104 protein-coding genes and 1 tRNA gene (2 of these 105 running past the window's edge) are annotated in these 114,024 nt (G+C 65.1%); 32 read left to right on the top strand and 73 right to left on the bottom strand.

Features of this window, described 5'->3' with window-relative positions; translation table 11 throughout:
• On the top strand, positions 1–194 hold the end of the coding sequence (locus RPS27_RS13770) for a LysR family transcriptional regulator (protein WP_212064888.1). Its footprint begins 718 nt before the window's first position; only the last 194 of its 912 coding nucleotides appear in the window; its start codon lies beyond the left edge, outside the window; it ends in the stop codon at positions 192–194.
• 4 nt (positions 195–198) lie between these two features.
• On the opposite strand, the gene RPS27_RS13765 is transcribed toward RPS27_RS13770, so the two are convergent.
• Positions 199–1,200: a 2-hydroxyacid dehydrogenase gene (locus RPS27_RS13765; RefSeq protein ID WP_194405153.1), complete on the bottom strand. Its 1,002-nt coding sequence runs from the start codon at positions 1,198–1,200 to the stop codon at positions 199–201.
• 322 nt (positions 1,201–1,522) lie between these two features.
• On the opposite strand from RPS27_RS13765, the gene RPS27_RS13760 reads away from it, so the two are divergent.
• A complete protein-coding gene (locus RPS27_RS13760) occupies positions 1,523–2,053 on the top strand; it encodes an SH3 domain-containing protein (protein ID WP_211415309.1) in 531 nt (176 codons plus the stop codon).
• A 143-nt stretch (positions 2,054–2,196) separates the two neighbouring features.
• Here the strand turns inward: RPS27_RS13760 and irrA are convergent, their stop codons facing one another.
• Positions 2,197–2,688 carry an iron response transcriptional regulator IrrA gene (gene irrA, locus RPS27_RS13755; protein WP_008131763.1) on the bottom strand — a complete coding sequence of 164 codons (492 nt, stop codon included), beginning with the start codon at positions 2,686–2,688 and terminating at the stop codon, positions 2,197–2,199.
• A gap of 373 nt (positions 2,689–3,061) precedes the next feature.
• On the opposite strand from irrA, the gene fabA reads away from it, so the two are divergent.
• From fabA to RPS27_RS13735, 4 genes are all read left to right on the top strand, one after another.
• On the top strand, positions 3,062–3,583 hold the full coding sequence (gene fabA, locus RPS27_RS13750) for a bifunctional 3-hydroxydecanoyl-ACP dehydratase/trans-2-decenoyl-ACP isomerase (protein ID WP_092289360.1): 522 nt from the start codon (positions 3,062–3,064) through the stop codon (positions 3,581–3,583).
• Between the two features lie 52 nt (positions 3,584–3,635).
• Entirely contained in the window at positions 3,636–4,859 is a 1,224-nt protein-coding gene (gene fabB / locus RPS27_RS13745) for a beta-ketoacyl-ACP synthase I (protein WP_211415310.1), read from the top strand.
• Between the two features lie 137 nt (positions 4,860–4,996).
• The gene (fabI, locus tag RPS27_RS13740; protein WP_194408112.1) at positions 4,997–5,797 is read left to right on the top strand and encodes an enoyl-ACP reductase FabI; all 801 of its coding nucleotides are present in this window, start codon (positions 4,997–4,999) and stop codon (positions 5,795–5,797) included.
• A 176-nt stretch (positions 5,798–5,973) separates the two neighbouring features.
• A complete protein-coding gene (locus RPS27_RS13735) occupies positions 5,974–7,911 on the top strand; it encodes an autotransporter outer membrane beta-barrel domain-containing protein (protein WP_212065222.1) in 1,938 nt (645 codons plus the stop codon).
• Positions 7,912–7,921: 10 nt separating this feature from the next.
• Here the strand turns inward: RPS27_RS13735 and RPS27_RS13730 are convergent, their stop codons facing one another.
• From RPS27_RS13730 to RPS27_RS13710, 5 genes are all read right to left on the bottom strand, one after another.
• A complete protein-coding gene (locus RPS27_RS13730) occupies positions 7,922–8,518 on the bottom strand; it encodes a glutathione S-transferase family protein (protein ID WP_212064889.1) in 597 nt (198 codons plus the stop codon).
• A 116-nt stretch (positions 8,519–8,634) separates the two neighbouring features.
• Positions 8,635–9,543, bottom strand: coding sequence for a hypothetical protein (locus RPS27_RS13725; RefSeq protein WP_249131359.1), 909 nt, complete (start codon positions 9,541–9,543; stop codon positions 8,635–8,637).
• A gap of 2 nt (positions 9,544–9,545) precedes the next feature.
• Positions 9,546–10,382: a hypothetical protein gene (locus tag RPS27_RS13720; RefSeq protein WP_212064890.1), complete on the bottom strand. Its 837-nt coding sequence runs from the start codon at positions 10,380–10,382 to the stop codon at positions 9,546–9,548.
• 93 nt (positions 10,383–10,475) lie between these two features.
• Complete coding sequence (locus RPS27_RS13715; protein WP_212064891.1) at positions 10,476–10,934, bottom strand: GNAT family N-acetyltransferase; 459 nt, start codon at positions 10,932–10,934, stop codon at positions 10,476–10,478.
• 7 nt (positions 10,935–10,941) lie between these two features.
• Entirely contained in the window at positions 10,942–11,868 is a 927-nt protein-coding gene (locus tag RPS27_RS13710) for a hydrogen peroxide-inducible genes activator (protein WP_211415315.1), read from the bottom strand.
• A 114-nt stretch (positions 11,869–11,982) separates the two neighbouring features.
• On the opposite strand from RPS27_RS13710, the gene katG reads away from it, so the two are divergent.
• Positions 11,983–14,148, top strand: a complete 2,166-nt coding sequence (gene katG, locus RPS27_RS13705; RefSeq protein WP_212064892.1) for a catalase/peroxidase HPI — start codon at positions 11,983–11,985, stop codon at positions 14,146–14,148.
• A gap of 129 nt (positions 14,149–14,277) precedes the next feature.
• Here katG and pnp read toward each other — a convergent pair whose 3' ends face one another.
• From pnp to rimP, 8 genes are all read right to left on the bottom strand, one after another.
• A complete protein-coding gene (gene pnp / locus RPS27_RS13700) occupies positions 14,278–16,434 on the bottom strand; it encodes a polyribonucleotide nucleotidyltransferase (RefSeq protein WP_194405143.1) in 2,157 nt (718 codons plus the stop codon).
• Between the two features lie 380 nt (positions 16,435–16,814).
• Positions 16,815–17,084, bottom strand: a complete 270-nt coding sequence (gene rpsO, locus RPS27_RS13695) for a 30S ribosomal protein S15 (RefSeq protein ID WP_018644188.1) — start codon at positions 17,082–17,084, stop codon at positions 16,815–16,817.
• 2 nt (positions 17,085–17,086) lie between these two features.
• Positions 17,087–18,220, bottom strand: coding sequence for a tRNA pseudouridine(55) synthase TruB (gene truB / locus RPS27_RS13690; protein WP_211415317.1), 1,134 nt, complete (start codon positions 18,218–18,220; stop codon positions 17,087–17,089).
• Positions 18,217–18,663, bottom strand: a complete 447-nt coding sequence (gene rbfA / locus RPS27_RS13685) for a 30S ribosome-binding factor RbfA (RefSeq protein WP_194405141.1) — start codon at positions 18,661–18,663, stop codon at positions 18,217–18,219. The genes truB and rbfA overlap by 4 nt, the downstream gene beginning before the upstream one ends.
• A gap of 155 nt (positions 18,664–18,818) precedes the next feature.
• On the bottom strand, positions 18,819–21,518 hold the full coding sequence (gene infB, locus RPS27_RS13680) for a translation initiation factor IF-2 (RefSeq protein WP_194405140.1): 2,700 nt from the start codon (positions 21,516–21,518) through the stop codon (positions 18,819–18,821).
• Between the two features lie 70 nt (positions 21,519–21,588).
• Positions 21,589–22,272, bottom strand: coding sequence for an RNA-binding protein (locus RPS27_RS13675; RefSeq protein WP_212064893.1), 684 nt, complete (start codon positions 22,270–22,272; stop codon positions 21,589–21,591).
• 73 nt (positions 22,273–22,345) lie between these two features.
• Entirely contained in the window at positions 22,346–23,956 is a 1,611-nt protein-coding gene (nusA, locus tag RPS27_RS13670) for a transcription termination factor NusA (RefSeq protein WP_211415319.1), read from the bottom strand.
• A 2-nt stretch (positions 23,957–23,958) separates the two neighbouring features.
• Positions 23,959–24,714 carry a ribosome maturation factor RimP gene (rimP, locus tag RPS27_RS13665; RefSeq protein WP_212064894.1) on the bottom strand — a complete coding sequence of 252 codons (756 nt, stop codon included), beginning with the start codon at positions 24,712–24,714 and terminating at the stop codon, positions 23,959–23,961.
• Between the two features lie 369 nt (positions 24,715–25,083).
• Here rimP and RPS27_RS13660 point away from each other — a divergent pair, with 369 nt between their 5' ends.
• A complete protein-coding gene (locus RPS27_RS13660; RefSeq protein ID WP_212064895.1) occupies positions 25,084–26,166 on the top strand; it encodes a DUF2336 domain-containing protein in 1,083 nt (360 codons plus the stop codon).
• A gap of 72 nt (positions 26,167–26,238) precedes the next feature.
• On the opposite strand, the gene trmB is transcribed toward RPS27_RS13660, so the two are convergent.
• The 16 genes from trmB to murJ form a co-directional block, all read right to left on the bottom strand.
• Positions 26,239–26,949 (bottom strand): tRNA (guanosine(46)-N7)-methyltransferase TrmB, encoded by a 711-nt coding sequence (gene trmB, locus RPS27_RS13655; protein WP_212064896.1) that lies wholly within the window; start codon positions 26,947–26,949, stop codon positions 26,239–26,241.
• A complete protein-coding gene (locus RPS27_RS13650; RefSeq protein ID WP_313754068.1) occupies positions 26,946–28,103 on the bottom strand; it encodes a M20 family metallopeptidase in 1,158 nt (385 codons plus the stop codon). The genes trmB and RPS27_RS13650 overlap by 4 nt, the downstream gene beginning before the upstream one ends.
• Before the next feature lie 86 nt (positions 28,104–28,189).
• Entirely contained in the window at positions 28,190–28,603 is a 414-nt protein-coding gene (locus RPS27_RS13645; RefSeq protein WP_028139513.1) for a helix-turn-helix domain-containing protein, read from the bottom strand.
• A gap of 222 nt (positions 28,604–28,825) precedes the next feature.
• Entirely contained in the window at positions 28,826–30,439 is a 1,614-nt protein-coding gene (lnt, locus tag RPS27_RS13640) for an apolipoprotein N-acyltransferase (protein WP_212064898.1), read from the bottom strand.
• The gene (locus RPS27_RS13635) at positions 30,436–31,554 is read right to left on the bottom strand and encodes a hemolysin family protein (protein WP_249131360.1); all 1,119 of its coding nucleotides are present in this window, start codon (positions 31,552–31,554) and stop codon (positions 30,436–30,438) included. The genes lnt and RPS27_RS13635 overlap by 4 nt, the downstream gene beginning before the upstream one ends.
• 1 nt (position 31,555) lies before the next feature.
• On the bottom strand, positions 31,556–32,065 hold the full coding sequence (gene ybeY, locus RPS27_RS13630; RefSeq protein ID WP_212064900.1) for an rRNA maturation RNase YbeY: 510 nt from the start codon (positions 32,063–32,065) through the stop codon (positions 31,556–31,558).
• A 61-nt stretch (positions 32,066–32,126) separates the two neighbouring features.
• Positions 32,127–33,122, bottom strand: a complete 996-nt coding sequence (locus RPS27_RS13625) for a PhoH family protein (RefSeq protein ID WP_194405130.1) — start codon at positions 33,120–33,122, stop codon at positions 32,127–32,129.
• A gap of 61 nt (positions 33,123–33,183) precedes the next feature.
• The gene (gene miaB, locus RPS27_RS13620; protein ID WP_313754067.1) at positions 33,184–34,578 is read right to left on the bottom strand and encodes a tRNA (N6-isopentenyl adenosine(37)-C2)-methylthiotransferase MiaB; all 1,395 of its coding nucleotides are present in this window, start codon (positions 34,576–34,578) and stop codon (positions 33,184–33,186) included.
• A gap of 189 nt (positions 34,579–34,767) precedes the next feature.
• Entirely contained in the window at positions 34,768–35,448 is a 681-nt protein-coding gene (locus RPS27_RS13615; protein WP_211415328.1) for an HAD family hydrolase, read from the bottom strand.
• The gene (locus RPS27_RS13610; protein ID WP_028133658.1) at positions 35,449–35,904 is read right to left on the bottom strand and encodes a Fur family transcriptional regulator; all 456 of its coding nucleotides are present in this window, start codon (positions 35,902–35,904) and stop codon (positions 35,449–35,451) included.
• A 39-nt stretch (positions 35,905–35,943) separates the two neighbouring features.
• On the bottom strand, positions 35,944–36,429 hold the full coding sequence (rimI, locus tag RPS27_RS13605; RefSeq protein ID WP_212064902.1) for a ribosomal protein S18-alanine N-acetyltransferase: 486 nt from the start codon (positions 36,427–36,429) through the stop codon (positions 35,944–35,946).
• Complete coding sequence (tsaB, locus tag RPS27_RS13600; RefSeq protein WP_194405126.1) at positions 36,426–37,121, bottom strand: tRNA (adenosine(37)-N6)-threonylcarbamoyltransferase complex dimerization subunit type 1 TsaB; 696 nt, start codon at positions 37,119–37,121, stop codon at positions 36,426–36,428. Before tsaB ends, rimI begins: the two co-directional genes overlap by 4 nt.
• Before the next feature lie 88 nt (positions 37,122–37,209).
• Positions 37,210–37,779 carry a NifU family protein gene (locus RPS27_RS13595; RefSeq protein ID WP_211415331.1) on the bottom strand — a complete coding sequence of 190 codons (570 nt, stop codon included), beginning with the start codon at positions 37,777–37,779 and terminating at the stop codon, positions 37,210–37,212.
• A gap of 193 nt (positions 37,780–37,972) precedes the next feature.
• Entirely contained in the window at positions 37,973–38,467 is a 495-nt protein-coding gene (locus RPS27_RS13590; protein WP_194405124.1) for a universal stress protein, read from the bottom strand.
• Positions 38,468–38,561: 94 nt separating this feature from the next.
• A complete protein-coding gene (gene trpS / locus RPS27_RS13585; protein WP_212064904.1) occupies positions 38,562–39,614 on the bottom strand; it encodes a tryptophan--tRNA ligase in 1,053 nt (350 codons plus the stop codon).
• Positions 39,615–39,693: 79 nt separating this feature from the next.
• A complete protein-coding gene (gene murJ, locus RPS27_RS13580) occupies positions 39,694–41,226 on the bottom strand; it encodes a murein biosynthesis integral membrane protein MurJ (protein WP_211415332.1) in 1,533 nt (510 codons plus the stop codon).
• Positions 41,227–41,351: 125 nt separating this feature from the next.
• Here murJ and RPS27_RS13575 point away from each other — a divergent pair, with 125 nt between their 5' ends.
• A complete protein-coding gene (locus tag RPS27_RS13575; protein ID WP_212064905.1) occupies positions 41,352–42,353 on the top strand; it encodes an adenosine kinase in 1,002 nt (333 codons plus the stop codon).
• Between the two features lie 63 nt (positions 42,354–42,416).
• Here RPS27_RS13575 and RPS27_RS13570 read toward each other — a convergent pair whose 3' ends face one another.
• Positions 42,417–44,111, bottom strand: a complete 1,695-nt coding sequence (locus tag RPS27_RS13570; RefSeq protein ID WP_212065223.1) for an AMP-binding protein — start codon at positions 44,109–44,111, stop codon at positions 42,417–42,419.
• Positions 44,112–44,230: 119 nt separating this feature from the next.
• The gene (locus tag RPS27_RS13565; RefSeq protein ID WP_211415334.1) at positions 44,231–45,424 is read right to left on the bottom strand and encodes a serine hydrolase; all 1,194 of its coding nucleotides are present in this window, start codon (positions 45,422–45,424) and stop codon (positions 44,231–44,233) included.
• Positions 45,425–45,770: 346 nt separating this feature from the next.
• Here RPS27_RS13565 and RPS27_RS13560 point away from each other — a divergent pair, with 346 nt between their 5' ends.
• Both RPS27_RS13560 and RPS27_RS13555 read left to right on the top strand, forming a co-directional pair.
• Positions 45,771–46,091 (top strand): hypothetical protein, encoded by a 321-nt coding sequence (locus tag RPS27_RS13560; RefSeq protein WP_128922711.1) that lies wholly within the window; start codon positions 45,771–45,773, stop codon positions 46,089–46,091.
• Positions 46,092–46,212: 121 nt separating this feature from the next.
• Positions 46,213–47,706, top strand: a complete 1,494-nt coding sequence (locus RPS27_RS13555; RefSeq protein ID WP_212064906.1) for an NAD-dependent succinate-semialdehyde dehydrogenase — start codon at positions 46,213–46,215, stop codon at positions 47,704–47,706.
• Positions 47,707–47,759: 53 nt separating this feature from the next.
• On the opposite strand, the gene RPS27_RS13550 is transcribed toward RPS27_RS13555, so the two are convergent.
• The 3 genes from RPS27_RS13550 to RPS27_RS13540 all read right to left on the bottom strand — a co-directional run bounded on the left by RPS27_RS13550 (position 47,760) and on the right by RPS27_RS13540 (position 50,049).
• Positions 47,760–48,035: a hypothetical protein gene (locus RPS27_RS13550; RefSeq protein WP_211415337.1), complete on the bottom strand. Its 276-nt coding sequence runs from the start codon at positions 48,033–48,035 to the stop codon at positions 47,760–47,762.
• Positions 48,036–48,145: 110 nt separating this feature from the next.
• Positions 48,146–49,060, bottom strand: coding sequence for a phosphoribosylaminoimidazolesuccinocarboxamide synthase (locus tag RPS27_RS13545; RefSeq protein WP_212064907.1), 915 nt, complete (start codon positions 49,058–49,060; stop codon positions 48,146–48,148).
• A 71-nt stretch (positions 49,061–49,131) separates the two neighbouring features.
• Entirely contained in the window at positions 49,132–50,049 is a 918-nt protein-coding gene (locus tag RPS27_RS13540) for a pirin family protein (protein ID WP_211415339.1), read from the bottom strand.
• A gap of 210 nt (positions 50,050–50,259) precedes the next feature.
• Here RPS27_RS13540 and RPS27_RS13535 point away from each other — a divergent pair, with 210 nt between their 5' ends.
• Complete coding sequence (locus tag RPS27_RS13535) at positions 50,260–51,321, top strand: helix-turn-helix domain-containing protein (protein ID WP_212064908.1); 1,062 nt, start codon at positions 50,260–50,262, stop codon at positions 51,319–51,321.
• A 144-nt stretch (positions 51,322–51,465) separates the two neighbouring features.
• Positions 51,466–52,890: a serine hydrolase domain-containing protein gene (locus RPS27_RS13530; protein ID WP_285808863.1), complete on the top strand. Its 1,425-nt coding sequence runs from the start codon at positions 51,466–51,468 to the stop codon at positions 52,888–52,890.
• Positions 52,891–53,075: 185 nt separating this feature from the next.
• On the opposite strand, the gene RPS27_RS13525 is transcribed toward RPS27_RS13530, so the two are convergent.
• On the bottom strand, positions 53,076–54,443 hold the full coding sequence (locus tag RPS27_RS13525; protein WP_212064910.1) for an MmgE/PrpD family protein: 1,368 nt from the start codon (positions 54,441–54,443) through the stop codon (positions 53,076–53,078).
• A gap of 119 nt (positions 54,444–54,562) precedes the next feature.
• Here RPS27_RS13525 and RPS27_RS13520 point away from each other — a divergent pair, with 119 nt between their 5' ends.
• Positions 54,563–55,678 carry an FUSC family protein gene (locus RPS27_RS13520; protein WP_211415343.1) on the top strand — a complete coding sequence of 372 codons (1,116 nt, stop codon included), beginning with the start codon at positions 54,563–54,565 and terminating at the stop codon, positions 55,676–55,678.
• 13 nt (positions 55,679–55,691) lie between these two features.
• Here RPS27_RS13520 and RPS27_RS13515 read toward each other — a convergent pair whose 3' ends face one another.
• The 15 genes from RPS27_RS13515 to rpsT form a co-directional block, all read right to left on the bottom strand.
• Positions 55,692–56,339, bottom strand: coding sequence for a DUF6064 family protein (locus RPS27_RS13515; RefSeq protein WP_212064911.1), 648 nt, complete (start codon positions 56,337–56,339; stop codon positions 55,692–55,694).
• A gap of 172 nt (positions 56,340–56,511) precedes the next feature.
• Positions 56,512–57,162, bottom strand: coding sequence for a 2-hydroxychromene-2-carboxylate isomerase (locus RPS27_RS13510; RefSeq protein ID WP_194405110.1), 651 nt, complete (start codon positions 57,160–57,162; stop codon positions 56,512–56,514).
• Positions 57,163–57,241: 79 nt separating this feature from the next.
• Positions 57,242–58,636 carry an MATE family efflux transporter gene (locus RPS27_RS13505; RefSeq protein WP_212064912.1) on the bottom strand — a complete coding sequence of 465 codons (1,395 nt, stop codon included), beginning with the start codon at positions 58,634–58,636 and terminating at the stop codon, positions 57,242–57,244.
• Between the two features lie 188 nt (positions 58,637–58,824).
• Positions 58,825–60,120: a UDP-N-acetylglucosamine 1-carboxyvinyltransferase gene (murA, locus tag RPS27_RS13500; protein WP_212064913.1), complete on the bottom strand. Its 1,296-nt coding sequence runs from the start codon at positions 60,118–60,120 to the stop codon at positions 58,825–58,827.
• A 141-nt stretch (positions 60,121–60,261) separates the two neighbouring features.
• The gene (locus RPS27_RS13495) at positions 60,262–60,729 is read right to left on the bottom strand and encodes a hypothetical protein (RefSeq protein ID WP_212064914.1); all 468 of its coding nucleotides are present in this window, start codon (positions 60,727–60,729) and stop codon (positions 60,262–60,264) included.
• An 11-nt stretch (positions 60,730–60,740) separates the two neighbouring features.
• On the bottom strand, positions 60,741–61,379 hold the full coding sequence (locus tag RPS27_RS13490) for a phospholipid scramblase-related protein (protein WP_212064915.1): 639 nt from the start codon (positions 61,377–61,379) through the stop codon (positions 60,741–60,743).
• Positions 61,380–61,507: 128 nt separating this feature from the next.
• Positions 61,508–63,943, bottom strand: a complete 2,436-nt coding sequence (gene gyrB / locus RPS27_RS13485) for a DNA topoisomerase (ATP-hydrolyzing) subunit B (protein WP_194405106.1) — start codon at positions 63,941–63,943, stop codon at positions 61,508–61,510.
• Between the two features lie 280 nt (positions 63,944–64,223).
• On the bottom strand, positions 64,224–64,919 hold the full coding sequence (locus tag RPS27_RS13480) for a hypothetical protein (protein ID WP_212064916.1): 696 nt from the start codon (positions 64,917–64,919) through the stop codon (positions 64,224–64,226).
• A 135-nt stretch (positions 64,920–65,054) separates the two neighbouring features.
• Positions 65,055–67,202, bottom strand: coding sequence for a hypothetical protein (locus RPS27_RS13475; protein WP_212064917.1), 2,148 nt, complete (start codon positions 67,200–67,202; stop codon positions 65,055–65,057).
• A 138-nt stretch (positions 67,203–67,340) separates the two neighbouring features.
• Positions 67,341–68,084: a hypothetical protein gene (locus RPS27_RS13470; RefSeq protein ID WP_212064918.1), complete on the bottom strand. Its 744-nt coding sequence runs from the start codon at positions 68,082–68,084 to the stop codon at positions 67,341–67,343.
• A gap of 111 nt (positions 68,085–68,195) precedes the next feature.
• Positions 68,196–69,332: a DNA replication/repair protein RecF gene (gene recF / locus RPS27_RS13465; protein ID WP_211415352.1), complete on the bottom strand. Its 1,137-nt coding sequence runs from the start codon at positions 69,330–69,332 to the stop codon at positions 68,196–68,198.
• Between the two features lie 89 nt (positions 69,333–69,421).
• Positions 69,422–69,787 carry an endonuclease domain-containing protein gene (locus tag RPS27_RS13460; RefSeq protein WP_211415353.1) on the bottom strand — a complete coding sequence of 122 codons (366 nt, stop codon included), beginning with the start codon at positions 69,785–69,787 and terminating at the stop codon, positions 69,422–69,424.
• 210 nt (positions 69,788–69,997) lie between these two features.
• Positions 69,998–71,116, bottom strand: a complete 1,119-nt coding sequence (gene dnaN, locus RPS27_RS13455; protein ID WP_128922726.1) for a DNA polymerase III subunit beta — start codon at positions 71,114–71,116, stop codon at positions 69,998–70,000.
• A 258-nt stretch (positions 71,117–71,374) separates the two neighbouring features.
• The gene (gene dnaA / locus RPS27_RS13450) at positions 71,375–72,781 is read right to left on the bottom strand and encodes a chromosomal replication initiator protein DnaA (protein WP_194405100.1); all 1,407 of its coding nucleotides are present in this window, start codon (positions 72,779–72,781) and stop codon (positions 71,375–71,377) included.
• A gap of 1,295 nt (positions 72,782–74,076) precedes the next feature.
• Positions 74,077–74,343: a 30S ribosomal protein S20 gene (gene rpsT / locus RPS27_RS13445; protein ID WP_027563963.1), complete on the bottom strand. Its 267-nt coding sequence runs from the start codon at positions 74,341–74,343 to the stop codon at positions 74,077–74,079.
• Between the two features lie 379 nt (positions 74,344–74,722).
• Here rpsT and RPS27_RS13440 point away from each other — a divergent pair, with 379 nt between their 5' ends.
• The 3 genes from RPS27_RS13440 (at position 74,723) to RPS27_RS13430 (ending at position 76,784) form a co-directional block, all read left to right on the top strand.
• Positions 74,723–75,040 (top strand): hypothetical protein, encoded by a 318-nt coding sequence (locus RPS27_RS13440; RefSeq protein ID WP_028139549.1) that lies wholly within the window; start codon positions 74,723–74,725, stop codon positions 75,038–75,040.
• A gap of 177 nt (positions 75,041–75,217) precedes the next feature.
• Positions 75,218–75,874, top strand: coding sequence for a peptide-methionine (S)-S-oxide reductase MsrA (gene msrA / locus RPS27_RS13435; protein WP_194405098.1), 657 nt, complete (start codon positions 75,218–75,220; stop codon positions 75,872–75,874).
• A 160-nt stretch (positions 75,875–76,034) separates the two neighbouring features.
• Positions 76,035–76,784, top strand: coding sequence for a polysaccharide biosynthesis/export family protein (locus tag RPS27_RS13430; protein WP_194405097.1), 750 nt, complete (start codon positions 76,035–76,037; stop codon positions 76,782–76,784).
• A 76-nt stretch (positions 76,785–76,860) separates the two neighbouring features.
• Here the strand turns inward: RPS27_RS13430 and RPS27_RS13425 are convergent, their stop codons facing one another.
• From RPS27_RS13425 to RPS27_RS13410, 4 genes are all read right to left on the bottom strand, one after another.
• Complete coding sequence (locus RPS27_RS13425; RefSeq protein ID WP_212064920.1) at positions 76,861–77,343, bottom strand: hypothetical protein; 483 nt, start codon at positions 77,341–77,343, stop codon at positions 76,861–76,863.
• 136 nt (positions 77,344–77,479) lie between these two features.
• A complete protein-coding gene (locus RPS27_RS13420) occupies positions 77,480–78,151 on the bottom strand; it encodes a dienelactone hydrolase family protein (protein WP_212064921.1) in 672 nt (223 codons plus the stop codon).
• A 155-nt stretch (positions 78,152–78,306) separates the two neighbouring features.
• On the bottom strand, positions 78,307–78,648 hold the full coding sequence (locus RPS27_RS13415; RefSeq protein WP_212064922.1) for a hypothetical protein: 342 nt from the start codon (positions 78,646–78,648) through the stop codon (positions 78,307–78,309).
• Positions 78,649–78,671: 23 nt separating this feature from the next.
• A complete protein-coding gene (locus tag RPS27_RS13410) occupies positions 78,672–79,436 on the bottom strand; it encodes an alpha/beta fold hydrolase (RefSeq protein ID WP_212064923.1) in 765 nt (254 codons plus the stop codon).
• 318 nt (positions 79,437–79,754) lie between these two features.
• Between RPS27_RS13410 and RPS27_RS13405 the strand changes: the two genes are divergently transcribed.
• The 3 genes from RPS27_RS13405 (at position 79,755) to RPS27_RS13395 (ending at position 84,041) form a co-directional block, all read left to right on the top strand.
• Positions 79,755–80,246 carry a (2Fe-2S)-binding protein gene (locus tag RPS27_RS13405; protein ID WP_063199072.1) on the top strand — a complete coding sequence of 164 codons (492 nt, stop codon included), beginning with the start codon at positions 79,755–79,757 and terminating at the stop codon, positions 80,244–80,246.
• Positions 80,243–82,537 carry a molybdopterin cofactor-binding domain-containing protein gene (locus RPS27_RS13400; RefSeq protein ID WP_212064924.1) on the top strand — a complete coding sequence of 765 codons (2,295 nt, stop codon included), beginning with the start codon at positions 80,243–80,245 and terminating at the stop codon, positions 82,535–82,537. The genes RPS27_RS13405 and RPS27_RS13400 overlap by 4 nt, the downstream gene beginning before the upstream one ends.
• A gap of 409 nt (positions 82,538–82,946) precedes the next feature.
• The gene (locus RPS27_RS13395) at positions 82,947–84,041 is read left to right on the top strand and encodes an HD-GYP domain-containing protein (RefSeq protein WP_194405091.1); all 1,095 of its coding nucleotides are present in this window, start codon (positions 82,947–82,949) and stop codon (positions 84,039–84,041) included.
• Between the two features lie 116 nt (positions 84,042–84,157).
• Here the strand turns inward: RPS27_RS13395 and RPS27_RS13390 are convergent, their stop codons facing one another.
• The gene (locus RPS27_RS13390; RefSeq protein WP_212064925.1) at positions 84,158–85,738 is read right to left on the bottom strand and encodes an AMP-binding protein; all 1,581 of its coding nucleotides are present in this window, start codon (positions 85,736–85,738) and stop codon (positions 84,158–84,160) included.
• A gap of 205 nt (positions 85,739–85,943) precedes the next feature.
• Positions 85,944–86,354, bottom strand: a complete 411-nt coding sequence (locus RPS27_RS13385) for a VOC family protein (RefSeq protein WP_212064926.1) — start codon at positions 86,352–86,354, stop codon at positions 85,944–85,946.
• A 124-nt stretch (positions 86,355–86,478) separates the two neighbouring features.
• On the opposite strand from RPS27_RS13385, the gene RPS27_RS13380 reads away from it, so the two are divergent.
• The 3 genes from RPS27_RS13380 (at position 86,479) to RPS27_RS13370 (ending at position 88,169) form a co-directional block, all read left to right on the top strand.
• Positions 86,479–87,453, top strand: a complete 975-nt coding sequence (locus RPS27_RS13380; protein WP_212064927.1) for a tripartite tricarboxylate transporter substrate binding protein — start codon at positions 86,479–86,481, stop codon at positions 87,451–87,453.
• A gap of 76 nt (positions 87,454–87,529) precedes the next feature.
• On the top strand, positions 87,530–87,796 hold the full coding sequence (locus RPS27_RS13375) for a DUF3551 domain-containing protein (protein WP_212064928.1): 267 nt from the start codon (positions 87,530–87,532) through the stop codon (positions 87,794–87,796).
• A gap of 94 nt (positions 87,797–87,890) precedes the next feature.
• Complete coding sequence (locus tag RPS27_RS13370; RefSeq protein ID WP_212064929.1) at positions 87,891–88,169, top strand: DUF3551 domain-containing protein; 279 nt, start codon at positions 87,891–87,893, stop codon at positions 88,167–88,169.
• Positions 88,170–88,181: 12 nt separating this feature from the next.
• Here RPS27_RS13370 and RPS27_RS13365 read toward each other — a convergent pair whose 3' ends face one another.
• Complete coding sequence (locus tag RPS27_RS13365; protein ID WP_249131364.1) at positions 88,182–89,384, bottom strand: S1C family serine protease; 1,203 nt, start codon at positions 89,382–89,384, stop codon at positions 88,182–88,184.
• Positions 89,385–89,626: 242 nt separating this feature from the next.
• Between RPS27_RS13365 and RPS27_RS13360 the strand changes: the two genes are divergently transcribed.
• The 6 genes from RPS27_RS13360 (at position 89,627) to RPS27_RS13335 (ending at position 93,419) form a co-directional block, all read left to right on the top strand.
• A complete protein-coding gene (locus RPS27_RS13360; RefSeq protein WP_212064931.1) occupies positions 89,627–90,244 on the top strand; it encodes a hypothetical protein in 618 nt (205 codons plus the stop codon).
• Positions 90,231–90,605: a transcriptional regulator gene (locus RPS27_RS13355; protein WP_194405083.1), complete on the top strand. Its 375-nt coding sequence runs from the start codon at positions 90,231–90,233 to the stop codon at positions 90,603–90,605. Before RPS27_RS13360 ends, RPS27_RS13355 begins: the two co-directional genes overlap by 14 nt.
• Positions 90,606–90,635: 30 nt before the next feature.
• The gene (locus tag RPS27_RS13350; protein WP_211415365.1) at positions 90,636–91,391 is read left to right on the top strand and encodes a di-trans,poly-cis-decaprenylcistransferase; all 756 of its coding nucleotides are present in this window, start codon (positions 90,636–90,638) and stop codon (positions 91,389–91,391) included.
• A gap of 122 nt (positions 91,392–91,513) precedes the next feature.
• Positions 91,514–92,050: a GNAT family N-acetyltransferase gene (locus RPS27_RS13345; protein WP_212064932.1), complete on the top strand. Its 537-nt coding sequence runs from the start codon at positions 91,514–91,516 to the stop codon at positions 92,048–92,050.
• 122 nt (positions 92,051–92,172) lie between these two features.
• Complete coding sequence (locus tag RPS27_RS13340) at positions 92,173–92,859, top strand: DNA-3-methyladenine glycosylase I (protein WP_212064933.1); 687 nt, start codon at positions 92,173–92,175, stop codon at positions 92,857–92,859.
• Positions 92,860–93,125: 266 nt separating this feature from the next.
• Positions 93,126–93,419: a hypothetical protein gene (locus RPS27_RS13335; protein WP_194405079.1), complete on the top strand. Its 294-nt coding sequence runs from the start codon at positions 93,126–93,128 to the stop codon at positions 93,417–93,419.
• Positions 93,420–93,510: 91 nt separating this feature from the next.
• On the opposite strand, the gene dinB is transcribed toward RPS27_RS13335, so the two are convergent.
• Positions 93,511–94,611 carry a DNA polymerase IV gene (gene dinB, locus RPS27_RS13330; RefSeq protein WP_212064934.1) on the bottom strand — a complete coding sequence of 367 codons (1,101 nt, stop codon included), beginning with the start codon at positions 94,609–94,611 and terminating at the stop codon, positions 93,511–93,513.
• Between the two features lie 43 nt (positions 94,612–94,654).
• On the opposite strand from dinB, the gene RPS27_RS13325 reads away from it, so the two are divergent.
• Complete coding sequence (locus tag RPS27_RS13325) at positions 94,655–95,098, top strand: TspO/MBR family protein (protein ID WP_313754066.1); 444 nt, start codon at positions 94,655–94,657, stop codon at positions 95,096–95,098.
• 94 nt (positions 95,099–95,192) lie between these two features.
• Positions 95,193–95,402, top strand: a complete 210-nt coding sequence (locus tag RPS27_RS13320; protein ID WP_194405076.1) for a hypothetical protein — start codon at positions 95,193–95,195, stop codon at positions 95,400–95,402.
• A 27-nt stretch (positions 95,403–95,429) separates the two neighbouring features.
• On the opposite strand, the gene RPS27_RS13315 is transcribed toward RPS27_RS13320, so the two are convergent.
• The 13 genes from RPS27_RS13315 to RPS27_RS13255 all read right to left on the bottom strand — a co-directional run bounded on the left by RPS27_RS13315 (position 95,430) and on the right by RPS27_RS13255 (position 113,146).
• Positions 95,430–95,506: transfer RNA gene (locus RPS27_RS13315), tRNA-Arg, on the bottom strand.
• A gap of 61 nt (positions 95,507–95,567) precedes the next feature.
• Positions 95,568–96,662, bottom strand: a complete 1,095-nt coding sequence (locus RPS27_RS13310; protein WP_409517548.1) for a diguanylate cyclase — start codon at positions 96,660–96,662, stop codon at positions 95,568–95,570.
• Positions 96,662–99,784 (bottom strand): EAL domain-containing protein, encoded by a 3,123-nt coding sequence (locus RPS27_RS13305; RefSeq protein ID WP_212064936.1) that lies wholly within the window; start codon positions 99,782–99,784, stop codon positions 96,662–96,664. The genes RPS27_RS13310 and RPS27_RS13305 overlap by 1 nt, the downstream gene beginning before the upstream one ends.
• Positions 99,785–99,959: 175 nt before the next feature.
• Positions 99,960–101,042, bottom strand: coding sequence for a branched-chain amino acid ABC transporter permease (locus RPS27_RS13300; RefSeq protein WP_212064937.1), 1,083 nt, complete (start codon positions 101,040–101,042; stop codon positions 99,960–99,962).
• Entirely contained in the window at positions 101,039–102,049 is a 1,011-nt protein-coding gene (locus tag RPS27_RS13295) for a branched-chain amino acid ABC transporter permease (RefSeq protein WP_212064938.1), read from the bottom strand. Before RPS27_RS13295 ends, RPS27_RS13300 begins: the two co-directional genes overlap by 4 nt.
• Entirely contained in the window at positions 102,046–102,768 is a 723-nt protein-coding gene (locus RPS27_RS13290) for an ABC transporter ATP-binding protein (RefSeq protein ID WP_211415372.1), read from the bottom strand. Before RPS27_RS13290 ends, RPS27_RS13295 begins: the two co-directional genes overlap by 4 nt.
• The gene (locus RPS27_RS13285; protein WP_212064939.1) at positions 102,765–103,538 is read right to left on the bottom strand and encodes an ABC transporter ATP-binding protein; all 774 of its coding nucleotides are present in this window, start codon (positions 103,536–103,538) and stop codon (positions 102,765–102,767) included. The genes RPS27_RS13290 and RPS27_RS13285 overlap by 4 nt, the downstream gene beginning before the upstream one ends.
• A 171-nt stretch (positions 103,539–103,709) precedes the next feature.
• Positions 103,710–104,894, bottom strand: coding sequence for a substrate-binding domain-containing protein (locus RPS27_RS13280; RefSeq protein ID WP_212064940.1), 1,185 nt, complete (start codon positions 104,892–104,894; stop codon positions 103,710–103,712).
• Between the two features lie 106 nt (positions 104,895–105,000).
• Positions 105,001–107,028: an acyl CoA:acetate/3-ketoacid CoA transferase gene (locus RPS27_RS13275; protein WP_212064941.1), complete on the bottom strand. Its 2,028-nt coding sequence runs from the start codon at positions 107,026–107,028 to the stop codon at positions 105,001–105,003.
• A gap of 109 nt (positions 107,029–107,137) precedes the next feature.
• Positions 107,138–108,448: an MFS transporter gene (locus RPS27_RS13270; RefSeq protein WP_246776382.1), complete on the bottom strand. Its 1,311-nt coding sequence runs from the start codon at positions 108,446–108,448 to the stop codon at positions 107,138–107,140.
• A gap of 196 nt (positions 108,449–108,644) precedes the next feature.
• Positions 108,645–110,084: a sigma-54-dependent Fis family transcriptional regulator gene (locus RPS27_RS13265; protein WP_212064942.1), complete on the bottom strand. Its 1,440-nt coding sequence runs from the start codon at positions 110,082–110,084 to the stop codon at positions 108,645–108,647.
• Between the two features lie 139 nt (positions 110,085–110,223).
• Positions 110,224–111,960 carry a bifunctional diguanylate cyclase/phosphodiesterase gene (locus RPS27_RS13260; RefSeq protein ID WP_212065225.1) on the bottom strand — a complete coding sequence of 579 codons (1,737 nt, stop codon included), beginning with the start codon at positions 111,958–111,960 and terminating at the stop codon, positions 110,224–110,226.
• Between the two features lie 220 nt (positions 111,961–112,180).
• Positions 112,181–113,146 carry a sensor histidine kinase gene (locus RPS27_RS13255; RefSeq protein ID WP_212064943.1) on the bottom strand — a complete coding sequence of 322 codons (966 nt, stop codon included), beginning with the start codon at positions 113,144–113,146 and terminating at the stop codon, positions 112,181–112,183.
• A 179-nt stretch (positions 113,147–113,325) separates the two neighbouring features.
• Between RPS27_RS13255 and RPS27_RS13250 the strand changes: the two genes are divergently transcribed.
• Positions 113,326–114,024, top strand: the 5' portion of a protein-coding gene (locus tag RPS27_RS13250; protein WP_212064944.1) for an SDR family NAD(P)-dependent oxidoreductase. The gene runs 138 nt beyond the window's last position; the window shows 699 of its 837 coding nt (coding positions 1–699); it begins with the start codon at positions 113,326–113,328; its stop codon lies beyond the right edge, outside the window.

The following is a 114,024-nucleotide window of genomic DNA, read 5'->3' as shown; positions in this document are numbered from 1 at the left end:
TCTGGGCAACGATCGACGGCTATGTCGGCGACGCCCTGAAAACCGGCGCGCTGGTCAGCTTGATGGAAGATTGGTGCGAGCCGTTCCCGGGCCCGTTCCTGTATTACCCGAGCCGGCGACAAACGCCGCCGGCGCTCCGCGCCTTCATCGATTTCGTCGCCGACTGGCGCAAGTGCGAAGCGCGAGGCAAATAGGCTCTCACAGCATGCTCGGCAGCACGCGATCCGGCGGCTTGTGGGCGTCGAGGAAGGTGCGGATGTTGATGATCACCTTCTCGCCCATCTCGACACGGCCCTCGATCGTGGCCGAGCCCATATGCGGCATCAAGGTCACCTTGCCGGCCTTGGCGAGCCGCACCAGCTTCGGGTTGACCGCGGGCTCGTGCTCGTAGACGTCGAGGCCGGCGCCGGCGATCTCGCCGCCTTCGATCAGCTTGATCAGCGTGTCCTCGTCGGTGACCTCGCCGCGCGCGGTGTTGACGATATAGGCGTCCTTGCGGATCAGCTTCAGCCGCCGCGCCGAGAGCAAATGATAGGTCGCCGGCGTGTGCGGGCAGTTCACCGAGATGATGTCCATCCGCGCCAGCATCTGGTCGAGGCTTTCCCAATAGGTCGCACCGAGTTCTTCGGCGATCTTCGGGGCGACGGGACGGCGGTTGTGATAGTGGATCTGCAGGCCGAAGGCGCGGGCGCGGCGCGCCACCGCCTGGCCGATGCGGCCCATGCCGATGATGCCGAGCCGCTTGCCGCCGATGCGGTGGCCGAGCATCCAGGTCGGCGACCAGCCCGGCCACGGTTTTCCCTCGGTCAGGATCGAGGCGCCTTCGATCATTCGCCTCGGCACGGCGAGGATCAGCGCCATGGTCATGTCGGCGGTGTCCTCGGTGAGAACCTTCGGCGTGTTGGTGACGGTGATGCCGCGCGCGTGGGCGGCCTCGACGTCGATATTGTCGACGCCGTTGCCGAAATTGGCGATCAGCCGCAGCTTGCAGTCGGGCTGGTTGACGATGTCGGCGCTGATATGGTCGGTCACCGTCGGAACCAGCACGTCGGCGGTGCGCGCGGCTTCGGCGATCTGTTCGGCGGACATCGGCGTGTCCTCGAGATTGATCCGCGCGTCGAACAATTCGCGCATCCGCGTCTCGATCGAATCCGGCAGCTTGCGCGTCACCACGACGAGGGGCTTTTTCTTCACCGACATGTCCTGCTCTCATGAGGCGTCGCAGGCCGCCCCTGTCGCCAAAGGCTGGTCGTTGAGGCCTCATTAACCCGGTTGTTCGACACTGCCCTTGCCGTGTCCGTCCCCGGCGTTTCCTTCAAGCTCTCCCGAGATTTCCGGCCGGAAAATCGGGGCAAACTGGTTGTTCAAGTGCCCGTCCTCTCTAGCAGAAGGCCGGGCCAAGACAAGAACCACGGGCCAGGCTTGGGGAACACCCGCGTGGGGCGGGTCGGGATCGACGCGGCAGGATTTGGATTTGGGGTGAGGGTCCGGCAAGGCCGGGTCCTCGACAGGAGACGGGTTGATGGCGTTGGGGCGTTTTTGTTCGGTGATGGCGCTCGTTTGCACCTGGTGGAGCGCCTCGGTCGGTCCCTCGCATTCGGCCAAGGATAATACCCCGCAGACCGCGAGCGGCCTGCCGGTGCCGCGTTACGTCAGCCTCAAGTCGGATCACGTCAATGTTCGCGCCGGCCCGACCAAGGACAATGACGTGGCCTGGGTCTACACCCGTGCCGGCCTGCCGGTCGAAATTACCGCCGAGTTCGAGAATTGGCGCCGCGTGCGCGATTCCGAGGGCGCCGAGGGCTGGGTCTATCATTCGCTGCTGTCGGGCCGCCGCACCGCGGTGGTCACCATGAAGCACAAGGACGATCTCGCCCCGATCTACGATCGTGCCGATCTCGACAGCGCGGTTGCAGCAAAGCTCCAGGCCGGCGTCGTCACGCAGGTGAAGAAGTGCACTGCAAACTGGTGCCGCGTCACCGGCAACGGCTTCGACGGCTGGATCCAGCAGGAGCGCCTCTGGGGCGTGTACTCGGACGAGCAGGTGAACTGACGTTCGAGGGCGGGGCGAGCTGCCGCTCCACCGTCATGCCCGGGCTTGTCCCGGGCATCCACGGACTTCCACGTTCGGCCCAAAAACACGGATGGCCGGGACAAGCCCGGCCATGACGACGAATTCAGCAGTTCGGATCGATCTCAGCGCTTCTTGCGCAGGCGCACGACCATGTCGATGCGCGCAATCTCGTAGCCCTCGGGCACCTCCGGCATCTTGGACAGCGCCAGATGCGGATCCTCGATGTCGACCAGCTCATGGCTGTTCTCGAGGTAGTAGTGGTGGTGGGTGGTGACGTTGGTGTCGAAATAGGTCTTGGTGCCGTCGACGCTGACCTGCCGGAGCAGGCCGGCATCGGTGAGCTGGTTCAGCGTGTTGTAGACGGTGGCCAGCGACACCGGGACCTTGGCCAGGGTCGCTTCCTCGTAGAGCATTTCAGCCGTCAGGTGGCGTGCACCCTTGCCGAACAACAACCAGCCGAGCGCCATGCGCTGGCGCGTCGGACGAAGCCCGGCGGACTGGAGCATTTCGTTGACGTCGTGCCAGGGACAGCCGGTCAAAGCCGGCTGACGGCCGGACAAGAGGGCCGCAGCGTGGACGTCGTCGTCGTGATGGGGCGCAGTATTCTCGCTCATTTCCAGATTTCGGGCACGCGTGAACAAATATCTCTCTGCAATATAAGAACAGAAAGATGCAGATGCAAGTTTCTCGCAACTAGAGAGGTTCTAATCAGCCTTGAAGGTTCTCATCAATCTTGGAACCGGGCCGACATCGCGTCATTTTACCTTCATGGATGCACTTTGCCACCGGAAATGGCCTGTGTTAGAGAGCCCGCGGTTCCGCTTAGCCGATTTTGGCGCAGCCGGGCATGGAGGCCCGGCCGGCAGTCCATCCGGGGCATGCGGGAGCTGCGCCTGACGGTGGCAATTGGCGTTGCTCTCCGACCGAGACGGGGCCCATTTTCGCCAAAAAACGCCGCTCAACCGGAATTCAAACAGAGGCTCGTCCATGCTGAACAGGCGCAACGGTTACGAATACGAAGATCTGCTGGCCTGTGCCCGCGGCGAGATGTTCGGTCCGGGCAATGCCCAGTTGCCGCTGCCGCCGATGCTGATGTTCGATCGCATCACCGAGATCAACGACAATGGCGGCGAGTTCGGCAAGGGGCTGGTGCGCGCCGAGCTCGACGTGAAGCCCGACCTCTGGTTCTTCGGCTGCCATTTCAAGAACGATCCGGTGATGCCCGGCTGCCTCGGCCTCGACGCGCTGTGGCAGATGGTCGGCTTCTACCTGGGCTGGACCGGGGGTGAAGGTCGTGGTCGCGCGCTCGGCCTGAACGAGCTGAAGTTCAGCGGCCAGGTGCTGCCCGAGGCACGCAAGGTTGTGTACAACGTCGATATCAAACGCGTGATGCGTTCAAAGCTGGTGCTCGGTATTGCCGACGGGTGGCTTTCGGTCGACGACCAGATTATTTATCGCGCCAAGGACCTGAAGGTCGGTCTGTTCAAGCAGGGCACGAGCCTGGGCTAACGCGCATTCACCACGAAGAGAACGAGAAGATAACGAGCAGGGCGAGGCTGTCATGAGGCGGGTTGTGGTCACCGGGATGGGCATCGTCTCGTCGATCGGAAACAACACCCAGGAAGTGCTTGCGAGCCTTCACGAGGCGAAGTCGGGCATTTCTCGGGCTGAGAAATATGCCGAGCTCGGCTTTCGTTCGCAGGTGCAAGGCGCGCCGACGCTCGATCCCGCGACTGTGGTCGACCGCCGCGCCATGCGTTTCCTCGGTCAGGGCGCGGCGTGGAATCACGTCGCGATGGAGCAGGCGATCCAGGATTCCGGTCTGTCGCCCGACGAAGTCTCCAACATCCGCACCGGCATCATCATGGGCTCCGGCGGTCCGTCCGCCCGCACCATCGTCGAATCCGCCGACATCACCCGCACCAAGGGGCCGAAGCGCGTCGGACCGTTTGCGGTGCCGAAGGCGATGTCGTCCACGGCCTCCGCGACGCTTGCGACCTGGTTCAAGATCAAGGGCGTGAACTACTCGATCTCCTCGGCCTGCGCGACGTCGAACCATTGCGTCGGGAATGCCTATGAGACGATCCAGATCGGCAAGCAGGACGTCATCTTCGCCGGCGGCTGCGAGGAGCTGGACTGGTCGCTGTCCGTGCTGTTCGACGCCATGGGCGCGATGTCCTCGAAATACAACGACACGCCTGCCACGGCCTCGCGTCCCTACGACGTCAACCGCGACGGCTTCGTCATCGCCGGTGGCGCGGGAGTCCTCGTGCTGGAGGAGCTCGAGCATGCCAAGGCGCGCGGCGCGCGCATTTACGGCGAGATCGTCGGCTATGGCGCAACCTCGGACGGCTACGACATGGTCGCGCCATCGGGTGAAGGCGCCGAGCGCTGCATGCGCATGGCGATGTCGACGGTGAAGACCAAGGTGGACTACATCAATCCGCACGCGACCTCGACGCCGGCCGGCGATCCGCCGGAGATCGACGCGCTGCGTCGGGTGTTCGGCGCCGGCGAGAAGTGCCCGCCGATCTCGGCAACCAAGGCGCTGACCGGCCACTCGCTGGGAGCCACCGGCGTGCAGGAGGCGATCTACTCGCTGCTGATGATGAACAACGGCTTCATCTGCGAGAGCGCCCATATCCAGGAGCTCGATCCTGTGTTCGCCGACATGCCGATCGTGCGCAAGCGCATCGACAACGTCAAAATCGGCACCGTGCTGTCGAACTCCTTCGGCTTCGGCGGCACCAACGCCACGCTGGTGTTCAGCCGGATGGATGTGTGACGTCCTTGTTGGTGCACCGTTGATTTTCTCGTCATGGCCGGGCTCGTCCCGGCCATCCACGTCTTGGCCTCAGGCTCCGAAGGGCGTGGATGCCCGGGACAAGCCCGGGCATGACGAAAGCGGAAGGTGGTCTTGAGATGGAAGGTTTGATGAAAGGCAAGCGCGGTCTGATCATGGGCATCGCCAATGATCATTCGATCGCCTGGGGCATGGCGAAGACGTTGCATGCGCACGGTGCCGAGCTTGCCTTCACCTTCCAGGGCGAGGCCCTCGGCAAGCGCGTCAAGCCGCTGGCCGAGCAGCTTGGTGTCGATCTGGTGCTGCCTTGCGACGTGGAGGACATCGCCAGCGTCGATGCCACCTTCGCGGCGCTTCGCGAAAAATGGGGCAAGCTCGACTTCGTCATCCACGCGATCGGCTTCGCCGACAAGAACGAGCTGAAAGGCCGCTACGCCGACACCAGCCGCGAGAATTTCTCGCGCACCATGGTGATCTCCTGCTTCTCCTTCACGGAAGTCGCAAAGCGCGCCGCCGAGCTGATGAATGAGGGCGGCAGCATGATCACGCTGACCTTCGGCGCTTCGGAGCGCGCGATGCCGAACTACAACGTGATGGGCGTCGCCAAGGCTGCGCTGGAAGCCTCGGTGCGTTATCTCGCCTCGGATTTCGGGCCGCGCGGCATCCGCGTCAACGCGATCTCCGCAGGTCCGATCCGTACGCTCGCCGGCTCCGGCATCGGCGAGGCGCGCGCGATGTTCGCGTTCATGCAGAAGCATTCGCCGCTCCGCCGCGGCGTCACGCTCGACGAGCTCGGCGGCTCGGCGCTGTATCTCTTGTCGGATCTCTCCGGCGGCGTCACCGGCGAGATCCACTATGTCGATTCCGGCTACAACATCGTGCTGATGCCGCGGCCGGATGATTTGAAGTCTCCGGAGTAGCTTCGCGCCCCACGATCATGGGGCTGACTCGCCCACAGAATTATGCTTGCTGCTCCCCGGTGGCGCCTCAGGGTCGTTTTCCCTGCGGTTCGGGAGGAGTGATCGTGCCAAGGCGGCATGCGATAAGGCTGCATGCGGTGTGTCGCGCGAGCGCGCTGGCGTCCGTTGCCGGCGCGATGCTGCTGTGCGGCGGCTCGCACGCGCTGGCACAATCGACGATCTGGGACACGACCCTCTCCAACACGAATTGGTACGTCCCGACGGCGCAGCTGCTGGCCTATGCTGCGCCCAAGACCGGCTTCTCCAATCCGATTCCGATCGGCGACCAGACCCTGTGGTCGCTGGCGACCGCGACCAACGGCTCGTTCACGGGAACGAGCGTGGCGCAGCTCAAGCTCGGGCCGGCGCTGCTGACCGACACCTCGACCATCCAGGGCTTCGTCACGACCGCGGGCCAGATCACGATGCAGTTCACGCCGACATCGGGCGGCGCGGTGACGGTCGGCCTCGGTCATATGAGAACCATCAACGGCGTGACCGCGATGGAAATGCAGATGATCACGGGCGACAGCCTGCTGGTGACGCATTGGGCCTATATGCTGCCCTACGATCCCGCGACGTTCACGCCGCCGGCTTCGCAGCCCGTTCCCGCCAACTCGGTCCCGCAATGGGCGTGGACCTCAGGCACGCCGTGGCGGATTACCAGCAATTCGTTGTTCGGCACCTCCGCGCCCGGCCGCTTCGTCATCACGAATTACCAGAACGGATATTTCTGGGGCGCGGGCGTCGCGCCCGCGGGCAGCAATGCGGCCAACTTCACGCTGCTGGGATCCGTGACGCCGGAGGGCAACGTGCTCTTCAACACGCTCTCGCGCGGCACGCTCGCCAGCCTCTACGGCTCCGCCAGCGGCGACGCCTCGGGCGCGCAGATGCTCGTCAGCACCTACGATCTCTCGGGCAATCCGACCGGCGGCGTCGCCTATCTCTCCCTGGTGCGCCCCTATGCCGAGACGCTTCAGGCCCAGAACAGCCGCGCGGGATTGGGTGCGGCCGACATGCTGTATCGCCTGTCGGCGACATCGCTCGGCTGGAGCGGCAGCATGGCAACCGGCTTCACCGCGCTCGACAATCTCAACGGATCCGGTCTCGTCAACGCGGTCAACCAGACCTTGCCGGTTATAACGGGCGCGGCATCGCAGGCGACCTACGCCACGCAGCGCGTGTTTCAGCAGGCGATGACGGGGCGACTGGACGATGTGCTCGGACTGAATACGGGCGTTGCGGCTGAACGGAATCTTTGGATGAAGCCGCTCGGCGGCAGCATTCGGCAGGCAAGCGTCGACGGCGTGCCCGGTTATAACGCGACCGGCGGCGGCATGGCCCTCGGTGCCGATGCGAAGATCTCGCCGCGCGCGATGCTCGGCGGCGTGCTCGCCTATTCGCATCAAGCCATCACCGGCAGCGACGATGCCGTCCCGAACCGGCTCGCCATCGATTCCTATCAGGCGGGTCTCTACGGGGCCTACGCCCTCGGCCATGGCATTCAGCTCGACGGCCAGCTCGACGGCGCGCTGAATGACAGCAGCGAGAGCCGTTCGCTGACCTTCGTCAACGGCACGGCTGGCGCCGGCTATCGCTCCTATAGCGGTCATGCGGGCGCCGGCATTCGCAAGCTGATTCCAATCGAGCCCGGACTTGCGATCGCCCCGTCATTGCGGCTGGACTATGGGCATGTGCGCTCGCCCGCCTATCAGGAACGCGGCGCGGGCGGCTTCAGTCTCCATGTGGATTCACAAACCTATCGCGAACTGACAGTGACGGCAGGGCTTAAGAGCGCGTACCGGATCGCGAAGCAGGTCCATCTCACAGGCGATGTCGGCGTCGGCTACAACACGTTGAACCAGGGATTGCAGATCAAATCGGCGTTTGCCGGCGGTGGCGAGAGCTTCGTTACCAACGGTCTTGTGTTGTCGCCCTGGATCTACTCGACCGCGCTGGGCCTCGTCGCGGCGGACGGCAAGGGGTTCGATCTCGGCATCCGCTACGGTGTTGCGATGACGTCCTCCGGACTGCTGCAGCAGTCCGGGCTCGCCGTCCTCAAGATCAAATTGTAAGCGCGCCGTCTCACCCCGCCGCGATCTTCTCCGCGCGCTGGAACGCCGGCCGCGCGGTGCAGCGCGCCAGATAGGCGTCGAAGGCGGGACGCGTCGGCACCATCTTGAACTGGCGCACCGCGAAATTCAGGCCCGAGCCGATCGTGACGTCGGCGGCCGAAAAATCCTCGCCGAGAATCCACGGTCCCTTGGCGAGCGCAGTCTCCAGCACGTCGAACACCTGCGTGGCGCTGCCCCAGGCCGCGGTCGAGGTCGGAATCTCGATCTTGGTGAAGATCTGGATGATGGCGGGCTCGATGCAGCCCGGCGAGAAGAACAACCATTGCAGATAGCGCGCGCGGCGTGGATCGGTCACCCCCGGCGCAAGCTTGGTCTCGGGATAGCGGTCGGCGATGTAGGCGCAGATCGCGGCGGCTTCGCCGAGCGCGGCATCGCCGTCGGTCAGCGCCGGCACCTTGCCCATCGGGTTGATCTTCAGATAGTCCGGCGCCTTCTGCGCGCCGGTCGAGATGTCGGTCAGCACGCGCTCATAGGGCAGGCCGCTCTCCTCCATCAGCCAAAGCGTCGTGAACGAGCGCGAGCGGGGCGACCAATAGAGCTTGATCATGGCGCGGAACCTTCCATCGGCGAGGGGCGGGTGGCGCGCAATTCATGCCGCGTTTGCAGCGCATTCGCAACGCACTACGCGGGGGTAGAAGCCGGCCAGCCTGAACGACATGTGGGTCAATGTTGTTTGGTGTCGCTTTGGCGTGCTGCTGGTCGAAGTCCAAGCAGGAGAGGCAGCGTCTTATCGAGGCTTTCTGCCAGCATGGAGCGTACGCCGTCGCGCAATGCGGGATTGGCGGCGGCATCTTCAGGGTGCGTTGGGAACGATTCTGCGGGTAATTCGCGATAGGGGCCGCCGATGTGTTTGCCCAGAAGCCTCTGCACCGCCAGGGAATGATCCATGTTGATCAACGCAGAGCTCTGTCTGACGACGGAGAAGTCGCGGCCGTCGAAGATGCGGATAAATGCCAGGGCGTAAAGATAGATGCGCCGCCCGAGCACCACATCCTGGTTGAGGATGCCGAAGCCGCGGACCGTGTAATTGGATGACCCGATAGGGCTGATTGAATTAAGGATCTGGATATAGTGCCGGCAATTCGTTCCTTTCGCGACCTGGCGCATGTATTCGGCCAGCTCCGCGTTGAGATCGCGGAACAACCTGTCCTTCAAGGTGTCCTTGGACTCATCGCGGGGAGGAAACTTCGCCGGGTTATAGGGGATTCTCAGGACGGACACGCCGGCAGGGATCGCGGCGCGAGTCCGCGCGAAGATCAGATCGTTGAGTCCCCAGCCTGGGATCGGGATGACCGTCTTCTTGTTTTGAAATACGGTCAGGCCAGTCGTCAGCACGGTGAACTCATCGCCGGCGGTGACGACGACACCAAAGTCGCACGAGCCGCCGCCAGTGAAGACGGGCCTGCCCGTCGCTTCGCGCCGCGTTGTCACCTTGCCATTGGCCATGCCCGTCGTTGGCGCAGCCTGAGCCTCGACGCCGGTCGTCGAGAGTAGGTGCGTCGCGACGATCATGGCAAAGGCCCGAATCGTTCCGACCGTCGTTTCCTTACGAGCTCGACTTCCCTTCAGCATCGTCACTGCGCGAAATACGGCGGCAAGATCTTGTCCAGCCGCTTCGTCAGAAAGTCGCGCGTGGTGTCGCGCAGGGCGGCGTTGCTGGCGGAGTCCGCGGCCGTCTCCGGAAACATGGACTTGTCCACCTTCTGTAACAGTTCGTTCGACGTGAAGTTGTCCGCCATATGCTTCATGACACCTTCGAAGGTCACGGCCGGACCTTTCATGACTTCGAAGGTGCGGCCGTCGATCCATGTCACGCCGATAGAGGCGAAGACGTAGGCGTAGGAGATGAGACCGACACCCCGGCTGAAGATGCCGACGCCGCTGAGCGACTGATTGGTCCCGTCGAGCTGTCCTTCGCTGCGCATGATGACGAGATAACGCTCGCAACCGGCATTGCCCGCGACCTGTCGGATCAGGTTCGACAACTCCTGGCGCTGATTACGGAACAGGCCGGATTTGGGGTGATAGTAGGAATCGAGCCCGCCCTTGGCGTAGCTGATACGTCGTACCGGCGTGTTGCCTGCCGCGGCCCGCGTCCGCGCAAAGACGAGATCGTCGAGGCCCCAGGACACCGGGACCTCTGCATAGTCGTTGCCGAACACGGTCAGGCCGATCTTCTGGACGACGAAGATGTCGCCGGTCCCCGCAATCACGCCGACGCCGCAAGGACCGGTCGTCGCCGGGTCCGCAGGCTTGGCTACTGCCTTCGGTTTCGCGGCCGCTTTCTTGGCAGCCGGCTTCGCCTGAGGCGCGGACTGAGCGGCGGGAGCACTGGTCGCAGGCGTAGTTTGTGCCTCTGCCGGACCCAGAACGGACAGCAGGACGAGCACCGGGACAGCAGGTCGAAACATGGATTCCAAGTGGGATCAGACGCGACGTGACAGCGGACGCGTCACACTAGGTTGTCAAGGCGACAACCGCAAGCTGCGCTCGGAGCTCGGTGCCTACCCGATGGGCCGCTTCCACCGGTAATACTTCATCACGAAGCCGTTCGACGGCTCGATCTCTTGCTTCTCGAACACAAATCCTTCGCGCTCGTACCAGCGCCAGGCCTTTTCGTTCTCGCGGACGCAGCGCAGGTGCATCTCATCCGGCATTTGCGTGCGGGTGAAGGCGAGCAATTGTCGTCCGAGCGATTGGCCCTGATAGGCCGGCGCGACGAACAGCATGTCGAGATAGCGCTTCGGCACATGCAGCGCCAGCATGGCGGCGATTGTGCCGCGATCGTCGGCAACGAACAGGCTCCAGCCGTCCGCGATCTCGCGCCGGATGCGCGCGCGCAGGTTGGCGAGCAGGAAGTCGCTGGCCTCGCCGAGGCCGGTCGAGACCCAGCTCTCCATCCAGACGCGGCCGACCTCATCGTATTCGTTTGCGCGGGCGGGACGAATGACGGGATGCGACATCTGGCGCTCAGCTGCGGTGATCGCTCGCGGCCGAACGCGGGCGCGCCTTGCCGGCCGACAGGCACACCACTTCGGAGATCTGCAGCAGCTGCCGGGCCAGCGGGCTGGTCTTGCGCCAGACCATGCCGATGGTGCGGGACGGCTGCGGGTCGCGGAAGCGTGCCAGCGAGACCGAGGCCGATCGCGTCTCCACAGGCACTGCCATTTCCGGGATCAGCGTCACGCCAATGCCGGCGCTGACCATCTGCACAAGCGTCGACAGCGAATTGGCATCCAGCATCTCGCGCGGCGGCGCCGACTGCATGTTGCAGAACGACAGCGCCTGATCGCGGAAGCAGTGGCCTTCCTCGAGCAGCAACAGCCGCATCTCGCGCATCCTCTCGCGCGACGGCGCCGGTGTGCCCTCATCCGTGCTGGGCCGGACCAGCAGGAATTTCTCCTCGAACAGCGCAACCTCGGTCAGCGAAGGCTCCGACACCGGCAGCGCCACGATGGCGGTGTCGAGCCGTCCCTCCACCAGCTCCTGGATCAGCCGCGGCGTCATGGTCTCGCGGACGCGGATGTCGAGTTCCGGATGCATGCGCGTGAGATTCTTGGTGATCGTGGGCAGCAGGTAAGGTGCGATGGTCGGGATCATGCCGATGCGTAAGCGGCCCGAGAAGCGATCCTGCGAGGCCCGGGCGAAATCGCCGAGCTCATCGACCGAGCGCAAAATGTCGCGGACGCGCTGCGCGAGCTCCTCGCCGAACCGGGTCAGCGCCACCTGCCGTGCGCTGCGCTCCAGCAGCAGCCCGCCCAGCGCCTCCTCCAACTCCTTGATCTGCATCGACAAGGCCGGTTGCGAGATGGAGCAGGACTCGGCCGCGCGGCCGAAATGGCCGTGACGCGCCAGCGCATCGAAATACCGGAGTTGGCGCAGTGTCACGTTGAGCATCAGGAATTCTTATTGCAGCGATCACTAAAGTCAACTTCCCCTGATCGGACGCGGCGCCTAGAGTGGTTCTACCTGGTCAAAGGCGCGAGTTCGACGCCACCAGAGGAGGTATTCATGGACGACACTTCGAAGTGCCCGTTTTCGGGCGGAAAACCCACGCGCGTGAACCGCGACTGGTGGCCGACGCAGCTCGATATCGAGGTGCTGCACAAGAATTCCGACAAGTCCGATCCGATGGGCCAAGGCTTCGACTATGCCAAGGAATTCAAGACGCTCGACCTGAACGCCGTGATCAAGGACCTGACCGCCCTGATGACGGATTCGCAGGAATGGTGGCCGGCCGATTTCGGTCATTACGGTGGCCTGATGATCCGCATGGCCTGGCACAGCGCGGGCACCTACCGTACCACCGACGGTCGCGGCGGCGCCGGCGCCGGACAGCAGCGCTTCGCGCCGCTCAACAGCTGGCCCGACAACGCCAATCTCGACAAGGCGCGCCGCCTGCTGTGGCCGATCAAGCAGAAATACGGCCGCAAGATTTCCTGGGCCGATCTGATGGTTCTCGCCGGCAACGTCGCGCTGGAATCGATGGGCTTCAAGACCTTCGGTTTTGCCGGCGGCCGCGTCGACGTCTGGGAGCCGGAAGAGCTGTATTGGGGCCCCGAGGGCACCTGGCTCGGCGATGAGCGCTACAGCGGAGAACGCCAGCTCGCCGAGCCGCTCGGCGCGGTGCAGATGGGCCTCATCTACGTCAATCCGGAAGGCCCCAACGGCAAGCCGGATCCGGTCGCCGCGGCCAAGGACATCCGCGAGACCTTCGCCCGCATGGCGATGAACGACGAGGAGACCGTCGCGCTGATCGCCGGCGGCCACAGCTTCGGCAAGACCCATGGCGCGGGCGATCCCTCGCTGGTTGGACCGGAGCCGGAAGCGGGCGCTCTGGAGGACCAGGGCCTCGGCTGGAAGAGCAAGCACGCCTCGGGTCACTCGGGCGACGCCATCACCAGTGGCCTCGAAGTCACCTGGACGACGACGCCGACGAAGTGGAGCAACAACTTCTTCGAGAACCTGTTCAATTTCGAATGGGAGCTGACCAAGAGCCCGGGCGGCGCGCAGCAATGGACGGCCAAGGGTGCCGACGCGATCATTCCCGATGCCTTCGACAAGTCGAAGAAGCATCGGCCGACGATGCTGACGACCGACCTCTCGCTGCGCTTCGATCCGGCCTATGAGAAGATCTCGCGCCGCTTCCTGGAGAACCCGGCTCAGTTCGCGGACGCCTTTGCCCGCGCCTGGTTCAAGCTCACCCATCGCGACATGGGTCCGATCCAGCGCTATCTCGGCCCGCTGGTGCCGAAGGAGACGCTGATCTGGCAGGATCCGATTCCGGCCGTCAACCACGAGCTGGCCAGCGATCAGGACATCGCTGCGCTGAAGAGCAAGATCCTGGCTTCGGGGCTTTCGGTGCCGGAACTGGTCTCGACCGCCTGGGCGTCGGCCTCGACGTTCCGCGGCTCGGACAAGCGCGGCGGCGCCAACGGCGCGCGCATTCGCCTCGCCCCGCAAAAGGACTGGGAGGTGAATGAGCCGGCGCAGCTCAGCAAGGTGCTCGGCAAGCTCGAAGCGATCCAGAAGGACTTCAACGCCTCGTCAGGCGCGAAGAAGGTCTCCCTCGCCGACCTCATCGTCCTCGGCGGCACCGCCGCGGTCGAGAAGGCCGCGAAGGATGCCGGCGTCGACGTCAAGGTTGCGTTCACGCCGGGCCGCATGGATGCTTCGCAGGAGCAGACCGACGCGGCGTCCTTTGCACCGCTTGAGCCGCGGGCTGATGGCTTCCGCAACTATGTCGGCAAGCGGCATCAGTTCATGCAGCAGGAAGAGGCGCTGATCGATCGTGCGCAGCTCCTGCGGCTGACCGGCCCCGAGATGACGGCACTGGTCGGCGGACTGCGTGTGCTCGGCGCCAATGCGAACGGGTCGAAGCACGGCGTCTTCACCGCGAAGGTGGGTACGCTCAGCAACGACTTCTTCGTCAACCTGCTCGACATGAGCACGCAGTGGACGCCGGCGGCTGACGGCAGCTACGAGGCCCGCGACCGCAAGACCAACGCGGTGAAGTGGACCGGCACGCGCGTCGATCTGATCTTCGGCGCGCACTCGCAGCTCCGCGCCTACGCTGAGGTCTACGCGACCTCGGATGCGAAGGAGAAGTTCGTGGCTGACTTCGCCAAGGCCTGGACCAAGGTGATGAACCTGGACCGCTACGACATCGTGGCGTGAGGCGATCTCGCCGCGTGGTCGGTGCAACCTCTCCCGCGAGCGGGAGAGGGGAGCGCGGATCGCCCGGAGCGAACGCAAGCAAAAAGGGCGGCCTTTCGGCCGCCCTTCGTGTTTCTGATGTCGCGAGACTTACTCGCCGGCGGCTTCGCGCGGGGCCTTCTCGCCCTCGCCGCCCTTGCCTTCGAGGTCTTCGCCGGTGGTCTGGTCGACCACCTTCATCGACAGGCGGGTCTTGCCGCGGTCGTCGAAGCCGAGCAGCTTGACCTTGACCTTGTCGCCTTCCTTGACGACGTCGGAGGTCTTCTGCACGCGGTTGGCCGCGAGCTGGCTGATGTGGACGAGGCCGTCCTTGGAGCCGAAGAAGTTCACGAAGGCGCCGAACTCCATCACCTTGACGACGGTGCCGTCATAGATCTGGCCGACTTCCGGATCGGACGCGATCGACTTGATCCACTTGATCGCGGCCTTCATTGCTTCGCCGTCGCTGGAGGCGACCTTCACGGTGCCGTCGTCCTCGATGTTGACCTTGGCGCCGGTCTTCTCGACGATCTCGCGGATCACCTTGCCGCCGGTGCCGATCACTTCGCGGATCTTGTCGGTGGCGATCTTGAAGGTCTCGATGCGCGGCGCGTATTCGCCGAGCTCGGCGCGGGCGTTGGTGAGCGCCTTCGCCATCTCGCCGAGGATGTGGATACGACCTTCCTTGGCCTGGCCGAGCGCCACCTTCATGATCTCTTCGGTGATGCCCTCGATCTTGATGTCCATCTGGAGCGAGGTGATGCCTTGCTCGGTGCCGGCCACCTTGAAGTCCATGTCGCCGAGATGGTCTTCGTCACCGAGGATGTCCGAGAGGACCGCGAAGCGCTTGTCCTCGAGGATCAGGCCCATCGCGATGCCCGCGGTCGGCCGCTTCAACGGCACGCCGGCGTCCATCAGCGCGAGCGAGGCGCCGCAGACCGAGGCCATCGACGAGGAGCCGTTGGACTCGGTGATCTCCGAGACCACGCGGATCGTGTAGGGGAACTCGTGATGCGGCGGCAGCACCGGGTGGATCGCGCGCCAGGCCAGCTTGCCGTGGCCGATCTCGCGGCGCTTGGTGCCGCCGAGGCGGCCGGTCTCACCGACCGAGTAGGGAGGGAAGTTGTAGTGCAGCAGGAACGTCTCTTTGTACGTTCCCGACAGCGCGTCGATGTACTGTTCGTCTTCGCCGGTGCCGAGCGTGGTGACGACCAGGCCCTGGGTCTCGCCGCGGGTGAACAGCGCCGAGCCGTGGGCGCGCGGCAGCACGCCGACTTCGGCGACGATGTTGCGTACGGTCTTGCTGTCGCGACCGTCGATGCGCTTGCCGGTGTCGAGGATGTTCCAGCGAACGATCTTCGCCTCGAGCTCCTTGAACACGGCGCTGATGCGCAGCTTGTCGTATTTCGGTTCCTGCCCTTCGGGGAAGTAGTGGGCGATCACCTTTTCCTTGACCTTGCCGACCGCGGCGTAGCGATCCTGCTTGACCGGAATGGCGTAGGCGGCGCGCAGCTCCTGCTCGACGAGGCCGAGCATCTCTTTCTCGAGCGCGGCATTGTCGATCACAGTGACTTCGCGCGGCTCCTTGGCGGCCTTCTCGGCAAGCTCGATGATCGCGTTGATCACCGGCTGGAAGTGGCGATGACCGAACATCACCGCGCCGAGCATGATGTCTTCGTTCAGCTCCTTGGCTTCCGATTCCACCATCAGCACGGCGTCGGCGGTGCCGGCGACGACCAGGTCGAGCTGGGTGTCGACCATCTCGTCGAGGGTCGGGTTGAGGATGAACTCGTCATTGGCGAAGCCGACGCGGGCCGCGCCGATCGGGCCCTTGAACGGAGCGCCGGACAGGGTCAGCGCGGCGGACGAGGCCACCAGCGCGACGATGTCAGGGTCGTTCTCCATGTCGTGCGACAGCACGGTGACGATCACCTGGGTCTCGTTGCGCCAGCCGTCGACGAACAGCGGACGGATCGGACGGTCGATCAGGCGGGAGACCAGCGTCTCCTTCTCGGTCGGACGACCCTCACGCTTGAAATAGCCACCGGGAATGCGGCCCGCAGCGTAGGTCTTTTCCTGGTAGTCGACGGTCAGCGGCAGGAAGTCGACGCCTTCGCGCGGCGCCTTCGCCGCGACGACGGTGGCGAGCACCACGGTCTCGCCGTAGGTGGCGACGACGGCGCCGTCGGCCTGGCGGGCGATCTTGCCGGTTTCGAGCTTGAGAGGGCGTCCGCCCCAGTCGATCTCGACTGAATGCTTATTGAACATAGAGGTCTTCTTTCATGGGTTCTCGAAAGAGGGGACGGCTCTCGAAAAACAAAAACCATGCGCAAGATTGCGGGACGCTGATCGGAGCGGGTGATCAGCGTCCTGCGATCCTGCCATGGTTTTCGGATTTCGGATGGCGTCCATCCTTTCGGGTCATACGGGCGCCTTGCCCGTTGTGCCCAGCCGCCGGATTGCTGCTGGACTGTCAGTCGGCACGAATGCGAACACCGAACCTTCGGTCTTCGCCCATCATGCCCCGGATGCTGGCCATCAACGGCCCGCATCCGACGTGCACGCAGCCTCGATCAAAAACCTTTAAACAAACGCTTTCGTCGAAATCACGCGCGAAAACGCGCGCCGTTGGGCGCGCGCAAGAACTCTTAACGACGAATATTGTGCTTCTCGAGCAGCGCCTTGTAGCGCGCCTCGTCCCTCTTCTTGAGATAGTCGAGGAGCGAGCGGCGGGTCGAGACCAGCTTCAAGAGGCCACGACGCGAATGGTTGTCCTTCACGTGGGTCTTGAAATGGTTGGTGAGGTTGTTGATGCGTTCCGACAGGATCGCGACCTGAACCTCGGGCGAGCCGGTGTCGCCGGCCTTGGTGGCATTGGTCTTGATGACTTCCGCTTTGCGTTCTGCGGCAATCGACATCGTCAATTTCTCTCGTTGCGACCGGGGCTGGCAGTCAGGCCGGTCAGGTTGAACACACGCTTGGGGATGATTTCGCCATTGCCAACTTCAGCAAGCGCCAAAAGACGGCCTGCCACCGTGACATAGACTGTGCCGCTACAAGTGGGCGCATCCCGTCCGCGCAACAAAACGGCCTGACCCCGATGGAGCCTTGCCGCATCAGCCCGAGTGACGGCCAGTGCCGGGATGTCGTCCAGCGCGGTCTCAACGGGCATAAGCGCGTCCGCGAGGCTACCCTCGCCGGACGCGGCTCTATCGCACAAAGCCTCCAACTGATCCAGCGGAATCATGTCGTTTTCGCCAAATGGGCCGACCAGGGTCCGCCTGAGCGCGCAGATATGGCCGTAAGTGCCGAGAATCCGGCCCATATCACGGGCCAGCGCGCGGACATAGGTGCCCTTGCCGCATTCGGCCTCGAACACGGCGTGGTCGTTATCCGGTTGATCCAAAAGGGTTAAATGGTGAATCTCGACCGGGCGGGGGGCCAGCTCCACGACTTCGCCGTCGCGGGCGAGGTCATAGGCGCGCTCGCCCTGGACCTTGATCGCGGAATAGCGCGGCGGGATCTGCTCGATCACCCCGGTGAAGCGGGGCAGCAGGGCCAGGATGGCCTCCCGGGTCGGACGCTGGTCGGAGGTCGCGGTCGCCCGGCCCTCGATGTCGTCGGTGTCGCGCTCCTCGCCCCAGCACACCGTGAACTGGTAGCGCTTGCGGCCGTCCATGACGAAGGGAACGGTCTTGGTGGCCTCACCGAGCGCGATCGGCAAGCCCCCCGAAGCGAGCGGATCGAGCGTGCCGGCATGCCCGGCGCGCTTGGCGTTGAACAGGCGCTTGAGCACTGCGACCGCCTGCGTCGAGGTCATGCCGATCGGCTTGTCGAGCACGACCCAGCCGTGGACGTCACGCCGGTCGCGGCGAACCTGGTTGCCCTTCTGCTGCTTGGCGCGCGGATCGTTGTTGACGCGGCGCGGCTCCTGATGCGGCTCCGAATTGCCGCCCATGTCCGCGAAATTATTGTCCGCGAAATTATTTTTCTGCACGTCGCGCTGATCGGCCTGTTCGCCGCTGATCGTGTCGTGAGCCGGGTCCATCGTCATCGTTCTTCTTCCCGATCCGTCTCCGGATCCTGTTCCAAATCCTGTTCGAGATCCTTCTGCACCGCAGGTGTTCGCAAAAGCTTCTCGATCCGTTCCGCTTCGTCGAATCGCTCGTCGACGCGGAAGCGAAGGTCGGGTGCAAATTTCAGGTTAACGCGCCGCGCGACTTCGCCGCGCAGGAACTTCTTGTTGCGTTCGAGCGCAGCGATGACGATCCCGGTGTCGCGGCCACCGAGCGGCATCACGTAGACGGTCGCGAGCTTCAGATCGGGCGACATCCGCACCTCCGGCACGGTGATGATGTGACCTTCGAGGTCGGCATCATGCACATTGCCTTGCGCCAGAATATCGGCCATCGCGTGGCGAACCTGCTCGCCGACGCGCAACTGGCGTTGCGAGCCTCCGCCGGGTGCGGAACTCTTTTTCTGATGATGGCGTGGCATTCTCGAAAATCACCTCGTCATGCCCGCGCTCGAGCCACGGGCATTGCCATTTGTCCTGTTGAAACGAAGAGGGGTGGATGGCCGGAAAAAATCCGGCCATCGCACTCCCGCAATTTCAGTTCAAAATGATCCGAACGCTTCGGTAAGATTTGGACTTACAGGGAGCGCTGGATCGTCTCCACGCGATAACACTCGATGACATCGCCTGCGCGCATGTCGTGGTAGTTCTCGAAGGCCATGCCGCATTCCTGACCGGACTGGACTTCCTTCACTTCGTCCTTGAAGCGCTTCAGCGTCGACAGCTTGCCCTCGTGCACGACGACGTTGTCGCGGATCAGGCGCACATTGGCGCCGCGTTCCACGGTGCCGTCGGTGACGCGGCAGCCGGCGACCTTGCCGACCTTGGAGATGTTGAAGATCTCCAGGATCGAGGCGTTGCCGAGCATGGTTTCGCGCAAGGTCGGCGCGAGCAGTCCGCTCATCGCCTTTTTCACGTCGTCCACGAGATCGTAGATGATGTTGTAGTAGCGGATCTCGATGCCGTTGCGCTTGGCGGCCGCGGCGGCTTCCTTGTTGGCACGAACCGAGAAGCCGATGATCGCGGCGTTGAAGCCTTCGGCCAGCGTCACGTCGGATTCCGAGATGCCGCCGACGCCGGCATGCAGGATGCGGGCTGCGACTTCGTCGGTGCCGAGCTTCTCCAGCGAGCCGAGGATCGCTTCCAGCGAGCCCTGCACGTCGGCCTTGATGATCAGCGGGAATTCCTTGCGGCCCGCCGTCTTCAATTGCGACATCATCTGCTCGAGCGAGCCGCGCATGCCGGAGATCGAGGCAGCCGCGTTCTCGCGCTTCTGGTGCGCGCGGTAGCTCGTGACCTGACGGGCGCGGGCTTCGTTCTCGACCACGGCGAGACGATCGCCGGCTTCCGGCGGACCGTTGAAGCCGAGCACTTCGACCGGCACCGAGGGACCTGCTTCCTGCACGGTCTCGCCCTGATCCGAGATCAGCGCGCGGACGCGGCCCATCTCCGCGCCCGCGACGATGATGTCGCCGACCCGGAGCGTGCCGCGCTGGACCAGCACGGTGGCGACCGGACCACGGCCGCGATCGAGCTTGGCTTCGATCACGGTGCCTTCGGCCGGACGTTCCGAATTGGTCTTGAGGTCGAGGATGTCGGCCTGGAGCGCGATCATCTCGAGCAGCTTGTCGAGATTGGTCTTGTTCTTGGCGGACACTTCGACGTCGACGACGTCGCCGCCGAACGATTCGACCTGAACCTCGTGCTGCAGCAGCTCGGTGCGCACGCGCTCGGGCTTGGCGTCGGGCTTGTCGATCTTGTTGATGGCAACGATGATCGGCACCCGCGCCGCCTTGGCGTGGTTGATGGCTTCGACCGTCTGCGGCATCACGCCGTCATCGGCCGCAACCACCAGCACGACGATGTCGGTGACCTTGGCGCCGCGGGCGCGCATCGCGGTGAACGCGGCGTGGCCGGGCGTGTCGATGAAGGTGATCTTCTTGCCGCTCTCGGGCGAGGTCACCTGATAGGCGCCGATATGCTGGGTGATGCCGCCGGCCTCGCCGGAGACCACGTTGGCGTGACGGAGCGCATCGAGCAGCGAGGTTTTGCCGTGGTCGACGTGACCCATCACGGTAACCACGGGCGAGCGCGTCTCGGTGTCGGTGGAATCGTCGGTGACGTCGAACAATCCCTCTTCGACGTCGGACGCGGCGACGCGCTTGACGGTGTGTCCGAGCTCTTCGGCGATCAGCTGCGCGGTGTCGGCATCGATCACGTCGGTGATCTTGTGCATCGCGCCCTGCTTCATCAGCATGCGGATGACGTCGACCGCGCGCTCGGCCATGCGGTTGGCGAGCTCCTGGATGGTGATCGCTTCCGGAATGGTCACCTCGCGAATGAGCTTTTCCTTGGGCTCGTTCGAGGCGTGGCCCTTCAGGCGCTGGGTGCGGCGGCGGAACGAGGCGATCGAACGCTCGCGCACTTCATCGGCATTGAGCGCCGTGACGACGGTCAGGCGGCCACGCTCCTTCTGCGGGCCGGGCTTGTGGGTGGGTTTGGGAGCCACCACGGGACGTGCGGCGCCGCCGGGACCACGACGGATCTGGCGCGGACCATCGTCCTCGTCGGGTCCGGCCGCGACCGCGGGCGCGCGACCCAAAGGTCCGCCAGCCGGCCGTTGCGTGCTGGTTCCGGGGCGAGCCGTCGTCGTTCCCGGGCGTGCCGTGGTCGTGGTGCCGGGACGTGAAGCGGGCGCGCCGGAACGCGGCGCAGGAGCGGCCGGGGCCGCACTTGCGGGGCGCGGAGCGGAGGGTTGCTCGCCTTCGCCAAAGCGCTTCTTGGCCTCGGTCTCGGCCTTGCGCTTGGCCTCGTCCTCGTGGCGGTGGCGCTCTTCCTCGGCCTTGCGGCGGGATTCGGCAGCCTCGCGCTCGGCGCGTTCGGCGGCCTCGCGGACCGCGCGGCGCTGGGCCTCTTCCTCGGCCTGGCGGCGCTCTTCGACTTCGCGCACCTTGGCATCGGCCAGCGCGCTGGCGCGGGCGGAGCGTTCGTCCTCGGTCAGCGTGCGCAGCACCACGCCGGAGCCGGCGTTGCGCGGCGGCGCAGGGCGCGACGGAGCGGGCGCGGGTGCGGCCGGTGCGGGCTTCGCCACCTCGGCAGCCTGCGGCTCGGGCGTGCCGTCGATACGGCGCTTGCCGCGCTTCTCGACCACGACCTGCTTGCTGCGGCCATGGCTGAAGCTCTGGCGCACGGTGCCCGTTTCGACGCGCGGCTTGAGCGATAGCGTCTTGCTCGGAACGCTCAGCTTCTTGTCGCCAGGGGTCTTGGTATCAACCATTCAGCAGTCCTAATCCTGATTTATCAGTGTTGTGCGTTGCCGCACCGTCCAATCGGGTCGTCGTTGTCTCTCAGAAATCCTGGCCGTGCTTTTCGGCAGTCTTGTCATCGTCCGCCATCCGGTATCGGACCAGCATCTGGCTACGTGACAGGAATGACTTGCTCGCCGGGCCCGCGAGCAGGGCAGCATGTATCACATTTGACCGGGTCAGTGCCAAATCCAATTCTACCGATTTCAGTGCGGTGACGACGGGAATCGGCGGCTTGGAGCCGCGATTTCCGGCATTTTGACGTGCCAGCATGTCTAATTTGCGGATTCCGTCCGCGGCCCCGTCGCTGGCGTGGATCAGGACCTCGACCGTGCCTTCCCGAAGGCCGTTTTCGACCTTGCCGAAGCCGGCCACGACCTGGCCCGCCTTGGCGGCGATCCCAAGGGCTTCCGACACGCTCCGAACCAGGAGTGCCTCGATGTCGGCAGGAAGCGTCTGGGGGATGCGCAGCTCGCGCTTGAAGGCCTTGGTAAATTGGTGACGCCGCACCGCTTCCGCAACCACCCCGCGGGAGGCCGTCAGCCACATGCCGCGTCCGGGCAGCTTGCGCTTGAGATCTGGAACGACGTCGCCCTGCGGCGAAACGACGAAGCGGATCAGCTCGTCGATCGGCCGGACCTGCCGACTGACAGCGCACATCCGCATGGTCGCGGACCTTTCGGTCCGCGGTCCATTGTCGAGTTCGCTGTCAATATTGGCGAGCATCCGGGCGACATCCTCCTTCGCCTTCTAAGTCGTGTGTTTACGCAAGGCCGGTCTCCACTTTGCCGAAAACGCCTCAGGCCGGCTGATCTTCGGTCGCCTCGGCCTCTTCAGCGGGCTTGGCGAGATCGGCCTCGGTGATCCAGCCGGCCTTGACGCGGGCCTGCATGATCATCGCTTCAGCATCGTCGCGGGAGATATCGATGCCGTCGAGGGCACCCGGGAATTTGGTCTGCTCGCCGCCTTCCTTGCGCTCGGTCCAGCCGACCAGATCGTCGGTCGCGCAGCCGGCGAGGTCTTCGACCGTCTTGATGTCGTTCTCGCCGAACTTCACCAGCATCTTGGAGGTGACGCCGGGCACGTCCTTGACCGCGTCCTCGACACCGAGCTCCTTGCGCCTGGCCTCGATCTCGGCGTCCTGCTGTTCGAGATATTCGCGGGCGCGGCTCTGCAGCTCCTGCGCGGTCTCCTCGTCGAAACCCTCGATGCCAGCGAGTTCCCTGAGATCCACCATGGCCACTTCCTCGACCGCGGTGAAGCCTTCGGTCGCCAAGAGCTGGCCGACAACCTCGTCGACGTTGAGCGTTTCCATGAAGACGCGGGTGGCGTTCTCGAAGCCGGCCTGACGGCGCTCCGATTCCTCCTGCTCGGTCAGGATGTCGATATCCCAGCCGGTGAGCTGCGAGGCCAGACGCACGTTCTGGCCGCGGCGGCCGATCGCCAGCGAAAGCTGGTTGTTGGTATCGGGCACGACGACCTCGATGCGCTCGCGATCTTCGTCGATGACGACCTTGGACACTTCGGCCGGCGCCAGCGCGTTGACCACGAAGGTCGCGATGTCGGGCGACCAGGGAATGATGTCGATCTTCTCGCCCTGCAATTCATTCACCACGGCCTGCACGCGCGAGCCGCGCATGCCGACGCAGGCGCCGACCGGATCGACCGAGGAATCGCGGGAAATCACGCCGATTTTGGCGCGCGAGCCCGGATCGCGGGCCACCGCCTTGATCTCGACGATGCCGTCATAGATCTCCGGCACTTCCTGCGCGAACAGCTTTGCCATGAACTGCGGATGGGTGCGGGAGAGGAAGATCTGCGGGCCTCTCGTCTCGCGGCGGACGTCGAAGATGTAGGCGCGAACGCGGTCGCCGTTGCGGAACACTTCGCGCGGCAGCATCTCGTCGCGGCGGATGATGGCCTCGCCGCGGCCGAGATCGACAATCACGCTGCCATATTCGACGCGCTTGACGACGCCGTTGACGATGTCGCCGATGCGGTCCTTGAATTCCTGGTACTGCCGGTCGCGCTCGGCCTCGCGCACCTTCTGCACGATGACCTGCTTGGCCGATTGCGCGGCGATGCGGCCATATTCCAGCGGCGGCAGGGTGTCGGCGATGGTGTCGCCGACCTGGGCGCCGGGATTGGCGCGCTGCGCGTCCACCAGCGAAATCTGGTTGGAATGATTTTCGACCTTCTCGACCACCAGCATGTGGCGCGACAGCCGCAGCTCGCCCTTCTTGGGGTCGATCTCGGCGTGAACGTCAGTCTCGCTGCCGTAACGTGCGCGCGCGGCCTTGGCGATGGCGTCCTCCATCGCCGCGATGACGATGCCGCGGTCGATCGATTTCTCGCGTGCAACGGCGTCGGCGATCTGGAGCAATTCAAGTCGATTGGCGCTGACTGCCATGGCTAGTCTCCTTGGTCAGGATCGATGTCGCCGCGCCGCGCGCGTTCGGCGGCAAGGCGATGTTTCTTGGTGTTGGTCGGGGCCGGTTTCTTTTTCGGCTTGGTGTTCTTGGTGATCTTCGCGCTGATCTCCGCGTGCGGCGCAGCCGGCGGCTCCAGTCCGAGATTCCTGCGCATCTGGCGCTCCTCGGCCTTGCCGCGGCGCATCGATTCCGCAATCAACTCGTCGGTCAGCACCAGCCGGGCCTCGCCGATATCCTCCATGGTCAGGAGCACGTCGGCCTCGGCGCCCGCCTTGACGTCGTCGCGACGCAGGTGCACGCGGTCGCCTTCGACGGCACCGAGCGTGCCGCGGAACCGCTTGCGTCCCTCATGTGCGACCGCCATGTCGATCTTCACCAGATGGCCGGAATAGCGCTCGAAATCGGAGCGGCGGACCAGCGGACGGTCGATCCCCGGCGAGGAGATTTCCAGCCGGTAGGCGCGATCGATGGGGTCGGCGACATCGAGCACGGGCGACAGCGCCCGGGAGATCGCCTCGCAATCTTCGAGCTGCATCGAGCCGTCCGGCCGCTCGGCCATGATCTGCACGGTGCAGCCGGCCTCGCCGGAAATTCGGATCCGCACCAGGCGGTAGCCCATGCCCTCGAGCACCGGTGCTGCGACCGCGGACACCCGTGCCGCCACACCGGGCTCGACGACGAGTCTCGGCTCGGCCAGCAATTCGGCATCCGTGGAACCAGGGGTCGGTTCGGTCATGTCCAGGGTCAGGCGCTCGATGGTTAAGGCTTGGTTACGATTCCAAAGCCCGCTTCGGAACTCTCCCGACACGCGTCGGGCCGCATCTTCCGCCAAGCCGCGTTCAGGTAATAAAAAAGAGCGGGTCCTTTCGGGCCCACTCTCACTACGCGGATCGTATGAGAAGATGAATTGGCGCTGATATAGCGCTTTTGATCCCCCCGGACAAGGCCCATCGCGGGCCAGACGAGGCTTTTTACGCCCGATTCGCGCCGTCGTTCGCGCCGTCCCGGGCCTAACGCTTCTTTCACCTCGGGCGGCTAAATTCCCTGATTGTGGGGCGGCTTCGACCAAGGGCGCACCCGCGGCGTGCCCTGATCGAGTTGTTTCATGACCGTTGCCACGTCGCTCATTCCCGGACTGGACGATATCGTCAAACGCGGCGATCCGCGGCGGCGCGGCGAAATCGCGCGCGCCATCTCCGAATTGTTCTTCCAGGATTCCGCCAATCTTCGTCCCGAGCTGATCGATCTCTTCGACAATCTGCTGATCGATCTCGTCCCGCATGCGGAGCTTGCCTCGCGCGCTGACCTCGCCGAGCGCTTCTCGCACCTGAACAATGCGCCGCCGCATCTGGTCAATCAACTCGCGCGCGAAAACGAGATCATGGTGGCCGGTCCCGTGCTGCGCCGCTCGCCGGTGCTCGATGATTCCGCTCTGGTCGAGATCGCGCGGCTGAAGGGCCAGGGCCATCTGCTGGCGATGACGGAGCGCCCGGTATTGTCGGCCGAGATCACCGACGTGCTGGTCGAGCGCGGTGATCGCGACGTGGTGCGCCGCGCCGCCGGCAATGCCGGTGCGGTGTTCTCGCCGAGCAGCTATTCCGAGATGATCAAGCGCGCGTCGCAGGACGGCGTGCTGACGCTCAAGATCGGCCAGCGCAACGACCTCTCGGGCGAGCACCTGAAAGAGCTTCTCGACGGCACGCTCGACGTCATCCGCCGGCGCCTCTCCAGCGTGGTCAACCCCGCGCGCCAGGTCGAGATCAAGCGCGCGATGGCGGCGATCGAGGATGCCAAGCTGCCGCCGGGGCCGCGGCGCGATTTCTCTGCGGCCCAGCGCACGGTGCTCGCCTTGCATCGTGACGGCCATCTCGGCGAGAGCGCGCTGCTCGGCTTTGCCAAGGCGCACAAATACGAGGAATCGATCGCCTCGCTGTCGGCGATGTCCGGCGTTCGCCTCTCGGTTCTCGACCGCCTGATCGCTGGCGACCGCTACGATCCGATCCTCATCGTCGGCCGCGTGCTGAATCTGGGCTGGCCCACAGTGCGCGCGCTCATCCTGCTCTGGTACGGTCCGCAACGCACGCCGGCCGATGCCGACATCGAGGCCGCGCGCGTCAACTTCACGCGCCTGATGCCGACGACCGCCGAGCGCGTCGTGAATTTCTGGCGCAACCGGCAGACGATTTGAGATTCCGAACAGTCTTCGTCATGGCCGGGACAAGCCCGGGCATGACGACAGCGGAAGTACCGCGCGAAAAGTCTACACCCGCCTGAACCGCAAATATGCCGCCTTGCGTCCTTCGCGCGCGGCTTTGCGGCCGTAGCGCGTCATGGTGTAGCCCGCCCATGGCTGCCTGAAATCGTCGGCGCGTTCGGCAAGCCAGACGAAGTCCTGTGAACGCGCAAGGTGCGACAGCGTCCAGGCGCAGTAATCGTCGATATCGCAGACGAAGCGGAATTCGCCGCCGCTCCTGAGCACGCGCGCCATCGCGGCGATCGTCCTGTCCTGGACGAAGCGCCGTTTCCAGTGCCGCCGTTTCGGCCAGGGGTCGGGATGGATCAGGTCGATCCGCGACAGCGATGCCTTGGGCAGCCAGGCCAGCAGCTCGGCGGCATCGCCCGCGAACAGGCGGATGTTGCCGATATTGGCGGCCTCGATCTGCGCGAGGATCTTCGCCATGCCGTTGACATAGGGCTCGCAGCCGATGAGGCCGGTCGTGGGGAATTTCTGTGCCTCGGCTGCGAGATGCTCGCCGCCGCCGAAGCCGATCTCGAGCCGCACATCTTCGGTCTCGGGGCCAAAGATCTCGCTTGCGTCTGCCGGCGTCTCACTTTGGATGTCGAGCGCAAGATGCGGCAGCAGGTGATCGACCAGCGCGGCCTGGTGCTGTCTGAGCTTGTGGCCCTTGCGGCGCCCGAAGAAGGCGCGCTCGCTGTCCTCGCGATCGGGGTCTGATTTGCGCTCGCTCATCGCAGCGTCTGATACAGGCGATGGAGCAGCCGCGCGCGCGGTGCGAGCGAGGAGACATAGAGCTGCTCATAATGGGTGTGCGCGCCCTTGCCGTCGACGCCGAGCCCGTCGAGCGTCGCGGTATGCGGGGCGGTGAAATTGCCGTCCGAGCCGCCGCCGGTGTGGGTGTCGATCAGCTCGAAGCCGATCTCGCCGGCGAGCGTCTTCGCATGCTCGTACAGCGAGGCGCCTGCATTGCTTTTCTCGTAAGGCGGGCGGTTGAGCTCGCCCGTGACGGTGACGGTGACGCCGTCGGTCTTCGAGGTCAGAGCGAGAATCCTGCCGACGAACTCGTCTGCGTCCTTGAGGCTCACAACGCGCAGATCGACTTCGGCATAGGCGTCTTCCGGCGTGACATTGGGGCGCGTGCCGCCGCGCACCACGCCGACATTGACGGAGACGCCACGCGCGAGGTCGTTCATCCCTTCCAGCGCCATGATGACGTTGGCGAGCTCGCGAACGGCGCTGCGGCCGTCTTCGGGCCGCGAGCCGGCATGCGCCGGCACGCCCTTGATGGACACGCGGAAGCGTCCGACGCCCTTGCGCCCGGTGACGATCTTGCCGCCGTCCCGCGCCGGCTCCGTCACCAGCACGTATTTGGCCTTGCGTCCCTCCCGCTCGATGAGCGCGCGCGAGGTCGGGCTGCCGATCTCCTCGTCGGAGGTGAACAGATGCGTGATGCCGAGCGGCGAGCGATCGGCCGTCGCACACAGCGCGCCAAACGCGTGATGGGCGATGTAGGCGCCGCCCTTCATGTCGTAGATGCCGGGACCGTAGGCGATGTCGCCTTCGACCTTGAACGGCAGGCGCTCGATGAATCCCATGGGATGGACGGTGTCGAGGTGGCTCAGTACCAGGACGCCCGGCTGGTCCTGGCCCCAATTCGAGCGCGCCAGGAGATGATCACCGCAGCCATCGGTGCCGGCGACGCGCTCGAGCGTGACGGGCCAATCGCGATATTGCTCTGCGACCACGGAGATCAGCTTGTTGACCTGTTCAGGCGCTTCCGTCGGTGTCTCGATCTCCACCCAGCGGCGGATGCCATCGAGAATAGTTTGAGTATCGAACCAATTGGAGCTGGTCATGGGCGCATCTGTGCCTTTGAATCGCATCATCGAAGCGGACGCACGCCAAGGCGCGGCCACAAATGACGACATAGGCCAGATTTGACGCGGTCTCAAATCGCCATTGAGGCGGCGCGTCAGCGCTTGTCGGGGCCTTCGCGAGCCGCAATCTGCTCGACGAGATCGACGATCGAGCGGCGCATCTTCGAATCGGTGATTCGCGTGAACGCCTTGGTCAGGGCCAGGCCTTCGGAGGTCGCGAGAAAATCCGATACGTAAGAGGGCGAGGCGCCTTCGGCGAAGCCATCCGGCCCGGGCACGCCGCTCGGACCGCCCTCGAACAGGAATGACACCGGCACCTGCAGAATCTCGGCGATCTGCTGGATGCGGCTCGCGCCGACCCGGTTGGTACCCTTCTCGTACTTCTGAATCTGCTGGAAAGTCAGGCCCAAAGCTTCACCGAGCTTTTCCTGACTCATGCCCAACATGATGCGGCGCATACGCACGCGACTGCCGACATATTTGTCAACAGGGTTGGGCGCTTTCGACATTTCCTCAGCCCTCCAAACACCACCTTCAGCGCAATCAACCGGAGTGCCTCAGGTGCAAGCAACGTCAAATCAAACCCTGTTATTGGGAAACATTGCGGAGAAATTTAGCAATGCACCACTGTCTTTTGCAGCCGGTGCAGAATGGGGAGCCCGTGTGCAGTCTGTCAACCGTAGGACCGCGGTTGTCAAAAGTTTCCGGCTACCTCCGCGGCGACTGCGCAATCAGCCATGCCGCTTGGTGACACGTCGGCGGACCGCCAAAATCACCGCCAGCGCGACGAACATGGCCGCAGGTGCATCACCCACCCGCGCATAGACGGTTGGCGGGATCGCCGCGGGCAGGTTTGCATCCAAAATGCCTTCGATTCCGAGACCGTGGCTCGCGACGGTACGGCCCACCGGATCGATCACTGCGGAGATGCCGGTATTGGCGGAGCGGACCAGCGGCAATCCCAGTTCGATCGCGCGCATTCGCGACTGCTCCAGATGCTGGTAGGGGCCAGTCGAGATTCCGAACCAACCGTCGTTGGTGAGGTTCACGATCCAGCCCGGACGTTCGTCGCGTCCGGCCACTTCGCCGGGAAAAATGGCTTCATAACAGATCAGCGGCAGTGCGGGTGGTGCACCGGGGACCGGCAGCGCGTGCCGCACGGTGCCGGGAATGAAGCCGCCGCGCACACGCGTCAGTTGCTCGAAGCCGAGCTTCTCCATCAGCCCCTGGTAGGGCAGAAATTCTCCGAACGGCACCAGATGCAACTTGTCGTACACGGCCAGCACGCTGCCGTCGTGATCGATCACGTAGATCGAATTATAGGCACGGGTGATCGGCGTGCCTCGCGGCAGATCGGGCGCGCGGACCGAGCCCGTGATCAGCACGGTGCCTTTCGGCAGGAGGTCGGCGATTTGCGCCATCGCGTCGGCTTCGCGGGTCAGGAAGAACGGAAAGGCGGATTCCGGCCAGATCAGGATGGTGGCATCGCGTACGCCCGTCGATTGCGGGCCGGAGGCGCGGTCTGACAGCGCCAAATATTTCTTCATCACCTCGGGCTTGGCGGCGTAGTTGAATTTCGCGTCCTGCTGGAGGTTCGGCTGCATCAGGCGCAGCTTGGCGCCTGACACCATCGTGGTCGGGTGCAGCGACAGGCGGATCGCGCCGAAGATGCTCATGACAATCAAGAGCGCAATGGCCGTCGCCGGCACGCGCCATGGCAGGCGGCGATCGGACGTGCGGTCGATCAGCGTCGCGGGGCTCGCGAAGATCGCAACCGTCAGGAACGTCATGCCCCACAGGCCGACCAGCGAGGCTGTCTGCGCCAGCGGCAGCGGCTCGGACAGCGCGTAGCCGAACGCGTTCCAGGGGAAGCCGGTCAGAGCGTGGCCGCGCAGCCATTCGCTGACGGTGAGGCTTGCCGCGAGCGCAAGCACGCGCGTGGCGTTCTTGGTCCAGAGCAGGCGCGCCAGCGCGAAGCCGATGGCCGTGAAGAGGGAGAGATAGGCCGGCAGGCCGAGCACGGCGAACGGCGTCAGCCAGGCGAACACATCGGCGTCGACGAAGAAGGCGTAGCCGATCCAGTAGAGCCCGGGCACGAAATAGCCGAGCCCGAACCAGTAGCCGGTCAACGCGGCAGCGGGAACGCCGCCATATCGGCCGGCGCCGGCGCCGTCGATCAGCCAGACCAGCACGGGAAAGGTGATGAACAGCACTGGAAAGACATTGAATGGCGCCAGCGCCAGCACCGACAGCGCGCCGCAGGCCATGGCGATGATGGCGCGCTTCCATCCCCAGGTGAGGATGATGGCAAGCGCGATCTGCCGAAGTCGCTGAAACGGACTCACTGTTGGCTGGTCCCGTCGCTCGGCGGCGGGCTGGGCGTATCGTTGGCCGGCGGCTGGCTGCTATCCGGCGCGGCCTCGCGGCGGCTTCTTTCGCGCTGGGTCCGCGGCGCGGGACGCTCTTTCCGCGTCGAGATGCGCAGCCGCTTGACGCGGCGCGGATCGGCATCGAGCACCTCGACCTCATAAGTGCCGGGGCCCGAGATCACCTCGCCGCGCACCGGCAGGCGCCCGACGAAGCTGACGAGATAGCCGCCCAGCGTCTCCACCTCCTCGCCGGCTTCGCCGGTGACGAAATCCTCGCCGATCACCGTGCGGACGTCGTCGAGGCTGGCGCGGGCGTCGGCGATGAAGGCGTTGTCGGGCAGGCGCACGATCGACGGCGGTTCGTCGCTGTCGTGCTCGTCGTCGATCTCGCCGACGATCTGCTCGACGATGTCCTCGAGCGAAACCAGTCCGTCGCTGCCGCCATATTCGTCGACCACCAGCGCGAGGTGAATGCGCGTGGCCTGCATCTGCGCGAGCAGGTCGATCGCCCGCATCGACGGCGGCACGTAGAGCAGCTTGCGGATGATCCGTGCGTCCTCGAGCGGCAGCGCGAGATCGACGGCGCGCAGGTCGAGCCCGGCCGGCAGCGGCTTCTTACGCTTGGTCTTGGTGGCCTCCGACACGCGGGCACGCGCGGTCATGAAGGCGAGCAGGTCGCGGATGTGGACGATGCCGACGGGATCGTCGAGCGTCTCGTTGTAGACCACGAGGCGCGAATGGCCGGCGCTCTCGAAGCGGTCCATCAACTCGCCGAGCGGGATGTCGCGCTTCACCGCGACGACGTCGGCGCGATGCACCATGACGTCGGCGATGCGCCGCTCGTGCAGGCCAAGGATGTTGCGCAGCATGGTGCGCTCGACCGCCGAGAAGCCGGAATCGCCGGGCGTCGTCGCATCGAGCACGACCTGGAGGTCGTCGCGCACCGATCCCGCCTTCCAGCCGAACAGCGTGCGGATGGCGCGCAACAGCCAGCCGTCCGCGGTCGGGCGCATTACCTCGCCTTGCGTCACCACGGCCGGCAGATTGGCCGTGTTGCGCGGGTTGTCCTGGATGGGGTCGGAGTCAGGCATCTCAGTGCGTCCCTGCGCGGTCTGCATAGGGATCGGGAATTCCAAGGTGAGCCAGGATCTGGGTCTCCAGCGCTTCCATCTCCTCGGCGTCGCCGTCGTTCTCGTGATCGTAGCCTATCAGGTGCAGGAAGCCGTGCACCGCGAGATGGCTCAAATGGTGGTCGAACGGCTTTTGTTCCTCGTCCGCCTCGCGCCGCATGGTCTCGTAGGCGATCGCGATATCGCCGAGCATGCGCGGCGCATCACCTTCCTTCCACTCGCCTTCCGGCTGGAGTGCGGGAAACGACAGCACGTTGGTCGGCTTGTCGATGCCGCGCCAGTTGCTGTTGAGGGTGCGGATGCCGGCATCATCGGTCAGCATCACGGCCACTTCGGCGTCGGCAACGTCGTCGTCGACGCTCTCGGCGGCAGCCGCCACCGCGCGCTGGATCACGGCTTCGGAATCCGGCTCGCGCTGCCAGCAATCGGCGACGACGAGGACTTCGGTCATGGGAAGGTTGGGATGGGACATTGTGTTGTCTGGGACGACAAGGCGCCGTGTCCGCGCCCTCCGGGGTCCAGCTGTTGCCTCGTCAGGATTGGCCGGTGGCCGGCCGCTGCGGCGAACCTTCGTAGGCGGCAACGATCCGCGCCACGAGTTCGTGGCGGATCACGTCCTCGGCTTTGAAATGAACTTGGGCAATGCCCTCGACGCCACCCAGGAGCCGGGTCGCTTCGGCCAGGCCCGAGGTCTGGCCGTTCGGCAGGTCGATCTGCGAGGGATCGCCCGTCACGATCATGCGGCTGTTCTCGCCGAGACGGGTCAGGAACATCTTCATCTGCATCGAGGTGGTGTTCTGCGCCTCGTCCAGGATGATGGCGGCGTTGGTGAGGGTGCGGCCGCGCATGAAGGCGAGCGGCGCGATCTCGATCTCGCCGGTCTGCAGCGCGCGCTCGACGATGCGCGCATCCATGAGGTCGTAGAGCGCGTCGTAGATCGGGCGAAGATAAGGATCGACCTTCTCGCGGAGATCGCCGGGCAGGAAGCCGAGCCGCTCGCCGGCTTCCACCGCCGGGCGCGACAGGATGATCTTGTCGACCTCCTTGCGCTCGAACAGCTGCGCGGCATGCGCGACCGCGAGCCAGGTCTTGCCGGTGCCGGCCGGGCCGATGCCGAACACCAGCTCGTGGCGCTTCAGCGCGCGGATGTAGGAATCCTGCGCGGCGGTGCGCGCGCGAACCGGGCGCTTGCGCAGGTTGATGCTGTCGAAGGCCGATTTGGTCGATTTGGCATCGAACTCGAACAGCGAGCCCTGGGCGATCACGGCGCGGATCGCGCCTTCGACCTCGCCCTGGTCGAGATCCTGTCCCTTCACGGCTTGCGCGTAGAGCATCTCCAGCACGCGGCGTGCGGCGTCGCAGCCGTCGCGCGTGCCGCCGATCGTGATGTGGTTGCCCTTGGAATCCACGACCACGCCGAGCCGCCGCTCGACCTGGGCCAGATGCTGGCCGTAGGGGCCAACCAGGGCCGAAGCGGCGCGATTGTCGTCGAAGTCGATGACGACCTGGGTCTCGGGCGGAACTTGCATGTCGCGGTCAAATTTGCGGGGAGCGAACGAAGACGAATCCGATGCGCTTTTGGGCAAGGGTTCAGGCTCCAGTGGCTTGCGATAAAACGGGCTCGCGCGCGCCACGCGGCATCACGAGCTCGCCGAGAAAGCTGTAGCGCTCGAGGCTGTCGATTCTGACAGGCAGGATCTGCCCGATGATGTCGGGCGAGGCCATCACGTGAGCGGGCTGAAGGAATGCGGTGCGGCCGACGATCTGGCCGTCTTTGCGCGCCGGACGTTCGAACAGCACGTCGACCGTTGAGCCAATCGCAGCCTTGTTGAAGGCCGATTGCTGGCTGTCGATCAGTTCCTGGAGCCGCTCCAATCGCTGGTCCATCTCGGCGGGGGATACCGTCTCCTGCATATCCGCGGCCGGCGTTCCCGGCCGGGCGGAGTATTTGAACGAATACGCCGCAGCGTAGCCGATTTGCGTGACAAGCGCGAGGGTGGCGAGAAAATCTTGCTCGCTCTCGCCGGGGAAGCCGACGATAAAATCTGATGAAAAAGCAATGTCTTGGCGCGCGGAGCGGAAACGGTCGATGACCCGCCGGTAATGATCGGCGGTATGTTTGCGGTTCATGGCCGCCAGAATCCGGTCCGAGCCCGACTGCACCGGCAGGTGCACGAACGGCATCAGGGCACCGAGATCGCGATGGGCTGCGATCAGGCTGTCGTCGACGTCGCGGGGATGGCTGGTCGAATAGCGCAGCCGCGCGATGCCGGGGATCGTCGCCAGATGTTCGAGCAATCGGCCGAGCGGCCAGGTTTTGCCGTCGGGCCCCTCGCCGTGATAGGCGTTGACGTTCTGCCCGATCAGCGTGAGCTCGCGCACGCCGTTGTCGGCCAGCCGCTTCACGTCGTCGAGGATCTTCGCCACGGGGCGCGAGACTTCCGAGCCCCGCGTATAGGGCACGACGCAGAAGGTGCAGAACTTGTCGCAACCTTCCTGCACCGTGACGAACGCGGAAATGCCGCGCGCGCGGATCGCGTCGGGCTTCGGCTGGGCGAGGAAGCCGAACTTGTCGGCGGCCGGGAATTCGGTCTCGATCGCGCGGCCTTCGTTGCCGGCGCGCTTCAGGAGCTCCGGCAGATGATGATAGCTCTGCGGTCCCACCACGACATCCACGGCAGGCGCGCGGCGCACGATCTCCTCGCCCTCGGCCTGCGCAACGCAGCCGGCGACAGCGATCTGCATCGCGCGTCCCCCGCGCGCGGCCTCGTCCTTGGCGACGCGCAAGCGTCCGAGCTCGGAATAGACTTTTTCGGAGGCCTTCTCGCGGATATGGCAGGTGTTGAGGATGACGAGGTCGGCCTCCTCGGCGTTCGCCGTCTCCACGAATCCCTCCGGAGCCAGCGTGTCCACCATGCGCTGGGCATCGTAGACGTTCATCTGGCAGCCATATGATTTGATGTGCAGCTTGCGCGGCGGCGTCATGGAACCCGAAAATGGCGGTGGAGGACGGCCTTCAAATAGAGGCTGGAGCGGCGAAAAGCCAGCGAATGGAGCCGCTGACGGTCATTACGGGGACCCGCAAAGCGGACGAACCCGGAATCTCGCGCCAAAACCTCTGGATTCCGGGTTCACGCGCATCGCGCGTGCCCCGGAATGACGAAAAAGACGAAATCAGCCAGTCAAGACCTTTGCTCCAGCCTTCCGGACCAGCTCCGGCAGTTGCAGCATGTCGTCGAAGGTCAATCCGGCCCCGGCGGCGCGCAGCCTTTCGGAATGGCCCGGCGGGCAGTGGCTGCCGCCGTGAAAGCCCAGCACGGTCATCCCGGCCGCGTGGGCACCCGTGACCCCGGGGACGCTGTCCTCGATCACCAGGCACCGCTCCGGCGCGACATTCATCTGCTTGGCGGCAAACAGGAACAGGTCGGGCGCGGGCTTGCCGCGTGCGACCTGGCTCGCCGAAAAGATGTGCGGCGCGAGCAGGTCATGCAGCCCGGCACAGGTCAGGCCATGAAGGATCTTCTCCGGCGTCCCGCTGGACGCAACGCATTTGGGCAGATCGATCGCGGCGATCGCTGCGGCGACATGGGTAATCGGCTGCAGATCGCTGGCGTAGAATTTCAGCGTGGCGGCATTGATCTGCTGCTCCAGATCATCGGGCAGGCTGCGGCCGATTTCCTGCTCCACCATCCGCCGCGCGTCTTTCTCGGACACGCCGAGGAAGCGGACCAGCACCTGCTCGGAGCTGATCGGATAGCCGTGCCGCGTCAGCACGTCGGCATGGGCGCGGCAGGAGATCACCTCGCTGTCCACGAGCACGCCGTCGCAATCGAAGATGATGAGGTCGACGGGCACTTAGTTGGTAGGCTTGTCGTCGTCGAGCGGGACGCAATAGAGTTCGAGCCGGTGGTCGACCAGCTTGTAGCCGAGCTTGCGGGCGATCTCCGCCTGCAGCTTCTCGATCTCTTCGGAGGTGAACTCGATCACCTTGCCGTCGCGCAGATTGATGAGGTGATCGTGATGGCTGTCGCGCATCGTCTCGTAGCGCGCGCGGCCTTCGCGGAAATCGTGGCGCTCGATGATGCCGGCGTCCTCGAACAGCTTGACGGTGCGATACACGGTCGAGATCGAGATCTTGTCGTCGACGGCGACGCAGCGCCGGTACAGTTCTTCGACATCGGGGTGATCGATCGCCTCCGCAAGCACGCGGGCGATGACACGGCGCTGCTCGGTCATGCGCATGCCGGTAGCGGCACAGCGCGCCTCGATGCCGGACGCCTTGGATGCGGAAGAAGGTTTCAGAGCGGTCATTGTTTGTCTGCCTGGCGGGGGCGCTTTCTGCCACCGATGTTACGACAAGTCACGTCGCATCAGAAGGGCGTTCAATTGTTCCCCGTTGGGCTGCTTATAGTAGCGTTCGCGGCGCCCGACCACCACGAATCCGCACCCGGCGTAGAGCCGTCCCGCCGGCTGGTTGTTTTCCTCGACCTCCAGAAATATTCTGCGCACGCCGCGCCCGGCGAGGTGGCCGAGATGGGTCATCAGCAGCATGCGGGAGAGGCCGCGGCCGCGATAGGCCTCGTCCACCGCGATCGAGAGGATTTCCGCTTCGTCCGCACCGATCCGGGATACCGCGAAGCCGATCGTCTTGCGGCCGAGGCGCAAGCGGTGCACCAGCGTGTTGCGCTCACTGAGCATCGTCTCGAATTCGCCTTCGCCCCAGCCATGTGCGAAGGAGGCGCCGTGCATCTGCGCCAGCCGCGCGGCGTCGCGCGCGGAGGCTGGCTCGACGGCAGCGGTGCCGCCGCGCCACCATTGCGACAGCCATCCCATCATGAGGTTGCGGCTTGTGCTGCGAGCGGCGGAGTTGCGGCCGGCTTGGCGTCGGGTGCCTTCAGGTAGAACGGCCGCGCCGGATTTGTCTCGGGATCGGCCGCCGCGCCGAGCCATGCGACCCAGCCGATATCGGGCGCTGCTTGCGCGTCGACCGCGACCGGCTGCTCGCCATCTTTCGGCCAGCGCTCGGCGAGGATGTTTGCGGCATTGCCGACCAGATGCGGTGCGCCGAACTGCGAGGCCGCGATCGCCTCGTCGATCGGCGCGACGCGCGGCCGGACCAATTGACTTCCGTCGCCGGCGACGATCTGGAAATAGACGTGGTCGTGCCGCGCGTCGATCGCGGAGATCACCGGTGCCGATTTGCTCTGGCCGACGATTGTGGCGGCATAGGCCGACAGGGTGGTGAGGCCGATCGCCGGTCGCCCGGCCGCAAGCGCCAGGCCGCGCGCCGCCGAAATGCCGACGCGCAGGCCGGTGAAGCTGCCTGGGCCGACGGTGACCGCAATGCGGTCGAGGGAGGTGAAGGCGAGACTGGCCGACTGCATGACGCGCGCAATCATCGGCATCAGGGCCTCGGCATGACCGCGCTTCATCAGAAGCTGCTCTTGCGCAAGCAGCTCGGCCGTTTCGGTGTCGAGCACGGCCACAGAGCAAGCGTCGAGCGCGGTATCGATGGCGAGGATCAGCATGGAAAAGCGAATGGCGAGTGGCGAATAGCGAGTAGTCTAGCCGATCGGAATGCCATTCGCCATTCGCTACTCGCCATTCGCTGACCGATCACATCGGCCGGACTTCGACCACGTCGGGCACGAAGTGCTTGAGCAGGTTCTGGATGCCGTGCTGCAGCGTCGCGGTCGATGACGGGCAGCCGGAGCAGGCACCCTTCATGTTGAGATAGACGATGCCGTCCTTGAAGCCGCGGAAGGTGATGTCGCCGCCGTCATTGGCGACCGCCGGCCGCACGCGGGTCTCGATCAGATCCTTGATCATGTCGACCGTCTCGGCATCGGCCTCGTCGAAGAACTCGTCCTCGTCGTCGAGATCGGCATCATCGGCCGCCGCGCCGTCGGCGAGCAGCGGCGCGCCGGACATGTAGTGCTCCATGATGGCGCCGAGGATCGCGGGCTTGAGCTGCTGCCATTCACCGCTCGCCTTGGTCACGGTGATGAAATCCGATCCATAGAACACGCCGGTGACGCCGGGCACCTCGAACAGCTTTTCGGCCAGCGGGGAGCGCGTAGCGGATTCGCGGCTCGAAAATTCCATGGGGTTGCCGTCGGTCACGACGCGGCCGGGAATGAACTTCAGCGTGGCGGGATTGGGGGTGGCTTCGGTTTGAATGAACATGGTTTTCTCCAGACGTCGCCGGTTCAAGGCCGGCGCGTTGCCCTATTCCCTAGCAGATGGCGACGGGGAACGCACGATCAAGGGGAAACGAAGTCGTTTCGTTGTTATTTCAGTGGGTTAGGGTGTCGAAATTTCCGCGGCGTCGTGGCCGAGCTTGACGAGCAAACACCTAGCCGCATCCCAGTAGGGGTACCTACGACAGCGAGTCCACGCTTTCGTCGCTGAGCGCGCCGGAAATGATGGTCACGGGAATCGGGAACGTCCCCACCGCATGCGCGAGCAGCGCGACCAATGGTCCCGGCCCTTCCGCGCCGGGATTGGCGGCGAGCACCAGCATGGCGATGTCGGGGTCCTCGTCGATCACGGCGAGCAATTGTTCCATCGGCACGCCCTCCCGGATCACCCGCTCCGGGGTGATCGCGGCGATGCCGTTGGCACGGCCCGCGGCGCGGTCGAGCGCGGCTTCGGCGGCTTCCTGCGCCTCGGCGCGCATGATGTCGGCGACCCCCAGCCATTCCTGGCTCTGCTGCTCGGGCTCGATGATGCGCAGCATCACCACGCCGCCGCCGGCACGGATCGCCCAGCGGCTGGCATAATAGACCGCGCGATCCCATTCGGCGGTGTCATCGACGATGACGAGGCATTTGGGCTTGTGACCCGGCTCGTAGCAAAGTCGTTTGCTGGTCATGCCTATCCCGGAATGTGCAGGGACGGCATGCTGCCACACTCCCGCAAGCTTGGGGAGGGGAGAAGCGGGTCGGCGCTTCTAGCGCCGACCGTCTTCAGCGCGGGCGGATGAAGCCGACGATGTCCTTGGAGAGCTTCATCGTCTCGTCGGCAATCGCGCGGGCCCGGTCGGAGCCGTCGTTCAGGACCGCGTCGATATGGCCGGGGTCGGCGACGAGGCGCTTCATCTCGCCGGCGATCGGCGCGAGCTTGGTCACGCACAGCTCCGCCAGCGCGTTCTTGAAGCTGGAGAACTGGCCGGCGCCGAATTCACGCAGCACGTCGGCCTTGGCACGGCCGGAGAGCGCGGCGAAGATGCCGACCAGATTGTCGGCCTCGGGGCGCGCTTCCAGGCCCTTCTCTTCCGTCGGCAGCGGCTCCGGATCGGTCTTCGCCTTGCGGATCTTCTGCGCGATGGTGTCGGCATCGTCGGTCAGATTGATGCGCGAATTGTCCGACGCGTCGGACTTCGACATCTTCTTGGTACCGTCGCGCAGGCTCATCACGCGCGTCGCAGGGCCGGTGATCAGCGGCTCCGGCAGCGGGAAGAACAGACCGTCATTGGCGCCCTGGGCGCGGATGGAATCGCCGAAGTCGTTGTTGAACTTCTGCGCGATGTCGCGCGAGAGTTCCAGATGCTGCTTCTGGTCCTCGCCGACCGGCACGTGCGTGGCGCGGTACAGCAGGATGTCGGCGGCCATCAGCACGGGATAGTCGAACAGCCCGACCGAGGCGTTCTCGCGGTCCTTGCCGGCCTTCTCCTTGAACTGGGTCATGCGGCCGAGCCAGCCCATGCGCGCGACGCAATTGAAGATCCAGGCGAGCTCGGCATGGCCCGAGACCTGGCTCTGGTTGAACACGATGTGCTTCTTGGGATCGATGCCGGCGGCGATGAACGCCGCGGTGACCTCGCGGGTGTTGCGCGTGAGCTCGGCCGGACCGCCCCAGACGTCGATGCCCTGCGTGATCGCGTGCATGTCGACGACGCAATAGATGCAATTGTGGGTTTCCTGCATCTTCACGAAGTTGACGATCGCGCCGAGATAATTGCCGAGGTGCAGATTGCCCGTCGGCTGGACGCCCGAAAAGACCCGTTCAACGAATGGCATGGTCAGCTTTCCCATAGGTATTCGGCCGTCGTTTCCAACAGCGGCGCTGCCCCGTCAAGGGCAATTCCACGTTCGCGGTTTAGGCGGACCGTTTCAACGCGTTAACCGCCTCGCGCCACGAGGCCGCGCCGAGGATTTGCAGCAGCAGGCCATAGACCGCGATCCCGGCCCCGATCTGCAGGCCCAGCACGATGAAGCGGACGAGGCCGTGCGCCTCGGCAGGCACGAGGCCCGCGGTGAGCCAGAGCAGGGCGCCCATGGCGGCTGCGGCGAGCACGATCCGCGGCAACCGCTTGCGGGCGGCGGCATCGACCGAGAAGCCGAACTCGGCCGTGCCTTTGCGGAGCAGCGAGAGCGCGCTGCTCCAGGCACCGGCCGCGATACTCGCCGCGATCCCGCTCGCTCCGAAAAAATGGCCGAGCAGCACGGCAAGCACGATTGCGACCGCAAAGCCTTTGGCGGTGGCGAGAAGCGGCGTCATCGTGTCGCTGCGGGCATAGAAGGCCGGCGACAGCGCCTTGATCAGTACATGCGCCGGCAGGCCCAGCGCCAGCCACATCAGCGCGTGTGCAGTCGCCGCACTGTCATCCGCGCCGAACGCGCCGTGCTCGAACAACAGCCGTACGATCGGCTCGGCCAGCACGATCAGGCCGAGCGTCGCCGGCAGTGCCAGCCCGGCCGCCAGCTCTAGCGCGCGGGACTCCGCATGCGCCACCGCCTCGCGGTCGCCGCTTCCGACAGCGCGCGTCAGCTCCGGCACCAGCACGGTGCCCATGGCGACGCCGACGATGCCGAGCGGCAGCTCGATCAGGCGGTTGGCGAAATAGAGCCAGGACACCGCGGACGGCGTCGCGGAGGCGATGATCGCGCCGGCCACCATCAGCCATTGCGGCCCGGAGCTTGCGATCATGCCGGGGATGGCCTTGGCGAAGAAGCCGCGCATCTCCTTGTCAAAGCTGACGCGCAGCGGCGTCGCGAGGCGCGCGCTTCGCTGCGACAGCAGCATCAACAATTGCAGCAGCCCGGCGATACCGACGGTGGCCGCCAGCAGCCACGCCGCGAAGGTCGCATCGGCATGCCAGACGAGCAGTACGGCGATCGCGGCGATCAAGGCAATATTGAACAGCAGTGGCGAAAATGCCGTGAGCGCAAAGCGCCCTTGAGCGTTCAGCAGGCCCATCAGCACCGTGACCGGGCCGGCGAAGGCGAGATAAGGCAGCATCAGCCGCGCGTTCGCGACGGCAAGATCGAGCGTGCCGCTGCCGAGAAAGCCCGGCGCGATGACCGTGATGATCAATGGCATCGCCAGCGCGATCACGATCGAAATCGCGACCAGGGCCGCGCTGACCGTGCCGAGCACGCGTCCTGCGAATGCGGTGGCGGCCTTCTCGCCGTCACGCTCGCGGACCCGCAGCCAGGCAGGGATCAGCGCCGCATTCAGTGCGCCCTCGCTGAGCAGGCGGCGCACCACATTGACGAGCTGGAAGGCCGCCAGAAACGCATCCGCCACGGCGCCGGTACCGAGCAGCGCCGCGATCAGGGAATCGCGCGCAAAACCCAGCAGCCGCGAGGCCAGTGTTCCCGTCGAAACTGTCAGGAAGGAGCGGATCATCGGCTCTTTATAATACCGTTGCTTGCCCGCTTGGGGCCGGTCGTGATAGGCCGCGAGCCAGATTTCAGGCCGACAGCAAGCGGATTTTCGTAGGGTTCGCAATCCGCCAAACAGGATCAAGGTGAATGGCTGACGTGAAATATGACGTTCTCGGCATCGGCAACGCGCTGTTTGACGTGCTGGTCAGGACCGATGAGGCCTTTCTGGCCAAGCACGGCATGACCAAGGGCAGCATGTCCCTGATCGATGAGGCGCGGGCCGCCGCGATCTACAAGGACATGGGGCCGGCCACGGAAGTCTCGGGGGGATCTGCCGCCAACACCATCGTCGGCATCGGCAGCCTCGGGGCCCGCGCGGCCTATGTCGGCAAGGTGAAGGACGACCAGATCGGCAAGCTCTACGTCCACGACATCCGCGCTGCCGGCGTGGCCTTCAACACGCCGGCCGCGACCGACGGCCCCGCCACCGGCTGCTCCTACATCCTCGTCACGGATGACGGCGAGCGCACCATGAACACCTATCTCGGCGCGGCGCAGGACCTGTCGCCTGCCGATATCGATCCGGCCGAGATCGCCGGCGCCGGCATCGTCTACCTCGAGGGTTATCTCTGGGACCCCAAGAACGCCAAGGACGCCTTCGTCAAGGCGGCCAAGATCGCCCATGACGCCAAGCGCAAGGTGGCGCTGACGCTGTCGGATTCCTTCTGCGTCGATCGCTATCGCGACGAGTTCCTGTCCCTGATGCGCAACGGCACCGTGGACATCGTGTTCGCCAACGAGTCCGAGCTGCACTCGCTCTACATGACGTCGGATTTCGACACGGCGCTGAAGCAGCTGCGCAACGACGTCAATCTCGGCGTGGTCACCCGCAGCGAGAAGGGCTGCATGGTGGTTTCGTCTGAAGATGCCGTCGCCGCGCCGGCATTCCCCGTGGACAAGGTCATCGACACCACCGGCGCCGGCGACCTGTTCGCCGCAGGCTTCCTGTATGGCCTGGCGCGCAATCTTGCCTACAAGCAGTGCGGCGAACTCGGCGCACTCGCGGCCGCCGAAGTCATCCAGCACATCGGCGCCCGCCCGCTGGTGTCACTGAAGGAGCTGGCTGGCCAGCGCGGGCTGACGGCGTAGAGCGCGTCTCTTCCCCGTCATTGCGGGGAATGACAGCGTGATTGGGGAGGCAGCGCAAGCCCCTCACGCTGTCTTCGCTGCCTTCAGCCCCAGCCGCTGCTCCACCGCATCGCGCATCACGAATTTCTGGATCTTGCCCGTCACCGTCATCGGAAATTCGTCGACGAACTCGACGTAGCGCGGGATCTTGTTGTGGGCGATCTGGCCGTCGCAGAAGGCGCGGACCTCCTCGGCGGTCAGCGTCTCGCCCGGCCTGACGCGGATCCAGGCGCAGAGCTCCTCGCCGTAGCGGGTGTCCGCGACGCCAAAGATCTGCACGTCCTGGATCTTGGGGTGACGGTACAAGAACTCCTCGATCTCGCGCGGGTAGAGGTTCTCGCCGCCGCGGATCACCAGATCCTTGATGCGGCCGACGATGTTGCAATAACCCTCGTCGTCGATGGTGGCGAGGTCGCCGGTGTGCATCCAGCCATTGGCGTCGAGCACGTCGGCCGTCTTCTCCGTCTCCTCCCAATAGCCCAGCATGACGCTGTAGCCGCGGGTGCAGAGCTCGCCGCGTTCGCCGCGCTTGACGATCCGCCCCTCGAGATCGACGACCTTGACCTCGACATGCGGATGAATGCGGCCGACGGTGGAGACGCGCCGCTCCAGCGGATCGTCGGTTGCGCTCTGGAAGCTGACCGGGCTGGTCTCGGTCATGCCATAGGCGATGGTGACCTCGCGCATGTTCATCTCGGTGTTGACGCGCTTCATCACCTCGATCGGGCAGGGCGCGCCCGCCATGATGCCGGTGCGCAGCGATTTCAAATTGAAGTTCTTGAACTCGGGATGGTCGAGCTCCGCGATGAACATGGTCGGCACGCCGTAGAGTGCCGTGCACTTCTCCTGTTCGATCGTACGCAGCGTCGCGAGCGGATCGAAGCCCTCGCCGGGGTAAACCATGGTGGTGCCGAGCGTGACCGAGGCGAGGTTGCCCATCACCATGCCGAAGCAATGATACAGCGGCACCGGAATGCAGATGCGATCCTGCTCCGTCAGCCGCATCGCGCGTCCCGTGAAATAGCCGTTGTTGAGGATGTTGTGGTGGGTCAGCGTGACGCCCTTCGGCGATCCCGTGGTGCCGCTGGTGAACTGGATGTTGACGGGGTCGTCGAATTGAAGCGCAGCGCCGAGCGCGGCAAGTTGCTGGCGATGCCGGTCGACGCCCATGTGCGCGACCTCGTCGAAGGCGATCGTGCCGGCCGCGGCGGGGCCGCCGATCTGAATCACCATCCGCAAGGCCGGCAAGCGTGCCGCGTGCAACTGTCCGGGCTTTGAGCCTGCCAGCTCCGGCAACAGCGTGTTGAGCATCTCCATGTAATTGCTGGTCTTGAAGGCGGTGGCGGTGACGATCGCCGCGCAGCCGACCTTCTTCAGCGCAAACTCCAGCTCGCTGAGCCGGTAGGCGGGGTTGATCGTCACCAAAATCAGCCCGGCCTTGGCGGCGGCGAACTGGGTCAGCGTCCATTCCGGCCGGTTCAGCGACCAGATGCCGATCCGCATCCCGCGTTCGAGCCCGAGTGCGAGAAAGCCCGCGGCGAGCGCGTCGACCCGCTCGGCGAATTCCCGCCAGGTCCATCGGACGCCGTGGCTGGGCGAGACCAGCGCCTCGCGTTTCCCCCAGCGCCGCACCGCGTGGTCGAGGCTGCGGCCGATGGTGTCGCCGAGCAGCGGCGTGTCCGAGATGCCGCAAACGTAGCTGTCCGCTTTACCCGCCAGGTCGCTCGCCAAGTTCGTCTCCTCAAAGTTGGTGCCTCGTGCCTGAAGCCGATGGCTTTGGGCACGAGGTTATCGATTGCTGCGAAGGCGCGCGACGTCGCGCACCTCATACTAAGTGGCTAGGCCGCCTTCTGTCCGCTGCCCGCATCGAGCCCGGCATAGACCCCGCGCTCGAAGCCTGCGAACGCCTCCAGGCACTTGCCGTCGGCGAACGGGAGCAGCTGCATCAGGATCACGCCGGTGACGTCGCGCGCGGGATCGATCCAGTAATAGGTGTTGGCGAGGCCGGCCCAGGCGAGGCTGCCGGCGCTGCGGCCCTCGGCGGTCTTGGCGGTGTTGATCATGAAGCTGAGGCCCCACTTCTTCACCTGCTCCGGATAGAGATCGACGTCGTTGGTGTACATCGGCGCCGATGTCGTCATCTTGCCCATGGCGAGATCGCCGATGTGGTTCTGGCCCATCGTCGCCACGGTCTCGGCCTTCAGCACCTGGTTGCCGTTGCCGCGGCCCTTGTTCAGGATCATCTGGGTGAACTTGATGTAATCGGCTGCGGTCGAATAGAGGCCGCCGCCACCCATGTGGAATTCCGGCTCCTGCTCCAGCTCGAACGGGATCGCTGCGAGCTGGCCGTCCTCGCCGCGCGCATGCATGCCGACGAGGCGCTTGCGCATGCTGTCGGTGATCTTGAACGCCGTGTCGCTCATGCCAAGCGGGTTGAACAGGTTGTCGCGCAGGTAGGCATCCAGCCGCTTGCCGCTGACGGCCTCCACCGCCTTGCCGACGAAATCGATGTTGGTGCCGTATTCCCAGCGCGTGCCGGGATCGGTCATGATGGGCGTCTTCAGCGCCGCGTTCTGGCAGGTGGTGATCGCGGGAATGCCGTGCTTGTCCAGATAGACCGCGAGATCGCCGTTCCACATGTTGTAGCAGAACCCGGCGGTGTGGGTCATGAGCTGGCGCAGCGTGATCGGCCGCTTGGCCGGCCGCAGCTTGGCCTCGCCCTTGGCGTCAAAACCTTCGAGCACTTGCGGATTGGCGAGATCGGGCAACAGCTCGCCGATCGGCGCATCCAGCGACAGCTTGCCCTGCTCGACCAGCTGCATCGCTCCCGCTGTCGTCACCGCCTTGGTCATCGAGGCGATCCAGAACACGCTGTCAGCGGTCATCGGATCGGGCTTCGACAGATCGCGCTTGCCGAACGCGCCCTGATACAGCACGTCGTTACCGCTGGCGGCGATGGCGACGACGCCGGGAATCTCCTTGGCTTCGCTCTTCTGACGCAAAATCTCGTCGATCTCAGCTTTGCTTTGCATGGCGTTTCCTCGGGTTTGATTATTGTTGGCAGTGATCAATTGTCCTCCCGCACGCTCTGTGCGGCAAGCGTGTCCAGATGCCCGCTGCGGTCGCGATGTCGTGACTTGACGGTCCGTGCGCCACGCAGGACGACAGGTGGGCTCAACGGCAACACTCCGTCACAATCTGCGGTGGATGGCCGCACGTCGCAGTGACCGTGGATGGGCTCTGGCGATATGTTTCACCTGTTTGAAAGCACTTGAAACATTTTGTGCGTTGCGGCGTTTCAGCTCGCGGCCAATCGGCCGACGACGTTAAGACTTGATGCAAATTGGCGGCTGCTGACCGGCCGCGAGGGGACCTCAAATGATTTCGACCTGGAGTGAATGGAAGCGCTATCCCCGTCCCGGACGGGGCGAGAACCTGGAGGCGCCGATCTCGCCCGGCATTTACGAGGTCCGTGTCGCCGGCACCGGTGCGCTCTATTCCTTCGGTGCGGTCGACAATCTGGCGCAATCCTTGGCGCTGCTGCCGGTCGGCTCCAAGTCGTGGTTCGGACGCCGCAACGCGTCCGACGTGCCCGATCTCGAATACCGGACCTGCGCGACCTCCTCGAAGGCCGACGCCAAGGCCGCGGCCGAGCGCATGATTGGCCGCCGCGAGACCTATATGAGCGGCGCGGCGTAAGGCCGCTCTCTCCCAAGCTACAGGCAGATGTGCGTTGCGGGGCGGTGCATTGGGCACCGCTTGCCCCTATATTCCGGGCCGATCCGATCGCCCAAGTCCGATTGCCCCTGGGAGTAACGCCATGACACCGACCGCCGCCGCACGCGCCCCGCAAGCCACCGCCACCCTGCGCGACCGGTTGAAGGACCCTTCGCTCCTGAAGGAGGCCTGCTACATCGACGGCGCCTGGGTCGGCACGCCGGTGTTCGCCGTCAACAATCCCGCGACCGGCGTCGAGCTGGCAAAAGTTCCGCAGCTCGGCGCGGACGAGACCACCAGGGCGGTGGAAGCCGCCGAGCGCGCCTTTCCGGGCTGGGCCAAGCACACCGCCAAGCAGCGCTCCAACATCCTGCGCAAATGGTTCGAGCTGATCACAGCCAACCGCGAGGACCTCGCACTGATCCTCACCTCGGAGCAGGGCAAGCCGCTCTCGGAGGCGCTCGGCGAGGTCGATATTGGCGCGGCCTATATCGAATTCTTCGCCGAGGAAGCGAGGCGCGTCTATGGCGAGACCATCCCGACGCAGCGGCCCGATGCGCGGCTGCTCGCGATCAAGCAGCCGATCGGCGTCTGCGGCGCCATCACGCCATGGAATTTCCCGAACTCGATGATCACGCGAAAAGTGTCGCCGGCACTGGCCGCCGGTTGCACCGTGGTGCTGAAGCCCGCCAACGAGACCCCGCTGTCGGCGCTGGCGCTGGCCGTGCTCGCCGAGAAGGCGGGCATCCCCAAGGGCGTGCTCAACATCATCACCGGTGACGCGCCGCCGATCGGCAAGGTGCTGTGCGAGCATCCGGCCGTGCGCTTCGTCGGCTTCACCGGCTCGACCGCGGTCGGCAAGATCCTCTATCAGCAGGCCTCCGTCGGCGTGAAGCGGCTCGGCCTCGAGCTCGGCGGCAATGCGCCCTTCGTGGTGTTCGACGATGCCGACATCGACGCTGCGGTCGAAGGCGCCATCGTCTCGAAGTACCGCAACATGGGCCAGACCTGCGTCTGCGCCAACCGCCTCTACGCCCAAGACAAGATCTACGACGAGTTCGTGCAGAAGCTCTCGAAGAAGGTCGCAGCGATGAAGATCGGCGACGGTACCGAGAGCGGCGTCACGCAGGGCCCGCTGATCAACATGAAGGCGGTAGACAAGGTCGAGCGCCATATCGCGGATGCCGTCAAGCGCGGCGCCAAGGTCGTGACCGGCGGCAAGCGCAGCGAGCTCGGCCGCTCGTTCTTCGAGCCCACGGTGCTCGCCGACGTCAAGTCGGACTCGCTGGTGTCGCAGGAAGAAACCTTCGGCCCGCTCGCGCCGGTGATCCGCTTCAAGGACGAGGCCGACGTCATCGCGATGTGCAACGCCTCGCCGTTCGGCCTGGCTTCGTATTTCTACTCCCGCGATCTCGGCCGCGTCTGGCGCGTCGCCGAAGCGCTGGAGTCAGGCATGGTCGGCGTCAACACCGGCCTGATCACCACGGAAGTCGCGCCGTTCGGCGGTGTCAAGGAAAGCGGCCTCGGCCGTGAAGGCTCCCGCCACGGCATGGAAGAATATGTCGAGATCAAATACGTGATGATGGCGGGGGTGTAACCCGACGATCGACGATGCGCGCCGGCGATTTGAGTTCGCCGGCGCGAATGGCATCAGCGGCAGACGTAGGCGCCGTTCACATAGACGCGGACGCACGCCGTGCCGGCAGCTGCCGCACCCGCAGCCGCGCCCCCTACGACCGCGCGGCGCGTGGTTCGACGGGCGACGCCGGCAACGCTCACGGGGGTTAACGGCCGGCCGACTCTGGCTTCAGCGCTTGGAACGCCGAACGCGATGCCGGCGTCGTTTGACCAGTTGGTCGAGCCAAAAATTCCGCAGCCCAGAGCGGCTGCAAAAAGTAACGTTCGCTTTGTGCCGACCAGCCTCATGGCAATCTCCCTAATTGTTGTACCAATCCGAGGTGATCAGCTTTCTTTGATCGTGGGCGCCTGGCTTGATCTGGATCAATGAGTCGAGATCGCGCGGCAGCAACCGCGCGCTAGATCTTCAGCTCCGCTCCCGTCACCCGCCGATACGCTTCCAGATACCGCTTGCTGGTCGCCTCCACCACGCTCGCCGGCAGCGGCGGCGGGGGAGCGTCGCCATTCCAGCGGCCGGCGCGGCGCTCGACGTCGAGATAATCGCGCAGGGGCTGCTTGTCGAAGCTCGCCTGCGGCTGGCCGGGCTTGTAGGCATCGACCGCCCAGAAGCGCGAGGAATCCGGCGTCATGACTTCGTCGATCAGGATGATGCGGCCGTCCTTGTCGCGCCCGAACTCGAACTTGGTGTCGGCGATGATGATGCCCTGCTCACGCGCCAGCTCCTCGCCGAGCGTGTAGATCGCGCGGGTCATGCTCTCCAGCGTGTAGGCGGTCTCGTCGCCGACCACGCTGCGCATCTTCGCGATGGTGATGTTCTCGTCATGGCCGGTCTCGGCCTTCGTCGCCGGGCTGAAGATCGCAGGCTCCAGCTTTTCGCTCTCGACGAGACCCGCCTTCAGCCTCTCGCCGGCAAGCGTGCCTGAGGCGGCGTATTCCTTCCAGGCCGAGCCCGAGAGATAGCCGCGGATCACGCATTCGATCGGGAAGACGGAGGTGCGTTTGCACAGCATGGCGCGGCCGAGGATCTCGGCGCGGTGGGCTTTGAGCGCCGGCACGGCGGCGATGATCTCGTCGGTGTCGGCACTGATCATGTGATGCGGCACCACGCCTTCGAGCTCGTTGAACCAGAACGCGCTGATCTGCGTCAGCACCGCGCCCTTCATCGGGATGGTCTCGCCCATCACCACGTCGAAGGCGCTGATGCGGTCGGTGGTGACCAGCAGCAGGCGGTCGTCGTCGACGGCGTAGATGTCGCGCACCTTGCCGCGTCCGATCTTGGCCAGGGGCAGGTCGCTGGAGAGCATGGTGGTCATCGGCAGAGCTTTCGCGGGCAGGGCAGGGGAATCCGACCGCGCCTGATGGTGCGGCCAGACACCGGATTAGCCTATTCCGGCAGCGGAATGAACTCGTGTTCCTGCGGAACTGCGGCGAAGCGGCCGGTTTTCCAGTCCTGCTTGGCCTGCTCGATCCGCTCCTTGCTGGAGGAGACGAAATTCCACCAGATGTGGCGCGGCCCCTCCAGTGCATCGCCGCCGAGAAACATCATTCGCGTCGCCTTGATTGCCTTCACGGTGATGCGGTCGCCGGGGCGGAAGATCAGCAGCCGCGGCCCCTCATAGCGCTCGTTCGCGATCTCGACCTCGCCCTCCACCACGTATATCGCCCGCTCCTCATGGTCAGGGTCGAGCGGCACGCTCGCGCCCGCGACGGCCGTGACCTCGGTGTAGAACCAGGGCGACACCATCGTGACCGGCGAGGTGATGCCGAACGCCGAACCCGCGATCACCCGCGCGGTGAAATCGCGCTCGGAAATCATCGGCAGATCGCCGGCCGCGTAATGCTGGAATGACGGCGCGATCTCCTCCGATCCCGCCGGCAGCGCGATCCAGCTCTGCAGGCCCAGCATCTTCTGGCCCGAGGCGCGCTGCGCGTCCGGGGTGCGCTCGGAATGCGCGATGCCGCGCCCCGCCGTCATCAAATTCATCGCGCCCGGCGCGATCTCCTGGACGTTGCCCTCGCTGTCGCGATGCATGATCGCGCCGTCGAACAGATAGGTGACGGTGGCAAGCCCGATATGTGGATGCGGCCGCACATCCATGCCCTTGCCGGAGACGAACTGCACCGGGCCGAAATGGTCGAAGAAGATGAACGGCCCGACCATCTGCCGCTTGCCGTGCGGCAGCGCGCGCCGCACCGCGAATCCGTCGCCGAGATCGCGCGTGCGCGGCACGATGACGAGGTCGAGCGCGTCGCAGGACATGGGATCGCCGAGCACGGGATCGTTCGAGGGCTGCCAGCTCATGAGGGGACTCCTTTTTGACTTTCTTGGACGCGAGCCTAGCAGGAATTTGCAGCATCGTCGCGGCAAAGGCGGCGCTCTACGCCGCGGGCCGCAACAGCGCCAAATGCACAAGTGGAAGTGGCTCTAGGCGTGGCATGCGGATCGTCCTTGAAAAAGCCGGCGCAACCAACGATGTTCGGCTGCTTTCAACTGCGACCGTTCGCCCAGCCGATGACCCTTGCCGCAACCGAGCTCGCCTTTCGCGCCGCCAGCGTCGCTCTGCTGCTGGTGCTGGCGGCGTCATTGATCGCCGATTTCCGCAACGTGCTGGCGGGGCGGCTCGGTGCTGCTCTCGCACTGGGCTTGGCCGCGCACGCGGTGAGCTATTCGGTGGGTGTCACGTCGCGGATCCCGGTATCGCATGCGCCGCTGGTTGCGCTATCGACCGGCAACATCGTGGTGTTCTGGCTGTTCACGCGCGCGCTGTTCGACGACGAGTTTCGCCTCCGCTGGTGGCACGGATGGGTCTGGGCGCTGGTCACCGCCTTCAGCTTCGCCGGCTGCGTCTGGATCGCGCCGGGCGGCCATGTGCGATTCTCGGTGACGGTGGTCAATCTGATCGTGCTCGGCTTCATCGCGCTCGCGATTGGGCAGACGATCGCCTCGTGGCCGGCCGATCTGGTCGAGCGCCGCCGTCGCGTTCGCGTGTTCATCGTCTGTGCCGGCGCGCTCTATGGCGGCGTGAATGCGGCTCTCCAGATCGCCGTCGCGGGCAGCAAAGTCGGCGATGTCGCCGATGCGATCAATACTGGCGTGCTCGCCTGTATTGTCGCGGCCATCGCCTACGCCATGATGCGCGTCGATGCCGCCGATCTGTTTCCGGTCGAAGCGAAGGCCGCGCCGGTGGTCGTTTTCGCTCCGCAAGCCGCTGAAGACGCCGCCGATCAAAAGCTCATCGATGCCCTGATGCGGCTGATGGCGGACGAGCGGGTCTATCGCCAGGAGAACATCACCATCGGCGTGCTGGCCGGTCGGCTGAAGATCCCGGAATACCGCCTGCGCCGGCTGATCAACCAGCGCCTCGGCTATCGCAACTTCAATGTGTTCCTGAACAACCACCGGATCGAGGAAGCCAAGGCCGCGCTTGCCGATCCCGCCCAGGCCGAAGTCCCCGTCATCACCATCGCCATGGACGCCGGCTTCCAGTCGCTCGGCCCGTTCAACCGCGCCTTCAAGGCCGTCACGGGCGTGACACCGACGGAGTACCGCCGGCTGAAAGTGAATGCGGCCTAAATCCTAAGCTGCTGTAATCGCAACGCGATTTCAGAATCAGCCAGTCCTCTCCGACTTTGACCAGACCATTTTCCAAATCCGGCGAGCATGCTTCTGCCCGCTCCGGCTTCCTCCCGGGCTCGCGCCCCAAGCCGGAGAAAGCCAGTGACCCGCCGCCAGATCGTCCTCCTCACCGCCACCATCACCGCTGCCGGCCTCGCGCTCGGCGTCGCGCGCGCTCGCGATGTGCCGAAGGTCGCCACCGGCTTCGTCGCCGACATCCTGTGCTCGGAGACGTTCATCTCCGGCCTCGATCCGCAGCGCAACTTCACCGAGACCACCGATGCGATGCCCGGAACGGGCCTGATCACCTGGGCCATGGACACCCGGGTCGATCGCGTCCGCAAGGACGTCACGGTGACGCTGTTCGGCGTCGGCCGCAGCCGTGCCGTCTATCGCGAGGGGCTCGGCTGCACGCTCGACCATGGCGCGGGGATTGCTGCTGTCGAGCCGCCCGCGAACGACAGGCAGCCCGCGCTTCTGCCCGAGATCGCAGGCCCTGCGATCGTGCCGCCGCAAAGCTCCTCACTTGCAGCCGCGCTCGGTCGCGCCTTCACCGAGCCGACGCAGCCGCCTTACCGGCGCACCCGCGCGGTGGTCGTGATGAAGTCGGGCCGCGTCGTCGCGGAGCGTTATGCAGAGGGCATTGGACCGGAGACGCCGCTGCTCGGCTTCTCCATGACGAAGTCGATCATCTCGGCGCTGATCGGCGTGTTGGTGCGCCAGGGCAAGCTGAAGCTCGACGGGCCCGCGCCGGTCGCGGCCTGGAAAGACCCCGATGATCCCCGACATGCCATCACGGTGGACCAGCTTCTGCGCCATACCGCAGGGCTTGCGCTCGGCAGCTCGCTGCAGGCCTCGCTCGGCTCAGCCTTCGAGCCGGTCAACCGGATGAAGTTCATGGAATCGGACATGGCCGCCTATGCCGAGACCATCCCGCTCGAGACCGCGCCAGGCGCTGCCTGGAATTATCACGACGGCAACATCATCATCCTCTCGCATCTGATCCGCGAAGCGGCCGGCGGCAATCCCGAAGACGCGTTACGCTTTGCGCGCCGCGAATTGTTCGCCCCGCTCGGCATGCGCCGTGTCGTCCTCCAGCTCGATGGCTCCGGCACGATCGAAGGATCGAGCGAGATGCTCGCACCCGCGCGCGACTGGGCGCGCTTCGGCCAGCTCTATCTCAATGACGGCATCGCCGGCGGCAGACGCATTCTGCCTGAGGGATGGGCGAACTATTCGGCGACGGCAACGCCGAACGCGTGGGTCGGCATCGGTGCCGGCTTCTGGACCAACCAGGGCGACAGCTTTGGCGCGAAGTTGCGCATCGCCCATGGCTGGCCGCGCGATGCCTTCTTCGCCAAGGGCACCATCGGGCAATACACCATCGTGATCCCGTCGGAGCAATTGGTGATCGTCCGCCTTGGCCGCTCGCCGAACGGTCCGCCGGAAGCGGACGGCGTGTTCGAGCTCGTGCGTGATGTCGTGGCCGCGACGCGGGAGAAGGGAAAGCTGGCGGGGGCGGATTGAGAAGAGCAGGTTGCTTCTTCTTCCTTCTCCCCTTGCGGGAGAAGGTGGCGCGAAGCGCCGGATGAGGGGTATCTATCCGCACGACAGATGAGAGAGATTCGTCTGCTGAGGCATACCCCTCACCCGTCTCGCCGCTGCGCGGCGAGCCACCCCCTCCCACAAGGGGAGAGTGGGAAAGATAACGACTACCTCCCCAATTCCGTCGCCTTGGCCACGCGATCGAACCGCTCCAGCGTCATGATCGCGTCCGCAAACTTCTCCGCACGCGCATTCAGCACCGGGCGCGCCAGCGTCAGGAACTTCTGCTGCATCGCCTGCGCATCCGGGAACGAATTCGGCTCTCCGGACGGATCGGCATAGAGCCGCTCGTGCACGCCGTCGTCCGTGGTGATGCTGACCCGGGCGCCGAACGGATGCGTGCGGCCGACCTCCAACCGATCATCCTGCACCACGTCGAACTTGTCGGCGAGCGCATCGATCGCGGCGTCGCCGAGGCGGTTGTAATCGTCCCAGCCGAACGAACCCTGGTCGAGCGCAAGCGCGCCGGTGAAGAACATCGAGAACTGGCCGCCGACGATCGAGGTCGGATGCCGCTTGGTCGCGGCATCGCCGGTGAGCGTGATGCCGTTGCGATGCAAGCCGATCTCGACGCGCTTCACCTGGTCGGGCGTCAGATTGTGCTCACGCCGCATCGCGATCAGCGCGTCGATTGCTGCATGCGTATAGCGGCAGCTCGGATAGGGTTTGACGCCGATCTTCATGGTCTCATAGGTCTTGCCGAGCTCGGCGACCGCCTTGCCCGGATGCGCGTCGTCGGTGTAGCCGGCGAGCAGGCCGTGCTTGCCCTCGACCGATTCCGTCGCGCCGACAAAATCGTTGCGCGCCAGCGTCGCGGCGATCACGCCGTTCATCGCGGCGGCGCCGACCTGATAGCGCTTGTTCCAGGCGCCGTTGACCAGGAATTGCAGCGAGCCCGCGGCCTGGCTGCCGGAGACGCCGAAGGCGGCGATCAGCTGCTTCTCGCTGAGGCCGAACAGTTTTCCGGCCGCCGCGGCGGCGCCATAGGTGCCGGCGGTCGCGGTCGGGTGGAAGCCGCGCGCGTAATGCGAGGTCGGGTCGAGCGCATTGCCGAGCCGGCAGCAGACCTCATAGCCCGCGACGATCGCGGTCAGCACGTCGCGCCCCGACGCGCCGACCATCTCGCCGACGGCGAAGGCGGCCGGGACCACAGGCGCGCTCGGATGCAGCGAGGAATCAGCGTGGGTGTCGTCGAAATCGAGGGAATGGCCGAGCGCGCCGTTGAGCAGGGCCGCGACCGCCGGTGTCCAGGTCTTGGTGTCGCCGAACACGGTGGATTCGCCCTTGGTGTCGAGTGCCAGCGCCTCCAGCATCTTCAGGATCGACGGGGTCGATTCCGCTTCGCTGCGGGCCCGGATCGCGCTGCCGAGGAAGTCCAGCGTCAGCACCTTGGCGCGCTCCAGCACCTCTGCCGGAATATCCCCGTATTTCAGATTGAAGACATAGGCGGCGAGCGTTGCGGTTTCGTGAGCCATCGTGTTTCCTCGTTTTGGCGCGCAAGTTAGGCGGGCTGATTTGGCCTTTCAAGCAGCCTTGCGGCCGCGGGCAGCAGCCATGCTTTTGCCTGGCCTCGAGAGGATCGGGACTTCTGACCATGGCACTCGCAAAAGAGCTGTTCGACCGGATCAGGTCGCGGCGGACCCAACTGGGATTGGCGATCCGGGTCACCGTGGCGGCGACCGCGGCCTATGCACTCGCCACCGCGCTGCATCTGCTATTGCCGCTCTGGGCGGTCCTGACCTCGCTGATCGTGACCCAGATGAGCGTCGGGCGCTCGCTGAAGGCAACGCGCGACTACATGCTCGGCACCATCGGCGGCGCGATCTATGGCGGCGCCATCGCGATCCTGATCCCCTATTCCAGCGAGGTGGGCCTGCTCGGGCTCCTGGTGCTCTCGGTCGCCCCGCTCGCCTTCATCGCTGCGATCAATCCGAGCCTCAGCGCGGCCACCGTGACCGCCGTGATCGTGCTGCTGGTTCCGACCATGCATCATTCCGATCCCATGACGTCGGCAATCGACCGCGTCAGCGAGGTTGGTGTCGGCGCGGTCACGGGACTCTTGGTCTCGTTCCTGGTGCTGCCCTCGCGCGCGGTGCGCCAGATTCGTGCTGCTGCGGCACAATTGCTCGAGCTGATCGCGGATGCCTTCACGGAATTGCTCGCCGGCCTCACGCGCGGCCGCGACAACGACGCGCTGCACCGGATCCAGGACGGCATCGGCACCGCGATGGTGGGCATGAATGCCATCGGCGCGGAGGCCGAACGCGAGCGCGCCGCCCGCCTGTCGAGCGGGCCCGACACCGGCCCGCTGCTGCGAACGGTTCTGCGGCTGCGCCACGACGTCGTCATGATCGGCCGCGCCACCGTGGTGCCGCTGCCGGTCGAGGTGCAGATGCGCCTTGCCGCTCCGCTGACCGAAGTGTCGACCGCGATCGCGCGCTTCCTGCGTTCGGCAGCCAGTGCCTTGCGCGAAGGCGCCGGCGCGCCGCCCATCCACCCCGTCCACGTCGCGCTCCAGCACTATGCCGAGGCGGTCGCCGCCGTCCGCCAGGATGGTTTGATTCGCGGTCATCCCGGCGACACCGCCGAGCGCTTCTTCGCGCTCGGCTTCTCGCTGGAGCAGATGCACCAGAATCTCTGCGACCTCGATCGTGTCGTCGGCGAATGGTCGGAGGCGGCGGCAGGTGGGCAGGCGAAGCTCGCGGAGTGAGCTGGTGCTGGAACTATCCGGCCGGTGCCATTCGCCGGTCACGCACGATCAGCAGTGCCAGAGAGACAATTCCAGCCATCAGCAACGCCCAGTCTTGTGGCACGCGAAGAAATATCGCGGCGCTGCCTCCGACAAGCGACCACAAGAATGGGATCACAAGCAGCCAGCGCGAGACCGGCGCTCTCGTCAGCAACAGCATCCCGAAACTGAAGATGGTGACGGGACACGGCGTGACCCCAAACATCGGTAGTTGGTTGGGGAGTTGACCCATCTCGAGGCCGAACAGCGGGTAGATCGCCGCTGCGTAGACCACCAACGCGACCCCGATGAATCCCGCCGGTCTCTCCGCATAGCCGAAATTCAAGTGGCTCCGAGACGCGGCAAAATAAATGAAGGCCGCAGCCTGCATTGCAAACAGCGCACCGAAAACATAGGCCAGCTTGTTGATCGATGCGAAGAAGATCAGGTGATAGACGATCCCGGTCCACGCCCACATCGACGCGAGAATTCCGGCGATGATCTGATCGGACCATCGGCCCTTGCGAAAAACCAGCGAGAAGGCCAACCCGCCCATCAGATATGCGAGAACCTGCGCCGGCCAGATGGCCCGGTTGTAACTCGCAAAAACGCCGAGGAATTGCTCGATCGTGAACGGCAGCATGATCGCGGCTCCTTCCGGATGTCAGACGCTATGCAGCCGGTGGGATGAGTCGTTTGACCGGTGTCAACGGGGACGCACTGATGGCCGCGGCATGTTGACCTATGTCGGTACGCGTGGCCGGCTTGTATCCGACGTGTCAAGCGACGGCTTTCGAGATCGCGCGGAATCTGCCCTAGCGCTTCGCCAGGCCCTTGCCCTGCATGCGCCAGACCAGGAGGTCGATGCGGTCCTGGCCGAAGAACGGCTCGTTCTCGAACACGAAGGTCGGCACGCCCCAATGGCCCGACGCGGCGTGGTCTTTCTCGTTCTCCGCAATCACCTGCTCGTAGCGATCCGGATCGGCGGTGATCGCGGCGTCCATCGCGGCGAGATCGAAGCCGGCGTTCGCGGCCGCGCGCGCGAGATGGTCGCCCTCGTTCCATCCGGCGACCGAACCATCCCACAGCACGCGCGCGATCGCATGAGTGAATGCGAGCGCGCGTCCCTCGAGCTGCGCCATCGCGCCGAGCCGGGTCAGGCGGTGGATATAGGGTTGCTCGGCCGCGACATCGAAATTCGTCTTGTCCTGCACGATCGGATCGGGCCGGGGAAAGCGGAACGGAATGCCCTCGTGCTGGGCGACGCGCGTGCTGTCGAGCACGACATAGCGAATGAAATTCGGGCTGGCCTTCTTGAAGAAGCCGGGCACGCGCACCGCGAGCGGATAGACCGGCCGCAGGTTCACGGCGAGATCATAGTCCTCCACGAGCTTCAAAGTCTTGGGCAGCGCCAGGTAGCTGAAGGGGCTGCGGAAGGAGAAGAACAGGTCGACGGACAGCGTCATTGGGCCCGCTCCACGATCGGTCCCATCATGCCGCGGAGGACGAGTTTTTGGAAGAGCATGACTTCGTAACCTGTCGGCGTCATCCCGCCAGTCTGCGCGTCAGCATCCGGAAGCGCAAGATCAGCAGCCCGGCATACACGAACGTCCCGACCGAGAACCCGACCCAGATGCCGACCGCGCCCAGCCCCGTGTGGAAGGCCAGCACCCAGGCGACGGGAAAGGCGATGCCCCAATAGCCGATCGCGGCAAACAGCAGCGTCATCCTGGTGTCGTTGATGCCGCGCAGCGCACCGCCCATGATGGTCTGAAGGCCGTCGGCGATGAAGAAGGTGGCGCCGACCAGCAGCAGCGTGGCGGTCAGCCCGACCGTAGGCGCGCTGGCTTCATTGCTCCCGAAGAACAATCGTCCCAGCTCATAGCGAGCGAGGATGATCGCGAGCGTCAGGGCCGAGACGAGCGCGATACCGAGCACGGCTGCGGCGAGTCCCGCGCGCTTCACCGCCGCCGGATCGCCCCGGCCGAAGGCGTGGCCCACCCGCACCGTCGCCGCCATGCCGATGCCGAGCGGCACCATGAACAGCACCGCGGTGACCTGCAGCGCGATCTGATGCGCGGCAATCGCGGTGGTCGAGATCAACCCCATCAGCAGCGCCGCCGAGGAGAACAGGCCATATTCCAGCAGAAGGGAAAACGAGATCGGCGCGCCGATCGCGATCAGCTGGCGCATCAGGGGCCAGTCGATCCGCCACAGCCGGGCGAGCGGGCGGTAGTCCGAAAACGGTTTGCGCAGCCCCGCGATGGCGAGGGTGGCGATGAACGTGCCGAGATTGACGAGCGTGGTCCCAAGTCCCGCGCCGAACAGGCCGAGCTCGGGCAGGCCGAACAGGCCGTGGATCAGGGCGTAGACCAGGACGGCATTGATCGGGATCGCCGCCAGCGTGATCCATAGCGGCGGCTGCGGCCGGTTCACCGCGCTCATCATGCTGCGCAGCGCGATGAAGCCGAGCGCCGGTGCGATGCCCAAGGCCAATCCGTCGAGATAGCGTTGCGCCAGCGCGGCCGATTGCGGCGCCTGGCCGAGCGCGAGCAGGATCTGCTCGCCATAGAGCGGCGAGGCCATCATCGGCAGCGAGATCAGGAATGCGACCCACAGTCCAACGCGCAAGGAGCGCCGGATCAGCCTGACGTCGCCGGCACCGAAGGCCTGCGCCGCCAGCGGCGATACCGCGGACATCAGGCCGAGGCCGAAGGTGAAGCTGACGAAATAGACCGTGTGCGCCAGCGCCGCCGCGGCGACCGCGTCCTCGCCGAGCCGCCCGATCAGCGCGAGATCGGTCGTGATCATCGCGATCTGCCCGAGCTGCGTCAGCATCAGCGGCACGGCCAGCCGCAGCGTCTCGACGAATTCCTGCGCGAGATGGTTTTGCGGCACGCCGGCTCGCGGCTGCGGACGAGGTTGCACGGTGTCGAGCATGGCGGCTCAATAGCACGGCCGGGCGACGGAAACATGGCTCTCGTGTCCCGGACGCGCGAAGCGCGAGCCGGGACCCAGGAGTCACGGGCGTAGATCTCGGCGGCATGGGCCCCGGCTCAGCAGCGCATCACTAACGTGCTGCGCTGCGTCCGGGGAAGGAGACCATTCGCGGATGCAGAGGTAGCGCCTCAGCCCTTCCGCTCCGGCACGCGCTTGATCTTCGCGCCCAGTGCGTTCAGCCGTTCCTCGATGCGCTCGTAGCCGCGCTCGATCTGGTCGGCGTTGTTGATGGTGGAGGTGCCCTGGGCGCACACGGCCGCAAGCAGCATCGCCATGCCGGCGCGGATGTCGGGCGAGGTCATGGTTGCGCCGTGGAGACGGCTGGGACCGGCGATGATCGCGCGGTGCGGGTCGCACAGCACGATACGCGCACCCATCGCGATCAGCTTGTCGACGAAGAACATCCTGGATTCGAACATCTTCTCGAACATCAGGATGACGCCCTCGCATTGCGTGGCGGTGACGATCGCGATCGACATCAGATCGGCCGGGAAGGCCGGCCAGGGCTGGTCCTCCAGCTTGGGCACGTGGCCGCCGAAATCGTCCTGGATCTTCAATGTTTGATTGGACGGCACGATCAGGTCGTCGCCCTCGACGCGGCAGACGATGCCGAGCCGCTCGAACCCCATGCGGATCGAGCGCAGATGCTCGACGCCGGCGCGCGTGATGCGCAGGGGCGAGCGCGTCACCGCGGCAAGCCCGATCAGCGAGCCGACCTCGATGTGGTCGGGCTGGATCCGGTAGGTCGTCCCACCCAGCGTCGCCGGCCCATGGACGATCATGGTGTTGGTGCCGATGCCCTCGATCTGAGCGCCGAGCGCGACCAGGAAATTGGCGAGGTCCTGCACGTGCGGTTCGGAGGCCGCGTTGCGCAAATAGGTGACGCCGTCGGCGGCGACCGCCGCGACCAGCGCGTTCTCCGTCGCGGTGACGCTGGGCTCGTCCAGGAACACGTCCGCGCCGGCCAGCCTGGGCGCGCGGAATTCGAGCCGGTCTGTCGCGGTGACCTTGGCCCCTAACTGCTCCAGCGCCAGCACATGGGTGTCGAGCCGGCGGCGGCCGATCACGTCGCCGCCGGGCGGCGGCAGCATCACTTCGCCGCAGCGGGCGAGCAGGGGGCCGGCGAGCAGGATCGAGGCGCGGATCCGCACGCACAGCTCGGGGTCGAGATCGGCGGCGCGGATGCTCTTGGCGTGGATGTGGAGCGTGTTACGGGCGGTCCATTCCGCGGACGCACCGACCGAGCGGATCAGTTCGACCAGCGTCTCGGTGTCGCGGATCCGCGGCACGTTCTCCAGCGTCACCGGATGCGAGGTGAGCAGGGCGGCGGCGATGATCGGCAGTGCCGAATTCTTGTTGCCGGACGGCTCGATCGAGCCCGAGAGCCGGTGACCGCCCTCGACGATGTATTGGATGGGCGCCACTTGCGTTTCTCGCTGTCCTGTTGCGTTGGGGCGGGCTGCTTCGGGAGCGGAAACTACCGAGAATTGAGCAGGGTAGCAATTCTGCACTTGTCGCGGCGGAAGCCGCTTATTGGCCCTGAACAGGCCCGCTGCGCCAGGCGTTTAGAACAAGCCGATGATATTGGCCACCACATAAAGGATGACGATCAGCATCAAGACGCCCATGACGAGAAAGGAGATTTCGACGGCAATGGCGCCCGCGCCAAGCGCGGCCGCGACCCCGGCCAAAAGCCTCTCTTCGCGAAACACCAGCGCGAGTACGGAGAACAGGATGGCAAGCAGGCCGAGCGAGATCGCGCCGATCGAGGACATCTCCCTCAGCTGGCTTCCCGGCGACTTTTCCCGCGGGGGCGCCTGATACTCGACGCCCTTGACCCGCGCGATCAGGCGATCCTTGAGGCGATGGCCGGTGTCGACGATCACCTTGTCCGCCGGCGGCGGCGGATACAGCACCGGTACGACCCAGTGCGGCAGCACGGCCGCGATCAACGCCAGCACTCCGACGATGCTGCCGATCACGCCGAGGCGGCGCGAGGGGAGGGCTGGGCTGGTCGTTGCGGATGCGGTCACGGCGCGGTGCTTCAGTTGCGGAACAAATTGATGACGCCGCCCTCGCCTTTGACTTCGAAATACATGAGATCGACGTAGATCGCAGCTGCGAGAACCAGCGCGCGCTCGTCTTCCGTCAGGCTGCGTTCCAGATATTCCACCAGAAAATTATCACGGTCGGTGAACAGCTCGGATCCGAGGCCGGACCATTTCTTCGCAACGCGCGCCTGCTCTCGCCCGCCACGCATGAACGGAAAGGTCCATACTTTCCAGAGTGGCGAAGTGACTTCGAGCACCACTCGTCCCTGCGCATCGTGCACATGGAAGCGCTTGGTGAAGATCGAAAACTGACGCTCGATGGTTCCTATGAGGCGGTCGTCACGCGAGCGCAGCTCCAGACATTGAAAGAAAAAGCGGAAGGGATGAATGCCGCGCATGACCGGCTGTCGGGCGGCATCGAAGAAATGCACCTCGAAGGAGCGCCAATGCCCGAAGAGCTGACGAAACAGGAAGCCGAGAACTCCCTTTTGCTGTTCGGCAGCATAGAGCAGATCGCGGCCATTTTCGTCGCGAATGCGATATTTGTTGCGGGTTTCGAGGCCGAAGAGCTCGGCCATTTCGAACACCTGCTGCACGTACATGCGGTGCTGGTCGGCTAACATCGGCAACATTCGCTTGGACCTCTTCCAGTGCCAGCTACGCCATTTTGTCGCGGTGGCCGGGGATGAGGTTCAGGCGGCGGAGCCGCCGTGAGGGCGGTGCGCCCCCTCTCCCGCAAGCGGGAGAGGCGAAACAAGCCTCAGATGTCGATCGTCGCGCTGAGAGAGTGTTCCTGAATGAAGTCGCGGCGCGGCTCGACCACGTCGCCCATCAGCTTGGTGAAGATGTCGTCGGCCTCGTCGACCTCCTTGACCTTCACCTGGAGCAGCGAGCGCGCTTCGGTGTCGAGCGTCGTTTCCCAGAGCTGCTCCGGGTTCATCTCGCCCAGGCCTTTGTAGCGCTGCAGCGAGATGCCCTTGCGGCCGGCGTCGGTGACCGCCTCGAACAGGTCGGACGGACCGTGGACCACGTGCTCGCTGTCCTTGCGCCGCAGCTTGCCGGAGCGGGCATAGACGTCCTGGAGCTTGGGCGCGTACTCGTCGAGCTTGCGGGCTTCGGCGGAGCCGAGCAGCGCATCGTCGATGACGGCCGCTTCCTTGACGCCGCGCACCGTGCGCTCGAACACAAAACCCTGGCCCTCGACGAATTGGCCGACCCAGCCGCGCTCGACCTCCTCGGCCTGGCTGTCCAGCCGGGTCGCGATGTACTGCGCCGCGGCTGCGGCGTTCTCGGGGTTGCCGTACACCGACTTGTTCAGCACGCCGGTGATGGCGGCCTGCTCGACCACCTTGCGGTTATAGCGGCTGTGCAGGTTGCGCAGGATGCTGCGGACGATTCGAGCGTCGTCGACCAGCGCGCGCAGGTCGCGGCCGGTGCGGTCACCGCCGTTGCCGGGCATATACACGCAGTCGTCGAGGCCGGCGTCGATCAGGTAATCCTCCAGCGCCCGCTCGTCCTTGAGATATTGCTCGGACTTGCCGCGTGAGACCTTATAGAGCGGCGGCTGGGCGATATAGAGATAGCCGCCGTCGATGATGTCGCGCATCTGCCGGTAGAAGAAGGTCAGCAGCAGCGTGCGGATGTGGGCGCCGTCGACGTCGGCGTCCGTCATCACGATGATCTTGTGATAGCGCAGCTTCTCGATCGAGAACTCGTCGCTGATGCCGGTGCCGAGCGCGGTGATCAGCGTGCCGATCTGCTCGCTTCCCAGCATCTTGTCGGGGCGCACGCGCTCGACGTTCAAGATCTTGCCGCGGAGCGGCAAGACGGCCTGGAATTCGCGGTTGCGGCCCTGCTTGGCGCTGCCGCCTGCGGAGTCGCCCTCGACGATGAACAGCTCGGACTTGGCCGGGTCCTTCTCCTGGCAGTCGGCGAGCTTGCCGGGCAGCGAGGAGACCGAAAGGGGACTCTTGCGCGTCAGCTCGCGCGCCTTTCGCGCAGCCTCGCGCGCCGCGGCAGCCTGGATCACCTTGCCGACGATCATCTTGGCTTCGGACGGGTGCTCCTCGAACCAGGCTTGCAGCGCCTCGTTGAGCACGTTCTCGACCACGGGGCGCACTTCCGAGGACACCAGCTTGTCCTTGGTCTGCGAGGAAAATTTCGGATCGGGCACCTTCACCGACAGCACGGCGGTGAGACCTTCGCGGCAGTCGTCGCCGGTCAGCGCGATCTTCTCTTTCTTGGCGTTGGCCTCGGCATAGCCGTTGACCTGGCGTGTCAGCGCGCCGCGGAAACCGGCCAGATGCGTGCCGCCGTCACGCTGCGGGATGTTGTTGGTGAAGCACAGCACGTTCTCGTGGTAGCTGTCGTTCCACCACAAGGCCGCCTCGACGCCGATGCCGTTGGCTTCCGCGCGCACCATGATCGGGGCCGGCACGATCGCCTTCTTGTTGCGGTCGAGATATTTGACGAATTCCTCGACGCCGCCGGAATAGTGCATCTCCTCGCGCTTCTCGACCGCATGACGCATGTCGGACAGCGCGATGTTGACCCCGGAATTGAGGAAGGCGAGCTCGCGCAGCCGATGCTCGAGCGTCGCGAAATCATATTCGATGTTCTTGAAGGTCTCGGACGAGGCCAGGAACGTCACCTCGGTGCCGCGCTTGCCCGGCGCGTCGCCGACCACCACCAGCGGTGCGACGGCATCGCCATGGGCGAACTCGATATAGTGCTCCTTGTTGTCGCGCCAGATGCGCAGGCCGAGCTTGCTCGACAGCGCGTTGACGACGGAGACGCCGACGCCGTGCAGGCCGCCGGAAACCTTGTAGGAGTTCTGGTCGAACTTACCGCCGGCGTGGAGCTGGGTCATGATGACCTCGGCCGCCGAGATGCCTTCGCCCTTGTGGATGTCGACGGGAATGCCGCGGCCGTCGTCGCGCACGGTGACGGAATTGTCGGCGTTGAGCACGACATCGACACGCGTGGCGTGGCCGGCCAGCGCTTCGTCGATCGCGTTGTCGACGACCTCGTAGACCATGTGGTGCAGGCCCGAGCCGTCGTCGGTGTCGCCGATATACATGCCCGGGCGCTTACGGACGGCATCGAGACCCTTGAGCACGCGGATCGATTCCGCGCCGTAGTCGCTCGGATTGGACGGCTCGTTTTCGGCAGCGGGCTGCCGAGCAGGTTCTGTCATGAGAGGCCTTCGAAATGTCGCCCGAATCAGCGGCGCAAAAGGCGCTGATTTGCAGGCTATTTGTGCCATGAAAGCGAGATTGCGCCTAGCGCAAAGTATGCTGCCGCAACCCTTTGAGGAGATAGGGTTTTTTGGCGAGTTTTCAAGGCGTTTGGGGGCCGATTTCGGGGCCCGTGAAAAGCCCGATTCGAGACCCCGTTCCGGGTCCTCAAAGACGTGGATTTTGCGGGGCGCGGAGCCTCTTCCCAAGGCGCCTCGGCGCCGCGGAGCGGCCGTCGGCTCAGTAGATCTGGTCGGACTCGCCGTCGCCGTCACGCAGCTTGAGGAACCACGCTTGGTCCGCGGCCAGCGTGATGGTGTCGCTGCGCACCAGATGACCCGACACGTGCAGGGTGTAGGAATAGGTGCCGGGCGGCAGATCCAGCGTTTGCGGATGATTTAAGCCGCCCGCGATCTTGACGATTTGATCGTTGATCGCGAGCGAGGCCACATCAGGCACGAGATAGCCGAAGATCAGCCGTGCTTGTCCTGGCATTGGCAGGAAGTTGGCCTTGGCCGCGGCCTGCGTATTTCGCTGCACCAGGTCGATCGTGGTCTCGCCCTTGGCACGGCCGAGCGTCAGCGTGCCCGGCCCCTTCGGAGAGGCGAAGGCGAGCAGGGCGCGATCGGCGGTGACCACCGTGCCATCGGGCTTTTCCTGCCAGCCGCGCTTTCCAAGCTCCGTGCGGTAGAAGGCGAGGACGTCGCCGAGCTCGGCGGGCACCTCGGCCTTGAGCTCGAGCCGGAGCGGGACTTCGACCCCGTCCGCGCTGGTGCGGCTGAAGCTCGAGTGGCTGGCTCGCGTCGGCACGGGCATGTCGGCGTGGGCATCTGCTGCGGTCAGCGGCTGCTGCGAGCAGCTCGCAAGCAGAGTGAGACTGCACACCAACAGCCGCCATCGTGCCGGGACCTTCGTCCCGCGTCTTGCCGTCGTCATGTCCATTCTCCCGGAAGGTCGCGCGTCATGATCTTCGCGCGATGAGGTGGCTGCGACATTGTCGCGGCCACCTCCGACCAACTGGTCGCCCCATGAACCTGATGGGTTCAACCTGGCCGGGACAGGCACAGGGGATCAATACATCTGCAGCGGCAGCACGGCGCCATCAGGGCCCACCACGAGGCCCCAGGCATCGCCGGCCGCAACGGTGAGGCTCTCGGTGCGGGCGGGATGTCCGGGCACGCGCAGGGCGTATTGGTATTTGCCGGGCGGCAGATCGACCATCGGACCTTTCGGCGATTGCGGGCCGCCGGCGCCGGCCGCGATCTTGACGGTCTGCTTGTTGATGGTGAGCGACGCTTCCTTCGGTCCGATATTGCCGAGCATCAGCCTGGCCTGGCCCGCCTTGGGCATGATGTCGGCCTTGACGGCGGCTTCCGGATTCTTTTGCGCCAGACTGACCGTGGTCTCGCTCTTGGCACGGCCGAGCTTCAGCACCGCCGGGCCTTGCGGCGAAGTGAAGTCGATCTGCGCGCGCTCCGCCGACACAATGGCGCCGTCGGCCTTTTCCTGCCAGCCGAGCTTGGACAGCTCCGTGCGGTAAAACGCCAGGACGTCGCCGAGCGGGGCCGGGATGCTGGCTTCGAGCTCGCGGCGGAACGGCGTCTCGCTGCCCGGCATCTTGGTGGTGGCGAGCGAGGTCGACGACCGCTGCGTCGGTACGGGCAACTGGGATTCGGTGTCGGGCTTGAGCGGCTCGGACGATTTGGCCTGCGCTTCCACGGGCTTGGCGGTCGCCACCTTGAGGCCCGATCCCTCGGCGCTGACTCTCACTTTCGGCCCCATCTGCATCACGGTGAAGGAGATCGACTTGCCGCTCTTGGCAAACTCCAGCATCGCCATGTTGGGCTGGTTGATGACCGAAGGCCGCTCGTTCCAGCCCAGCGGCTTCAGCGAGGCCCGGTAGAACGCGGTCAGCGCCTTCACGCTCGATCCGGACGAGAATTCGAGGCTGCCGTCGTCGCCTTTGAATCTGACGTCCTCGGCGGTCTCCGGCAGCGGCACCGGCGTCTTGCTGTCGGCAAGTGCACCGAGCGGCGCATCGGACAGCGCGGCCGCCTGCACCTTGCGCCGCGCTTCGTCGGCGGCGATGACCTGCTTGGCCATCGCCTCGGCGTCTTTCATGAATTTCTCGTCGGCCTCCTTCTTCGCCTTGGCACGGGCCGCAAGCGCGGATTCCTTCACCTGTGCGGTCAGGCTGACCATGGTGAAGTCATATTTGCGGCCAAGCCGCAGCACGCCGGTCTCCTCGGCGTTGGAGATCTTGAGCGCAACGTCGTCGCCGGGGATGAGCGGGGCGCTGCCATCCTCCTGCCAGCCTCGCGCAGCGAGCTCGCGATGATAGAAGGCGAGCACGGCAGGCAGCTCGGCCATCGCGGCGGCGCTCATCTCGCGCTTGTTGGAGCTCGCGCTGCCGAGGCCCCTGGCCGACTTGGTCGGATTCGGCCGCGGCAGGCCGGCAACATCGCTATCGGCGGTGAGATCGGCGGGCAGCACGAAAGGCGCGATCCGGACATCGACATCGGTGCGGCCGTCGTTGCGCTTCGTCAGCGTCAGCATCACCGGCTTCTGCTTGTAGAACTGCGTCGTGTCGCCCTCGGGATGGTCGTAGAATGCGCGCATGCCGTTCGGAACGGCCTCGTCGAGGCCCGTCGTCGTCCAGCGTGCCGCCGTTTCCGCCGTGAGCTTGCGCCAGCCGATCGCCTCCATCTGGCGAGTGTAGAATTCCGACGTCGCATCGAGCGCGCCCGGCGCGATGCAGCCGAGATAGGGCCTGGTGCCGTCGAACACGAGATCGCTCGCGCCGTCGGGGAACGGTACGTTCGAATAGATCCGGTCGGTCGTGTAATAGACCACGGACTGATCGGGCCGGCCGCCGGCCTGCGTGAAGTGAACGGACAGGCCTTGCCGTCCCTTCTTGAATTTCAGCGTGGTGCTCTTCTCCTCCAGCGGCAGCACATAGGGCACCCAGCCCTCGGCACTCAGGAGTTTTCGCACCGCCTGTGACGTCACGGCCGGCGGCGTCGGCACGCGATATTCGACGCGGTAGGGATCGGGGCGCGAAGTGTCTTCCACCGCGCCCTCGAGCTGCGGCAGTGCGTGGACGTCGACGATGCCGGCATCGGCCGCGGCGGCAACCGAGCTGCTCGCCAACAGGAAGAGGCCGCATGCAAGCAGCCGCCAGCGTGCCGGGACCTGCGTCCCGCGCGTCATCCTCGACATCGTCACTTCTCCAAGGGGCGTGGCGCGGCGCATCGGCTCGCGCGCAATTGCAGGCTGCGGCACCGTCGGCGCGGCCTCTGACCAGAAGTCGCGACAGGAACCCGTGAGGTTCAAAGATCGCCGATGCTCCGGAAGCGCTCAATACAGCTGGAGCGGCGGCCAGAGGTCTCCGTCGGGCCCGACCGTGAGCTCCCAGGTATCGCCGGCCACAATGTCGAGGGTCTTCGTGGTGGCCGAACGGTCCGGCACGCGCAGCTCGTAGGAATAGCGGCCGGGCGCCAGATCCAGCGAGAGCGCGCTTGTGCCGGCGGCGCGCTTGACGGTTTTCGCGTCGATCGTGAGCGTGGCATCCGTCCCGCTGATGTTGCTGAACACCAGCATCGCCTGGCCGGGCTCGGGCATGATATTCGCCCGGCTCGCCGCATCTGCGTTCTTCTGCACGATATGGATCGAGGTGCTGCCGTCCTTGCGGGCGAGCTGCAGTGCGGCGGGCCCGAGCGGGGAAGCGAAGGTGAGCTGGACGTGATCGGCTGCGATCACCGCGCCTTCGGGCTTTTCCTGCCAGTCGAGCTTTCCGAGCTCGGTGCGATAGAAGCTGACGACGTCGCCGAGCTGTGCAGGCACCGTGGTTTCGAGCCTGGTGCGGAGCGGAGCTTCGATGCCGGGCATCACCGTGGTGTGGGTGCTGCGAAAGCTGTAGCGGGCCGGCGCGGGCAGTTTGGCGGCGGGGTCCAGCGTCAGCGCGGGCGAGAACAACGGCGGCAGATTCGACACGAACGCGCCGGCGCTTGCGGCGAGCAGGCAGCTTGCGAGGAGAACGAGGCCGCACGCAATAGGTTGCCATCGTGCCGGAGCTCGCGCCCCATGCCCCATCGTCGCCATGCCTGTGCTCCAAAGGATATCGCGCGTGTCCGAGATATTCGCGCGATGGCCGCGTGTCGCGGCCTCAAGCAGCTAGTCGCCGGCGGAAACGAGCGGGTTCAACGCGGCGGCTTAGCTTCGGGCGGAGACTCGTCCGCTCTCGACGTCAAACACTTCGCCTCCCGCGCCGATCTCGGCGAAGGCCGCCGGGTCGGCGCCGGTGAGCCAGACCTGCGCCCCGAGCTTCTTCAGCTCGTCGAACAGCGCGGCGCGCCTGCTGGGATCGAGATGCGCGACGACCTCGTCGAGCAGCAGCAGCGGCACGATGCCGGTCATCTCGGCCACCAGGCTCGCATGCGCCAGCACGAGGCCGATCAGCAGCGCCTTCTGCTCGCCGGTCGAGGCGTCGCGCGCCGGCATGCTCTTCGGCGCATAGATCACCTGGAGGTCGGTGAGATGCGGGCCGTCGGTGGTGCGGCCGGCGATGGCATCGCGCGGACGGTTGTCGCGCAGGATCTGCCGGTAGCGGTCCTCGACCGAGGTCGCGGTCTCCTGAAGCAGCGCATTCTCCATCCAGCCGTCGAGCGCGATCTGCGCCGACGGAAACGCGGACGCCTGCGCGCGCGCATTGAGCATGCCGGTCAGCCTTGCCGCCGTCTGGCCGCGCGTGGCCGCGACCGCGACCGCGAGCTCGGCGGTCTCGCGCTCGATGGCGTCACACCAATGGTCGTCGTAATTGCGGGTCTCGAGCAGGCGGTTGCGCGAGCGCAAGGAGCGTTCCAGCGCGTTGATGCGGCTGGAGTGCTCGCTGTCGATGGCGAGCACGAGGCGGTCGAAGAAGCGCCGCCGCTCGGAGCCTGCGCCCATGAACAGCCCGTCCATCGCCGGCGTCAGCCAGACCATGCGGATGTGATCGCCGAAGGCTGCCGCCGACCCCACCGGCTCGCGGTCGATGCGGCAGCGACGGCTGACGGCGGCGTCAGCGCGCGGTGCATCGATGCCGGTACCGAGCGTCGCCAGCCCCAGCGCGCCCTCGACCTGCGCCGACACCGCCCAGGAGCCGTCGCCCTGGTTGTCGGCGACGTCTTCCAGCGTGGCGCGCCGCAGGCCGCGCCCCGGCGACAGGAACGAGATCGCCTCGATGCAATTGGTCTTGCCCGCCCCATTCGGCCCGACCAGCGCCACCAGGTCAGCCGCCGTCTCGAGCCCCCCCGCCCGATAATTGCGAAAATGCGTCAGCGTCAGGCGATGAATGCGGGAGGGGGTCATGCTAGCTCGTCATTGCCGGGCTTTACTTCCCTCCCCCCTTGTGGGGGAGGGTGGCGCCTCACGCAGTGAGGCGACGGGTGAGGGGTATCTTACCGCCCGGCAAGCTTTGCAAGGATATCCTCCAATACGGAAGTGGACTGCTGAAGCACGTCATTGTTCCAGTAGCGCGCGATGGCAAAGCCTTCAGTAAATAGAGCTGCGTCACGATCCGCATCGCTTCGCGATTCTGCATGCTGGCTTCCGTCGATTTCGATCACGAGACGCTTGTCGAAACAGACGAAGTCGAGGATGTAGTTTCCGAATGGGACCTGTCGGCGGAACTTGTATGCCGACAGGCGGCGGTCTCTGAGCAGGCGCCACATCGCTGCTTCCGCATCCGTCGGTTCGTGCCGCATGTTCTTCGCGAATTGGCGGAGACGTTTGGGGACTGGCCGATGGGATGGCTCCTGCGGCACGAACCCCTCACCCGACTGAGTGTGTATCCGCCTGCGGAGATGCCCTCTCCCACAAGGGGAGAGGGCACAGCAACGTGCATCGCGCTTGTTTCGACGAGGAAAACTGTAGCTTTACCCTCTCCCCTTGTGGGAGAGGGTGGCTTCGCGCAGCGAAGCCGAGTGAGGGGTTGTCTCCACACAGAAGGTGTCGCGAGAGGAGGAACACGTCCCTCACACCCGCATCGGCATCAGCACGTACAACGCGCTCTTGTCGTCGCGGTCTTGCACGAGGGTCGGCGAGCCGGGATCGGCGAGCTTGAGGGTTGCGACGTCGCCTTCGATCTGGGCGGCGATGTCGAGCAGATAGCGAGAGTTGAAGCCGATATCGAGGGCGTCGGAGGCGTATTCCACCTCGAGCTCTTCGGTCGCGCTGCCGGAATCCGGATTGGTCACTGACAGCACCAGCTTGCCCGGCGACAGCGACAGTTTTACCGCGCGCCCGCGTTCGCTGGAGATGGTGGAAACGCGGTCGACCGCGTTCTCGAAGTCCTTCTTGTCGACGACGAGCTCCTTGTCGTTGCCTTGCGGGATGACGCGGCCGTAATCGGGGAAGGTGCCGTCGATCAGCTTCGAGGTCAGCACGACGTTGCCGATCGTGAAGCGGATCTTGGCCTGCGACAGCTCGATCGTCATCTCGGCGTCGGTATCCTCGATCAGGCGCTGCACCTCGCCGACGGTCTTGCGCGGCACGATCACGCCGGGCATGCCCTCGGCGCCCTTGGGCTGCACCAGATCGAGCTGGGCGAGGCGGTGGCCGTCGGTGGCGACGCCGCGCAGCGTTGCGGCCTTGGCCGTGCCCGCCGCGTGCAGATAGATGCCGTTGAGGTAATAGCGCGTCTCTTCGGTCGAGATCGCGAACTGGGTGCGGTCGATCAGCCGCTTGACGTCCTTGGCGGCGAGCGAGAAGGAGTGCGACATGTCGCCGGCGGCAAGATCCGGGAAGTCGTTCTCGGGCAGCGTCTGCAGGGTGAAGCGCGAGCGGCCGGCGCGGATCGCCAGCACCGCGCGGTCACCGTCGGCCTCCAGCACGATCTGCGAACCATCCGGCAGCTTGCGCACGATGTCGTAGAACATGTGCGCCGGCACGGTGGTGGAGCCCGCGGTCGCGGTTTCCGCTGGCAACGTCTCGGTGACCTCGAGGTCGAGGTCGGTCGCCTTCAGCGACAGCTTGGCGTTCTCGGCCCGGACCAGCACGTTGCCCAGGATCGGAATCGTGTTGCGGCGCTCGACCACGCGGTGGACATGGCCCAGCGACTTCAGGAGTTGCGCGCGTTCGACCGTAACCTTCATTGCACTACTCGCCCGATCCCCAAGGAAACACAAATTTGAGAACGCCGGGCGGCGGGACGCGCGCCACGGCACCGAAGACCCCGGAAAGCCGGATCATCCAGCCGATATGACCAAAGCTGTCAGGGTCGCGCAAGGTGGCTCGGATGGCCCCCGGATTCAAGAGATCGGAGGCAGTTCCCCACGATTTACCGCCCAAAACGAAAACCGCCGCCCAGGCGAGGCCGGGGCGGCGGCAGAATGGCAGGAGCGCCTAGGCGTTTATTCCTGAAGCTGGCGCTTCAGCGACTCCACTTCCTCCGACAGCGCGGTGTCCTTGGAGACCAGGGCCTCGATCTTGCGCACGGCGTGCAGCACCGTGGTGTGGTCGCGTCCGCCGAAGCGGCGGCCGATCTCGGGGAGCGAGCGCAGGGTCAGCGTCTTGGCGAGATACATCGCCACCTGGCGCGGGCGCACCACGTTGGCGGTGCGGCGCGAGGACAAGAGGTCGGACCGGCTGACATTATACTGCCGCGCCACCACGCGCTGGATGTCCTCGATCTTGATCCGCTTCGGCTCCTGCGGCCGGACCAGGTCGCGCACCTCGTGCTCGGCCATCTCCAGCGTCACCGGCCGGTTGTTGAGCTTGGAGTGCGCCAGCAGGCGGTTGATGGCGCCCTCGAGGTCGCGGCCGTTATGGGTGATGGTGCGCGCCAGATAATGCAGCACCTCTTCCGGCACCTCGAACGTCGCATGATGGGTGCGGGCGGCGGCGACGCGCGACTTGAGGATGCCGTGGCGCAGCTCCTCGCCGAGCGAGCCCATCTCGACCACGAGGCCGCCGGCGAGCCGCGAGCGCACGCGGTCGTCGAGGCTTTCGAGATCGGACGGCGGACGGTCGGCCGCGATCACGACCTGGCGGCCGGCGTCGATCAGCGCGTTCAGCGTGTGACAGAACTCGGCCTGGGTCGACTTGCCTTGCAGGAACTGGAGGTCGTCGATCACCAGCACGTCGATGCCGCGCAGCGCTTCCTTGAAGGCCAACGCCGTCTGCGTCTTCAGCGCGGCGACGAAGCCGTACATGAACTTTTCAGCCGTGAGATACAGCACCTTGCGCTCGTTGCCGGAATTGCCGGCCCAGGTCACCGCCTGCAAGAGATGCGTCTTGCCGAGGCCGACACCGGCATGGATGTAGAGCGGGTTGAACATCACGGGGTCGCCGCGGCGACCTTCCGCGACCTGACGCGCGGCCGCATGCGCCAGCGTGTTGGAGCGGCCGACGACGAAGCTCGCGAAGGTCAGGCGCGGATCGAGCGGCGAGCCGCCGAGCGCGTCGTGATTGGCCGAGACCGGCGCAGTCGCGGTCGAGCGCAACTCCGGGGTCGGCGTGCGCCGCGTCTCGACCGGCACCGGGGCTTCCTTCTGCGCCACCGGACGCACGGCCGTACGCACCGTGAGGTCGATGCGATGCACTTCCGGCATCTCGGCCTGCCAGCACGACAGCACGCGCTCGGCATAATGGGCCTGGATCCAGCTCTTCAGGAAGCGTGTCGGCACCGAGAGCCGCACGCTCTCCTCCTGCACGCCTTCCAGATCCATGCGCGCAAACCAGCTCGTGTAGACGTCTTCGCCAACGCTCGAGCGCAGCCGACCCTTCACGCGTGACCAGCGATCCTGTTCCATTGTCATCGTCAGAAAACTTTTCTTGAGAGATAAGGTTGCGTGGTGAGCGCCATGCAGAGTTCCTGCCGCCAGGGTTTCTGTCATGGTGCGACCTCAGAGCGAGTCCATCGTCAGGCATGGCTCCGCCGCTCGGCGAGAAACGCCGCGTCCGGTCAGCGATGTCAGAGATGGAGGGTTCGCGAGGTCAGCGCGTACTCGGCGCTCCGTCACACGCGGGAGGCTGGAGGTCGGACTGATCTAAACCGGCATCGTTCGAGTAGGAGACGTGATTCAATACCGCGTTGAGTCCGTAAGACATGATACCTCCCCGTCCTGCCGTGATTGCTCACGACAAGGTCCTGCGTGTCCAAAAGACAGCCGCGGCTTACGATGTCGCGGATGCCTGCCCGTGTACTAGTCGTCCGCTCGACTTCGCCCAACTTGCGTGTCGGGGTAGCGTTGCGACGTCTCTCATGTGCGCTTTCCGCACGAGGCGGGAAGATCCCGCTTGGAGACATTCAGACAAACAGCTACCATTCCCACATTGCTATGGGTTGTGAACCGACATCGCTTTTTGAAGCGTCGCCTACGTGCACACCGCCGCCGATTTGCACGCTCGCCCCGTTTCCTAAACCGCGCTGGTCTGAAGATCGTGGGCGCCGCTGACGACCTAAGGAATACACTAAGCGGAAAGACTCGCAACGAATTGATTCACACTTGAGCCACCAAAAAAACTTGACGTCGGTTAACGTCGCACGCGAGTTGTGCACAGGCTTCGGACCAAGTTTTTGGATTCGTGCACAGAATCGAAAATGCCGCGCCTCATGTGACAATTCTCCGCCACCGCCAACTTTTTTTTAAAAATTTGTCATGCACGCGACGCGCGAGGCGAGTTTTCCAAATGCTTGCGCTCGCTATGTCGATAAGTGATTAGCGAGACATCGTTTTTTGAGTCTCGTTTCACAGGGTAACTCCAGTGCGGGATGTGTTCCGGTGAATCTACGGTGTGTAGAACTTTCGTCTCTATGGGATTCAATTCGAGGCCGCAGCACAAGGGTTTTTGCAACGCGGTGAAGTTTCCGCTGTTGCAAGACCGCCGCTGCAAGACATCGGCAAGTAGAACTACGGAATGAAGAATAGCGCAGGCGGTGCGAACCTTCGGATCGACGATCGATCCTGCGTGTCTGCTTTCCGTGAATATGACAGCCAACAAAAAAGCCCGGCGCGATGCCGGGCTGTTTGACGTGTGCGATGTTCGATCGGTCGACCGATCGAGCGGCCGTGACGCGGCAAGCCTACTTCCGCAAGCTTGCCCGGCGAGCTTACTTGGCGAGCTTGGCGATCTGCGCGGTGAGGCGCGAGACTTTGCGGCTGGCGTTGTTCTTGTGAATGATGTTGCGCTGGGCGGCGCGCATCAAGGCGGGCTCGGCATTCGCCAGCGCCTTCACGGCGGCGGCGCGGTCGCCGGTCGCGATGGCTTCCTCGACGGTGCGCACGGCGCCGCGCATCTGGGTGCGGCGCGACTTGTTGACGGCGGTGCGGCGGGCGATCTTGCGCGTCGCTTTCTTGGCGGAAGTGGTATTGGCCATGGTCTCAATATCCTTTGCGGGTACCGGTCGCGTCTTGGTCGGGTAGCGCCGGCTTGCTTGACCGCGTAATCGACGCTCGGATTTAGGGTGTTCGGTTGCTGGGCCGTCCCGGGAACATGAGGCCTCCACGGGCTCTAAGCTCGCGTGGCCTGCAACTGCTCAAAGAACAGCGGCGGCAGGATTGCGCCCGCCGCCAGTTGGCGCCCTTATAGAGAGGGTCTGCGGCACCGTCAACGCTTTCCGGGCTGGAAAAGCGGCCTTGGGGGGCTCCAGGGGGCGCCGTAACGCCCTGAAGAGGTTGAATTTCTGCCGTCGCCCGGCTATGGGCTGGCGGCGTTTTGTTTGGGTCCTCCGATCGGACGACCATATAAGGTGAGGCATGATCCGCGGTTTTTTCCGACTGATTGGGCTGTTGCTGCTCGCCGGCGGGTTCATCTTCATGGTCTATGACGGCGCCCGCTGGGTGGCCGACCAGACCCTCAAATTCACCCGGTTCGGCCAGTTCTGGAACGACATCAATCAGGCCAGCCAATCGGCCTTCCGCACCTGGGTCGAGGCCAAGGCGCCCTGGCTCTGGACCTCGGTGATCCGCCTGCTGCTGGATCAGCCGGTCTTTGCCGTCCTCGGCATTCTCGGCATCCTGCTGATGATCCTGTTCCGGCCGCGCAAGCCGCTGATCGGCTATTCCCGGGATTGATCTTCAATTCCCCCGGGATTGACCTTCAATTCCCGCGTGGGTCAAGCGCTGCGCAGCGCGCGGCGTAACACCGCTGCTTCCGCTCACGTAGAGCCCTATATTCCCACCTGATCGCGAGCACGCCCCGCCTCAAGCATCTGCTCAGGCGGCGGACGGCTCGTTCTGCGGAGACCCATCATGCTGTTCATGCGCAAGACCACCGCATTGCCGAGCGCAGCCGAGGCGCTGCCCGGCCGTGCCCAGGCCATTCCGACCGCGACCACCCATTTCGTCAACGGCAGCAGGCTCAAGCCGCCTTATCCCGCCGGCTTCGAAACGGCCGTGTTCGGCCTCGGCTGCTTCTGGGGCGCCGAGCGCAAATTCTGGCAGCTCGGCGACGGCATCTACACCACCGCTGTCGGCTATGCCGGCGGCCACACGCCGAATCCGACCTATGAAGAGACCTGCTCGGGCCGCACCGGCCACACCGAAGTGGTGCTGGTCGTGTTCGATCCGAACAGGATCTCCTACGAGACGCTCCTGAAGACGTTCTGGGAGAGTCACAACCCGACGCAGGGCATGCGTCAGGGCAACGACGTCGGCACGCAGTACCGAAGCGCGATCTACACCACGTCCGATGCGCAGAAGGCGGCGGCCGACGCCTCGAAGGCGCTCTATCAGAAGGCGCTTGCTGCAAAGCGCCTCGGTGCCATCACCACCGAGATCGCGCCATCGGGCGAGTTCTATTTCGCCGAGGACTACCATCAGCAATATCTGGCGAAGAACCCCGCCGGCTATTGCGGCCTGGGGGGCACCGGCGTGTCCTGCCCGATCGGCGTCGGTGTGAGCGCGTAGTCTCACCAGAACCTCCGTCATGGCCGGGCTTGTTGATTAGCCCGGGCATGACGGCGTGTGCGGCTGCTATCGCGTCGCCACCGTCATCATCACCCGCAAACGCTTTATTAACCATAACCGGTGCATCACTTGAGCTGTCTCGTTTCGAGGGATGGGTCCGGTGCCAGTTGCACGCGCGTTTCGATCGTCGATCACGGCAGTGGCCTTGGCAGCGTCCGCCGCGCTGAACCTTGGCGGCTGCATGCAGACCGCCGGCCCTGTCGCTGTGATGCAGCCGCGCGCCGATCTCGACTCGATGGCCTATGGCCAGCCCTATGGCGCTCCTCCGCCGGTCGTCGTTGCCAATAACGGCGGCGGCGCCATCGCGGCGCTCAGCAATTCCTTTGCCGCTTCGCCCGCCCCCATGCCGGTCGGCTACGCCGCGCCGATGGCGGCGCCGGTGCGCTATGACGCCTCCTACCATCTCGACGCCGGCGACAAGCTTCGCGTCGTGGTCTACGGCCAGGAAGGCCTCACCAACAGCTACGCCATCGATGCCGGCGGCTCCATCACCATGCCGCTGATCGGCGCGGTGCCGGCCCGCGGCCGCACCACCGCGGGCCTTGCCGGCGAGATCGCCGCGCGCCTGCGCAACGGCTACATCCGCGAGCCCTCGGTCGCGGTGGAGATCGAGGCCTATCGCCCGTTCTTCATTCTCGGCGAAGTCACCGCGCCCGGCCAATATCCTTACGTGCCGAACATGACGGTCGAAAGCGCGGTCGCTATCGCCGGCGGTTTCTCGCCGCGCGCCAAGCGCGACGTGGTCACCGTCACGCACACCGAGAATGGCGGCTCCATGCGCGCCGTGGTGCCGCTCGGCACGCCCTTGAACCCCGGCGACACCGTGTTCGTCGGCGAGCGCTGGTTCTAAGACTCTCTCCTCTCGTCATTCCCGGCCTGCGCCTGTCGGCGCATCCCGGAATGGCGGCGGGGATGTCGCCAGATTTCTACCTCCGAAAATCCAGCCGTCCCTCCGGAAAACATCCGTCGATCCTGTCCGTGTCGACCACGACGCCGACCCATGGCCGCGTGATCGCCGGCGTGGTCAGGTTGATATATTTCCCGACCAGCCGGTCCGCGCCCTCGCGCGCGGCCTCGATCAGCCCGTGCCGGCGGCCATTGTCCCAGTCGAAGCGCAGATAGATCCGGCCGGCGGCGATGCGGATCTCCGCGCGCCCCTGTTTCCACCTGTCCGGCCTATCGCCGGCAATGGTCGGATCGGCGCCACCGTTCCAGCGGCTGGCCCAGATGCCTTCGAGCGGATCGGGTGGCGCTGCGATCGCTGCCCACGCCGCCGCATTGCCGTCCGCCGCATCGCCGGGCAGCGTGGCCGTCGCGGCATAATCCATCACCTCGGAATCATCGGGCGAGGGGACGTCCATGGTTCCGAAGGGATTGCGGAGGACGAGGTGCGTGTTGGCCTGCTGCATGGCGAGTTCCCGGGGAGAGTTGGCGTTGATCCGCCAGCTCTATCGCTGGATGCCGCGATGCAGCCACCCGATTTCTGCTCTCGCCTCCCGTCATTCCGGGGCGCGTAGCGCGAGCCCGGAATGACGGTTGAGAGACCTATTTCAAATGCGTCGCGAAGAATGCCATGCTGCGTGGCCAGGCGATGTCGGCGCTGGGCTTGTCGTAGCTCGCGCGCTCGTCGCAATGGAAGCCGTGCTGCGCGCCCGGATAGACGAAGACTTCCACGTCAGGCCGCTTCGACTTGACGGTCTCGACGTCGGTCAAGGGGATGCCGGCATCCTTCTCGCCGAAATGCAATTGCGTCGGCACCTTCGGCTTTTCATCCGCAAAGCGCACGACAGCACCTCCGTAATAGCCGATCGCAGCCTTCAGGCCGGTCAATCGCGTCGCCGCGACGAAGGCGATGCTGCCGCCCAGGCAGAAGCCGATGATGCCGATCGGGCCCACGCCCTTCACTGCATCGATCGCCGCCTGGGTGTCGCGCAGCATCGCGGCCCAGTCCGGATTGACGACGAACTTGCGCGCCTCGGCGATCTCATCGGGCGAATAGCCCGACTGGAAGTTCGGCGCGGTGCGGTCGAAGATCGACGGCGCGATCGCGACATAGCCTTCCCCGGCGAGGCGGTCGCAGACCGAGCGGATATGGTGATTGACCCCAAAGATTTCCTGGATCACCACCACCGCGCCCTTCGGCGCGCCCGAGGGATCAGCGCGATAAGCGCCGAGCTGGAATTTGTCGGAGGCCGTCAGCTTGATGTCTTGTCCCACGCGGGTTGTCCTTCTTTCTTGCCACGAATTCCATCTCACTCCTCATCCTGAGGAGCGCGTCAGCGCGTCTCGAAGGATGAAAGGCCGGGATGCAGCAGCGTGGCCTTCATGGTTCGAGACGCGGCTCAGCCGCTCCTCACCATGAGAGGATATATTTATTCCCACATCCAGTTCTCGCCGTAATCCTCCTTCCATCCCGCCAGCCGGCCGTGGCGGAATTGCAGGAACAGGCGGTGACGGGAGGGGATCAGGCCGCTGCCGCCGATGTTGCGCAGGGCGAGGTAGATTTCGTTGCCGGGACGCCCCCGCACATATTGCAGCGGCTGCCCCAGCGCGCGGGCGGTCTGTTCCGCATCCATGCCGAACGCGAGCGGAATGTTGTTCGACAAGGTCGCAACGAAGGGCGCGCGCGACGGCACCGCACCGAACGGCTCGGCCCGTGCCGCCGATGGCAACAGTGCCGCTATTGCGCCCGCCGCGAAGATCGCTCGCATCATGGTCGACGTCCCAATTGCCCGGCCTACCCCGGCAAGTTCTTCAGGAAAGGCTCGACGGCGTCAACAAAAGCCTGGGGCTGATCGATGTTGACGGCGTGGCCGGCGGCGGGGATCACGACCTTTTGTGCGCCGGGGATTTTTGCGGCCATGTAGTCGGACGCGGCGAGGAACGGCGTGTCGTCGGCGCCGACCACGATCAGGGAGGGCACCTTGATCTCGGGCAGCAGCTCGATCACGCGGGCATCGCGCTGGGTCAGCATGCCGCGTGCGGCGAGTGCCAGGCCCCTGGCGTTGCGATGACTGGCGGCGGCGCGCTCACGCGTTGCCGATTTCAGCACGTCGAGTCCTTCGCGGTCGAGCCTGTCGGCGGTGGCGAGCGCCCGCGCATTCCAGGCCTCGCGTGCGTCGTCCTTCTTGAAGCCGGGGCCGGTGTCGATGATCAGCAGCGCGCGGGTGGCTTGCGGATAGGCGCGATAGAACGCGAGCGACATGTAGCCGCCGAGCGACAATCCGCCGATGATGGCGCGCTCCGCGCCGACGGCATCGAGGATCGCCGCCATGTCGCCCACCGTGAGCGCTTCGCTGTACGCCTTGGGATCATCGGGATAGTCGGACTGGCCGTGGCCGCGCATGTCCCACAGGATCAGCTTGTGCTCCCTGGCGAGCGCATCGATCTGGCCATGCCACATCGCCGACGTCGAGGAATAGCCATGGGTGAGCAGCAGCGGCGGCCCGTCGCCGTGAACTTCGTAGTAGATCTTGACGCCATCCCGATTGATCCCAGGCATTTCGTCCACCCTTGTTGTTTGTTGCTCTTGTCCGCACGCATCCTAGCCTGCCGGGTTACTCGGAGGAAACCGCCGGAGTCGCCGTGGCATGCATGCCTGACGCAGGCCGCTGTTGTGTCCACTAGCTGCGTCGGCGTCATTGGCGCGGCGCACAACGAGCGGGTGCGGAGCCGGTTTTTTCTATTCGTTCCAAATTGCAATTGCCACGGCAACCGAACGCGATCATTCTCGCGGCCAAGGCTGGCGCCAGCCCGGTGGGCGTCCGCCATTCAAGTTGCCGCCGTAAGCGGCTTCATGCACCGGCAGGGGAAGACGCCTATGCCAACTCTCACCATCAACGGGCGGAGTCTGTCCGTGGATGCGGCGAACGACACGCCGCTTCTCTGGGCGATCCGCGAGCAATTGCAGATGACCGGCACCAAGTTTGGCTGCGGCGCCGGGCTGTGCGGGGCCTGCACCGTGCACGTCAACGGCGAAGCCGTGCGCTCATGCCAGACCATGGTCGGTGACGTCGCCGGCAAGAAGATCACCACCATCGAAGGCCTCTCCGCCAAGGGCGATCATCCCTTGCAGAAGGCATGGATCGCCGAGCAGGTGCCGCAATGCGGCTACTGCCAGTCCGGGCAGATCATGCAGGCGGCCTCGCTGCTGTCGAAGAATCCCAATCCGACCAAGGAAGAAGTGGTCGCCCACATGGACGGCAATCTCTGCCGCTGCATGACCTATTCGCGGATCCAGAAGGCGATCATGCGCGCCGCCTCCGAGATGCGCACCGCGTCCGCCACCTCCAACGAGCGGAGGCCCACATGAACGAGCATGTGAAGAACGTGATGCCCGAGACGACCGATCTCAGCCGCCGCTCCTTCCTGGTCGGCACCGCCGCGACCGGCCTCGTGCTCGGCTATGCCGGCGTGCCCGGCATCGATGCTGCGGCCGCCGCGGCACCCGCCAATTTCGAGCCGAGCGTCTGGTACGCGATCTCGCCGGATGGTCTCGTCACCGTGACCTGCGGCAAGGCCGACATGGGCCAGCACATCGCCTCGACGATGGCGCAGATCGTCTGCGAGGAGCTTGGCGCGAAGTGGAGCGACATGCGCGTGCAGCTCGCCTCCAACGATCCCAAGTTCAACGATCCGGTCTTGGGCGCACAGATCACCGGCGGCAGCTGGTCGACCATGATGAATTTCGAAGCGATGAGCCGGGCCGGTGCGGCCGGCAGGATCGCACTCACGGAGGCCGCTGCCGCGGCCATGGGCCTGCCGCCCTACTTCAAGGACCAACTCGTGGTCCGCGACTCCGTGATCTCGCATCCGAAGTCGAAGAAGCAGATGACCTTCGCCGAGATCGTCAAGAGCGGCAAGGCGACGAAGGCCTTCACGCCGGACGAGCTGAAGGCGATCAAGCTGAAGACGCCGGATCAATACACCATGATCGGCGTCTCGGTGCCGCAGCTCGACATCCCCTCCAAGACCAACGGCACGGCCAAATACGGCATCGACGTGATGCTGCCGGGCATGGCCTACGGCAAGGTGGTGACCCCGCCGGTGCGCTTCGGCGCCACGGTGAAATCGGTCGACGACAGTGAAGCCAAGAAGGTGCCCGGCTTCATGAAGGCCGTCATCCTCGACGACAAGACCGGAACCACGTCCGGCTGGGTCGTCGCCGTGGCCAACACCTATGCCAACGCGCGCAAGGCTGCTGACGCGCTGAAGATCGCCTATGACGGCGGTCCGAACGCAAAACTGTCGAGCCAGTCGTTGCTCGATGAAGCCAAGCGGCTTCAGGGCCTGGAGGATTCCGGCCAGTTCTTCGTCAAGGACGGCGATCCCAATGCGGCCTTCGGCTCGGCGGCAAAAGTGGTCGAGGCCGAGTACACCACCAGCATCAACATCCATGCGCCGCTGGAGCCGATGAACGCCACCGCGGAGTTCAAGGGCGACATCCTGCACATCTATTCCGGCAACCAGTTCGCGACGCGCTCCGGCGCCATCGCCGCGGGTGCCGCCGGGATCGATCCGAAATTCGTCGTGATGCATCAGCATTGGCTGGGCGGCGGCTTTGGCCGCAGGCTCGACGCCGACATGATGATTCCGGCGGTGCAGGCGGCGAAAGCGGTCGGCAAGCCGGTCAAGGTGATCTACTCGCGCGAGAACGACATGACGATGGATTTCTCGCGGCCGCTCACCTACCAGAAAGTGAAAGCTGGCGTGGACGGCGACGGCAAGCTCGTCGCGCTCAGCCACGACGTGGTCTCGGCCTGGCCGACCGCGCGCTGGGGAATCCCTGATTTCCTGACGCCCTCGGTCGACAAGAAGGGCCCGCTCGACAGCTTCACGGTCAACGGCGCGGACTTCTTCTACACCGTGCCCAACCATTATGTGCGCGCGATCAAGAACGAGCTCGCGCACAATGCGACGCCATCCGGCCAGCTCCGCTCGGTGGCGCCGGGTTGGACCTTCTGGGCGGTCGAAAGCATGATCGACGAGATCGCGGCGGCCACGGGCAAGGATCCCGCGCAGTTCCGCATCTCGCTGCTCGACGGCGCCGGCAAGAACGACGGCGGCGCGCAGCGCTTGCGCAACACGCTGCTCGCCGCGATGGGATTGTCGGGCTACGGCACCAGGCCATTGCCGAAAGGCGAGGGCATGGGCGTTGCCTGCGTGTCGTCGCAGGAGCGCGCGACCGCGAGCTGGACGGCATGTGTCGCCCATGTCGCGGTGGCGCCGTCAGGTGCGGTGACCGTGAAGAAGCTCACGGTCGCAACTGACGTCGGCACGCAGGTGCATCCCGACAACATCCGTGCCCAGGTCGAGGGCGCGGCGCTGTGGGGCCTGTCGCTGGCGATGTACGAGAAGGCGACGCTGAAGGACGGTGGCATCGAGCAGACCAATTTCGATACCTACACGCCCTTGCGCATGAGTCAGATGCCCGAGGTCGCGGTCGCCGTGATCGCCAATGGCGAGAAGGCCACCGGCGTCGGGGAGCCCGCGGTGACGGTGGTTGCGCCCGCCATCGGTAACGCCATCTTCAACGCGAGCGGCGCCCGCGTGCGCGCGCTGCCGATCACGGCGGAGGCGGTGAAGGCGAGCATGAAGGCGTAAGGCCGGCTGCGATTGCCGAATGAGATGATCCGCCGGAGGGAAACCTCCGGCGGATTTGTTTTGCAAGGCTACCTCCCCATTCTCGGTGTCATGTCCCCGCGTAGGCGAGGCATCCCGTACGCCGCGGCTCCTCGGTTCCAGCCGCGCCGTCTCGGCGTACGGGGTCGCCCGGTCAAGCCGGGCGACCCAGTGGAGGTGGGGCGAAAGTGTCAAAAATTCTCTCGTATTTTCAATGCCCGTTCTACTGTGCATAGGGTTGTTTTCGCACTTTTGGGGGGAGCCCCCGGGAACCCAATCTGTAAAATTGCGTGCAATTCTGGAATGTTCCCTTGAGCACGCCTCTTAAGGGCCGGAGAACCTGATCCGGCTTAGGCTGATGCGGAATCCAGTCCCATGCTTTGGGGAAGCCATGAACGCGCCAGCCAAATCCGCCGCCAAACGCCGGCTTCTGCTCGCCTCCGACCGGAGCGACGAGAGCTCCGAGCTCGCCAGCATCCTGAAGGCGGTGGGCGACGTTTCGACGGTGACGACGCAGGAGATCCCCGACAAGCCCGCGCGCGATCTCTCCGGCCTCGTGGTCGACATCAATCTGCGTTCGCCCGAGAGCGTGCAGCGGGTGCGCAACAAGCTGCGCGGCGATGCCTATCGTTCGATGCCGCGGCTGTTCGTGTTGGCCGACGCGCTGCATCACGGCACCATGCAGGCCTGGGCGCTGGGCGCCACCGACACCATTTCGCGGCCGCTCCAGGCCGACGCCATCCTGCAGCGCATCCGCGCCGCCTTCCCGGACACCGCCGTCTATGACGCGACCGATCGCGGCAAGACGCTCAATCGCGGCGTCGAGGCGGCGCATGCGTTGCTGGCGAAGATGTTCGAGAAGCTGCCGCTCGGCGTGCCCCTGACCTTCGACGACGTCATCGCTGCCGAAAGCAAGATCCTGAAGGCGATCAAGCACTCCTCGCTGCGCGAATGGCTCACCACGGTGGGTTGCCACCATGTCGGCAGCTATCGGCACTGCCTGTTCGTCACCGGCTTCGCCGTCGCCTTCGCGCAGCATCTCGGCATGCGCGAGGACGACCAGCGCCGCCTGACCCGCGCCGCGCTGCTGCACGACGTCGGCAAGGCCTTCGTTCCCTCCGCGCTGCTCGACAAGCCCGGCAAGCTCACCGACGAGGAGATGGCCGAGGTCCGCCAGCATCCGCGCCGCGGCTATGACGCGCTGGCCGCCCAGGGCGGCTTCCCGCCGGAGATGCTCGATGTGATCCTGCATCACCACGAATTTCTCGACGGCTCCGGCTATCCGAACGGCCTGTCGTCGAACCAGATCAGCGACATCGTGCGCCTCACGACGATCGTCGACATCTATGCCGCGCTGGTCGAGAAACGCGCCTACCGCATGCCGTTCACGCATTCCCGTGCGTTCGGCATGATGGAAGGCATGGGCGGCAAGCTGGATCAGCAACTCCTGCAGGCGTTCCGTCCGGTGGCGCTGGGGTCGTTCTGATGATCCAATCCGTCATTCCGGGGCGCGCGCGTAGCGCGAACCCGGAATCTCGAGATTCTCAGGTGCGCAAGTGCACACCGGAGTTCGGTGCTGCGCACCGCCCCGGAACGACGCTTCTACCCCACCATTTTCCGCAGCTCCGCCTTCGCCACCTTCTCCAGTGTCGAGCGCGGCATGTCGTCGACGAACCGGATCTCGCGCGGCAGCTTGAAGTCGGCGAGGCCCTTGCGGCAGGCTTCCATCACGCGCTCCTGCAGATCGGGCGCAGCGCCGGCGACGCCGCCCTGCGGGATGATGAAGACGACAGGCACCTCGTCCAGCATCGGATGTGACTTCGCCACCACGGCGTTCTCGCGCACGCCTGCGACCAGCGCGATCACCTGCTCGATCTCGGAGGCCGCGACGTTCTCGCCGCCGACCTTCAGCATGTCCTTGGCGCGGTCGCCGAACTTGATGAAGCCGTTCTGCAGCCGCTCGACGCGGTCGCCGGTGAGGAAGAAGCCGTGCTCGTCGAAGCTTTCGCGTGTCGCTTTCTCGTTGTGCAGATATTCGGCGAACAGTGACAGGCCGGGAATGCCCCTGATCGAAAGATTGCCGGTGCCGCCGATTTCGGTGGCCCGCCCGTCGTCGTCGGTGATGCGGATTTCATATTCCGCCGCGGCGCGCCCGATCGACATCGGGATGTTGGGCTGGTCGACTTCGCCGACGATGCCGTGGGTGATGGTCTCGGTCATGCCCCACCAGCCGATCATCTTGATGCCGAACGCGGCAAAGGCCGGCGGCTCGTTGATGGCGGTGCCCCACAGGCGGAATTTGTGGTCTTTCGGGATCTCCTGCTCGAGCAGCGCCTTCATGCAGAACGGTATCGTCGATGTCCAGGTCGCGCCGTGCTCGCGCGCGACGCCCCAGAACCGGCTCGCCGAGAAACGCGGCTGGATCACGCAGGCCGCCCCGACCCACAGCGTCGCCAGCATGGAATAGGCGAGCGCGTTGGTGTGGAATAGCGGCAGGTAAGCCTGATGCACGTCGCTCGCATGCAGGTCCTCATGCGCGGCATTGATCTTGGCGCCCCACAGCGCGTTGGCATGGGTCCACAGCACGGCCTTGGGCCGCGACGTCGTGCCCGAGGTGTATTGCACGCTGCATGGCGCGAGCGGATCGGCCGCGCGTTTCGGACGGTCGGCGCTGTCGGCGAACAGGGAGTCAAAACTGTCGCCGCGCGAGACCGCCTGCGCAGGTGCCGCGCCCGCATCGTGCGAGGTCACCGCGAGCCAGCGGAGGTTGCGGCAGTTCTGCGCGACGATGTCCGCATAGGTGGGCTGCGTGATCGCGGCGACCGCACCGCAATGATCGGCAAAATAGGCGATCTCGGCCGGCGCCGAGCGGGTGTTGGTGGTGACCGCGATGGCGCCGAGCTCGACACAGGCAAACCAGGTCAGCATCGCCTCGATGCAATTGTCCAGGTGAATGAGCACATATTCGCCCGGCTTCACGCCGCGCCGCGCCAGTCCCGCGGCGAGCGCACCGACCCGCTCGTGAAACTCGCCATAGCTCCAGCGGCGCGCCGGCGCATCGAACGGCGCCCAGATCAGGAACGGATGATCACGCCGGACCTCGGCGCACATCTTGAGCAGCCAGGGCACGTCGAGCCCGTCGAACGGGCCGACGATTCCGGCTGTGGCTTTTTGAAGTGGCATGGCTCCTCCCCGTGCAGCCTGCATCTTGATGGCGGCTGTCTTTCGATGATTGCGTCTTCCTGCCATCGGATGAGGCGGGGCGCAAATCGGAAGGGGGAGGGGCATGGTGCATCGTGCGTCGTGAGGCGCGTCCTGTCTCCTCTGTCATGGCCGGGACAAGCCCGGGCATGACGACGGAGTTTGCGGCCGGCAGCGCGCTTCTGCGCTAATCCCCGTACGACGAAATCTCGATCAGGCTGCCATCCGGGTCCCGGCAATAGACCGAGCGCAGTGTGCCGCGTGCGCCCTGCTTGGGAACCGGGCCTTCCTCGATCGCGACGCCGTGGGCCTGCAAATGCGCCACCACCTCGTCGGGGGTGGCGGAAGTGAGGAAGCAGAGGTCCTCGCTGCCGGCCGTCTGGTGGTCGGCGGTGAACCATTCCACCTTGTCGGCATCGCGCGGCCGGACGTTGATCTTCTGGTTACCAAAGTGAAGCGAAGTCCGCGGCGCTTTGTCGCCGCCGGGATCGAACACCTTGACTTCCATGCCGAGAATCCTGCGGTACCACTCCGTGGTGGCCGCGACATCGGCGACGTTGATCACGAGATGATCGAGAGCTTCGACCTTGACCGGCATGCCTTATCCTTTCGTCGTGATGCGCCCCGTGCACTTTCCGCCTGCGGCAAGCTTTGTTACAACCCCACCGACGCCGGGTTCAAGCTATCTGGCTTCAAGAACAACACTTGGGAGAACCCTTGAGATGATCACTCGCCGTACCGCGCTGGGCCTGCTCGCCGCCAGTCCGCTTGCAGCCACCCCGCTGTCGAAGGCCTTTGCCGCCGATTATCCGGCCCGGCCCGTGAAATGGGTGGTCGGCTATCCGCCGGGCGGCGCCACCGACATCCTGGCGCGACTGATCGGCCAGCGGCTCTCGGAAAAGCTCGGCCAGCAATTCGTGATCGAGAACAAGCCGGGCGCCGGCAACAACATCGCCACCGAATCGGTCATCAATGCCGAGCCCGACGGCTACACGCTGCAGCTGGTCAATCCGGCCAACTACATCAACACCTCGCTCTACAAGAATCTGAAGTTCAACTTCGTGACCGACATGGCGCCGGTCGCCTCGTTCCAGCGCGTGCCGAACGTGATGACCGTCAACAAGGACGTGCCGGCGAAGAACGTCGCCGAGTTCATCGAATATGTGAAGGCCAATCCCGGCAAGGTGAACATGGCCTCGTCCGGCAACGGCACCTCGGTGCATCTGTCCGGCGAGATGTTCATGGCCATGACCGGCTGCAAGATGCAGCACGTGCCCTATCGCGGCGCGGCGCCCGCGATCACCGACATGCTCGGCGGCCAGGTGCAGGTGATCTTCGACAACATGCCCTCGATCATCCAGCACATCCGCTCCGGCTCGCTGCGCGCGATCGGCGTCACCACCACGGAGCGCTCGGCGCAATTGCCCGACGTGCAGGCGATCGCCGAGACCGTGAAGGGCTATGAGGCCAGCGCACTGTTCGGCATGGGTGCGCCGAAGAACACGCCGAAGGAGATCATCGCCAAGCTCAACGCCGAGGTCAACGCGTTGATCAAGGAGCCCGACATGGCCAAGCGTCTGGTCGAGCTCGGCGGCGAGCCGCGGGCGCAGACGCCCGAGGCGTTCGGCGAGGAGATCAAGGCCGAGACCGAGAAGTGGAAGAAGGTCGTCGAGTTCGCCGGCCTGAAGGTCGAGTAGGCGATAGCAACCTTGCGGCCTTGCCGGCGTTCTCAGGAGGCCTATTCTTCTGAGGCATCCGGCAAGGAGCACGCAAATGCGCAAGGCAATATTCGCAATGGTCGCGCTGGCTGGACTGGGCGTCGGCAGCCTTGCCGGCATCAGTCCAGCCGCGGCTTATGATTATCCCTGGTGTGCCCAGGGCAGGGGCACCGGTGACCCCGGCGAATGCTCCTATCGGACTTTGCAGCAATGTCAGGCCAGCGTCTCCGGGCGCCTCTTGACCTGCGGAGTCAATCCGCGCACGGCGTACAACCAGCAGCGGCCATCGCGGCGGTATCTGCGTGAGTATGCGCCTTATTAGGACGCGACCCAGCGACGCGATCTGGAATAAAGTGGCTTGAGGCGACCTCGTTAAAGGGGGCGCGCCTTATCTTCATTGCACGGGAGACCGGATCGTGACCAGAAATCAATGTCTGTTCGCCGCGCTGGGGGCCATCGCTCTCGGCTTCGCCACCGTCCCGCCCGCAACCGCCCGCGACTATCCCTGGTGCGCCCAGGGCGGGGACTATGATTATCCCGGCGAATGCGCGTACGCGACCTACGAGCAGTGCCAGGCCAGCGTGTCCGGCCGGCTGCTCTACTGCGATCGCAATCCGCGCTTCGCCTACGGCCAGGTGCAACCCGTGCAACCGCCGCCGCCGCCGCGGCGCGCGCGGCCCGTCGCGCCGTATTGAGAGCAGAGCGGTTCACCGCTTCGCGTCGGCCTGCTCCGTCGCGGTACACGAGATCAGCATCGTGTAGGCGCGGGCGTTGCCGGCGATGTCGGTGGTCTTCAGTTCGCCCTTCGGCTCTGCGGTCTGGTAGGGCACGACGGAATTGTCGAGGAAATCGCGCAGCGCCCCGGTCTTGATGGCGAAGTTGATGTTCTCGGGAATATCGCCGGTCATGGCGGCGATACGCAATCCCGGGATCTTTCCGGTGACTACGCCCACGATCTGGCCCGAGGTATCGAACAGCGGGCCGCCGCTGTTGCCGGGTTGCACGGGCGCGCTGATTTGCAGGAAGCGCGTGTCATTGCGCATGCCGCTGAGCGAGCTCACGATGCCGGTCGTCACTCTCAGATCCGAGCTGAGCAATCCGTGGTAGGGAAAGCCGATCGCGACGACGGAATCGCCTGCGTGGAACGAGCGGTCGCGGATGCGGGCGAAATCCTTGAAGGTCGACGACGACGGCGCCTGAAGCAAGGCGAGATCATTGTTGGCGTCGGTCGAAACGACGCGCAGCACCATCGCGGCCTCGCCGGTGAGGTTGCCCTTGATGTCGCCGACGCAGCCATTGACCACGTGATTGTTGGTGACGATGTGGCCGCTCGCGCTCACGACGAAACCGGTGCCGCTCTTGGCCCCGCCGAGCTTGCCGGACGCCGGCGGCGCCGGCTTGTCCGGTGCGGCCTGCGGCTTGGCGGTAACCTTTGTAAAGTCGCCGGCCTTGTCCAGCCCGTCGGCCTTCACTCGCGTGACGCAATTGGTGACCGCGGTGATCAAAGGCGCTGTTGACGTCAGGCTGAATTGAAAAGGTGTGCCTCTCGCCACTGCCACCATCAGGCTCGCCTTCTGGAAAGCACGCGCGACATTCGTGGGCAGAACCGCCGAGACCATCACCTCGGATAATGCGGTCGCGAAGAGTTTCACCTCGGCCTGACCGTCGAATGTCACGTCGATCGTCAGGTTCTCGCCCTTCTTGAAACGAAACGCTGGATTGGCAAAGCCGAGCAGCCACGCATTGTTCGAATCCTGGCCGACAAGCAGCGTCATGCCATTGGCGTAGGGTGTGCTTGCGGCGCAGTGGGAGAACGCGCCGGTTGAATCATTGGTGTAAGCGCCGCCGTTCCAGTTGCCGACGTGGATGGTGCCGAAAGGCCCCGCCGCATGAGCGGGACCGGCGATCATCGCCTGGGAAACAAACGCAACGATTAACGATCTAAGCCACATACCCAGCCCCCTGGACGCTTTTGGCCGCATCTTATCCGTGGAAGCGGGGCTCGCGCAACCGGCAGTTGTCCGCGGGGCGCAAATCCCCTCACGGCGATTCCGGGCTTGCGCTTACTTTGCACCGCTATATACTTTGCAATACAAAGTAACGGATCGACAATCCCGGCAAGTCCGTGCGGAGCGAGGTTCTGGCGTTGCCAATGCGCGATCTCGACAAGGCTCTGGCCGATATTGTGGCGATCCGCAGCCAGATCGCGGCGGGCACGGCGTTCCGCGGCTATGGTCCGGCGACGATGGCCGCGACTGCCGTCGTTGCGCTGCTTACAGCGGTCCTGCAATTCTGGCTGCTCGGCGATCCCACCAATGAGCCGCTCGGCTTCTTCGTCGGCTGGTTCGTCGCTGCCGCGCTGTCCGTCCTGATGATCGGGATCGAGATGCGCGCGCGGTCGCGCCGCCATCATTCGGGCCTGGCCGATGCCATGATCCACCAGGCGGTCGAGCAGTTCCTGCCCGCAGGCGTTGCCGGCGTGCTGCTCGCGGTGGTGATGTGGAAGTTCGCGGCCGAGACGCTGTGGCTGCTCCCGGGCCTGTGGCAGGTCCTGGTGTCGCTCGGCATTTTCGCCTCCATCCGCTCGCTGCCGCGCACCGTTGCGCTCGCCGGCGCCTGGTATTTCGTGTCCGGCTTCCTGGTGGTGGTGATCGCGAGCCAGACCCACACGCTGTCGCCATGGACCATGGGACTGCCCTTCGTGATCGGGCAGTCGCTGATGGCGGCCGTTCTGCATGTCGCATCCGGAGACCATGATGTCGAAGACTGACAGCGCACCCTTCTCCTACGAAGGGCTCGACCGCGTGATCCACGAGAAGGCGAGGCTCGGGCTTCTGACCTCGCTGATGGCGCATCCGAAGGGGCTGGCATTCGCCGATCTCAAGCAGCTGTGCGGCCTCACCGACGGCAATCTCAGCCGGCATCTCGCCGTGCTCCAGGAGGCCGGCCTGGTCGACGTGACCAAGGGTTACGAGGGCAACCGTCCGCACACCACCTGCCGCCTCACCAAGACCGGGCGCCGACGTTTCCTCGACTATCTCGCCGTGCTGGAACGCCTGGTGCGCGACGCCGCCAAGGCCGCCGGCCGCGAGGCGCCGCCGCTCGGCCGCCTCGGCATCATCTCGACCTGATCCTCCCCTTTTTTGACTGGAGACTTTGCAATGCAAAGTGACAAGACCTCTCGTAATGTGAGCTCCCGTAACGAGAAGCTTCATGTCGGCATCATCATGGACGGCAACGGGCGATGGGCGACACGCCGCGGCCTGTCGCGCGTCCGCGGCCACGAGGCCGGCGTCGAAGCCATCCGTCGCATCGTCGAGGCCGCACCCAAGCAGGGCATCGGCACGCTGACGCTCTACGCCTTCTCCACCGACAATTGGCGCAGGCCAAAGGCCGAGGTTGCCGCATTGATGACCTTGCTGCGCTTCTATCTCGCCAATGAGGTGCAGAGCCTGATCGAGAACGGTGTGCGCCTCACCGTGATCGGTCGTCGTGATCGCTTGCCTGAAGGCGTCGCGGCCGCAATCACTCGCGCCGAGGAAGCCACTGCTCGCGGCGCCACGTTGCACCTGCGCATCGCGGTCGACTATTCCGCGCGCGACGCCATCCTCAATGCCGCAGCGAAGGCGGCCGCGTTGACCAGTCTCACCCGCGAAGCCTTCTCGCAGCTCGTCACCGGCGAAGCCGGCCTGCGCGACGTCGATCTCATCATCCGCACCTCGGGCGAGAAGCGGCTGTCGGACTTCCTGCTCTGGGAAGGCGCCTATGCCGAGCTGCATTTCACCGAGCGGATGTGGCCCGAGTTCGACGCGGGCGATCTCGCCGCCGCCCTGGCGTCCTTCCATGGCCGCGAGCGCCGCTTCGGCGGCCTTCAGGCGATCATGCCCGAGGAGGTGCCGTCACTCTCCCGTGTGTGACGCGCGGCACATGAAAACGAGCTGTTCGTTTTCAACCGCATGATTGGCAGCAACGTCCAAGCGGACGGCGTGCGGCTTCGGCTAGGTCTGCAACTCCCAGCAACCTGCCGAGAGCATCACGCATGTCACAGCTGTTTCCGGGAGCCGTCGTCGAACCGGTCGAACTGGCCGAAGCGAAGGGCATGGTCTGCATCAGGACCGCCAGCGCGTCCGACGTCGAGAGCCTGTCGGTCTATTTCACCGACCTCTCCACGACGTCCCGCAACAAGCGCTTCAGCGGCGCGCGAGCGGACCCCGGCGTGGTCGCGGCCGAAAGCGTCGCCAAGAGCGGCGGTCTCGACAATTTCACCTTGCTTGCCGAGCTCAGGGAGGATGGGCGGGGCAGGATCATCGGCGAAGCCCGATATGCCTATGACGCGGCGGCACGGCATGGCGAATTTGCCATCTCGGTCGCCGATGCCTTTCAGCGCAAAGGTCTTGGCCTTCAGATGATGACGGCGATGGAGACGCGCGCGATCGATCTCGGCCATGAGATGATCGCCGCCGAGACGGCGCGCACCAATGCGGAGATGCGGGGTCTCGCGAAGAAGGCGGGCTTCAACGATACCGGGCTCGGAGACTGGCAGTCGGTTCACATCGCAAAGCGCCTGTCGCGATAGCCGAGCCTGATTTGCCTGCCGGCGCAGACCGAGCGGCTCAGCTCCAGTCCCGCCCATCCGCGGGACTGGACGGCATCGCCGAATTCTGATGTCGTGGCGTGCCCTCAATTGCCTGTGTCCGCATGCCCGCCTTCAAGACCATTCGCGCCCGCGCCGAGAAACGCAAGGGCGGCCCCAAGGCCCTGGAAAAGCTGATGCCGGCGAAGCCCGACCTGAAGCGTCTGGCCAAGCTCGGCGACGATCGCATCCTGGCCGAGATGACGAAGCGTGTGTTCTGTGCCGGCTTCGCCTGGAGCGTGATCGATTCGAAATGGGATGGCTTTGAAGAGGCCTTCCTGCATTTCCAGCCGGCCAAGCTCAGCTTCCAGCCGGAAGATTATTGGGAAGGCCTTCTGCGCGATGCGCGCATCGTGCGCAACGGGGCCAAGATCATGTCGGTGCGCGACAACGCCGCTTTCGTGCAGGAGATCGCGAAGGAGCACGGCAGCTTCGGCAAGTTTCTGGCGAAATGGCCTTCGTCCAACGAGATCGGCCTGCTCGATCTCCTGACCAAGCGCGGCAGCCGCCTCGGCGGCAACACCGGCCAGATGCTGCTGCGCTTCGTCGGCTGGGACGGCTTTGTCACGTCGAGAGATGTCGCCATCTGCCTGCGCGATGCCGGTCTCGACATTGCCGAAGAGGTCAAGTCGAAGGGCGATCTCGCCAAGGTGCAGGCGCAGTTCAATGCCTGGGCCGAGGAAACCGGCTTGCCTTACACCTATCTGTCGCGCATTTGCGCGCTCTCGGTCGGCGAGAACCGCAGCGAATAGCAGATCGCAACACCGGCTCGAACACGAGCGGATCGCGACATCCGGCTCGTCGAAGCCGCCGATGAGCGCAGCGCGCGGTCAGATCATGTGCATCTTGTGGCGATCTCGTGCCGCGAGCGCGGCGGATGCAACGCGCGATCACAAAATACATTTCGCCGGAACATTTACCGGCAGCGCCTGTTCGGGTTTGAGCCAGGCGAGAAAAGTGCAGGGAACACGCGCTCCCGCCCGGGCCAATGAAACCGGACACAGAAACGGAGCAGCTCATGAAGCTCACATCCGAACAGGTGAAGCAGACCGTCAACCAACTCGGCGCTCAGGTGCTGCCCGACGAACATCCCGCCATGCCGCAGCTCAACAGCATGTTCGGCGAACACACCTTCTTCGTCGACGAGACGGGCCTCAAGGTCCTCGAGCCGACGCCGTCGCTCGGTGCCGACCGCCAGAGCGGTGAAGTTGTCAGCCTCGCCGATTGGGGCGATTCCGAACTGACGCGCCTGATGGCGCACGAGCCCGAGCCGACCGGCGTGATCGTGGTATTCGAGCACATGCGGCATTGAGCGACCCAGCGTCCTTCAATCGGTGACGGGTCTGAAAAGGCCCGCCACCGTCGCTCGCGCTTGGCGAGCGCCATGCCGCTGTCGGGGAGCCTCAAATGCCCAATATCAGCTGCGGCTCCGCATCGTCTCCGGCCTGCAGGGCCGACAGCGATACGCCCAGCAGCCTGACGCGCTTTCGCAGTGGCATCTCGGCCTCGAGCAGGCCGCAGGCCAACCGCTCGAGATCGTCCCGGTCCCTCACCGCGGTGACGGCGGATCTGCTGCGCGTGATGATCTCGAAGTCGGCGAACTTGATCTTCAGGGTCACCGTGCGGCCGCGATTGCCGGTTGCCTCGCAATGACGCCAGACCTTGTCGACGAGCGGTTTCAGCTCGGCGGCCAGCGCGTCATATTCGGCAAGGTCGATCGAGAAGGTATTCTCCGCCCCGATGGATTTGCGAATCCGGTTGGCCCGCACCGGCCGTTCGTCGACGCCGCGCGAGATCCAGTAATAATAGGCGCCCGACTTGCCGAAATTCGCGTTCATGAACTCCAGCGTCTGGTTGCGGATGTCGAGACCGGTGAACAGGCCGAGCGCGTTCATCTTCGCGGCCGTCGCCGGCCCGATGCCGTGGAATTTGCCGACGGGCAGGTTCTCGACGAAAGCCGGTCCCATCTCCGGCGCGATCACGTACTGGCCGTTGGGCTTGCGATGATCGGAGGCGAGCTTTGCCAGGAACTTGTTGTAGGAGATGCCGGCCGACGCGTTGAGGCCGGTCTCGGCCTTGATCTTCTCGCGGATCCGCAGCGCGATGTCGCGCGCCAACGGGATGCCTTGCAGATTTTCCGTCACGTCGAGATAGGCCTCGTCGAGTGACAGCGGTTCGATAACAGGCGTGTGCTCGGCGAAGATGTCGCGGATCTGCCTGGAGACCGCCTTGTAGACCTCGAAGCGCGGCCGGACGAAGATCAGATCGGGACATTGCCGCTTCGCCGTCACCGACGGCATGGCGGAGCGCACGCCGAACTTGCGGGCCTCATAGCTCGCGGCCGCGACGACGCCGCGCTCCGCCGAGCCTCCGACCGCCACGGGCTTTCCGCGCAGCTCCGGATTGTCGCGTTGCTCCACCGACGCATAGAATGCATCCATGTCGATATGGATGATCTTGCGCACCGGCGCGATCTCGCCGGTCATCGTGTCGGATTCGCTCATGGAAAGATGATACAATCGCGCGATGGGAAGCGCGAGGTGATGGATGTTGCAGCTGTTGGTCTTCGTGGTGGGCGTGGTCGGCCTTGGCTGGCTGATCGGCGCAACCAATCTCCCGGGAGAATGGTATGCCGGCCTCGTCAAGCCGGGCTTCGTTCCGCCCAACTGGGCGTTCCCGGTGGCCTGGACCATCCTTTACGTCATGATCGCAATCGCGGGCTGGCGGACCTTCCGCCGCAAAACCTCGGGAAAGGCGATGCTGGTCTGGGCCGTGCAGCTCGGGCTCAACTTCGCCTGGTCTCCGGTCATGTTCACGATGCACCAGATCGGCGCCGCGCTCGTCATCCTCATCGGCCTGTTCGTCGCGATCGTGACCTATATCGGCCTGGAGATATCACGCGACCGACTGGCCGCCGCATTGTTCGTACCCTACGCAGCCTGGGTCGCGTTCGCCGGCGTGCTCAATGCGGCGATCTGGCGGATGAACTGAGGCGTTCAGCTCGCCGTTCATCAAAGAGGAATCGCAGGCTTGTGAGTGGCAGGGCCGGGCATGCGATCTAATATGAGCTGGCGGAGGACAGCCAATGCAATACAGCTCCGAGCTCGTTCAAACCATGCGTCAGGCCCTCGAGACCGTGATGGCGAGCGTACCCGCCGAGCAATCGGTCTTTGGCCTCAAAGCAGCCGTCGCCGAATGCATCCTGAAGGCCGCCGCACACGGTCATACGTCGTATGACGGACTGGTGACGTCCGCCAGCGACCAGATTCAGTCGATCATTTCGATGCTGACGTAAGCGCCGGCGCGAAAACGGCGGCAAGACTGGCGCACCCGACACGATTCGAACGTGTGACCTTTGCCTTCGGAGGGCAACGCTCTATCCAGCTGAGCTACGGGTGCAGTCGAGGTTCATTTAGCCGATTGGCGAGGGGGGAGCAACCGCTTCTCGGCGCAATGGGTCTCAGGCCGATTTGCGCCGGAAGGGGCCCGGAACCGCTGCGGCCTGCCGTCCCAGGCTGGCGAACTCGGCCAGCACCCGTTCGGCGCAGATGACGCGATTGCGGCCGAGCCGCTTGGCGACGTAGAGCGCCTCGTCGGCCGCGCCCAGCAGCCGGTCGGGGCTGCCGTCGACCGCGCCGGGTATGTGACTGGCGACGCCGACGCTGAGGGTGACGTGGTCGCCCGCGCCCGCAGCGCCATGGGCGATCCGCAAGGCCATGACGGCGCCGCGGATCTCCTCGGCGATGACGCAGGCGCTGTCGCAATCCATGTCCGGCAGGATCAGCGCGAACTCCTCGCCGCCGTAGCGGCTGGCGAGATCGAGCGGGCGCACGGCGTGGCGGCTGACGACGGAAGCGACCACGCGCAGGCATTCATCGCCGTTCTGGTGGCCGTGATGGTCGTTGAACAGCTTGAAATGATCGACGTCGACGAACAGCAGCGCCAGCGGCTTCTGCGTGCGTTGGGCGCGGGCCCATTCGCTCATCAGCATCTGGTCGAACGAGCGGCGGTTCGACAGCCCGGTCAGCCCGTCCTTGGTGGCGAGCTCCTTCAGCGCCATCTCGGCGCGCTTCTGGTCGGTGAGGTCGCGCAGCGTCTCCACCACGGCGATCAGGTGTCCGGCCTCGTCGTGGATCGGGCCGGCGTCGATGGCGAGATAGAGCTGGTTGCCGAGCTTCGGCATCGTGCACCAGTTCTCCGCGGAAAAGCCGAGCCCGTTATGGCCGCGCGCGGCGTATTCCGAATAGAACTCCGGAAGCCGCTCCGGCCGGTCGAGCGCGACGAGATCGGCAAGGCAGGGGCGACGGGTCTCGTAGAAGGCCTGCCAATGCTTGCTGGTGCCGATCACCTCCGAGGCCGCGACGCCCGTCAATCGTTCGCACGCCCTGTTCCAGATCACGACGCGGCGCCCCGGGTCGATCACGAAAGTCGGCACCACCAGATGCTGCATCAGCCGCACGGCATAGGAATCCGCGACGTCGACAGTCTTGTTCGAGACGGTCTTGTCCGCAGTCCTTCTTGGCGTCTTGCCTGGCGACTTCACGGGTCTTGCCATCAGGCCACCGCCGCCACCGGCAAGACTGCGGGCAGGCCGTCACTCGGGCCGAACAGCTTGCGCACTTCTGCGGCCGGCTTCGGCGCGCTGAACAGATAGCCCTGCATCTGCGTGCAGCCGAGGGCGCGCAGCAGCTCGCGCTGCGCCTCGGTCTCGACCCCTTCGGCGACCGTGGTCATGCTGCTGGCGGCGGCGATGTTCACCACCGCCTGCACGATCACGGGTGCACCGCTCGTCTCGGCGATGTCGGCGACGAAGCAGCGGTCGATCTTGATCTTGTCGAACGGGAAGCGCTTGAGATAGCTGAGCGAGGAATAGCCGGTGCCGAAATCGTCGAGCGCGATGCGCACGCCGATCGAGCGGAGCTGGTGCAGGATCGAGAGCGCAGCCTCGTCGTCGCGGATCAGCACGGCCTCGGTGATCTCGAGCTCGAGGCGCCGCGGGTCGAGGCCGGAGGCGGCGAGCGCGCCCGCGATCCGCAGCGCCAGCGTGTCGCATTTGAGCTGCACCGGCGACACGTTGACCGCGACGCGTATATTTGCGGGCCAGGTCGCGGCCTCGTTGCAGGCCATGCGCAGCACCCAGTCGCCGAGCTCGTTGATCAGGCCGGTGTCCTCGGCGACGGGAATGAACTCCGCCGGCGAGACCATGCCGCGCTCGGGATGCCGCCAGCGCAGCAGCGCCTCGCAGCCCGCGACCTCGTTGGTGCGCAGGTCGACCAGCGGCTGGTAGTGGATCTCGAAGCCGCCGTTCACCAGGGCCTGGCGCAAATCCTGCTCCATGCTCAGGCGCGCCTTGGCGCTCGCATCCATCGCCGGCTCGAAGAAACGGTGGGTGCGGCGGCCTTCACCCTTGGCGCCGTACATCGCGAGGTCGGCATTCTTGACGAGCTGGTCGAGATCGGTGCCGTCCTGCGGCGCAAGCGCGATGCCGATGCTCGCGTCCGTGGAGAGCTGATGGCCGAGACAATGATAGGGCTGGCGGATGGCCTCATAGATGCGCGTCACGAAGGACAGCACGTCGGCAGGGGACTGGATGGCGGTCTGGATCACGGCGAATTCGTCGCCGCCGAGCCGTGCGATCAGATCGCCCTGCTTGAGGCAGCCGCGCAGACGGCCGGCAATCGCCTTCAACAGCTCGTCGCCGACATGGTGGCCGAGCGAATCGTTGATGCCCTTGAATTCGTCGACGTCGATATAGAGCAGCGCGAACTGTCCGCCGCCGGCGACGTTCGCCAGCTCGCGTTCGATCTGCTCGCGGAACAGGGTGCGGTTCGGCAAATCGGTCAGCGCATCGTAATGCGCCATATGCGCGATCTTCTCGTGAGCGCGCCGCCGCTCGGTGACGTCCTCGACGACGTTGATGATGTAGCGCGGCTCGCCGGACTTGTCGCGGATGCCGATCCGGGTCGAGGTGATATAGCGCGCCCCGGCGGCCGGCGTATTCCAGACGTGCTCGTCCAGAAACAGCCCGTTCGGCGACTGCAGCACCCTGTCGTCGTCCCGGGTGATGATTTCGGCCGCGTCCGTCGGATAAATGTCGAACGCACTCCTGCCGACGATCGTCTCCTTGGTTTCGCCGAGCTGTTCCTCGGCCACCTGGTTGGCCAGGAGGTAACGCCGCGTCCGGGCGTCCTTCACGGTGATGCGGGACGGAATATGGTCGATGATCTCGCGCAGGAAGGTGTGGTTGCGATCGCGCTCCTGCTCCAGATGGCGGCGCTCGGTGATGTCCTCGATCGTGGCGACCCAGCCGCCCTGCGCGAGCGGGGTGTTGATGACCTGGAAGGCGCGGCCGTTGGCCAGCTGATGCACGCGTGTGGAGACCGTGCCTTCGGCGACGACCCTCATGACGTCGGCGCAGAATTCCTCGACGTCGCCGTCGAACGCGCCGCATTCCTTGCGATGATACATCGCCTGGCGGATGTGGCAGCCGGGCTTGATGACGTCGTGAGAGAGGCCGAACATGTCGGCGTAGCGGCGGTTGCAGGTGACGATGGTGCCGCCCGCGTCATACAGGATCAGCCCCTGGGTCATGTTGTTCAAGGCGGTGTCGAGCCGCAGCCGCTCCGCTTCCAGGCGTTCCTGCGCTTCGCGATTCTGCCGGTTGATCAGCCGGATGATCAGATAGAGGATGAGCGCGATGACGGCCGCCGAAAGTGCGGCGGTCGTGACCATGAAACTGGTTTGTTGCCGCCAGTCCGCCAGGGCCGCGGCCGTCGTGTTGGTGGCGAGGATGACCAGCGGGAAGTGCGTTAGCGATGCCGCCGAGCCGAGCCGCTCCTCGCCGTCGACGGGGCTCTTGCCACGGAGCGTCTGCTGGCCGCCTTGGGCCAGCACCTTCTGCATCAGCGGCGCGTCCTTGAAGCTCCGCCCGATCAGCTCCTCGCGATGCGGATAGCGTGCGAGCAACTTGCCTTCGCGATCGAACAGCGAGATGGCGGTGCCTTCGGCAAGCGCGACCGATGCGAAATAATGCTGGTAGCTGTCTGGATCGATCCGGCGGACCATCGCACCGAGGAAGGTGCCGTCCGGGCCGTTCAACCGGCGAGCGACGATCGTGGTCCATTTGTTGATGATGAAGCTGCGGACGGACTCCAGCAGCACCGGCTCGGACCGCGGATTCGTCTTGAACGTCTGAAAATAGGCCCGGGATGAAACGTTGATCTTGGGCAGGGGCTGGGCCCGCGACCAGTTGATCAGCTCGCCGTCGGCATCGTAGATCGCGATATCGCCGAGGTAGGACACGGAGCTGATCTTGCTGCGCAGCATCTGGTTCGCCGCGGGTCCGGACATGCGCTCGCGGAACATCGCCGGCGAGGTCATCTCCACCAGGTTCATCTGCCCGATCAGATCGGCGGCGACGACGTCGGAATCCTCGAATTGCTGATCAAAATGCCGCGCGATCAGCTGCACCGTGTTTTCCAGCTCGCGCTCGCGATTGGTCAGGGTGCGCTCGCGAAACTCGCCGACGGCCATGGCGGTCACGGCGAAGATGCCAGCGACCAGCAACACGCCGCACAGGGTCAACCACAGGACGGGACCACGCCGCGCCAAGACCTCCCAGCCGTTCCTTGCGGCTAGAGACATTGCGGCTGCCACCGTGGAAAAGACCTGGCGCATTCCCCCCTCCCTGGAGGAACACGAATACACCGCACAAATGGCCTAAACCTTAGGAAAGCCAGTTACCTAAGCATTAATCGAGTTGCGCAATCGCGTCCGTATGCAGCGGAGCGGGAATCGCGTGACGGTTGTGCCCTGTGCGCGGCAATCGCCGCGCTGCATCATTAACGGCGGCTTAATGCGCGCCGCCTCTCTTGTCGCCGGCGGGATTGCGCAGCCGTCCGACCACGCCGGTCGGAAAGAAGTAAACGCTGGCGATGAACAGCAGCCCCAGCCAGAGCAGCCAGCGGTCGGGATGCAGCAGCCCGGGCAGCAGCGGCAGGCCGGCTTCGGATGCTGCCGTGGAGGCGGCGCCCATCAGCGACTGCAGATAGTTCTGGGCGAGGATGAAGATGGTGGCACCGATGATCGCGCCGTAGATCGTGCCCATGCCGCCGATCACCACCATCAGCAGGATGTCCAGCATGATCGAGAAGCTCAGCGAGGTGTCGGGGCCGGCATAGCGCAGCCACAGCGCGTTCAGGATGCCGGCGCTGGCGGCGACCAGCGCGGCGAGGCAGTTGGCGTAGGTTAGGTGGAACACGGTGCGGAAGCCGAGCGCCTCGGCGCGGAAACGGTTCTCGCGGATGGCCTGCAACACGCGCCCGAACGGCGAGTTCACGACGCGGAGCAAAGCAAGGATCATCAGCGCCGAGACGGCGAACACCAGGTAGAAGGTCAGGATGCGGCCGTTGATCTCGAAGCCGAACAGGTTTTTCGAGATCAGTACCGTGCCGGGGCGCAGCAGCTCCGGCAGCTGGAAGCTGCGCCCGTCCTCGCCGCCGGTCAGCCAGGACAGTTGCGAGGCCAGCACCTGGAAGGCGGAGGCGACCGCGAGCGTGATCATGGCAAAGAAGATCGCGGCGACCCGCAGCGAGAACAGGCCGATCGCAAGCGCGAGCAGGGCTGCGAGGGGCAGGCCGACGACGATTCCGGTTGCGACCGCGGCCCAGTTCGGGCCCATCCCGTACAGCGCGATGGCGATCGCGTAGCTGCCGATGCCGTAGAACATGGTGTGGGCGAACGACACCGAGCCGGTATAGCCGAGCAGCAGGTCATAGGAGGCGACCAGCGCGGCGAAGACGCAGATCTTGGCCGCGACGTTCAGCGCCTTGGCGCCCGGAAACAGGAACGGCGTCGCCGCCAGCGCCAGGATGATGACCACGAGGACGAGCGTGAGGACGCGGCTGCGCGGCGGATCGCCGGAAAGAATCATCATCGGCTGGTCACCGCATAAAGGCCGCGCGGCCGCCACATCAAAATGGCGACCATCAGCAGGATGTTGGAGACGAGGGCGAGTTTCGGCACCAGGAAGCCGCCGTAATTGGCGACCATGGCCACGAGGATCGCGCCGATGAAGCAGCCGCCGATCGATCCCAGGCCGCCGATGATAACGACGATGAAGATCAGCACGGTGAGGTCGTCGCTCATGGAGGCGTGGACCTGTTCGCGATAGAGCGCCCACATCACGCCGCCGAGGCCGGCGAGCGCCGATCCGGTCATGAAGACGCCGAGGAACAGCCGGCGAATGCGATAGCCGAGCGCCTCGACCATTTCGCGGTTCTCGACGCCGGCCCGGATCAGAAGGCCGAGCTTGCTGCGATTGAGCACGAGCTGGATCGCGATGAAGACGGCGAGGCCGATCAGCATCGCCAGCACGCGGTATTTGGCGATCGCGACGTCGCCGAGGATGAAGGAGCCGCGCAGCGAGGCCGGCAGCGGCATCGGAATGATCTGCGGTCCCCACAGCGCGTACATCGTCTGCTCGGCGACGATCAGGCCGCCCGTCGTCATCAGGATCTGCTTCAGATGCTGGCCGTAGACGGGGAGGATCAGCACGCGCTCGACCACGAGGCCGAGGGCGCCCGACACCGCCATCGAGAGCAGCGCAGCCGGTGCCAGCACCGCGAGGTTCATCCACAGCGAATCGGCCTGCATCGAGGCCGCGAACGGCGCCAGCACCAGGGTCGCGACATAGGCGCCGACGGCGATGAAGGCGCCGTGGCCGAAATTGAGCACGTCCATCAGGCCGAACACCAGCGTCAGCCCGGAGGCCATGATGAAGATCATCATGCCCATCGCAAGGCTTGCCGCGGTCAGCGTCAGCCAGGAGGAGGTCGAGCCGATCAGCGGGATCATGAGAAGCGCGAGCGCGACGGGCAGCAGGATCGGCGCGATGTCGCGCTTCGGCTTCGGCAGGGGATCGGTTGCGGCGAGTTCAGTCACTGATGTGTCTCCAGGCTCAGGCCGAGCAGCCGCTCCTGCAGCGGCACGTCGGCCGCGAGCGCCGCCATCTCGCCGCGGTGGACGATGGTGCCGTTGTCCATGACCAGCACATTGTCGCCGAGCTCGCGGGCGGCGAAGAAATTCTGCTCGACCAGCAGGATCGTGGCGCCCTTGCGTTTGATTTCCTTCAGGCACTCGATCAGCGCCATCACGATAGCAGGCGCCAGGCCCTTGGTCGGCTCGTCGATCAAGAGCAGCTTGCGCGGCTCGATGATGGCGCGGGCGATGGACAACATCTGCTTTTGTCCGCCCGAGAGACTTCCCGCGCGCGACAGCCAGAACCGGCGCAGCGCCGGGAAGAAGCCGAAGATCCAGTCGAGCTGGGCATCGTCCAGCGGGCCGTCGCGCGCCGCCAGCACGAGGTTCTCCTTCACGGTGAGATCCGAGAACACCGCCATGCTCTCCGGCACGTAGCCGACGCCGAGCCGTGCGATGTCGGGCGTGGCGTGGCTTTCGATGCGCATCCCGCCGAGGCTGATCTCGCCGCTTGAAGCCTGCCACAGCCCCATGATGGTGCGCAGCGTCGTGGTCTTGCCGGCGCCGTTACGGCCGAGCAGCATCGTGACCTGTCCTTGCGGAACAGTGAGATCGATGCCCTGGAGGATGTGGTAGCGGCCGATATGGGTGTGCACGCCGGAAAGCTCGAGCAAATCGGTCATGCGACGCTCGCTGCGGTTTTGGGCGCGACGCCGAGATAGGCCTCCTGCACGATCGGCGAGGCGATCACCTCGGCAGGCGGGCCGTCGGCGACGAGCTGGCCGTTATGCAACACGATGATGCGGTCGGCGAGCGAGCGCACCACGTCCATCTTGTGTTCGACCAGGAGAATGATCTTGCTCTTGTCCTGCTTAAGCTGCGCGATCAGGTTGAGCACGACGGGCACCTCGTCGATGCTCATGCCGGCGGTCGGCTCGTCGAACATGAAAACCTTCGGCTCCAGCGCGATCATCAGCGCGACCTCGAGCTTGCGCTGGTCGCCATGCGACAGCGCGGTTGCAGCGACACCGCGGCGGCCGCCGAGCGCGACCTGGTCGAGGATGGCGTCGGCGCGCGCGATCAGGTCGCGGCGCACCATCCAGGGCCGCAGCATGTCGTAATGGGTGCCGTTCGCCGCCTGCACCGCGAGGCGCACGTTCTCTTCCACGCTGAGGTTCGGAAAGAGATTGGTGAGCTGGAAGGCACGCCCGAGGCCGGCGCGGGTGCGCAGCGGCGCGGACTGCTGGGTGATGTCGGTGCCGTCGAACAGGATGCTGCCGTGCGACGCGCGCAGCTGGCCCGAGATCAGGTTGAAATAAGTGGTCTTGCCGGCGCCGTTCGGCCCGACGATCGCGGTGAGCTCGCCCGGACGGAACGTGCAGGAGACGTTGTTGACCGCAACGTGACCGCCAAAGCGGATGGTGAGGTCGCGGGTTTCGAGGGTGAGGGGCATGTGATGTCGGCGAATGATGAGGACGAAGACTTTAATCGCGGGCGCGCTGCGCTCCTTCCCCCGCTTGCGGGGGAGGGCAGGGGAGAGGGTGCTTCCGCAACGGGATAATCCCCAAGAGGAAAAACCCTCTCCCGGCCTCTCCCGCAAGCGGGAGAGGTGAAGCAAGACAACTCAGCGCTTGTTCTTGACCGGAACGTCCATGTCCTCGATCTTCAGTTCGCGCACCGGCTCGAGCACGGCCCAGGCGATGTTCGGATCGACCTTGACCTTGAACGCGTACATGCTCTGCAGCGCCTGATGATCTTCTTTCCGGAACACCATCTTGCCCTTCGGCGTGTCGAACTCCAGGCCTTCCATCGCCGTGATCAGCTTCTCGCTGTCGGTCGACTTCGCCTTGGTGACGGCGGCGACGACGGACATCGCGGCAGCGAAGCCGCCCGCGGTGAAGAAGTCCGGCGGCGCGTTGAAGCGCTTCTGGTGCTCGGCGACCAGCCAGTCGTTCACTGGGTTCTTCGGGATCTCGTAGAAATAGTAGGTCGCGCCTTCCATGCCGGGCAGGCCCTTATAGGCCGCGAGCGCCGGCAGGATGTTGCCGCCGGTGGAGAGCTCGATGCCGTAGCGCTTCGGGTCCATGTCCTGGAGCTTGGCCAGCGGATTGCCGGCGCCGGCCCAGATCACCCAGATCACCTTGCGGCCCGGCTTGTCCTTCAGCGCGTCGAACAGGCGCTGGCCGACCGCGGTGAAGTCGGTGGTGTTGGTCGGAGCATATTCTTCCGCAGCGAGCGTCGCGCCGGTCTTGGCGAGCGCCTCCTTGAAGGCGGCGACGCCGTCGCGGCCGAAGGCATAGTCCTGCGCCAGCGTCGCGACGGTGACGCCCTGCTTGCCGATCGCGACCGCGTTGGAGATCGCGTCCTGCGATGAGTTGCGCGCGGTGCGGAAGATGTAGCGATTCCATTTCTCGCCGGTAATCTGATCCGCGACGGCGGGCTCGACGATCAGGATCTTCTTGTTCTCCTCGGCGACCGGGAGAATGGCGAGTGCCGCGGCCGACGATGTGGTGCCGATCGCGATGTCGGCCTTGTCGTCCTGATAGGCTTCGGCGAGCGCGGCCTTGGCGAGGTCCGGCTTGCCCTGGTCGTCCTTGGTGATGATGACGATCTTGCGACCATCGAGCGTCATCGTGCCCTTGGTGGCGTATTCAAAGCCCATCTTCAGGCCGGTCTCGGTCTGCTTGGCGTAGGCCTCGAGCGGACCGGTCTTGCCGTAGATCAGCGCGACCTTGAGATCGTCGGCTCGCGCGGAGGTCCCCGCGGCGAGTGCGAGAATGGTTGTTGTTATGATGAGTGATCGACGCACGATGGTCCCTCCTGATTCAAAGTTTCTCGGCAGCAGCGATTTGCACAACACTACGAACATTGCAATTGATCCTTCCGGCCGAGCGTGTCGGCCGCTCGAACATGCTTCATTTTTGAACCGGCCGCGCATTGCCGGCTCCCTCGGCCTGACGCCGATCCGACTGCGCTTCGTCAGCGCTTTCGAAAATATGCGGCGCGACGCCGCGCTTCTCCAGGGCTTCGCCGAGCTTGATGCGCAGGAAGCCCGACGTGGTGTAGCGCGACACGCCGGAATAGAAGCGGTCGACGAGGCTGCGCACCATGGCCGAATAATCGTCCATCAACTCCGGCAGGATGGAAAAATTGTCATAATTGACGATGGCGTAGACCCGCCGCCCGAGCGGCGCGAGCTTGGCCTCGACGATGGAAGCGATGGTGTCGATCTCGGCTCTGCTGCGCAGCGGGTAGCGTTCCAGATTGACGAAGAACAGGTTCTGCTGCTCGTCCAGCGTGAAGCGCTGGTCGAGCGGAATGGTGAGCAGGCGCTCGCGCAGATCCATCAGGCCATCGCGGAAGATGCGTGCGTCCATCAGCCTCGGATCGCGCGGGATCAACGGCTTGAAATCCATCAGGCGCAGAATGTCGCGCTCGATGTCGATGCCGGGCGCGATTTCCGTCAGCTCCAGCCCGTCGGGCCTGAGCTCGAACACGCAGCGCTCGGTGACATACAGCGTGCGTTGCTTGCGCGCGGCCGCGAACGGGCCGCTGAAGGTGACATGCTCGACGTGATCCACGAATTTGCGCGACTTGGCTTCGTCGAGAATGACGAGCTTGCCGTCGTTCACCGAGATATGTTGTTTACCCGCGCCGAAGGTGCCGACGAAGATGACCTCCTTGGCGTTCTGGCTGATGTTGATGAAGCCGCCGGCGCCCGCGAGCTTCGGCCCGAATTTGCTGACATTGAGGTTGCCGGCGCGATCGACCTGGGCGAGCCCGAGGAAGGCGGCATCGAGCCCGCCGCCGTCATAGAAGTCGAACTGATAGGGCTGGTCGATCACCGCCTGCGTGTTGATCGCCGCGCCGAAATCGATGCCGCTCGCGGGGATGCCGCCGATCACGCCGGGCTCCGCCGTCAGCGTGATGAGATCGATGATCCGCTCCTCATTGGCAATTGAGGCGATCCCCTCGGGCATGCCGATGCCGAGATTGACGACGCTGTTCGCCTTGAGTTCGAGGGCGGCACGTCGCGCGATGATCTTGCGTTCGCTGACCGGCATCACCGGCAGCGAGGCGGCGCGGACCCGGATCTCGCTCGAAAAAGCCGGATTGTATTGGGTGCCGAAGGTCTGCCAGTGATTCTCGGGCTTCGCCACCACGACGCAGTCGACGAGGATGCCGGGGATCTTGACCTGGCGCGGATTGAGGCTGCCGGCCTCGGCCACGCGTTCGACCTGGGCAATGACGATGCCGCCGGAATTATGCGCCGCCATGGCGATGGCGAGCGCTTCTAGCGTCAGCGCCTCCTTCTCCATCGTGAGGTTGCCGTCGGGGTCGCCGGTGGTGGCGCGGATGATGCCGACATTGATCGGAAAGGTTTTGTAGAGCAGGCACTCTTCGCCGCCGATCGTGATCAGCTCGACCAGATCCTCGGTGGTGCGTGCATTGAGCTTGCCGCCGCCCTGCCGGGGGTCGACGAACGTGCCCATGCCGACGCGGGTGACATGGCCGGGCCGGTGCGCGGCGATGTCGCGGAACAGATGCGTGATGACGCCCTGCGGCAAATTATAGGCCTCGATCTGGCCGGCGATCGCGAGCTGCTGCAATTTGGGCGCAAGCCCCCAATGTCCGCCGATCACGCGCCGGACCAGGCCTTCATGCGCGAAATGATTGAGGCCGCGATCCTTGCCGTCGCCCTGGCCGGCCGCATAGACCAGCGTCAGATTGCGCGGCTTGCCCTGCGTATAGGGCGCGTCGCCCTCGTGCGAGAGATAGAGCTCCTCCAGCGCGATCGCGATTTCCTCGGCAAAGCCGATGCCGACGAAGCCGCCGGTCGCCACCGTGTCGCCGTCGCGGATCAGCATGACGGCCTCGGCCGCGGTGACGACCTTGCCTTTCTCGGAATTGCGTAAGTAGGGCAGAGCTGGATGATGGCTCACGGTGGTCCTCCCGATCCTTTCGACCGTATGCCGTTGTTGCTTGATCCTATCGCGGAGAGCAGCGCTGGAACAGCGCGCTCCTCGCGATAGGACGACACGATCAGGCCGTTCAGCCCTGAACTATCTTGCGTGTTTCGGTGGCGAAATAGACCGACACCACGGTGATGAGCGCGAGCGCGATCATGTAGAGCGAGATCGGCCAGGTTGCCGGCGCATAGGCCGTCATCAATCCCGTCGCGATCAGCGGCGACAGCGCGCCGGCGAAGATCGAGGCGAGGTTGTAGCCGAGCGAGACGCCGCTATAGCGCACCTTGGTGCCGAACAACTCCGACAGGAAGCTCGCCTGCGGCCCGTACATCGCGGCGTGCCCGATGGCGAGACCCAGCACGATCGCGATCCAGGCATATTGCGGGTTCCTGGTCGAAAGCAGCATGAAAAGCGGGAACGACATCAGCGCCGAGAACACCGCGCCGAAGATGTAGATCGGCCGCCGCCCGACGCGATCGGACAGCGCGCCGAATGCCGGGATGGTGAACGTCTCGACGGCCGCGCCGATCAAGACGCCGTTGAGCATGTCCTGCTTGTTCATGCCGAGCGATTGCGTGGCATAAGCGAGCACGAAGGTGGCATAGATGTAGAAGAAGCCGTTCTCGGCGAAGCGCGCGCCCATCGCCAGCAGGATGTTCTTGGGATACATCCTGATGGCCTCGAGGATCGGCATCTTCACTTCCTGCTTGGTGTCCTTGACCTTCTGGAACTCCGGTGATTCCGCGATGGTGAAGCGGATCCACAGCCCGACCAGCACCAGCGCGATCGAGAACAGGAACGGGATGCGCCAGCCCCAGGCATAGAGCTGCGCGTCGGTCAGCGTGGCGGAGACCACGGAGAAGACCAGCGTGCCCAGGACGAGGCCGAGCGGTGCCCCGAGCTGCGGCCAGCTGCCGTAAAAACCCTTCTTGTCCGCAGGCGCATGCTCGACCGCCATCAGCACCGCGCCGCCCCATTCGCCGCCGAGGCCAAAGCCCTGGATCAGCCGGCAGGCGACGAGCAGGATCGCGGCCCAGATGCCGGCGGTCTCGTAGGTCGGCAGGAAGCCGATGGCCGCGGTCGCCACGCCCATGATCAGCAGCGTCAGGTACAGCATGGTCTTGCGGCCGATCTTGTCGCCGTAATGGCCGAAAACGATGCCGCCGAGCGGGCGCGCGATGAAGCCGAGCGCGTAGGTCGCGAACGCCAGCAGCGTTCCCATCATGGGGTCGAAGGTCGGAAAGAACAGCTTGTTGAAGATCAGCGCGGCGGCGGTGCCGTAGAGGAAGAAATCGTACCACTCGATGGCGGTGCCGATCAGGCTCGCGGTGGCGACCGTGACGTGCGAGGGCTGTCTCGCCTGAAGCTGATGAACCGAGATCGCTTCACTCATCTTGCGTGCTCCCTGTTTGCGAATGCGCATGTGCAGCATGCGTCATTGTGCAAAGCGAAGAGCAAGGTCCGCGCCAGATGCGGATGGTTTGCGCAATTTGGCTGAAAACACGGCAATTTCCGCATTTGCGGACAGCGAGAGGGGCGCGGCGCCGTGTCAGGAATCCGAGACTCCGGACAGTCCCGTGTCTCGAAACTCAGACGGAGGCCGGCCCTGTGGCGAGGCCGAATTTGGCGAGCTTCTTGTAGAAGGTTGCGCGCGAGATCCGCAGCATTTTGGCGGCCTCGGTGATCTGCCCGTTGCTGGCGGCGAGCGCCTGTTCGAGCGTGTGCTTCTCGAATTCGGCCTCGGCCTCGGCATAGGGCACGACGAGGCCGGCCGGGCGCTCGGATGTTGCGGACCTGACCTCGGTGCCGACGGGAAGAATCCGCGCGAAATCGTCACCGGTCAGCCGGCCGGAATCGCTGAGGATCAGCGCCCGCTCCAGGATGTTGCGGAGCTCGCGAACGTTGCCCGGCCAGTCATAGCGCGCGAGCGCGGCGAGCGCGCTCGGCGTGATCTTGGCCTTGACGTAGTCGCCGGATGCGCTGATCTCCTCCAGCAGCCGGGCGCTGATCTCCGGGAGATCGTCCAGGCACTGGCGCAGCGGCGGCAGGTCGATCGAGAGCACGTTCAGCCGATAATACAGATCGGCGCGGAACGCGCCGTCGCTGACCCGCTTGCGCAAATCCACATTGGTCGCCGCGACCACGCGCACGTCGACCTTGGAGATCTTGTCCGAGCCGAGCGGCTCGATCTCGCGCTCCTGCAGCACGCGAAGCAGCTTGGCCTGCAATTGCAGCGGCATCTCGCCGATCTCGTCGAGAAACAGCGTGCCGCCGTCGGCGATCCGGAATTTTCCCTCGCGCCCTTTGCGGTCGGCGCCGGTATAGGCGCCGGGCGCGGTGCCGAAAAATTCCGACTCGATCAGCGTCTCCGGGACCGCGGCGACATTGACGCTGACGAACGGCTTCTCGGCGCGCGAGGAGGCATTGTGAATCGCCTGCGCCAGCATCTCCTTGCCCGTTCCGGTCTCGCCGGTGAGCAGCACGGTGACGCTCTGCCGCGCGGCGCGGCTGGCGAGCTGCTTGGCCTGCGCGATGCCGGGCGTGGTGCCGACGAAGTCGGCGAAGGTGAAGCGTGCAGCGCGGGCGTTGGACAATTGCCGCCGCGCCAGCCGCAGATCGCTCTCGAGCTGGGCGACGCGGGCGAGCAGCGGCTTCAGGCTCTCGAGGTGGTCGTAGAGCACGAAACCGATCGCGCCGATCACCGTCCCGTTCTCGTCCTCGATCGGCATGCGGGTGACGACGAGCTGCTCGCCGCCGAGCTCCATGATGTCGAGCAGGATCGGCTCGCCGGTCTCGGCCACCTTCCGCATCAGGCTGTTCGGGATGACCTCCTCGATCGGCCGGCCGATCGCCTCGAAGGTATGCTTGAGGCCGAGCGCCGCGAGATATTTTTCATTGACGTAGACGACCCGCCCGCCGCGGTCGATCGCAATGGCGCCCTCGCACAGTTTTTCCAGCCGTTCGAACAGCGTCTCCATCGCGCGCGCACGGAGATAGGCTGGATCACTGATCGAGGCGGAAGCGGACATGACATATCCCACGGGAAGTCCGCTCGTGTATTAGCAAAAGGCCAGCGATTTCAAAGCGGGAAATGGGCATTGAGGCGCCGCTCCATTCCCCACTTGTAAAGCCGGGCGACGACACCGAGATTGCAGCGCCGCTCTCGCCCTACCTTCGATACCCGCTCGCCCGCGAATAGCCCTGGCGGTTCTGCTGCATCGGTCGGGTCGCGACGCTGGCGCGCGACTCGCTGGACGCAGGCGTTGCCAGCTTCAGCTCTTCCAGGAAGATCGGGCGGGAGAAGTAATAGCCCTGCGCGTAGCGGATCTTGGTCGCGGCCTGGAGATAGGCGAGCTCCTCGTAGGATTCGAGGCCTTCGGCGATCACGGTCATGCCGAGCGCTTCGCTCAAGGATTCGATCGCGCGCAAAATGCCCTGGCTGCGCGGGCGCTTATGAATGTCGGTGATGAAGGAGCGGTCGATCTTGATCTCGTCCGCGGTGATGTCGGCCAGCGCCGAGAGCGAGGAATAGCCGGTGCCGAAATCGTCGATCGAGATGCCGACGCCGAGCTTGCGGAACATCGGCAGGATCTCGGCCTGGAAGTGGCTCTTGGCGACGAAGGCGTCTTCCGTCACCTCGATCATGAAGCGCTGGGGGAACCCGGTCTCCTCCAGCGCGCGCGCGAAGCTGCGCATGAATTCGGGGTTGCCCGCCTGCTTGGCGGCGACGTTGATGCTGATGGTCGCGTCGGCGCCGAACGTGTCGTTGATCGGGTCGATCGATCTGACGATCTCGGCGAGCACGAGGTGAGTGAGCTCGTCGATCAAGCCGAGCTCGCCGGCGAGATTGATGAACGAGCCGGGCGCCTGGATCACGCCTTCGTCGTCGCGCAGGCGCACCAAGGCTTCGATGCCCTTCACGGCCTGGGTGCGGATGTCGACCTTGGACTGGAAGGCGCAGCAGAAGCGCTTCTCCAGGATGGCGAGCCGCAGCGATTGCTCGATCTTCATCCGCGCCAGTGCCTCTCGCTCCATGCTGGAGTCGAAGAAGGCCGCCGATCCCTTGCCGTCGTTCTTGACGCGGTACATCGCGATGTCGGCGTTCTGTCGCAGCGTCTCGAAGCTGTTGCCGTGATCGGGATACATGCTGACGCCGACCGAGGTCGAGACGAAGACTTCCGAATTGTCGATGAAGAACGGCGCCGTCAGCCGCTCGAGCGTCGACTGCATGAATTCGGCGACCTCTTCCAGGCTCTGGATCGGCGACAGCAGCAGCAGGAATTCGTCGCCGGAGATACGCGACAGCATGTCGGAATCGCGCAAGTCGCGTCCGAGCCGCTTCGACAGCTCGACCAGCAGCGCATCGCCGACGGCGTGGCCGTAATAGTCGTTGATGTGCTTGAAATTGTCGACGTCGAGGAAGGCCAGCGCGAAGCGCTCGCCGCCGCTGTTCTCCGCAAGCAAATTGTTGGCACGATGTTCGATCACGCGCCGCGAGGGCAGTCCGGTCAGCTCGTCGAAATAGGCCGAGCGGAACAGCTGGTCCTCGAAATTCTTTTGCTCGGTGATGTCGGAGGATGCCGAGATCAGGAGCTCGCGTCCGGCGAGGCGAACGGGACGATGGGTCGTGAGCAGCACCTGGCGCGTGGCGCCGCCGTGAAGCGCTTCCTCTGTGACGACCGCCTGGCCGGCGCTCAGGGCCCGGCGACAGGCCTCGCGGCGCGGCGCGAGATCCGGTGAGGGACGGCTGCCGTCCATGCCAAGCTGCGCGGCCGCGGCGTCGTTAACCAGCAAAAGCTCGCCATGAGCGTCCTGCACGGTCAGGCCGGCCGGCAGCATTCTAACGATTTCCTTGAGAAACCCGAGCTCGGCTTCGCTCGCGCCGGAATATTTGTTGTCGTTCATAGAAGTCATGAATCTTGTTGTTTCAGCGCGCCTTTGCAATGGACGCGATCTTGCGCGGTTCCCTCTTAAGTTTGGTTAAGGGCTCCGGAGAAATACGGGGGTGTTTTGAAGGAAACCTGGGACAAGGCGGCGCGTGCTGACGATCGTCATTAACAGACGGTCAACAGCGCAAGAGAAAGGGCGGCAACGACGCGGGTGCGCTTTCGCTTGGAGCGCGATGCTATTCGCTTCGCGGGATCCGGCACTGCATGATGCAATGCAGCCCGGTCTTCAAATACGAGATCTCGGTTCTGCCGTCGAAGGCCGACAGCGCAGATTTCAGCAGCTTGGTGCCGAAGCCGGGCTCGGAGACCTTGTCCACGCTCGGTCCTTCGGTTTCGTCCCAGGTGATGGTCAGGCGATCGTCGCTGACGGTCCATGACACCTGCAGCAGGCCGCGCGGTGAGGAGAATGCGCCGTACTTGCCGGCATTGGTGGCGAGCTCGTGAAACATCAATGACAGCGTGACCGCGAGCTTCGGCGGCAGGAACAGCCGCTCGCCATTGAGGGTGAAGCGGACATGGCCGTAAGGCCCGAGCTCCGAGATCAGGAGATCGCGGATGTCGCAGCCGGCCTTGTCGATCCGCGAGATCAGATCGTCGGTCGCGGCCAGCGAGCGCAGCCGCGGATCGACGCGGGCCCAGACCAGCGGCTGGTCATGCAGCACCTGGTGCAGCACGGCGTGCACGGTCGACAGCTTGTTCTTCAGCCGATGCTGCAGCTCGTCGACCAGCAGCTTGCGGTATTCCTCTTCCTCGATCAGGCGCTTGGAGATCCGGCGCTGCTCCGCCAGCATGGTGCGATAGTGCTCGACGCCCCAGATCGTGAGCGCGCAGACCGCCCAATAGAGCGCGAGCAGGGCAAACCGCGCGCGGTCGGCAAAGACATCGCCGAAATTCACGACGACGCCGAGCACGCCGCCGACCAGCGCCGTCACGATCCCGATCCGGAAGCCTCCGAACGCCGCGGCAAAGAACACGGCCGGAAAATAAGGGGTGAAGTAGACGTCGGGCCGCACATGGGCGAGCGCCCAGCGCGCCAGCGTCGCAACCAACAGGCAGGCCACCGCAAAAGCAATGCTCAGACCGAGCGAGGGTGGCGCCGCACCCTGCCAACCCCTGCGGAATTCCTCGATCAGCTTCCCCATGCGCAGCCCAGTTGCGATATGCGTTCGAAAATCGAGCGGCCCATCAGGATGTTACGCAAACCGTCCGCACAAGCATAGCTTGCCTTGCCGGAGACGGGCAGGGATACTAGCCGGTGCGGCGATGGCAGCGGCCGATGTTCGCCATTTGGCATCAAATCGTTCGAAAACAGGAACATTCCATGGGCAGGCTGGACGGCAAGGTTGCGGTGATTACGGGAGCGACGAGCGGGATCGGATTGCGCACTGCGGAAGTCTTCGTTGCCGAAGGTGCCAAAATTGTGATCGCGGGCCGGCGTATACCGGAAGGCGAAGCGTTGGCATCGCGGCTCGGGCAGACTTGCATCTTCCGCCAGACCGACGTGACGGTCGAGGCGCAGATGCAGGCCCTGATCGCGCTCGCCGTGGACAAGTTCGGCCGGATCGACTGCCTGTTCAACAATGCCGGCGGCCCGGCGCAGACCGGCGGCATCGAGGGCCTCGAGGCCGAGCGCTTCGATGCGGCGATGGCGACGCTGGTGCGCAGCGTCATGCTCGGCATGAAGCACGCCGCGCCCGTCATGAAGAAGCAGGGCAGCGGCAGCATCATCAACAATGGCAGCATCGCCGGCCGCCTCGCCGGCTTCTCCTCCTCGATGGTCTACAGCGCGGCCAAGGCGGCGGTGATCCATCTCACCAAATGCGTGGCGATGGAGCTCGGCGAGTCCAATGTGCGCGTCAACGCGATCTCGCCCGGCGCGATCGCGACCGGCATTTTCGGCAAGGCACTTGGGCTGTCGACCGACGCCGCGGAGAAGACGCCGGCGGTGATGCGCGAGGTCTACAAGACCGCGCAGCCGATCCCACGTGCCGGCCTGCCCGACGACATCGCCCAGGCTGCC

The sequence above is a fragment of the Bradyrhizobium sp. WYCCWR 12699 genome (assembly GCF_032144035.1).
In the GTDB taxonomy this organism is placed as follows: domain Bacteria; phylum Pseudomonadota; class Alphaproteobacteria; order Rhizobiales; family Xanthobacteraceae; genus Bradyrhizobium.
This window is presented reverse-complemented; position numbering and strand designations above follow the sequence as displayed.

Excerpts from the sequence above, each read along its gene's own strand:
- RPS27_RS13765 (WP_194405153.1), bottom strand. The coding sequence starts at position 1,200 with ATGTCGGTGAAGAAAAAGCCCCTCGTCGTGGTGACGCGCAAGCTGCCG.
- RPS27_RS13760 (WP_211415309.1), top strand. The coding sequence starts at position 1,523 with ATGGCGTTGGGGCGTTTTTGTTCGGTGATGGCGCTCGTTTGCACCTGG.
- irrA (WP_008131763.1), bottom strand. The coding sequence starts at position 2,688 with ATGAGCGAGAATACTGCGCCCCATCACGACGACGACGTCCACGCTGCG.
- fabA (WP_092289360.1), top strand. The coding sequence starts at position 3,062 with ATGCTGAACAGGCGCAACGGTTACGAATACGAAGATCTGCTGGCCTGT.
- fabB (WP_211415310.1), top strand. The coding sequence starts at position 3,636 with ATGAGGCGGGTTGTGGTCACCGGGATGGGCATCGTCTCGTCGATCGGA.
- fabI (WP_194408112.1), top strand. The coding sequence starts at position 4,997 with ATGGAAGGTTTGATGAAAGGCAAGCGCGGTCTGATCATGGGCATCGCC.
- RPS27_RS13735 (WP_212065222.1), top strand. The coding sequence starts at position 5,974 with ATGCTGCTGTGCGGCGGCTCGCACGCGCTGGCACAATCGACGATCTGG.
- RPS27_RS13730 (WP_212064889.1), bottom strand. The coding sequence starts at position 8,518 with ATGATCAAGCTCTATTGGTCGCCCCGCTCGCGCTCGTTCACGACGCTT.
- RPS27_RS13725 (WP_249131359.1), bottom strand. The coding sequence starts at position 9,543 with ATGCTGAAGGGAAGTCGAGCTCGTAAGGAAACGACGGTCGGAACGATT.
- RPS27_RS13720 (WP_212064890.1), bottom strand. The coding sequence starts at position 10,382 with ATGTTTCGACCTGCTGTCCCGGTGCTCGTCCTGCTGTCCGTTCTGGGT.
- RPS27_RS13715 (WP_212064891.1), bottom strand. The coding sequence starts at position 10,934 with ATGTCGCATCCCGTCATTCGTCCCGCCCGCGCAAACGAATACGATGAG.
- RPS27_RS13710 (WP_211415315.1), bottom strand. The coding sequence starts at position 11,868 with ATGCTCAACGTGACACTGCGCCAACTCCGGTATTTCGATGCGCTGGCG.
- katG (WP_212064892.1), top strand. The coding sequence starts at position 11,983 with ATGGACGACACTTCGAAGTGCCCGTTTTCGGGCGGAAAACCCACGCGC.
- pnp (WP_194405143.1), bottom strand. The coding sequence starts at position 16,434 with ATGTTCAATAAGCATTCAGTCGAGATCGACTGGGGCGGACGCCCTCTC.
- rpsO (WP_018644188.1), bottom strand. The coding sequence starts at position 17,084 with ATGTCGATTGCCGCAGAACGCAAAGCGGAAGTCATCAAGACCAATGCC.
- truB (WP_211415317.1), bottom strand. The coding sequence starts at position 18,220 with ATGACGATGGACCCGGCTCACGACACGATCAGCGGCGAACAGGCCGAT.
- rbfA (WP_194405141.1), bottom strand. The coding sequence starts at position 18,663 with ATGCCACGCCATCATCAGAAAAAGAGTTCCGCACCCGGCGGAGGCTCG.
- infB (WP_194405140.1), bottom strand. The coding sequence starts at position 21,518 with ATGGTTGATACCAAGACCCCTGGCGACAAGAAGCTGAGCGTTCCGAGC.
- RPS27_RS13675 (WP_212064893.1), bottom strand. The coding sequence starts at position 22,272 with ATGCTCGCCAATATTGACAGCGAACTCGACAATGGACCGCGGACCGAA.
- nusA (WP_211415319.1), bottom strand. The coding sequence starts at position 23,956 with ATGGCAGTCAGCGCCAATCGACTTGAATTGCTCCAGATCGCCGACGCC.
- rimP (WP_212064894.1), bottom strand. The coding sequence starts at position 24,714 with ATGACCGAACCGACCCCTGGTTCCACGGATGCCGAATTGCTGGCCGAG.
- RPS27_RS13660 (WP_212064895.1), top strand. The coding sequence starts at position 25,084 with ATGACCGTTGCCACGTCGCTCATTCCCGGACTGGACGATATCGTCAAA.
- trmB (WP_212064896.1), bottom strand. The coding sequence starts at position 26,949 with ATGAGCGAGCGCAAATCAGACCCCGATCGCGAGGACAGCGAGCGCGCC.
- RPS27_RS13650 (WP_313754068.1), bottom strand. The coding sequence starts at position 28,103 with ATGATGCGATTCAAAGGCACAGATGCGCCCATGACCAGCTCCAATTGG.
- RPS27_RS13645 (WP_028139513.1), bottom strand. The coding sequence starts at position 28,603 with ATGTCGAAAGCGCCCAACCCTGTTGACAAATATGTCGGCAGTCGCGTG.
- RPS27_RS13635 (WP_249131360.1), bottom strand. The coding sequence starts at position 31,554 with ATGCCTGACTCCGACCCCATCCAGGACAACCCGCGCAACACGGCCAAT.
- ybeY (WP_212064900.1), bottom strand. The coding sequence starts at position 32,065 with ATGTCCCATCCCAACCTTCCCATGACCGAAGTCCTCGTCGTCGCCGAT.
- RPS27_RS13625 (WP_194405130.1), bottom strand. The coding sequence starts at position 33,122 with ATGCAAGTTCCGCCCGAGACCCAGGTCGTCATCGACTTCGACGACAAT.
- miaB (WP_313754067.1), bottom strand. The coding sequence starts at position 34,578 with ATGACGCCGCCGCGCAAGCTGCACATCAAATCATATGGCTGCCAGATG.
- RPS27_RS13610 (WP_028133658.1), bottom strand. The coding sequence starts at position 35,904 with ATGACCGCTCTGAAACCTTCTTCCGCATCCAAGGCGTCCGGCATCGAG.
- rimI (WP_212064902.1), bottom strand. The coding sequence starts at position 36,429 with ATGATGGGATGGCTGTCGCAATGGTGGCGCGGCGGCACCGCTGCCGTC.
- tsaB (WP_194405126.1), bottom strand. The coding sequence starts at position 37,121 with ATGCTGATCCTCGCCATCGATACCGCGCTCGACGCTTGCTCTGTGGCC.
- RPS27_RS13595 (WP_211415331.1), bottom strand. The coding sequence starts at position 37,779 with ATGTTCATTCAAACCGAAGCCACCCCCAATCCCGCCACGCTGAAGTTC.
- RPS27_RS13590 (WP_194405124.1), bottom strand. The coding sequence starts at position 38,467 with ATGACCAGCAAACGACTTTGCTACGAGCCGGGTCACAAGCCCAAATGC.
- trpS (WP_212064904.1), bottom strand. The coding sequence starts at position 39,614 with ATGCCATTCGTTGAACGGGTCTTTTCGGGCGTCCAGCCGACGGGCAAT.
- murJ (WP_211415332.1), bottom strand. The coding sequence starts at position 41,226 with ATGATCCGCTCCTTCCTGACAGTTTCGACGGGAACACTGGCCTCGCGG.
- RPS27_RS13575 (WP_212064905.1), top strand. The coding sequence starts at position 41,352 with ATGGCTGACGTGAAATATGACGTTCTCGGCATCGGCAACGCGCTGTTT.
- RPS27_RS13565 (WP_211415334.1), bottom strand. The coding sequence starts at position 45,424 with ATGCAAAGCAAAGCTGAGATCGACGAGATTTTGCGTCAGAAGAGCGAA.
- RPS27_RS13560 (WP_128922711.1), top strand. The coding sequence starts at position 45,771 with ATGATTTCGACCTGGAGTGAATGGAAGCGCTATCCCCGTCCCGGACGG.
- RPS27_RS13555 (WP_212064906.1), top strand. The coding sequence starts at position 46,213 with ATGACACCGACCGCCGCCGCACGCGCCCCGCAAGCCACCGCCACCCTG.
- RPS27_RS13550 (WP_211415337.1), bottom strand. The coding sequence starts at position 48,035 with ATGAGGCTGGTCGGCACAAAGCGAACGTTACTTTTTGCAGCCGCTCTG.
- RPS27_RS13545 (WP_212064907.1), bottom strand. The coding sequence starts at position 49,060 with ATGACCACCATGCTCTCCAGCGACCTGCCCCTGGCCAAGATCGGACGC.
- RPS27_RS13540 (WP_211415339.1), bottom strand. The coding sequence starts at position 50,049 with ATGAGCTGGCAGCCCTCGAACGATCCCGTGCTCGGCGATCCCATGTCC.
- RPS27_RS13535 (WP_212064908.1), top strand. The coding sequence starts at position 50,260 with ATGACCCTTGCCGCAACCGAGCTCGCCTTTCGCGCCGCCAGCGTCGCT.
- RPS27_RS13525 (WP_212064910.1), bottom strand. The coding sequence starts at position 54,443 with ATGGCTCACGAAACCGCAACGCTCGCCGCCTATGTCTTCAATCTGAAA.
- RPS27_RS13520 (WP_211415343.1), top strand. The coding sequence starts at position 54,563 with ATGGCACTCGCAAAAGAGCTGTTCGACCGGATCAGGTCGCGGCGGACC.
- RPS27_RS13515 (WP_212064911.1), bottom strand. The coding sequence starts at position 56,339 with ATGCTGCCGTTCACGATCGAGCAATTCCTCGGCGTTTTTGCGAGTTAC.
- RPS27_RS13510 (WP_194405110.1), bottom strand. The coding sequence starts at position 57,162 with ATGACGCTGTCCGTCGACCTGTTCTTCTCCTTCCGCAGCCCCTTCAGC.
- RPS27_RS13505 (WP_212064912.1), bottom strand. The coding sequence starts at position 58,636 with ATGCTCGACACCGTGCAACCTCGTCCGCAGCCGCGAGCCGGCGTGCCG.
- RPS27_RS13490 (WP_212064915.1), bottom strand. The coding sequence starts at position 61,379 with ATGTTGCCGATGTTAGCCGACCAGCACCGCATGTACGTGCAGCAGGTG.
- gyrB (WP_194405106.1), bottom strand. The coding sequence starts at position 63,943 with ATGACAGAACCTGCTCGGCAGCCCGCTGCCGAAAACGAGCCGTCCAAT.
- RPS27_RS13480 (WP_212064916.1), bottom strand. The coding sequence starts at position 64,919 with ATGACGACGGCAAGACGCGGGACGAAGGTCCCGGCACGATGGCGGCTG.
- RPS27_RS13475 (WP_212064917.1), bottom strand. The coding sequence starts at position 67,202 with ATGTCGAGGATGACGCGCGGGACGCAGGTCCCGGCACGCTGGCGGCTG.
- RPS27_RS13470 (WP_212064918.1), bottom strand. The coding sequence starts at position 68,084 with ATGGCGACGATGGGGCATGGGGCGCGAGCTCCGGCACGATGGCAACCT.
- recF (WP_211415352.1), bottom strand. The coding sequence starts at position 69,332 with ATGACCCCCTCCCGCATTCATCGCCTGACGCTGACGCATTTTCGCAAT.
- dnaN (WP_128922726.1), bottom strand. The coding sequence starts at position 71,116 with ATGAAGGTTACGGTCGAACGCGCGCAACTCCTGAAGTCGCTGGGCCAT.
- dnaA (WP_194405100.1), bottom strand. The coding sequence starts at position 72,781 with ATGACAATGGAACAGGATCGCTGGTCACGCGTGAAGGGTCGGCTGCGC.
- rpsT (WP_027563963.1), bottom strand. The coding sequence starts at position 74,343 with ATGGCCAATACCACTTCCGCCAAGAAAGCGACGCGCAAGATCGCCCGC.
- RPS27_RS13440 (WP_028139549.1), top strand. The coding sequence starts at position 74,723 with ATGATCCGCGGTTTTTTCCGACTGATTGGGCTGTTGCTGCTCGCCGGC.
- msrA (WP_194405098.1), top strand. The coding sequence starts at position 75,218 with ATGCTGTTCATGCGCAAGACCACCGCATTGCCGAGCGCAGCCGAGGCG.
- RPS27_RS13425 (WP_212064920.1), bottom strand. The coding sequence starts at position 77,343 with ATGCAGCAGGCCAACACGCACCTCGTCCTCCGCAATCCCTTCGGAACC.
- RPS27_RS13415 (WP_212064922.1), bottom strand. The coding sequence starts at position 78,648 with ATGATGCGAGCGATCTTCGCGGCGGGCGCAATAGCGGCACTGTTGCCA.
- RPS27_RS13410 (WP_212064923.1), bottom strand. The coding sequence starts at position 79,436 with ATGCCTGGGATCAATCGGGATGGCGTCAAGATCTACTACGAAGTTCAC.
- RPS27_RS13405 (WP_063199072.1), top strand. The coding sequence starts at position 79,755 with ATGCCAACTCTCACCATCAACGGGCGGAGTCTGTCCGTGGATGCGGCG.
- RPS27_RS13400 (WP_212064924.1), top strand. The coding sequence starts at position 80,243 with ATGAACGAGCATGTGAAGAACGTGATGCCCGAGACGACCGATCTCAGC.
- RPS27_RS13395 (WP_194405091.1), top strand. The coding sequence starts at position 82,947 with ATGAACGCGCCAGCCAAATCCGCCGCCAAACGCCGGCTTCTGCTCGCC.
- RPS27_RS13390 (WP_212064925.1), bottom strand. The coding sequence starts at position 85,738 with ATGCCACTTCAAAAAGCCACAGCCGGAATCGTCGGCCCGTTCGACGGG.
- RPS27_RS13385 (WP_212064926.1), bottom strand. The coding sequence starts at position 86,354 with ATGCCGGTCAAGGTCGAAGCTCTCGATCATCTCGTGATCAACGTCGCC.
- RPS27_RS13380 (WP_212064927.1), top strand. The coding sequence starts at position 86,479 with ATGATCACTCGCCGTACCGCGCTGGGCCTGCTCGCCGCCAGTCCGCTT.
- RPS27_RS13375 (WP_212064928.1), top strand. The coding sequence starts at position 87,530 with ATGCGCAAGGCAATATTCGCAATGGTCGCGCTGGCTGGACTGGGCGTC.
- RPS27_RS13365 (WP_249131364.1), bottom strand. The coding sequence starts at position 89,384 with ATGATCGCCGGTCCCGCTCATGCGGCGGGGCCTTTCGGCACCATCCAC.
- RPS27_RS13360 (WP_212064931.1), top strand. The coding sequence starts at position 89,627 with ATGCGCGATCTCGACAAGGCTCTGGCCGATATTGTGGCGATCCGCAGC.
- RPS27_RS13355 (WP_194405083.1), top strand. The coding sequence starts at position 90,231 with ATGTCGAAGACTGACAGCGCACCCTTCTCCTACGAAGGGCTCGACCGC.
- RPS27_RS13350 (WP_211415365.1), top strand. The coding sequence starts at position 90,636 with ATGCAAAGTGACAAGACCTCTCGTAATGTGAGCTCCCGTAACGAGAAG.
- RPS27_RS13345 (WP_212064932.1), top strand. The coding sequence starts at position 91,514 with ATGTCACAGCTGTTTCCGGGAGCCGTCGTCGAACCGGTCGAACTGGCC.
- RPS27_RS13340 (WP_212064933.1), top strand. The coding sequence starts at position 92,173 with ATGCCCGCCTTCAAGACCATTCGCGCCCGCGCCGAGAAACGCAAGGGC.
- RPS27_RS13335 (WP_194405079.1), top strand. The coding sequence starts at position 93,126 with ATGAAGCTCACATCCGAACAGGTGAAGCAGACCGTCAACCAACTCGGC.
- dinB (WP_212064934.1), bottom strand. The coding sequence starts at position 94,611 with ATGAGCGAATCCGACACGATGACCGGCGAGATCGCGCCGGTGCGCAAG.
- RPS27_RS13325 (WP_313754066.1), top strand. The coding sequence starts at position 94,655 with ATGTTGCAGCTGTTGGTCTTCGTGGTGGGCGTGGTCGGCCTTGGCTGG.
- RPS27_RS13320 (WP_194405076.1), top strand. The coding sequence starts at position 95,193 with ATGCAATACAGCTCCGAGCTCGTTCAAACCATGCGTCAGGCCCTCGAG.
- RPS27_RS13310 (WP_409517548.1), bottom strand. The coding sequence starts at position 96,662 with ATGGCAAGACCCGTGAAGTCGCCAGGCAAGACGCCAAGAAGGACTGCG.
- RPS27_RS13305 (WP_212064936.1), bottom strand. The coding sequence starts at position 99,784 with ATGCGCCAGGTCTTTTCCACGGTGGCAGCCGCAATGTCTCTAGCCGCA.
- RPS27_RS13300 (WP_212064937.1), bottom strand. The coding sequence starts at position 101,042 with ATGATGATTCTTTCCGGCGATCCGCCGCGCAGCCGCGTCCTCACGCTC.
- RPS27_RS13290 (WP_211415372.1), bottom strand. The coding sequence starts at position 102,768 with ATGACCGATTTGCTCGAGCTTTCCGGCGTGCACACCCATATCGGCCGC.
- RPS27_RS13285 (WP_212064939.1), bottom strand. The coding sequence starts at position 103,538 with ATGCCCCTCACCCTCGAAACCCGCGACCTCACCATCCGCTTTGGCGGT.
- RPS27_RS13270 (WP_246776382.1), bottom strand. The coding sequence starts at position 108,448 with ATGAGTGAAGCGATCTCGGTTCATCAGCTTCAGGCGAGACAGCCCTCG.
- RPS27_RS13265 (WP_212064942.1), bottom strand. The coding sequence starts at position 110,084 with ATGTCCGCTTCCGCCTCGATCAGTGATCCAGCCTATCTCCGTGCGCGC.
- RPS27_RS13260 (WP_212065225.1), bottom strand. The coding sequence starts at position 111,960 with ATGAACGACAACAAATATTCCGGCGCGAGCGAAGCCGAGCTCGGGTTT.
- RPS27_RS13255 (WP_212064943.1), bottom strand. The coding sequence starts at position 113,146 with ATGGGGAAGCTGATCGAGGAATTCCGCAGGGGTTGGCAGGGTGCGGCG.